Source organism: Deinococcus betulae (assembly GCF_020166395.1).
GTDB lineage: Bacteria > Deinococcota > Deinococci > Deinococcales > Deinococcaceae > Deinococcus > Deinococcus betulae.
Genome location: NZ_JAIQXU010000004.1, coordinates 1 through 115,343, shown reverse-complemented (window position 1 = coordinate 115,343; position 115,343 = coordinate 1). Strand labels below are relative to the sequence as shown.

Below are 115,343 nucleotides of genomic sequence, written 5' to 3'. Positions count from 1 at the left end.
CCCACGCTGAAGTTCACTGAGCGCCCGGTCCTGCGACCAGGCCAGGCGGTAGGGGCGGTCACTTGTCAGGGCGTCATAGACGTCGGCCACGGCGGCAATGCGGCCCGCCAGGGGAATTTCCTCTGCGCGCAGGCCCTGGGGATAGCCGGTGCCGTCCCAGCGTTCATGGTGGGTCAGGGCAACCTGCTCGGCCAGTTGCACGACCGGGGCCGGACTTTCGCGCAGGAGTTCGCCGCCAATCAGAGGATGGCGGCGCATCACGGCCCATTCGTCGGGGCTCAGGGGGCCCGCCTTGTGCAGGATGGCGTCCGGAATGCCTATCTTGCCCAGGTCGTGCAGCAGCGCCGCCAGGCCGATGCGCTCGCAGGTGGCGGCGTCGGTGCCCAGCTGGCGGGCAATGGCCCCGCACAGGCTGGCCATGCGGAAGGTATGGTCGCCGGTGTGCCCGTCGCGCCAGTCTAAAGCGGCGGTCAGGCGGCCAATAATTTCGACGTGGGCAGCGTTCAGCGCCTGAAACAGCGTTTCGCGCTGGGCCCGCATCTGCTGCTGGGCGCTCTGCTGCTGTCCCAGAATGAGCCCGGTCAGCGATAGGGCGGCCACCAGCACCTGAAGCTGCACCAGGCTCTCGACGCGGTCGCCCGTCAGCCAGACCGCCCCGGCAATCAGGGCGCTGTTGACCACCACGGCTAGTGTGGCGCCGGGCAGCCCGCAGCGCAGCGCGATCCACACCACTGGCAGAAAACACAGGTAAAACAGGTGCCAGTCGTGCAGCGGCGCTACAGCAAACACCAGCCACACCGTCAGCGGCAGACTCAGGGCCTGCGCCAGCAGCTCTGCTCCGCGCGCCTTGAGGGGGCCGGCCAGGCGGGCAGGCAATTCCCGCAAGCTCAAGTCCTGACGCTTGAGTGGGGCCAACCACACGAGCACAAAAGGGGTTAGAACCAGCGCCCCGACCAGGTCGCCCACCCACCAGACGGGCAGGATGGCGCGCACCGCCTCCGGGGCCAGAATGCCGGCCAGCACCAGCGCGTAGACCGTGACCAGACCATAAACGAAGGCCACCCCTAGCGCCAGCACCGCCAGATTCAGCACGTCGGCCAGGCGCGGCAACCGGGGGTCCAGGCCCAGCAGGCGGGCCAGGGGGCCAATGGTCAGTGCAAAGCCCACCACGCTCAGCAGGTTGATAAGCAGGTTGACGGGATACCCACTCAGGGCGTCCACCAGCACGATGCCCAGCCACACGAAAGGCACACTCTTCAGCCCATACAGCAGCCAGACCGCCAGCAGCAGGCCGTAGGGCAGATACCACAGCGAGATACCGTCGTAGGCTTCAAAGGGTTTAGAAGCCCGGTCCAGCAGCAGATACGCGGCCACGTAGGCCGCCCCCAGTGCCAGTTCGCCCGGTTGGTAACGGGTCAGCCAGCTTTGACGGGCAAGCAGTCTGGGCATCACACGGTCCTCCTGGGGTCGGCGCGGCGCTGAACCGTGCCTCAACATTGGATCATGTGGGCGTCTGACGGTCACCACAGGGGGAGACCCGACAACCCGCTTGAACAGCGCGGATAAAGAGGGAACTTCCAGGCCAGAATAGCACTGGCCTGCCGCGCGCCAAGATAGGCAATCGAGTGTGTGGTGGGTTCAAAAGCGGGTGGCAAGGGGGCTGACGAAATGCACCGACGATTTGGTTGTGCCATCTGACAACCCCGGCAAGCAGCGCCGCACGACAAGCGGGCGCGCCAGTGGGCTGAGAGGGACGGCGCTGGCTCAACAGTGCTTCTCCAGCTGAAAGGGGTGACAGCCTCCATCCCATAGACCGCAGCGTACGAGAGTGGCCGTTCCGATGTGGCCAGCCCCGTCGTGCTGGGGTTACGCCAGGTTGCGGAGGCAAAGCAGCGCTTGGTGCGGCATGCTGTCTGGGTTCTTCAATTCAACTCTGGCCTTCTGGCCTCTGGTTACAAGGAGTCCCCACAGATGACCACCTTTCAGACGACCTCACTGCTGGACCCTACCCTCTGCGCGGACGTGCTCACGCGGGCGCGGGCGGGCGGCGCCGACTTTGCCGAGCTGTTTGTCGAGGACACACTCAGCACCCAGCTGCGGCTGCACCAGGGCGAGGTGCGCGACGCGGGCGGCGGCAACCTGTACGGCGCGGGCCTGCGCCTGCTGTACGGCACCCGCGTGGTCTACGCCTACACCAATGATGTCACGCCGGGCGGCCTGCGGCACCTGGCGGCCGATCTGGCCAGCGCGCAGGCTGGGCAGGGCGAGGTCAGCGCCGGCGGCAGCGGCGGGCTGGACTTCCGCACGGCGTCCGCGCGCCCGCTGTATGTGGTGCGCGACCACCCGCTTCAGGCCAGCAGCCAGGCCAAGCTGGGCCTGATGCGCCGCGCCCACGGGGCCGCTGCGGGCGCAGCCGACGTGAAAACGGTGGACGTGAATTACCTGGACCGGGTGCAGCGCGTGCTGGTGGCCAACTCCGAAGGCTTGTGGGCCGAAGACGAGCGCGTGTGGACCCGGCTGTCGGTGTCTGCGATTGCCCAGGACGGCACCCTGCGCGAGAGCGGGTTCTACGGCCCTGGCGCGGGGCGCGGCCTGGAGTATTTCGAGGACGTAACCCCCGAGAGCATCGGCGCCGAGGCCGCCCGCATCGCCGGGGCCATGCTGCGCGCCCGCCACGCCCCAGCCGGCAAGATTCCTGTGGTCATCGGCAATGAGTTCGGGGGGGTCATCTTTCACGAGGCCTGCGGACACATTCTGGAAACGACCGCTGTGGCCAGGGACGCCAGCGTATTTGGTGACCGGCTGGGTCAGGCCATCGCCCACCCCTGCGTAACGGCCATTGACGACGGCACCATTCCGGGCGCCTGGGGCATGGTCAACGTGGACGACGAGGGCATGCCCGCCGAACGCACGGTCCTGATTGAGGGCGGCATTCTGAAATCCTTCCTGGCTGACCGGGTGGGCGAACTGCAGACCGGGCACCGCCGCACCGGCAGTGGTCGCCGTCAGAATTACACCTTCGCGCCCGCCAGCCGCATGCGCTCGACGTTTATTGACCGGGGCGACCAGACCCCCGAAGGCCTGATCGGGCAGGTGGACCTGGGCATGTACGCCCGGCGCATGGGCGGCGGCAGCGTGACGCCCGGCACCGGCGAATACAACTTTGCGGTCCACGAGGCGTACATGATTCGCGGCGGAGAACTGGCCGAACCGGTCAAGGGAGCGTCACTGGTGGGCAACGGCGCGCAGGACTTGCAGAACATCGTGGGGGTGGCGGGCGACCTCGCGCTGGGACAGGGAATGTGCGGCAGCGTGTCGGGCAGCATTCCCACCGATGTGGGGCAACCCCACATTCTGCTCAGCGAAATCACCGTGGGAGGCCGCGCATGACCGGCGCCGATCTGAACGGAGCAGAGCAGCTGAGTCTGGACGCCGCGCGCACCTACTTGCTATCGGCCGCGCAGGCGCAGGGGGTGGCCCTGGAGGTGTACGCCCGCCGCACAGCCGCGACCAACATTGAGGCGCACACCGGCGAGGTCAGTGAATTTAAGGTCTCGACGCAGCAGGGGGTGGGCTTGCGGGCGCTGGTGGGCGGCGCCTGGGGCTACTCGTTCACCGAGAACCTGTCGCGGCCTGCGCTGGAACGGGCGCTGCGCTCAGCGGTGCAGAACGCCGAACTGGTGGCCCCCGAAGCGGGCGCGGCCCTGCGCGCCTGGGGCACACCGCCCAGCGTGGACACCTGGGGCGAGGGCCTCAGTGGCGTTACCGCCGCGCAAAAAGTGGCGGTGGCCCTGCAACTGGAAGAGGCGGCCCGCAGGCACGACCCCCGCGTGGCCAGCGTGCCCTACACCGGCTACGAGGACAGCCAGACCGAGACCCTGGTGGGCAACACCGAGGGCCTGCGCCGCGAAGGCCGCGCCCTGCACGCACTGACCTACGCCTATCCACTGGCGCGTGAGGGAAGCGAAAACCGCATGAGCGGCGACTGGCAGTTCACCCGCGATTTCGCGGGCCTGGACCCCACCCAGACCGCCCTGACCGCTGCTCAGAAAAGCCTGGCGCTGCTGGGCGCGCGCCCAGCGCCTACCGGCACCTTTCCGGCGGTGATTACCGGCGAATGTCTGGCCGACCTGCTGCGCCTGTTCGCCTCCATGTTCAGCGGGCGCATGGTCGAGGAAGGCAAGAGCCCGCTGGCCGGCCGGCTGGGCGAGGTGGTCGCCAGTGATCTGGTGACCCTGGTGGACGACGCCACGCTGCCTCTGGGGTTGCGGTCACGCGCTTTTGACGCCGAGGGCTGTCCCAGCGCGCCCCTGACGCTGCTGGAAGGCGGCCGCCTCAAGGCCTTTATGCACAACGCCCAGACGGCTGCCCGCGCGGGGCTGGACAGCACCGGCCACGCCGCGCGCCTGGGTTATCAGGGCGTGGTGGGGGTGGGGGCCAGCAACCTGGCCATTCAGCCGGGCACCACCTCCGACGAGGCGGTGGCAGCTGGGGTGACCGGGCTGCTGCTCACGCAGGTTAAGGGCGGCCACGCTGGCGCCGACCCTTACACCGGGGACTTCAGTTTGCAGGCCGAGGGGTTCTGGCTGGAAGACGGCGAGCGGGCTCATCCCCTGGACGTGTTCACGGTGGCCGGCAACATCCTGGACCTGCTCAGTCAGATAGAGGCCCTGGGGACCACCCTGGACTGGACTCTGGAGGCCACGGGCGCCCCGGCCGCGCGGGTGCCTGCCCTGGCGGTGGCGGGCGGGTAACGGTGCCGGAAACGGCAGGCCCTAGCATGGGCGCATGACTGCCGTTTTTCTCAATCCCCTGGGCACCCTGTACGACCCGGCCCAGACCGCCGACCTGAGTCACCTGGCCAGCGGCCTGGGCACGCTGCTGGGCCAGGCCGATCTGATTCCCGTGACCGGCATGAACGAGGAAGAGCTGCTGTCTGTCCCCGCCGCGTTCACGTCCTGGCAGGTGCTGGAATACGGCGCCCTTATCCTGACCCCCGACGGTCAGGAAGACGCGGCGTGGCGGCGGCTGACGCTGGAAGCCCAGGCCGACACCGAGGCGGCGCTGTCGCTGGCAGCCCAGGCGGCGGGTCACCTGAACGCGCTGGGCCAGCTGGGGTTAGAGGTAACAGTCACCGAACGGCAGGGCCGCCCGCTGCTGGTGCGGCTGCGCGACCCTTACGGCCTGTCTCTGGCCCTGGATCAGGCCCAGACTGGCCTGACTGAGTGGCTTGAGGACGCTCCTTTTCGACAGGACCTGCGCCTGACGCGCGACCCACTGGGCCTGACTCTGCTGCCGGGTGCCATCCGGCCGGAGCGGGCCGTGAATTACCTGCTAGGGGAGTTGCCCGCAGGCACCTGGACCCTGGGCGTCAGCGCCCAGCCCGACGACCGGGCGTTCCTGGCCCTCTGCGATATGGCCCTGGTGCCGGGCAGCAGCTCCTGGCTCAATGCCCCAGAGCCTGAGGAAGAGAGAGACTAGAGAAGGGCAGCGCCAAAGATGCGGGAACACAGAGAAGGGACGCCAACGGCGTCCCCTGCTTTTGCATGTGTTTGCGGCTCTGGCAGAGCCGTACCCGGCGCTCTTGAGTCCAGCGACGCGCGACTTTGCCTGTGGCACGCCGCCGGCCCTTGTCACAAGAGTTTGCAAGGGCGCCTCCAGCCTCGTACCCCCACTGCGTCAGCCTTACAAACCGGCTGCCAGCGCGACCCTAAGCAGAACGGCGAACCTGGACGCCTCCGCCTCTTTGGGCCACGCCCCTTGTTCGCCTCAGAGCGGTTGCCGGGTATTAATCCTTAACCGCTCTGAGGTTCGCGCTTGAGACTGTAGCGGTCTACTGCCGAATCATCGCCAGGCCGTTCAGCTGTCTTTCAGGCCGTGGCGCAGCACCTCGGCCAGCTGGCGGGTGGCCTGACCCTGCAGGGCGTCCAGTTCCTCGGTGGCCAGCCTCAGCGCAGTGCGGTATTCCTCGGCCTGGCGGGCCTGCGGACCACTCAGGGTCTGAATGGTCGCCTGCACCGTGAAGTGGGCATCCGGCAGAGCCGCCAGATTGTTGCGTGCGCTGGCGTGGCGGGCGCCCAGCAGGGCCCCCAGCATCCCCATCTCCTCGCTGCGGCGCATCAGCTCACGCTGAAAGGTGCGGTCCTTGATGCTGGTAATCACGTCCCAGGCGGCGTCGGACAGGGCAGTTTGCGGCGAGGCGGGGCGTGCCACCTCGACAAACAGGGTGTCGCCGGCACGCCAGGTGCGGTGAAAGGCGCCGCCGCGCGCCGGAGTCCACTCGGTTTCGAAGTCGCGGGCGTCTTCAATCAGGACGCGCAGGCGGGCAAAAGGCGTGTCGCCAGGGACGCGGTGACCTTCGCCCAGCACGCCCCACAGGCTCAGGCCCCGCTCGTCGGCGGCGCCCATCGCTTCCAGGGCGCGGGCCAGGGCTGCGGGCCCCTCGCTGACCAGGGCTGTCTGCCGCCCGCCCGTCAGGATGGCGATGTCCTGGCCGCTGTCGGTGACCTGGGCCTCATGGCGCAGGTGGTGCAGGCCCAGGCCCCAGCGCCGCAGCGCGCTGTTTAGGGTCTCGCTCAGGGCGGCATTGACCGCGCCAGTGTCGGCGCCGCCCTCGGCCAGGGTGCGGGTTTGCGGGTCCAGGGCCGCCGTCGCCATCAGCCCGTCAAAGGCGTCAAAAGGGGAAGTGGTCTGGCGCTCATCTTTTGTTTTCACTCGTGCCATAGCCCCTCTATTCTGCCCTGAACAGAGCGCCTTGTGTGTTGGGTTGACACCTTGTTTACGCACCGGGGCGCCGGGGGCCCGCGCTTCCCGTTAGGATGCAGGCCAATTCATGACCCATGACCCCGCTCATTCGCCCGCAGAACTCCGTGGTGTGTTGGTGTTGCCCAGTGGCCTTCAGCCGGGCCGCTTGATCCTGCGCGGCGGCCAGATTGAGGCAGTCGTGCCCGACGCGCAGGCGCCGCGCGACATACTGATTCTGCCCGGCTTCGTGGACACCCATGTTCACGGAGGAGCGGGCGGCGACACGATGGACGGCCCTGAGGGGATTCGCACCCTGGCCCGCTTTCATGCGGCGTGCGGCACCACGACGCTGCTGCCAACCACCATCACCAATCCCTGGCCAGAGGTGCTGCGCGCCCTGACCGCTGTGGCCGAGGTCCGGCGCGCCGGCGGCGTTCCCGGCGGCGCCGATCTGCCCGGCGCACACCTGGAGGGGCCCTTCATCAGCCCAGACCGGCTGGGCGCGCAGCCGCCGTGCGCCCTGGCCCCCACGCCGGAACGGGTGGCGCAGGTGCTGGCGACGGGCGCAGTGCGGGCCGTCACCCTGGCGCCCGAACTGCCCGGCGCGCTGGCAGCGGCCCAGGCTTTTGCACAGGCCGGGGTCCGGGTGGGCATCGGCCACACCCGTGCCGATGCCGAGACCGTGCAGGCCGCGCTCCGGGTGGTGCGTGAGGCGGGCGGGCAGGCCTGCGCCACCCATCTGTTCAACGCGATGGGCGGCATTGAAGGCCGGGCGCCCGGTCCGGCCGGGGCGCTGCTGGCCGACCCCAACGCCACCCTGGAGGTCATTCTGGACGGGTTGCACGTCCATGACACCTCGTTCTTGCTGGCCCGTGCAGCGGCCCCTGGGCGCGTGGTGCTGATTACAGACGCCATGCGGGCCGCCGGGCTGGGCGACGGGGCCAGCGAACTGGGCGGCCAGCCCGTTCAGGTGCAGGGGGGCCGCGCCACCCTGGCCGACGGCACCCTGGCCGGAAGTGTGCTGACGATGGACGCGGCCCTGCGCAGCGCTGTGGCCCTTGGCGTGTCGCTGCCTGAGGTGAGCCGCATGCTGAGCCTCACCCCAGCACGGTCGCTGGGCCTGACCGACCGGGGCGAACTGAGCGCCGGCCAGCGCGCCGACCTGACCCTGCTGACGCCCGAGCTGAGGGTGAACAGCGTCTATGTGGCGGGGCAAAGGGTGAAAGCAGAAGGCGAGAGGGTCGAAGCGTAGCCACTGTTCAGGGCGACTATAGGTGAAGGTCACAGTCGTTACTGGCCGCCGTCGCCGCCTTGCCCTCAGCTGCCCCGGTAGGTGCTGTAGGACCACGGCGAGACCAGAAGCGGCACATGGTAGTGCGCGTCTGTGCCCGCCACGGTGAAGCGCAGCGTGACCACGTCCAGAAAGGGCGGCTCTGCCGTGAGGTCAGCAAAATAGGGCGCGACGTGAAAGGCCAGCTCATAGGTGCCGGCCTGCAAGGTGCCGGGCGCCAGTAAAGGCCCGTCAGTGCGGCCATCGGCATTGGTCACGGTGTCGCGCAGGAGTTCGCGTTCGGCGGCGGCGCGGAACAGCTGCACGCGCACGCCTGCCGCTGGGCGCCCCCGCGCAGTGTCAAGCACATGCGTGCTCAGGCCAGCGCCGCTCATGCCCGCTCCACCCAGCCTTCAATGACCCCGTACGGCTCGGCGTCGGCATGAAAGATGGTGCCGGGGTTGGTCATGCCGTAGCGCTCCAGCGGATACAGGATGTGGTGCCGGTTGGGGAACGAAAAATGAACGCGCTCCATCTCGGGGCAGCGGTCCAGCACCGCCTCGCCCAGCCGGTACAGGGTGTGCTGCATGCTGGGCGAGTAGTGGTCGGGGAACACGTCCAGCAGCGCCGTATACGCCCGCTGCCACACGTCGTCGTGGTCACAGTCGGGGGTGCGGTAGGTCCAGCGGGCGCTCACGACGGTGGCCAGAATGCGGTCATGTGTTTCGGGCAGGGTCGTGAATTCGTCGCGGTGAAAGCCGGCCCAGCCGCTGTTGGTGGTTTTCAGCAGGTACAGGTCGTCAATCCCGCTTTCCACCTGGGTGCCGCCGTCTGTCCGTTCAACAGTCGCGGTGTGCTTGGGCATCTGGCGCACGAACGAGTGGTCGTGCGGCTGGCCGCCGCTCATCAGGCGTGCCCAGGTGTGTTCGGTCAGGGTGACCCTGGCTCCTGTCACGCGGGGGCCACGCGCCATCAGCTCGGCGGCCAGGTGCTGCCCAAACGCCTCGATACTGCCGGTCAGGCCGTCGCGGGCCAGGGCGTAGACCAGGTTGCGCATGGTGTCGGTGGCCACCAGACCCGTGTTGTCACCCACCGTGTGGGCGGCCTCAAAATCTCCGGTGACCGCTACGCGCACCTGCACATCCTTGATGTCGTGCTGGGGCCGGTCCCGAAAAACCTTGAACAGCCGCACATCGGCCTTGCCGTAATTGTTGTCGCCCAGTTTGACCTTGACCGTCATGGCTGCTCCTGGCTGTGAATGAGGTCGAGGACACGCAGGCGCGCAATGCGGCCAATCTCGTGCAGGGCCGCCCCACGTTCCTGCTCGGGGGTGTGGGTCAGGCGGCGCCGGGCACCCTCGAAAATGCTGGCTTTGGTCTGTTCGCGCACGCACACCACGTAGGGCATGGCAAAGCGCCTGTGGTACGCCGCGTTCAGCGCCTGAAACTCCGCATATTCCTCGGGGGTCAGGCGGTCCAGGCCAGCGCTGGCCTGCTCGTGGGCGCTTTCCGGGGTCAGGTCGCCGGCCAGCGCGGCCTTGCCGGCCAGGTCGGGGTGGGCACGAATCAGGGTCAGTGTCTCGGCCGGCGACCCGCTGCGGGCGGCCTGGGCAAAGGCCTGGGCCAGCGCTTCAGGCGTGTCAAAGGGCCGCCCGGCCGCCACCTGGGCGGCGTAGTGCGGCGAATGTTCCAGCACTCCGGCAAAATGGGCGGCAAAAGCCGCCGGACTCAGGGCGTTCAGGACAGACAGGGAAAGGGCAGTGGGGGCCAAGAAAGTCTCCTGAAGGCAGGTGGGAGGCGGTGAACTGAAGGTGTCCGAGGATACCCAATTGTGGCGGCGCCTGCACGGCCTGAGTCCTGAGCGCCGCCGCGCGGCCCACAAGGCTGCCCAGCCCGGCACGTATAGTGCGGGGGTGAGCGCCTCTTTCCCCCTGTCTGGCGCGGGCCGCCTGAGGGCTGCGCCGTGACCCGGCCTTTTCATGTGCTGCTGGTGGACGATAACCCCGCCGACCTGCTGCTGGCGCAGGAGGTCTTTGAGGAGCATGCCGATCAGCTGATGGTTACGACCTGCCGCAGCGGCGCCGAGGCGCTGGAGCAGCTGCGCGGCGGCGACCCCCTGCCTGACGCCGTGATTCTGGATGTCAACATGCCGGGGATGTCAGGCTTTGAGGTGCTGCACACCATCAAGGAAGACCGCCGCCTGCGTACTCTGCCGGTCGTGATGCTCTCGACCTCATCGCAGCCGGATGACATCGAGCGGGCGTACACGCTGCACGCCAGCTCTTACCTGGTGAAGTCGCACAGTTTTCAGGCCTTTTTAGAACAGGTAGACGCCTTCGTGGGCTTCTGGCGCGAAAGCCGCACGACCAACTGGCCCCGCCGCCTGGACTCTTAAAACTGCGGTCTCTGCGCGTAGACCATGTTCGTGACCTAATTGCGCTTGATGAATTGAAAGCAGTTTCGGGAGGTATGTGGCGCGTCGTCCCGGCCTGAGAGGACGGCGAGACCAAGAGCCCCGAGACGAAGGTCAAAACGGGGCAGGGTCAACCGCTCCGTTTCTATGTCCTGTCTTTTCTCCCAGCCACCTGGAGGCGGGCTTCTGCTCCTTATGCAGTTTCTCCAGTAGCAAGCGGCAGGGTGAAGTGAAAGGTCGTGCCTTCCCCAGGGGTACTGTCAACCCAGATCTGACCGCCGTGGCGCTCCACAATCCGCCGGGCGATAGACAGCCCCATCCCGGTGCCCTCGTAGTCCTCTCGGCGATTCAGGCGCTGAAAGATCGTAAAAATGCGCTCGAAATACTTTGGCTCAATGCCGATGCCATTGTCACGCACGGAAAACTGGGCCACTGGGCCGTCTACCTGAGCGGTCACGCTCACGCGGGGAAGGCGGCCCGGTGCCGCAAACTTCAAGGCATTGCTGATCAGATTTTGCAGCAACTGCCGCAGCTGCGTTTCATCCGCCCGCACCACCGGAAGTTCGTCCACGGTGACCTGGGCCTGGGTCCGTTCCACCTGCGCCCCCAGGTCATGCAGCACCTGCGTGGCCACCTTCCAGGCACTGACCGGCTGCGGCTCTGTGCCCTGAGTCATGATGCGCGAGAACACCAGCAGTTCTTCCAGCAGGCGGCGCATCCGCTCTGTGCCTTCCTGAACGTACTGCATGTACCGCGCCGCCTTGGCGTTCTCGCTCGGCACCTGTTTCATCAGGAGTTCCGCGAAACTGCTCACCGTGCGCAGCGGTTCTTGCAGGTCGTGGCTGGCAATGTACGCAAAGCGTTCCAGCTCCTCGTTGCTCCGCTCCAGTTCGCGCGTGCGGGCGGCCAGTTCGGCGTTTTGCTTCAGCACCTGTTGGGTCGCCTGCGTTCTCTCCAGGGCAACCGAGAGGCTGCGCACCGTGGTTTCCAGAATGGTCCGCTCGTCTGCGGTCCAGTTGGCCGTTTCATGTCGGCCAGCCACCAGCACGCCCTGCACCTGCCCCTGACAGAAGACGGGAAAAGCGGCACTCGCCCGGATGACCGTAACTGCGCTGCCCGCAGCTGCTGTGGTCACGGGGTCATAGACGTCTTGATAAAACGCCGTCCGGGTGTCGTAGGGACGGTCCAGGTTAACAGTCTGCCCCCGTGGAAGGCCACGGCCCAGGGCCACGAGCATGCCCGGGTTTCGGAAGGTGCCCCGGTGGGTCAGCAGACGCCAGGTGTCGCCGTCAAGTTCGTAGTAGGTCGAAATTGTGTCGGGAAGCAGTGAGACCATCAGGTCCTGCACCCGGCCAATCAGGCGCAGAGCGTCAAACTCCAGGGCCATATCCCGCGTCAGGTCGGCAAAGCCCTCCAGCGCCTTGTTGCGGGCTTCCAGTTCGCGCTGCTGTTCGGTGCGGCTCAGGGTCAGCGTCAGGCCACGCGCAACGGCGCGCACAATCGCCTGTTCCCGGACCGACCAGGTGCGGGCGGCGCGGGTGCCCAGCGTCAGCAGGCCCTGAATGCGCCCCTGAACGACCAGAGGCAGAAAGGCCACGGCGCCGTAGGCCGACGCCGCCGACACATTATTCGCTTCGGCGTCCCAGCCATGCATGAACACGGCGGCCTGAGTGGTCACCGCCTCGGCAAAGCTCGGGGCGTCATCTGGCACCCCCACCCGAATCTGCGCCAGGACGTCGGCAGGCACATCCTCAGACCAGCTCCGGGCCTTCCAGAGGTGGTCCTCACGCTCGTAGTACACGACGCTGACCTGGCCCAGGGTCGCCTGAATGACCTGCGCAGCCTGCTGGGCCAGTGCGGGCACACTGGTTTCACTGCCGATGGCCTCTTTGTAGGCGACAAAGGCGTCCAGGGCGGCGCGCTCGGTGTCCAGGGCCTGGGTGCGGGCCTGCACCTGCGCTTCAAGCTGCTGGATGGCCTGAATGCGCCCCAGGGCCAGCGCGCATTGGGCGGCCAGGGTCTGAAGAAACCGCTGCTCGTCGTCGGTGAAGTGATGCGGCTCCTTGAAATCAAGTACCAGCACGCCCAGAGGCAGGTGATCCAGAAACATGGGGAAGACGGCGGTGCCGACAGCCGCCTTGCCTCCCGTGGTGGTTTCAATATCGGGATAGGCCCGCAGCAAATCGCCACCATGTTCAAACAGCAGGGGGTGATGGTGCCGCAGCGCGTCGGTGGCGGGCGTGACGCCGCTCAGAGGCCCGTCTTGCCAGATGGTAGGACTGTCCGTTTGACCCTGAGCAGCGGCACACACAAGAGAGGTTCCCGCACGGTCCACCAGCAGGACCGTGCCGGCAAGGCCTTCAAGAGCCTGGAGGGCCGGCTGAAGGACAATGTGAAAGACGTCCGCCTGTGTGGTCGTGGCTGCGAGGGCTTCGGTGACCGCTTGAAGCCGTTCGCTGAGCAGAGGGGCGGGGGACATGGGCTTCAAGATAGCTGGGGAAAGGCCCACCGGCGGCGGAAAGAGAGAGGTTCATCCGGTCGTTTCAGCAGCCCTGCTGATGCAGGCGCGTTGCTTAGGGGTGACCTGACTTCTGCGGCGGCGCCCAGACCTGGCGCCAACCAAAAACGCGCCCACTGGGGGCGCGTTCCGGGGCAGAACAGCGGTGCTTACAGGTTGCCCTTGAGGGTGCTGGCGACCTTGAAGGCCACTTTCTTGCCGGCGGGAATTTGGATCTTCTCGCTGGTGCCGGGGCGCACGCCGGTGCGGGCGGCGGTGGCCTTGACGCTCAGGGTGCCCAGGCCGGGCAGGCCCACACTCTGGCCGCCCTTGATGGCGCCCACCACAACGTCCAGCATGGCGCTGACGGCTTCTTCGCTCTGCTTCTTGGTCAGGCCGGTCTTGTCGGCGACCATTTCCACGAGCTGGGTCTTGGCAACCTTGTTGCTCTCGCCGGCGACCTTTTTGGGGGCGGCTTTGGCGGCAGGAGCAGCTTTGGCAGCGGGCTTCTTGGCGGCGGGCTTAGCAGACTTTTTCGTCATGGTGAGCAGCATGACATATGCGTCTCCGCTTGGGAAGAGGGGAGAAGGGCTGGCAATGCCCGCCAGCACGTTCTTTCAAGATTTAAGCAAGGAAAAATAACGTCCTGGTGGGCATTTTGAGCAAGTGCTAAGGAATGCCGTGCAGCACGGAAGAAGCCGCCTCTGTGGACTGGATTCCGGGCGCTGGGGCTGCGTGCAACCCACCTTTATGCTGAACCCCATGTCAACAGTTTTGCGGGCGCAGGCTCTGACGGCCGAGATGGTCCGGGCGGCCAGCATCACGAACACAGAAGGCGAAACCCTCTTTCCAGACACGCTGCTGGCCATCTTACGGCGCCTGCCCTATTTTCAGGCGCATCCAGATCACCTCTGGACAGAGGTCATCGAGAATGACCCGCTGGGCCGGCGCAACGTGTATGCGCTGGTGCAGGGCGCGGGGCCGGCGACGGTGGTGTTGACCAGTCACTACGACGTGGTGTCGACAGCCAACTACGGCCCGCACGCCGAGTGGGCCTGCGACCCCGAAGTGCTGCTGCCGCGCCTGATTGACGACCTGCGGGTGAATGCCCGCAGTGACGCCGAGCACCGCGCCCTGGCGGACCTGGAAAGCGGCGACTTTCTGCCGGGCCGGGGCGCGCTGGACATGAAGTCGGGGCTGGCGGCGGGCCTAGTCGCCCTGGAGCGCTTTGCCGAGCAGCCAGAGCGGGAAGGCAACCTGTTGTTCGTGGCAGTGGCCGACGAGGAGGTCAGTTCGCACGGTGCCCGGCACGCCGCGCCGCGCCTGCTGGCCCTGGCGCGGGAGCGGCACCTGACCCTGCCGCTGGTCATTAACCTCGACGCCACCGGCGACAATGGCGACGGCCGCGCCGGTCAGGCCGTGTACCTGGGCACGGCGGGCAAACTGCTGGTGTCGGCCTTCGTGGTGGGGGTGGACACCCACGCCGGTTACGCGCTGGACGGCATCAATGCCAACTTTCTGGCCAGTGAACTGGCGCGGGCCTTCGAGCTGAACCCGGAGCTGACGGACCAGACCGGGGGCCTCATAGGGACGCCTCCCACCCTGCTCAAACAGACCGACCTGAAAACCTATTACGACGTGACCACGCCTGCCCGCGCCTGGCTGTGTGTGAACAGCCTGACGCACGGTCTGGACGCCTCGGCGGTGCTGGGCAGCTTTCAGCGGGTGGCCCAGACCACACTGGAGGATGCCCTGGCCACCTTGCGCCGCCGCGCCGAGGCCCTGGGTGAACAGGCCAGCGCCGCCCACGGGGCCACGCCCCTGGTCCTGACGGTGGCCGATCTGATGGCGCAGGCGGCCGAGCAGCACCCCGACTTCGCTCGTGCTTTCGCGGCCTATGCCGACACCCTGGGGCACCTGGATTACCCGACCCGGAGTGCCGCGCTGACCGGCTGGCTCTGGGACGCGGCGGGCCTGCTGGGGCCAGCGGCAGTGCTCGGCTTTGCCTCTCTGCACTACCCGCACACCCACCTGGCCCCATACGGAGACGATGCCCACGCCTTAGAGGTTCTGCGCGCGGCGCTGGCGCAGGCGTGCGCGGCATGCGGCGCCGAGGTCGTGGAGCGGGCGGTTTTTACCGGCATCAGCGACATGAGCTGGTTCGGGCACGGCGACGCGGCCGACGTGGCCTTCGTGAATGCCAATACGCCCGTCAAGGAAGCGCAGATTCAGGCGCTGCCCGCCGGCCTGCCGTGCATCAACCTGGGGCCGTGGGGCCGCGACTACCACCAGTGGCTGGAGCGGGTGTATAAGCCGTATTCCTTTGGGGTGCTGCCTGACCTGGTGGCCGCTGTGGCCCACGCAGTCCTGGCCGCCCATGCGCCGCAGCCGGCAACCACCTGAAGATCACGCCGTCACGGGAAGGCTCAGGGAAGCCTTAAAGGGTGCCTCTGGAACGTGACGCGGCGCTGACAATCGCCGGGCACACTGCCAGCCATGAAGAAGATGTTTGCTCTGGCTGCTGCCCTCACCGTGACCATGGCCGCCGCCCAGTCCACTGTGACTGGCGCGGGCGCCAGCTTTCCCTTCCCCCTGTACAGCAAGATGTTTGCCGAATACAAGAACGACAAGGGCGTGGCCGTGAACTACCAGTCGGTGGGCAGCGGCGCAGGCCAGAAACAGATTCTGGAGCGCACTGTGGACTTCGCTGGCAGCGACAACCCCATGAGCGACGAGGCCATGAAAGACGCCCCCGGTCAGCTGCTGCACATCCCCACGGCCATCGGCGCCGTGGTGCCCGCCTACAACCTGCCGGGCGTGACCGCGCCCCTCAAGTTCACCGGTAAGGTGCTGGCCGACATCTACCTGGGCAAAATCAAGACCTGGAACGACAAGGCCATCACGGCCCTGAACCCCGGCGTCACCATCGCGCCCCTGCCCATCACGGTGGCCCGCCGCAGCGACGGCTCGGGCACGACCTACGTGTTTTCCGACTACTTGGCCAAGGTCAGCAGTGAGTGGAAGAGCAAGGTCGGTGTGGGCAACAGCCTGCAGTGGCCCGTGGGCACCGGCGCACGCGGCAACGACGGCGTGGCGGGCGTGGTGAAAAGCACCCCCGGCGCCATCGGCTACGTGGAACTGGTGTACGCCAAGCAGAACAAACTGCCTTTCGGCAGCGTGCAAAACCGCGCTGGCAAGTTCGTGCTGGCCGACAACGGCCCCGCCGCGCTGGCCGCCAACGGTGTGGTCATTCCGGCCGACACCCGCGTCAGTCTGACCAACAGCGCCAACGCCGACGCCTACCCGATTGCCAGCTTTACCTACGTCATCTTCTACCAGGAGCAGAAGTACGGCAGCCGTACCCAGGCCCAGGCCAAGGCCCTGAAAGACCTGCTGGGCTGGATGGTCACGACCGGCCAGGGCTACAACGAGCCGCTGGACTACGCCAAGCTGCCCGCTGCCGCCGCCAACAAGGCCAAGAGCATCCTGAACAAGATGACCTTCGACGGCAAGAAGCTGTAAAGAAGACCTTCCACGTTGGCGGCGCTTTCCCCCAGGGGCGGGCGCCGCCTTTCTGTGGGCCTGAGCAGCGCTGACCCCGCTCCGTCCTGATCAATCTGCCCGCCGCCGCCCGCACCTGACGCGGCGCTGACGAAGCCCGTGTGAACTGAAGACGAAGGCCCCGGAGGGGTCATGAACTCATGAGCGAACCCACCCACACCCGCCCGCCGCGCCCTGCTGGCCTCAGCAGCGCCTCTGACCGTGTGTTTCAGGGCCTGATTCTGCTGCTGGCCGGCATTATCGTGCTTGTCTTCGTCCTCAGTGTCTATCAGCTGGGCCGCGAGTCCTGGCCGACCCTTCAAAACATCGGCCTGCCGTTTTTCTTCCAACGTGTCTGGAATCCGGTGCAAAACGAGTACGGCGCGGTGGCCATGGTGATGGGGACCCTGGTGACCAGCCTGGTGGCGCTCGTCATCAGTGTGCCGCTGGCCGTGGCCAGTGCCTTGTTCGTGGCGGAATACGCCCCCAAGTGGCTGGCCAACCCGGTCGGTTACCTGATTGAACTGCTGGCCGCCGTGCCCAGCGTGGTCTACGGCCTGTGGGCGCTGTTCGTGCTTGCACCGGTGCTCAGCCGCTGGGAACAGGGCTTTTTTACCGATCCAGGAAAGCTCGCCCTGTACACCAGTTGCAAAACCCTCTGGGACAGCGGGCAGACCAACTTGCAGTGCCTTTTCGTCCCGAGTAGTTTTGACGGGCGCGGTCTCGCCCTGGCCGTTATCATCCTGACGGTCATGATTCTGCCCTACACGGCGTCGGTGGCGCGCGATGTCATCCGCTTGGTGCCGCAGGATCAGCGTGAAGCCATGTACGCGCTGGGCGCGACCAAATGGGAGGTCATTTCGCGCGCCATCTTGCCCTACGCCCGCGCCGGCATTCTGGGCGGCGTGATTCTGGCCCTGGGCCGCGCGCTGGGCGAAACACTGGCGGTGGCCATGGTCATCGGGGACAGCCAGGACCTTCTGAAAAGCATCTGGGGCGGCGCCAGCACCATGGCCTCGGTGATTGCCAACCAGTTCGGGGACGCGCAGGAGGCCCTGCACCGCTCCAGCGTGGTGACCCTGGGCCTGAGCCTGTTTGTCCTAAGCGTGGCTGTTAACTTCGTGGCCCGGCTGATCATCGCGCGCCTGACACCCAAGGGGATTCAATGATGAGCGCTGCCACCCAGGCGCCCGCCCGCCGCCACGGCCTCAGTCCCGTCCGGCGCGCACAGAACCTGCTGATGGGCGGCCTGATTCTCCTGGCCACCTTGCTGGTGGTCGCGCCCCTGATTCTGATTTTCCTGTACCTGCTCCGCGAGGGTCTGGGGGCCATGAACCTGGACTTCTTTACCAGGGTGCCCGCCCCCGAGGGCGAGACCGGCGGCGGCCTGGCCAACGCCATCCTAGGCAGCGTCGAGATGCTGGCGATGGCCAGTCTCCTGGGGGTGACGGTGGGAGTCGCCGGCGGCATCTTTCTGGCCGAGTACCCCCGCCACCCCCTGATGCCCACCATTCGCATGGTCAGCGACGTGCTGGCCGGGATTCCCGCCATCGTGATGGGCCTGGTGGCTTACGGGCTGATCGTGCTGCAATTTGGCTTCTCGGGGCTGGCAGGCGCGGTGGCGCTGGGCTTCCTGATGATTCCTATCGTGGTGCGCACCACCGAGGAAGTGCTCAAGCTGGTGCCCCAGACGGTGCGCGAAGCTGGCCTGGCCCTGGGGCTGCCCAAGTGGCTGGTGACGCTGCGCATCGTGCTGCCGGCCGCCGCTGGGGGCATCGTGACCGGCGTGATGCTGGCCCTGGCCCGCGTGGCCGGCGAGGCGGCGCCGCTGCTGTTCACGGCCTTCGGCAACAACCAGATCAACGTGGACCCGACCAAACCCATGAGCGCCCTGCCCTTGGAAATCTACCGGGGCGCCACCAGCGCCTACGACGAGAACCAGCGCCTGGCCAAGGCGGGCGCCCTGCTGCTCATCACCCTGATTTTCCTCACCAGTCTGCTGGCCCGCCGCGCCAGCCGCCGCAAGTAAAGGAGCCGTACCTCTGTGACCCCCATCCTCAGTGCCCAGAACGTCAATATCTTCTACGGCGACAAGCAGGCCGTGCGCGGCGTGGACCTGACCGTGCAGCGTGGCAGTGTCAACGCCCTGATCGGCCCCTCGGGCTGCGGCAAGACCACCTTCCTGCGGGCTATTAACCGAATGCACGACCTGACCCCCGGCGCCCGCGTGGAGGGCACCATCCTGCTGGACGGCGAGAACGTCTACGGCGCGGGCGTGGACCCGGTGGCCATGCGCCGCCGCGTGGGCATGGTGTTCCAGAAGCCCAACCCCTTTCCCACCATGAGCGTCTTTGACAACGTGGTCTCGGGTCTCAAGCTGGCGGGCATCCGCGACAGCAAGCGCCTGATGGAGATGGCCGAGCGTTCGCTGCGCGGCGCCGCGCTGTGGGAGGAGGTCAAAGACCGGCTCAAGACGCCTGCCACCGGCCTGTCGGGCGGGCAGCAGCAGCGCCTGTGTATCGCGCGCGCCCTGGCCGTGGAGCCTGAAATCCTGCTGATGGACGAACCCACCAGCGCCCTGGACCCCGCCAGCACGGCCAAGATTGAGGAACTGATGACCGGCCTCAAGCAGGTGACGACCATCATTATCGTGACCCACAACATGCACCAGGCAGCGCGGGTCTCGGATACCACCTCGTTCTTCCTGAACGGCGACCTTGTGGAACACGGCGTCACCGACCAGATTTTTACCTCGCCGCGCGACGAGCGCACTGAGGCGTACGTGACGGGCCGCTTCGGCTAAAGCCTGCCGGGTAGAGGGACGGGGGACGGCCGCAGGACACCTGCACCGTCCCCCCGCTCTATGCTGGCCCGCGTGAGACAGCAGAGGCGAGCAAGTAGGGGGCAGCGCTGGCTGCTGGCCCTGCTGTGCCTGCTCGCCTCGTTTGCCTTCCTGGGCCGCGTGACGGGGCCGGTAGGGCCTGCCCTGGCGCCGCTGCTCCGGGTGACGGCGGCGCCCCTGCCTGGGCTGGCCGAGAGGACTGAGGCCCACGCCCGCAGCGCAGCCCACGCGGGCCGTAGCCACCAGCCACCAGAAGAGGTAGATCGGAGTCACCCGGCGCCCCAGTCCTCCGCGACGGCCCTGAGCGACGCGGCGCCCAATGCCCCGCCCCACCGCGTCGACCACGGCGCGCACTGCCCTTTCTGCTTCACGGCGGCCTTTGCCCTGGAAGCCGGAGGGGCGTTGCTCTTTGTTGCTCTCCCGGCGTCTCAAGCGGCACGCGTTCCCACCGCCCAGCGACCTGTGCTGGCGCCCCAGCGCGGCCCCCAGCCCCGCGCGCCCCCTGTCCTCGGTTGACGGTCTGCCCTCAAAGGCCTGTCTCAGCCCCCTTACCGGGTGGCTGGACATGCCTGCCGCGCCCCCATACCCACCGAGGTTCCCCATGAAATTTCCTGCATTCCTGCTGGCCCTGTCGGCCGCCCTCCTGCTGCCGCTCGCCGCTGCCCACGCCACTGTCCGCACTGAAGGCGGCCTGACCGAAAGCAAGGTCGGTGCCAGTGAAACCTACCGCCTGAACGTGCCCACCGAAAAAGACATCAGCACCACCGAGATTCGGCTGGTGGTGCCGGCGGGCGTCAGCATCAGCCGGTTTCAGGTCACGCCTGGCTTTACCCGTACAGTTAGAAAAAACGCGGATGGCCTGGTCACAGAGGTGGTCTGGAAGGGCCGCGTGGCGCCCATGGAGTACGCCCGCTTCTTTTTCCAGGCGCGCAATCCAGCGGCGCCCGGCGAGCTGGCCTGGAAGGTCTACCAGACCTACAGTGACGGCAGTGTGGTCGCCTGGGATGACACCGACCCGGCGAGCAGCCCTGCCAGCAAGACGACCCTGAAGTAACAGGCCAAGACCTCCGCAGCTTATAGGCCACGCCATCAGACGGGCGCCGGAGCCTCTTCATTTCCACCGCGACGTTCCTTCTTCGCTTCTCGCTTCGCCTGCTCATCCAGAGATGACCAGCGATCCACTGAGGGCAGGTCAGGCGCCCGTCTGGTCTGCCCACCGGAGGTGAAGTTCCATGAAACACCTGTTTTTGAGCCTGATGTTCGCCCTGGGGGGCGTGTCCCTGGCCCATACGGCTGTCACGGCTGTCAGCCCTGCCCAGGGGGCCACGGTGGCCGCGCCTCAGGCCGTGCGCCTGACCTTTAGTGAACCCATTGAGCTGCGCTTTAGCACCCTGCGGGTGATGGCGCTGCCGACCGGGCAGACCGCACAGGTGGCCGCCCAGAAGGCCCTGAGCCAGGGCGCCGAGTCGGCCGCGCTGGCCAGCCGGGCACACAAAACCACGGGGCTGGCCGCGCAGGTCAGCGTGCCCCTGAAGCCTGGTCTGAAGCCCGGCCTCTATGTGGTGGCCTGGAAACTGCTCTCAGAGGACGGACATCCAGTGACGGGCCTGAGCACCTTCCGCGTGAAGTAAGCATGCTGTCTGTCGCCACGGGGGCGGTGTATGCCGGGTTGGTGCTGCTGCTGGGCGGCGTCCTGGCCCGGCGGGTCTGGACACCGGGCTTTCCGCGTCTGCGCTGGCCCCTGGCGGGCGGCGCGCTGCTGCTGCTGGGCTGGGGCCTTCAGGTGGCCCTGACCCTGGGGGCGTTGGGGTTCACTGCCCCGGCAGATGTGCAAGCGTACCTGACTGGCACTGGCACTGGCCGCGCCATGCTCACTGGCCTGATGGGCGCCGCCCTGCTGCTGGCCGCCGAATCGGGGCGCTGGCCCTGGCTGGGGCTGCTGCTGGGCGCAGCGGTGACCTTGTGGGGCGCGGCCGGGGTAGGCCACGGCTCGGGCCACGGCGCCTGGACCCGCGCCGAACACGCGCTGCACGCCGGCGCCATGAGTGTCTGGCTGGGCGGGGTGCTGACCCTGCTGGGTCGCCCGTCCTGGGCTCTGGCGCGGCGTTTTACCCCGGTGGCGCTGACCTGCGTGGCCGTGCTGGCCGCCACCGGCTTCCTGATGGCCCGGACCCACCTGCCGCTGGCCGCACAGTGGCCCGGCACGGGCTATGGGCAAGCCCTGCTTCTCAAGCTGGTGCTGGTGGCCCTGGCCCTGGGAATGGCCGTGCTTGTGCGCCGGGCCTTCGGGCGTCGTGCGAATGCGGACGGGGTGCGTCCGCACCTGGCGCGCGAAAGCCTGCTGCTGCTGGCGGCCCTGGGGGTCACGGCCTGGCTGGTGACTCAGGCACCGCCGGGCGGGCATGACCCCAGCCATGGCCAGCAAGAAACTGGTCGGTCACCTGCTGGTTGATTGCTGGGCAGAGCAGGCGCAGTGTTTTGTTTGATGGGCAAGACAGTTTGCGCTGAACCTAGGGCTGAGACAACGCCCTATTGAATCTTGTGCCCAAACGGGTCGCCCCGCGCGTCCTCGGAGAGCTGCGTAGCAGCAAAGCGGGTGCCGGGCGTGAACAAAGGTTTGCATTTCGGAGTGTGTGAGCGTTGTGGGCGGCATCTCTCGACGGAAACCATCTGTCACAGCTCCAGCCCCGAAAGGTCATTAGGCCGTTCACTCCGCACCGCTGCTCTTTCAGACCTTTTCAACCCATACCGGCTGAGGAAAGGGGCGCTTCCCCGGTCAGTCCTGCGGCCCCTCCTGTGCGACCAGCACCCGCCCGCTGCCTGTTACCTGCACGTCACCTGTGGCGGCCGGAATTAGCGCTGTGTCGTAGGAGGTCAGGGTGAGTGTTTCTGTACCAGCAGTCAGGGTCACCTCACCCTCTACCGCCGTCACCAGAGCACATCGGCCGCCCAGGGTCAGCGTGCTGTCACCCGTTACCCCGCGTAAGGTAAAGAACTCGCAGGCCGTGAGTTCACCCACGCCATCCGATATTGAGGCTGGCGTCCACTGTGCTTGCGCTTCTGGTTTCGTGACCCGCACCGATTCTTCTATGTGCAGGGTGCGCCCCGCGCTGGCTGGGCGGTCCCAGTCGTAGACGCGGTAGGTCGTATCTGACGCCTGCTGCACCTCGTAGATCAGGAGCCCTGGGCCCAGTGCGTGCAGCGTCCCAGCCGGAATCAGCAGCGTGTCGCCGGGCGCTGGGTGGTGCCGCTCGCAGCAGGTCAGCACGCTGCCTTCCCGGATGGCCCCCGCCAGCGCCTCTGGGGTGGTTCCAGCCGTGACACCTGCCAGCAGAGCGCCTTCCTGTTCCACCTCCAGCACATGCCAGGCTTCGGTCTTGCCGCGTTCACCTGGGCCCACCAGGGCGCGGGCCTCGTCGTCGTTGGGGTGAACCTGCACACTCAGCCAGTCCTGGCAGTCCAGCAGCTTGATCAGCAGAGGAAAGGTTTCACGCGCATTGGATTGGCCCAGGAGGGCATGAGGCTCAGCGGTCATCAGCGCCTGCACGGTCTGCCCAGCCTGGGGACCACTGGCCACCACACTTTGCCCATCGGCCAGCCAGGCCTCGCCTATGGGGGTGCCGTCTGGGCTGACGGGGGCCAGGCGCGTGCCGCCCCAGACCCGTGGGTGAAACCGGGGTGTGAGGGGCAGAAAAGCAGGGAGGGCGGCCATCAGTGGGCGGCTTTCTTGCCGGGACGCAGGTGCAGGAGGGCCACGATAACCCCACCAATCAGCAGGCCCACCAGACCCGACCCGATGGTTTCGACCAGCCACTCGACGACGCCTTCGGCGAAGGGGACGGCGTGCCCGGCCGACACCGCCAGGTCATGAATAAAGTGTGCAGGCGCGCCAAAACCAAATTTGTCCAGGCCGTCTACCACGATATGGCCGCCCACCCACAGCATGGCCGCCGTGCCGATCACCGACAGCGCGCCCAGTACCACTGGCATGCCGCGCACCAGTCCGCGCCCCAGCGCCTGGGCCGCGCCCGAGCCGCTCTGGGCCAGCCGCAGGCCAAAGTCATCCATCTTGACGATCAGGCCCACCACGCCGTACACCAGCGCGGTAATCAGCAGGGCCACCACCACCAGAATGACGGCGCGTAGGGCAAACGGCTCGCTCGCCACCTCGGCCAGCGAAATGGCCATGATTTCGGCCGACAGAATAAAGTCTGTGCGGATGGCGCCGGCCACCATCTGCTGCTCGTGGGCCTCGCTGCTGAGCTTGGCTTCGGTCTGGGCCTCGGTTTCGTGGTGCCCGCCAAAGGCTTCAACCAGTTTCTCGGCGCCTTCAAAGCACAGGTACGCGCCGCCGAGCATCAGGAGCGGCGTGATGGCCCCCGGCAGAAACTGGCTGAGCAGCAGCGCCACCGGCAGGATGAATAGCACCTTGTTGCGTAGAGAACCGCGCGCGATGCGCCAGATAATGGGCAACTCGCGCTCGGGCCGGAAGCCGGTGACGTAGCGGGGGGTCACGGCAGTGTCGTCCACCACGACGCCCACGGCCTTAACCCCGGCTTTGGCGGCGGCGGCGCCGATGTCGTCAATAGAGGCGGCCGCCAGGCGCGCAACGGCGGCCACATCGTCCAGCAGCGCCACCAGGCCGCCGCTCATGGCCGGCCCCCAGCGCGCAGCGGCGGACACGGAGCGGGGGGCCAGGTCAAACAGGCGTCAGTCATCATCAGGAGCTTAGCCTAGAGCAGTTCTGTGACCTGAGAACGGGATTGTCGGCGGGTTCATTCTGCGTGCTGCTCGGTCAAATTTGGCCAAAGAGGTGGATGGGTCTGGTCTCACTGCTGGAGGACGCGGGCGCATGGACAGGGTCAGTTCAAGCATTAGCGGCTGACCGCAGCCCCAACATCGGCCCTTAGCCGGCGCGGCCCAGCCGCTGCGCCAGCAGTGCCGGTCCATGCTGAGCCGCCAGACGCACCAGCATGGTCATCTTGTGGGGGTCGGCCTCCAGATCAATGTGCAGGCCCAGGTCAGCGGCGGCCTCGCTGCACGCAGGCCCAATACTGACCGTGACCAGGCGGCGCAGGCCCGCGCGGGTTTCTTCCAGCAGATTCATCTTCTCGGCATACTTGAGAAAATGCAGCAGTTGCGTGCCGCTGGACAGCAGCAGCAGGTCAGGGCCGCCCAGCACCACGTCGCGCACCGCGCGGGCCAGCGGGCCAGTGTCCTGCGGAAAGGCGCAGCGGTAGACCGGCACCGAGGTGACCCGGAGGCCGGCGTGCCCCAGTTCGCGCCGCAGGGCAGGTGGCAGGCTCTCGCCGTATTCCAGCACAGCGGCGTGCTGCCCACGGGTCAGGGTGCTCAGCAGGTGCTCCGTGACCTCGTGCCAGCTGCCGGGCCGGGCCACAGGCACGCTGGAGAGCCCAAACGAAAGCAGGCTCTGGGCGGCCCGGCCTGTGCTGGCCACCAGCGGCACCTCCCTCAGCGCGTCTAGGTGCTCAGGGGCCTGGGCGGTGAGTTCTTTCAGGAACACGCGGGTGCCCACGCCGGTCAGGCAGACCACGGCGTGAATGTCGCCAGCGGCCAGGTCGCGTCCAAACTGTGCTAGAGGAGCACTCAGGTCCAGCTTCGCCTCGCGCATGCTGGGAGCGACCTGCGGCGCGCCGCCGTACTGGCGAATCAGGGCGTCGATTTCTTCACTGCGGCGCGATTCCAAGCTCAGCACATTCAGGCCAGCAAACCATTCCATGAGGGCACCTCTCGTTGAGCACGGCGGTCGGCAGTACAGCGCACCGCCTGAAAGAACTGCTTTGGAAAATTAGGTACGAAGGTCGGCCAATCTAATGCCCTAGACCAGTCGTCACGAATCTGAATGACGTCTTGCAGCGGGGCCCGCCTTCTGCTGCTCAGTTAACTGGAAGATCTGCATATTGTCAAGAAAATCCTGAACAAAATACCAAAACAATTCAGGAGGCACGCATTGTGCCTCTACTGCGATGCACGGCGTCACTCATTCGCTGAACATTCTGTACAGCTCAGGGCAAACCTTGACCCGCGCGAAGTCTGGCGCCTTGACGAGGGGGTTCGTTCCGCACTCGGTGGCAGACACTCCCAGACAGCTCAACTTTGGTTGGAGCCCCCTGGGGGGGATACTTGGAAAGGTGTCTCCAATGAACGTACATTCACCTTGTCAAAGAAGTTGGAAGGAGGTAGTCTCCTCTTATCCCCCTGGGGGGGATTGCTCTTTAGGGCAAGGGAGGCAAAGTGAGCGCCACGTTGGAATTTGGGCTGAGCGGGATGACCTGCGCCAACTGCGTGGGCCGGGTGGAGCGCACCCTGACGAGGACGCCCGGCGTGCAGAGTGCCGCCGTCAATCTGGCCACCGAACGGGCCACCGTCACCTACGACCCTACCCAGGTGGATGCAGCGGCCCTGCTGGCACGGGTGCAGGACGCCGGGTACGAACCGCAGGTCGAGACTGCTGACTTTGCTGTGGGCGGCATGACGTGTGCCAACTGCGTGGGGAGGGTGGAGCGTGCTTTGACCCGGACCCCCGGTGTTCTGGGCGCCAGCGTGAACCTGGCGACTGAACGCGCCCAGGTGCGCTACCTGCCCGCTGTGGTCGGGGCCGCCGAACTGCGCGCCGCCGTCCAAAGTGCCGGATATGAGACCCCGCAGCCGGCGCCTACCCAGACTGCTGCCGACCCCCGTGCCCAGGAGGTGGCGCGTCTGCGCCGAGATGTGATTCTCAGTGCCGCCTTCGCCGTGCCTCTGTTCCTGCTGGCGATGGTGCCCATGCTGTTCATGCCGGTGCATATGTGGCTAACCGGGCTGGTCAATGAGCGTGACCTGAACTGGGTCATGCTGGCGCTGGCGGCCCCGGTGCAGTTTGGCCCTGGCCGCCGTTTCCTGCGGTTGGGTGTGCAGGCGCTGCGGCACCGCTCGCCGGATATGAATACGCTGGTGATGCTGGGCACCGGGGCGGCCTTCCTGTATTCCGCCCTGGTCACGGTGGCCCCTGGCTTATTTCCTGCCGGCACAGCGCATGTTTACTTTGAAGCGTCGGCGGTGGTCATCACCCTGATTCTGTTGGGCAAACTGTTTGAGGCCATTGCCAAGGGCCGCAGCAGCGCTGCCATGCGGGCCCTATTGCAGCTTCAGCCCAAAACGGCGCATGTGCTGCGCGCCAGGCAGGGCGTGGATGTGCCGGTAGAGGAGGTGCGCGCCGGCGACCTGTTGCTGGTGCGCCCCGGCGATAAGATTCCGGTGGACGGCGAGGTCGTCTCTGGACAGTCGTTCGTGGATGAGTCCATGCTGACCGGCGAGAGCGTGCCCGTCGAGAAAACGTCAGGGGCAGTCCTGACTGGCGGGACCCTGAACGGGCACGGCGCGCTGCACATGCGCGCAACGAAGGTGGGGGGAGACACCGCACTGGCCCAGATCATGGCGCTGGTCGAGCGGGCGCAGGCCACCAAGCCCCCCGTGCAGGCGCTCGCCGACCGCATTGTGGTGGTGTTCGTGCCCGTGGTGCTGGCTATCGCTGCGCTGACGTTCGCGGCCTGGCTGGCCTTCGGTGGGCCCGGAGCCCTAGGACAGGCGCTGGTGAACACGGTGGCGGTGCTGATTATCGCCTGCCCCTGCGCGATGGGGCTGGCCACGCCCACCAGTGTCATGGTGGGCACTGGCCGCGCCGCCGAGTTGGGGGTGCTGTTTCGCAGTGGCGCCGCGTTAGAAGGTCTGCAAGCCGCCCAGGTGGTCGCGCTGGACAAGACCGGCACCATCACCTTGGGGCGTCCTCACCTGACCGACCTGCTGACAGTGGATGGCGTGGACGAGCAGGCCCTGCTGGCCCTGGTGGCCGCTGCCGAAACGGCCAGTGAACACCCGCTGGCCCGCGCCATCGTGGCGGCGGCGCAGGACCGTGGCCTGACGCTGCCCCTGGCCGAGGGAGTCCAGGCCCGCCCTGGTTTTGGCCTGGACGCGCGCGTGGCAGGGCAACAGGTTCAGGTGGGCAACGCGCGGCTGATGGCACAGGCTGGCGTGGACGCAGAGCCGCTGGCCGAGGCGGCTCTGCGCCTGGCCGAGCTGGGCCGCACTCCCGTCTACGCCGCTGTGGACGGTCAGCTCCGTGGGCTGCTGGGTGTAGCTGACCCCCTCAAGCCCGGCAGCGCCGAGGCCGTGCGCGCCCTGCAGGCCCAGGGGCTGGAGGTCGTGATGGTCACGGGCGATCATGAAGGCGCCGCGCAGGCGGTGGCCCGGCAACTGGGGATTGCCCAGGTGCGCGCCGAGGTCCTGCCAGGTGAAAAGCAGACGGTGGTGCAGGCTTTGCAGGCGGGCGGGCGCCGCGTGGTCTTTGTGGGCGACGGCATCAATGACGCCCCCGCGCTGGCCCAGGCGGATGTCGGTGTGGCCATCGGCACCGGCACCGATGTGGCTGTCGAGACCGCCGACATAATTTTGATGGGCGGCGACCTGCGCGGCGTGCCGGCGGCCGTCACCCTCAGCCGCGCGACCCTGCGCAACATCCGCCTGGGACTGTTCTGGGCCTTTGCCTACAACGTCTTGCTCATTCCGGTGGCGGCCGGGGCGCTGTCTCCCGTCTTCGGCTGGCAGCTTAGCCCAGTGCTGGCCGCCGCTGCGATGGGCCTGAGCAGTGTCTTCGTGCTCAGCAACGCCCTGCGCCTGCGCCGTGTACAGCCGGCCCTGCGGCCCCAGCCAGCCGCGGCCGTCCCTGTCCTCACCCAACCTCGTCCCCAGGAGACCCTATGACTATCCCGATTCGCCCGATGCTAGCCCTGCTGCTGTGTGGTAGTGCCCTGGCCCAGACCGACCATAGTGCCCACGGCGCTATGACGGCTCCCAGCTCCGACCGCACCTTCCTGAGCGGCATGGTGGCCCACCACGTTGCGGCCGTCCAGATGAGCAAGCTGGTGCTGGCGACCACCAAGAACGCCCAAGTCAAAGGCTGGGCGCAGACTATTCTTAAAGCCCAGGAGCGGGAGATTCGTCAGATGAACACGCTGCTGGCTGGAGGCCGCGACACGGCTGCCGCTGCCCGCATGACCGCCGAGATGGCGTCTATGCTGGGCCGCCTGAAAGCTGCTGCGGGTGTCAGCCGCGACCGCGTGTTCGTGCAGGGCATGGTGGGCCATCACGCCAGCGCCGTGACGATGGCCACCGGCGCCCTGACCACCTCGCGCTCGCCCGCCGTTCTGAAACTGGCCCGTGACATCGTGCGCGCCCAGGCCCAGGAAATCTACGACTTTCAGCTGTATCTGAACCGCTAGAGAAGTAGGGTTCAGCAAGGGGCGAAGCTTACTGGTCTCGCCCTCTATCAACTGGGGTCAGGTCCAGAGGCAGCCCCACCAGCAGACGTATAAGCTACGGGGCATGGCCTCCTCGTATGGCAACCTCGAAAGCTTTGCCGGCTACGACATCGTGCAGTGGCAGCCAGGGGACGCCCTGGGCGACCCACAGCGCGTGATCCACCGCATCAGCACCGACTTTGACGGCGAGCACGCCTGGTCAGAGTTGCTGGCCGCCTTCCTGGCGCAGCCTGGCGTAGAGCAGATTCAGGGCCTGGTGGTCGGGTACTGGGGCGTGGACACCCTGATAGATGAGGACCCGAATGAGGTCTGGGTCAAGGCGCTGCGGGCCGCCGCGCCCCGTTTTCCAGAGCTGCGGGTGCTGTACCTCAACGACATCTCGGCCGAGGAACACGAGGTGTCGTGGATTAACAATACGGACCTCTCGCCGCTGGTCATGGCGTTTCCGGGCCTGACCCACCTGGGCATCCGGGGCGGCAATAATCTGGAATTGCCCGCCCTCTCTCTGTCTGCGCTGGACACCCTAACAGTAGAGGCGGGTGGCTTGAGCGCCGAACTGGTGCGGCAGGTGATGACCGCCGACCTGCCAGCGCTGCGTCACCTGGAGCTGTATCTGGGCACCGAGGACTACGGCGCGACGAACAGCGCCGACGACCTGACCCCCATTCTGGACGGCACCCGGTTTTCCCGGCTGACCTATCTGGGGCTGAAAAACAGCGACCATCAGGACCAGATTGCTCAGTTGCTGGTGGCGGCGCCGGTCACGCAGCGGCTGGAGGTGCTGGACCTCTCGATGGGCGTGCTGACCGACGAGGGCGGCCGCGCCCTGCTGGACAATCCCGCGCTGGGCCACCTGAAAAAGCTGGACCTGGCTTTCAACTGGCTGTCCGATGAGGTGCGGGACCAGCTGATCGCCTGGGCCGAGCAGCAGGGCGTGGAACTGGATGTCTCGGACCCGCAGGACGCAGAGGATGACTGGCGCTACGTGGCGCTGGGAGAATAACTGTGGCGATTTACGATCACCTGACCCGCTTTGGTGACTTTGACGTGGTCTCCTGGGTGCCGGGCGACCCGCTGCCCGACCCGGCGACCTCGGTGGCCCGCATCGCTCTGGACTGGGACGATGAGGACTCCTGGCCCGAACGCTTCCGCATCTTCCTGACCCTGCCGGGCGTGGAGGCGACCCCAGGGCTGGTGGTCGGTTGGTGGGACGGTCAGGGCAACAACGAGCCGCCCACCGCAGTCGTGGAGGCGCTGGTCACGGCGCGCGACCGTCTGCCTGCGCTGCGCGTGCTGTTCTTCGGTGACATTACCGCCGAGGAGAACGAGATTTCGTGGATTGAGCAGGGCGACCTCTCGCCGCTGCTGGCGGCCTATCAGGGCCTGACGCACCTGGGAGTGCGCGGTGGCAACAACCTCAGCCTCGGCCAGCTGGACTTGCCCGAGTTGCAACTGCTCATTCTGCAGTCTGGGGGCTTACCGGGCGAGGTCATCCGTGAGGTAATGGGCGCGCGGCTGCCCGCGCTGCACCACCTGGAACTGTATTTCGGGGCCGTCAATTACGGCGCCACCGGCAGCGCCGATGACCTGAGCCCATTACTGGGCGGCACCCTCTTGCCGCACCTGCGCTATCTGGGGCTGAAAAACAGTGAATTTCAGGACCAACTCGCGCAGGTGCTGGCCGGCGCTCCGGTGCTGGACGGTCTGGATACCCTGGACCTCTCGCTCGGCACCCTGTCGGATGAGGGCGCCGCCGCTCTCCTGGGCAGCGAACGGGTCGCGCGGTTGCCGCACCTTGTCATTCGGCATCATTTCTGTACGCCGGACACCGTGGCGCGCCTGGAAGCGTTGGGCCCCCAGGTGGACGCCGACGAGGCCGGAGATCCCGACGACGACTGGCGGTTTGTGGCTCTGGGCGAATGACGGCCGACCTGCTGCTGATTGCGCCGCCGGAGAGCCGCCGCGTGCGGGCGTTTCAGGCGTCGCTGGCCGAACAGGGCCGCCCACCCGCGCGGGTGGTGGCGCCGCTGGACGTGCTGCGCGGCGCCGTAGACCTGGCCTCGCTGGTGCGGCCCGGCAGCGTAGTGCGGCTGGACTCTACCGGCGAAGAGATCGCCACCGAGGAAGCGTTAATTCGGCTGGGGGGCGGCGTCCCCGGCGACCTGGCCGGCGGCGAGCTGGCGCCCATGCGCGCCTGGTACGCCGGATTCAGCCGTTACCTGGCCGAGGTGGACGCCGCTCTGGCCCAGGCCCCGCCACACCGCCGGATGCAGCGAAGGGATCACATCCTGACCATGTTCGACAAGGCCGCGACCCACGCCCGCCTGCACGCGGCCGGGGTCCCGGTGCCCGAGGCCCTTCCGGAAGTCCATTCGGCCGAAGAACTGATAGCCGCCGCCACGGCGCGCGGCTGGTCGCGGGTGTTCGTCAAACTGACCTACGGGTCCAGCGCGTCCGGGGCAGTGGCGCTGCAGTGGCAGGGGCCGCGGGTCTCGGCCATGACCACCGTGCGGCTGGTGGACGGGCGGCCCTACAATTCCCGCCGCCTGGTGCGCTACGAGGGGGGGCCGGAGGTCCACGCCCTGCTGGATGCCTTGGCCCCCCACCGCCTGCACGTAGAACGCTGGCTGCCCAAGGCCAGTTTCCAGGGGCGCACGGTGGACTTGCGGATGGTGGTGATCGGCGGGCGGGCGCAGCACACCCTGGTGCGTTCGGCCGCCGGGCCCATCACCAACCTCCATCTGGGCAATGAGCGCGGCGACCTGGAGGCCCTGAAGGCCGCCGTAGGACCGGCGCGCTGGGCACAGATTGGCCAGGTGGCCGAACACGCACTGGCCGCCTTTCCCGGCGCCCTGTACGGCGGGGTGGACGTGCTGCTGACCCCTGGGTTTCGCCGCGTGGCGGTGCTGGAGGTCAACGCCTTCGGCGACTATCACCGGGGCGTGCGGGTGAATGGTCTGGACACCTACGGCGCCCAATTGCGCGCGCTGGAAGAAACGGCCGAGCCGGTGCAGGCGGTGGCCCGATGCTGAACGCCCGCGCCCTGATTCCTGCCTGCGACGTGGTCCTGCTGACCCTGGACAGCCTGCGCTACGACGTGGCCCAGGCGGCATTAGCAGCCGGCGAACTGCCGACGCTGGCGCCGCTGCTGCCCGGTGGGCAGTGGGAGCAGCGGCACACGCCCGGCAGCTTTACCTACGCCGCACATCAGGCATTTCTGGCCGGATTTCTGCCGACCCCCGCGCGGCCTGGGCGCCATCCCCGCTTATTTGCCGCGCAGTTTGAGGGCAGCGCCAGTACCTCGGGGCGCACCTTCACCTTTGAAGAAGCCACGCTGCCAGCCGCGCTGGCGGCGCGGGGCTACCATACGGTCTGCGTCGGTGGCGTGGGTTTTTTCAACAGCCGCACGGCCCTGGGGAGCGCCCTGCCGGCCCTCTTTCAGGAGGCGTACTGGTCGCCTGCCAGTGGGGTGAAGAATCCTGATTCGGCACGGGTGCAAATTGACTTGGCTACTCAGCGGCTGGCCGCGCTGTCTGGGCGCGTCTTCCTGCTGCTGAATATGGCAGCCACCCATACGCCCACCCACTTCTATCTGCCCGGCGAGCGGCGCGATAGCCCCGCCACCCAGCGCGCCGCCCTGCGCAGCGTAGACGCGGCGCTGCCCCCCCTGCTGGCGGCCCTGCGCGCCCGAGGAGATACCCTGATGATCGTGTGTGCCGACCACGGCACCTGTTTTGGCGAGGACGGCTATCACGGTCATCGCCTGGCCCACCCGCTAGTCTGGACCGTGCCCTACGCTGAATTTGTTTTGCCAGGCGCCGCATGACCCGGCCCGCCCCCCTGCCGGAAGCGCTGCGCGGCGGCCCCTATCAGGCCTATACCTACGGCTACCCGCACAAGACGGCTTACCGGCCCCTGGACCCGCCAGTGGAGCTGCGCGAGGCCTGGGCGGCAGAGGACCGCCGCAGCCTCTATCTGTATCTGCATGTGCCGTTTTGCGAGATGCGCTGCGGCTTTTGCAACCTGTTCACGACGGTCGGGGCGCCGCCGGCCCTGGAAGACGCTTACCTGGACGCCGTGACCCGACAGGCCCGCGTGGTCCGCGAAGCGCTGGGTGACGATGCGCAGTTCTCGCGGATCGCGCTGGGTGGGGGCACGCCCACTTACCTGTCGGCGCCCGAGCTGGAACGGGTGTTCGATCTGCTCGCGGGGAACTTCGGTGCCCAGCCATCGGCGCTGCCCACCAGCGTGGAGACCTCGCCTGCTACGGCCACCCCCGAGCGCCTGGCGGTACTGGCCGAGCGGGGCGTGAGCCGGGTCAGCATCGGCATTCAGAGTTTTATTGAGGCCGAGGTGCGCAGTGTGGGCCGTGCTCAGCGGACGGCGCAGGTGCAGGAGGCGCTGGAGAACATCCGCGCAGCGGGCCTGCCTGTACTCAATCTGGACCTGATTTACGGTCTGGCCCACCAGACGCCGGAGACCTGGCTGTACTCGCTGCAAGAAGCGCTGCGCTGGTCGCCCGAAGAACTGTTTCTCTACCCGCTGTACGTGCGGCCGCTCACCGGCATCGGCCGCCTGGGCCGCACCTGGGACGACGAGCGGCTGGAACTGTACCGCCTGGGCCGCGACTACCTACGCGCCCACGGGTATCAGCAGACCTCCATGCGCCGCTTTCAGAAGGCTGGGCTGCCGCTGGCCCCAGAGCCGGAATACACCTGCCAGTTGGACGGCATGGTGGGCCTGGGCTGCGGCGCCCGCTCGTACACGCGCGGGCTGCATTACTCCAGCGAATACGCCGTGGGGGCACGCGGCGTGCGCGAGATTCTACACAACTACGTGGGGCGCCAGAACACCGACTTTGCCCACGCCACCTACGGCATCCGCTTGTCCCCGGACGAGCAGCGGCGGCGCTATCTGCTGCAATCGCTCCTGCACCGTCAGGGTCTGTCGTTTGCGGCGTACCAAGCCGCGTTTGGCACTGACGCTGGGCAAGACTTTCCAGGGTTGGCTGAGCTGGTCGAAGGGGGCTATGCCGAGCGCACCGATGAGGGCCTGACCCTGACCGATCACGGGTTTGAACGGTCCGACGCGATTGGTCCCTGGCTCTATTCGCCCGCCGTGCGGAGGCTGAGCGAGGCCTACGAGTGGAGCTGAGAGGCACCAGGGGGACTGGGCGATACGCCTCCATTCCACTTCGGCTGCTGTCAGCGCTGGTTCCTCGCTCGGCTCGCTTCGGGAGGCTGGCGTGATGCACTCCAGCCCCATAGAGACCGCTTCGGCCTCACCCTCCCACCTCAGCGTGCTGTACCGGGGGCCGCTCAGCAGCTGCAATTACGCCTGCCCCTACTGCCCCTTTGCCAAGCACACCGAAACCGCCGAGGAACATCGCGCCGACACGGCAGCCCTGACCCGGTTTACGGACTGGGTGGCCGCGCAGACCTCACCGCTGTCAGTGCTGTTTACCCCCTGGGGCGAGGCGCTGGTGCGGCGGCGTTATCAGGCGGCCATCACGGCCCTGAGTCACCTGCCCCACTTGCGCCAGGTGGCCATTCAAACGAACCTCAGTGGGCGGCTGGACTGGCTCGCGGACGCGGCGCGGGACAAGGTCGGCCTGTGGGCCACCTATCACCCCGGCGAGGTTCCCCGTGAGCGCTTTCTGGCCCGCTGCGCGGAACTGGACGCGCTGGGCGTGCGCTACAGCGTGGGCGTGGTGGGGCGCCGCAGCCAGTTGGCCGAGATTGAGGCGCTGCGGGCGGCCTTGCGGCCCGAAGTGTATCTGTGGGTGAACGCCTTCAAGGTGGGACCGGGCTACTACACGCCCAGCGATCTTGCCCGCCTGAACGCCGCCGACCCCCTGTTCGAGGTCAACACCCGCCGTTATCCCACGCGCGGGCAACCGTGTGGCGCCGGCGAAATGGCCATCAGTGTGGACGGCGACGGCACGGTGCGCCGCTGCCACTTCATCGCGCGGCCCCTGGGCAACCTCTATGCCCAGCCAGTGGCGGAACTGCTGCGCCCCCGCCCTTGCAGCCGCCCCAGCTGCGAATGCCACATCGGCTACGTGCATCTGCCCGCGCTGGGCGCCGAAGACGTGTACGGCCCTGGGCTGCTGGCCCGCATTCCAGAGGGACCGGGCTGGGCGGACCCGAGTGCATATCTGGCGCGGGCGAGGCAGTTGGTGGGCGGGAGTGGGCGCGCCGCTGGCTGAAGGCAAGATGGGGGCTCAACGTCTTCAGCGCGCAGTATGCTCAGGGCCGGTGCTGCGTCCCGGCGTCCGGCTGCTTGAGACCTCGGGCCAACACACCAGGAGTTGCTCGCATGAGCATTCGCTTCAATCACGCGATTATTGCCGCCATAGACCGGCAGGCCTCGGCGTCCTTCTTTGCCTGCGTGTTCGGTTTACCCGAGCCTGTGTCCTGGGGCCCCTTTACCAGTGTCACTCTGGAAGAGGGCGTTCATCTTCAGTTTGCAGAACCCGCTGTCGCTGAGATTCAGATGCAGCACTACGCCTTTCTGGTCGAGGATGACACCTTTGACCAGATCTATGGGCGCCTTCAGTCAGGTGGGTTTGACCACTGGGCCGACCCGCAGCGCGCGCTGCCGGGCCAGATCAACACCCATCACGGGGGCCGGGGCGTGTATTTCACCGACCCCGCCGGACATGGGCTGGAAATTATTACGCGGCCCTACGGTGGGGTCAGCTGACGGAGGGGGGTCTTGCCCGGCCGTAGAGTGCCCCGTCATGCCGTGTAGGCTGCTCTCTGTGTGGTGGTCAATGGCGCTGCTGCACAGCTTTGCCAGGCAGAGACTTGAGAGGGTCTCGCAAGCTGGCGGCGAGCCGACTCGTAAAAGACTGACTCTCTACTCCTCACGCTTCAATCGCAGGCTGGTATTGACTAGGATCATCAAAGCCAGCCAGCCACGCCGAGGCCGCGTGCGCTGTGCGAATGGTAGGCGGCACACGCAGCACGTATTGGCGCGCAGTGGACGGGCAGGCCACGCTGACGGCCACGAACGGTTCGTCGTCCGGCAGAGGCACCCGCACCAGCGTGCGCTCGCCGCCTGCGTCGCGGTCGCGGTCCAGCACCTCGGCGCCGACCTCCGTCAGAAAACGCTCGTAGCCCATGCGCTCCATCATCACCCGGCGCACTTCGGTGTTCGGCTCGGCCAGCACCTCGGCGCCGGTCAGGGTGTCTGGCTGAAAGGCCACGCGCGCGTCCACCCGTACGCCGCGCCAGCGCAGCGGGATGGGCTGACCGGCGGGCAGGGCAGTCAGGCCACTGCCGGCCACATCCAGCCAGCCGTTGACCCGCAGCCCGGCGGGCAGCGCCGTAATCCCCCGGCAACCGGACACGTCCAGCTGGGCAATTTGGGTCAGCCAGGCGGGCAACTCGCGCAGGCTCAGGCAGTCGCGCACGCTCAGGTGGCCGTAGCGCACGCGGCCCTGCTGGGGCCAGCCGCGCAGGGCGTCGCAGCGGCTGAGATTCAGAAAGCAGACGTCCAGGCCCTCGGGCAGAGCTTCAAGTGACAGCGCGTCTTGCAGGCTCAGCGACCCCACCATTAGGCCGGTTGGTAGCTCACTCAGGCGGGTGCAACCGTCCAGCGTAAGGCGAAACTGTACCCGAACACCAGCTGGCAGGTGGGTGATGGGCAGGTTGCGCGCTACCAGTTCGCCCACCTGCAGGGTCTCGGGTAGGGTATGAACACCGGTGTCACTGATGTCCAGCACGTCGCCGCACAGGCCCTCGGGCAACGAGGTCAGAGTTTTTTCGCCGCTCAGGTCCAGTTTGCCGCGAAAGTGCAGACCGCCCGTCACCTCGCCCCGCAGCACCCGGGTGCGCGCTTCAGCCGCCGAGACCGTAGCCGTCATCAGTCGATCACCCGGCGAATGGCCTGAGGGCTGTATTCGCGCTGCATCCAGACGCGGTAGTCGCCGCGTGGCAAGGTAATCGTGGCGTGCTCCTCGTGAATGAGCTCGGCCGCGTCGCTCAGCACCCGTACGTAAGTGGCCAGGCCCGCCTGGAACAATTGAACGCTGCTGGGGTCCTGAAAGCGGTGGCTGTGGCCGGTTACTTCTCCGCGCGCCAGGGTCGCGCCTGCGCGGGGCAGGGCCGGGGGCAGGGTTTCAACGCGTTGCACCAGCACATCACCATGACGATAAAGCATGTTCTCCTCCTAAGTGCATAGCCTTGTTCTGCTCACAACATAACACATAGCCGCTTGGAGAACAATTGCGACCTCTTGAAAGCGGGTTAATGTCTGCGTTCTGGCAGCGAATGCCCGGTTCACCCTAAGGCCAAAGGTGCCCTTTAGTACCGTTGGTGTTACCAGCTCTTTCGATCACCTTTTCCGTCTCGGAAAGCAGTAGGGGTGATGACTCTTGGCCGCTTTGGCTGCCACTTTAACAAGTCGGACAGGATCGCCATTTCCCCCATCCGGAACAACGAGAGGCCAGCATTCCCCTGCAGCCGGCCCCACCTTGATTTTTGGTTTTTAAGGCGAGCCTCTTACCGGCTGACCGTTTCTGGCTGGGCTGGGACCTGGTCCAGCGCCCTCAGTACATCGTCAATCAGGTCGGCCGCGTCTTCAATGCCGACGCTTAGGCGCACCAGACCCGGCGTGACGCCCTGGCGCAGCAGCGCCTCGTCGCCCAGCAGGGCGTGGGTGGTGCTGGCGGGGTGGCAGGTCAGGCTTTCCACGTCGCCCAGGCTCACGGCCTGCGTGAACAGCTTCAGGCCATCCACAAACGTCATGGCGGCGGCGCGGGTGCCCAGTTCTAGACTGACCAGTCCGCCAAACCCGCTCATCTGCCGGAGGGCCACCTCGTGGCCGGGGTGGTCGCTGAGGCCGGGGTAAAGGGTGGCCGCCAGGGCCGGGTGACCACGCACCGCTTGGGCCAGCGCCAGCGCGCCTTCGCAGTGGGCGGCCATCCGCAGCGGCAGCGTCTTCATGCCGCGCAAGAACAGGTACGCCTCAAACGGCCCCAGGGAAGCCCCGACATGCCGCAAACCGACCAGCCGCAGTTCGGTCAGTAGGTCCTCGCGGCCCGCCACGATGCCGCCAATGGCGTCGCCGTGCCCGCCCAGGTACTTGGTGGCACTGTGCATCACGAGGTCAATGCCGTGTTCGGCGGGCCGGGTCAGCGCTGGGGTGCTGAAGGTGTTGTCCACCACGCTCAGGGCACCCACTCCCTGCGCGGCGCGCGCCACACGGGCCAGGTCCACGATGTTCAGGCGCGGGTTGGTGGGGGTTTCGACCCAGATCAGGCGCGTTTTGGGGCTCACCAGGGCGTCCAGGGCGTCTTCGTCGGCCGCTTCATGAACGGTCACACCAAATTTAGCGGCCACCTCGTGCAGAAAGCCGGTGGTGCCGCCGTACAGTGGGGCCACGAAAATGACCTCGTCGCCGGGTTGCAGCAGCGTCAGGCAGATGGCCGACACCGCGCCCATGCCGCTGGCAAAGGCCACCGCTTCGGGCAGTCCTTCCAGGTCGGCCAGCTTGCGCTCAAAGGCGCGCACGGTGGGGTTACTCAGGCGCGAGTAAAAATAGCCGTCTTCCTGGCCGGCAAACAGGCGCTCGCCGCGTTCGGCGCTGCCGTAGCCAAAGGTGCTGGTGGCGTAAATGGGGGTGGCGTGGGCGCCTGTGGATGGGTCAAGGCCGTGACCGGCATGAACGGCGCGCGTCCGGAAAGAGAAGGTTGGGTTGTCGCTCATGCCCTCTACTGTACGCGACCTGTCCAACGAACGTTTGTTCTAGACAGCGCGTCCAGTCTCGCTGGCCAGGCGGTTTCCGTTGTGCCAAAGCCTGGATGGGCGCCGTGTCAGTGCTTGGCTGTTCCACTGATATTCAGCACCACGACCCCCAAAATGATCAGGGCGATGCCAGCCACAGCCATTCCGTTAAACGCGTCCCGGAAATACAGCCAGCCCACGATTGCCGTCAGCGCTGTGCCCACGCCGGACCACACGGCGTAGGTGAGGCCCAGAGGAAAACTTTTGAGAATTTGGGCCATGAGTGCAAAGGCCGCCGCATACCCCAGCACCACAACCACCGAGGGAATCAGGCGGGAAAACCCATCAGACGCACGCAGCGCCGCTGTGGCCAGCACCTCCGCCACGATGGCGAGGGCCAGCAGGAGGGCTGGTTTCATGAGTGAACCATAGGCGGCAGTGACCATGTGCTGTGCACAAGAGGAAGGAAAGAAATCGCACGCATGACGCCAGAATATGCTGCCCGCCGCTGCCTGAGAGTTGTGCTGCGACGTTGACCATTTGGCCCCTTGGCAATATGCCATGCTGGTCCTATGCCCAACCGCATGCGTGTTCTGGTGGTCGACGACAGTCCCGCCGACCTCATGCTGGCTCAGGTCGCCCTTGAAACTCATGCTGACCGGGTGCGCCTGACCACAGCCCCCGACGGCGAAGCGGCACTGGCTCACCTGCGGGACCCTGAGCAGCCTTTGCCGGACCTGATCCTGCTCGACATCAACATGCCAGGGCTGACAGGTCTTCAGGTGCTGTCGTCTATTCGCCACGACCCTGCTCTCTGTCATCTGCCCGTCGGCATTCTCTCGACCTCGGAAAGTCAGACGAACATTCTGGATGCCTATGACCGGCAGGCGAGTTTCTACATTGTCAAGGCGCCGCATCTGAGTGAGCTGATGCAAATGTTTGAACGGCTCATCGCGTTCTGGTCGTTGACACCGCGTCTGCCAAATTGGTAAGCGAAAGTTGCATTAGCCGCCTTGATATGGGTGCGTAAGGCGTGAGCATCCATAAATCCGTCGAGCAAAGGGAGACGGGCCATCACAACTTGATGCTCGACTTCAGGGATGCCTCTAGCCTTCCTGTGGCCTGAGGACTCACCGGTAGAGGATACGTTGGTGCACTTTGAGCTGACTGCGCCGGCGGTGCCCTTGATCGTGGGGGCTGGTAGGGACGCTAGCCCGCTCTACATCAGGCAGGCTGTTGTCATACCCCTAGAGCTTCACCTCAACAACAGGCTGGTATAAACGGGCTAGAGCTGCTTTGAACGAGGCCGGCGTGGGTTCTTTTCTCTGTCATGGTGCTAGCTGTGAGGAAGACGTAGCGCATGCGTATAGTTTGCAAGTTAATGCTCGCCGTCAGAAATCGTTTGCAGTGTCGGCGTGGGAGGCTCTGGGGCAAATGGTGGCCTTCTGGCTACAAGTGCAACATTGCTCCGGCACCAGAAACTGAAGACGGCGATCAGAGGAAGGCTTTGCACCCGATCTGGCACCGCTGCAAGTTCAGCCTATGGTGTTACGGCCAAATGTGCATGACCTGTCGAAGACTCACAATCTTGCCCAGGTGGTAGGCCGTATGGACGGCCAAGAACTCTAGCCCGTCACGCCACTGGGTGTGGGGGTAGCCGGGTTCCGGCGCCGTCAGCCAGCGTTCATCCTTTGCCTGGGTGACGGCTCGCCTGGAGTACAGCATGAACAGCGCGACCAGATCGTCCCACTCGGCCTGGCTGGCGGGTGATGGGTCGGGCGGGAAGTGGTGGGCATAGGGCCAGTGTTCCAGGACGGCCCGGCCCTCATCCAGGCTGATTTTCAGTACCATCGCCGCGTGCCAGAGTTCCTGATAGATGCTGTGCGGCACGTCTTGCGGCCGCGCCGTCACCTGTTCAAGCGTCAATCCAGCAAAGATGGACTCACGTACGGCAAAACCACCTGTCAGCAGCAGATCGTCCCAGTCATTCATAGCGTGGCCTCTAGCATAGCGAGCAGGCCACAGCTCCTCCACCTCAAGGCAAGAAGGCGACCCAGAGGCCGCCTTGATTTCTCCAAGGGGGCGCCATATTCGGGCCGCGTTAACGTCGGCCAGCGCATCTACTGCTCTGCTGTATGGGCTGAAGGGCTCTGCCCTGACAGGCCGCTGACACGGCAGGCCAATGCTGGCCTCAGCCGGGCAAACAGACCGCGCGACAGCTGACACCGAAGAGATCCCTGGAGGCAACGATGACCGCCCACCGCGCACCCACCCCCAACCCCGCCTTGAACACCTGGTCCCTACCCGCTAGCCTTCACGACCGTTTGCAGCGCGAACATGGTTGGACAGCTCCCTTTCTGTCTGGCGCTGAGCGTGAATATCGCCGCTTTGTTTACCTTGCCACTCAGGGCCAGGGTGTCACCCCCTCGCAGAGCGTGGATGAGGTCTGGCACGCGCACATCCTCTTCACGCGGGATTACGCCGCGTTTCAGGCGGTGCTGCCAGCCCCTCTGCACCACGAGCCGGGCACCGGCGGCCCTGGAGATGACGACCACTTCCGGGAACAGTACGCGCGCACCCTGGCTGAATACGCCTTGACCTTCGGCGAAGCGGCGCCGGACACCTATTGGCCCAGGCCGGTAGCGGCCATGACCCCAGCCACGTCGGTGCGTCACCAGCCCCAGACCTGGATGGGGCTGCTGGGCGCGTTCATCTTTCTGACGTTCTTGATGGGGTGGCCGCTACTGAGCGGCCTGGGGGTCATTGCGCTGCTGGCGCTGGGTGCCCGTGGGGCCAGTCTGACGCTGGCCGGTGATGGGGTTGACGGGGACAGCAGTGATGGTGGGTCCAGTTGCGGGAGTGGCTGCGGTGGAGGCTGCGGCTCCTGACGAGAAGACACTCGCCTGATCGGGTGGCCTGGGGACGTCAAGCTGAGGAGGTGTCCTAACCCATTCGCCACATCCAATTGGTGGCCAGGTCAGGTTCATTTCCTCCTTAACAGGAGCGCTCCATCGGACAGATATGTGGCGGTGAGGATTGCCCTGTCACCGAGGACCTGCGGGCATGTTGGAGGCGCCTCAGACTCATTGAGGCCAGCCTCCAAATGGCCAGCTGGGAGCGTGTCAGGGCGCACCACGTCAGACTGGCAGGTTATTGGCCACTGCTGGTCAGGCTGACGCGGCAATTACGATCTGCAAGCGTTTTCTCGAACCATTTCTGGTGAAGACTTGCCTTCTTCCTGTCCTCAGGCACACCGACGCCCCAGATTGGCGTTACCGATCTGGAGCGCTGGTGTGGGTCTTGTTATGAAGGGCTGGCGAAGGATGCCCTCTGGCTGACCGTGAGCTCACTAGGCCAACAGCTCACCGTGGCAGTAGATGTCCCTTACTGTTTGAAGAACTCCACGTCATCGAAGTACAGATACTGGTACGCTCCGGCCGCCGTGTGGAAGCCAATCTCCGCCTGCCCGTTGGTCACGTTCACATTTGGAATGCTCACCTGTGTCCAGTTCGTGTAACCGCGGATGTCGAGGCTGCGCTGCGCGCCACCGAAGTTCTTGACCAGCATCTCGCCGACGCTTTGCCCGCCGATCGAGCGCACCCACGCCCGCATGGTGTAGTTGCCGCTGGCCAGCCCGGTCTTGATCTGGTACGTGTGCACTTCATAGGGCGAGGTGCTGTACTCCGTGCCGTGCATGCCGTTGCGGCCGTTATACGTTTCCGCGAACGCCGTGCCCTGGTACGCATTGTTTGGTGACCACACGCCCCAGCCGCTGAGGCCCCCATCAAAGGAACTGTTCGTGACAAGGTTCGGCCCCGCCGTGTTGCCGCCAGTGTCCCGGTAGACGCGCACGTAGTCCACGTACTGATACTGCGGAAAGGTGGTGCTGCCATCCGGATTCCCATCAAACATGCCGCCCACGGCGGTGTTCATCACAAGTTGCATGGTGCCGCTCGTGATGTTCGCGGTATGACGGGCGCGCTGCACCCCATCCACGTAGAAGGTGATGCTGTCGGCCAGCCACTCCACGCGGTAGGTGTGAAACGCCTGACTCAGGTCGGGGCCAGTGTAGGTGCTCGTCTGGTAAGCCTGGTTTGGATAGCTTCCCCACCAGTGCGTCATGACGTTGACGGCGGGTTGCGAGCCCCGCACCTCCATCACGTCGATCTCGGGCGGCCAGGCCGAGCCACAGCCGTCAATGCCGTTGCAGGCTGTACTGACCAGCCAGTTCGCTGGCCAGATGCCCTTGCCCTTGGGGATCTTCGTCCGCCATTCGACGGCGCTGCCGCGCGTGACCGTCACGTTGTTTCCGCTGCGCACCTCGCCGGAAGAGTACCCGCGCCCCCCAAAGGCACGTCTCTGCGTGCGGAGCACCAGGCTGCCGCCCTGCACCGACACGTCTTCCGGAGTGTAGTACTGCAATTCGCTGTTTACGTTGGCCGGTCCGTTGACAGCGATCCACTTGCTGGTGTCCAGACCAGTGCCGTTAAACTCGTCGGCGTACACAAGGCTCCAGGTGGCCTGGGCGTGCAGAGAAGGTGCGCCTGTGGCAGGCGGCGTGGGCGCGGGACTGCACGCGGCGAGGCTGAGGGCGAGGGTGGCGGCGACGGGTAGGGACCGGTGCATGACAAACCTCCGATTGGGCAGCTCACGCAGGCCCACCAGCGCAGCAGGACGCGCCGTGAGGACGAGTGCGGGTCACCCGATGAACTGTGGAACGCCATCACCCTAACAAGTGGTGAAAGCGTTTTCAATCTTCGGACTCAGACAGGTCACGCTGCTCACTAGACCGGTTCAGGTAGAACGTAAAAGTGAACCCTTGTGAACGCCAGAGATTAGCTGCTGGTGCCTCGGGAGGATGAATGCCTTAGAATCGCTGAAACATAGTCTGCCGCCCTGCGCCTGCAAATGCCTACAGCTCTCCTTGAGTGGCCTGTCCAACAGCGTGCCTTCAGAGGCCCTACGGCCGCGCGAAAATGAGCTATGGTTCAGCCGTTCATTCAGCCCACCCCCATCGCGCCCCTGGCATCCGACGGCTTCAGCGTCATTCTGCTGGGCACCGGCACGCCACGTGCCTACCCAGGCGCCGCCAAACCTGCGGTGGCTGTTGCCGTCGGCGGCCAGGTGCTGCTTTTTGACTGCGGCAGCGATACGACCCGGCAGCTGATCGCCTCTGGCCTCATGCCGCAGCGGGTGCGGGACGTGTTTTTTACCCACCACCACTACGACCACAACGCTGGTTTTCCAGATCTCTTCATCAGCAGCTGGCGTACACATGTGGGCGTTATCGAGGGGCGCGCCCAGGCCATGCGGGTCTATGGACCCAGCCGGACCCGTGAGATCATCGGGGCCTTCCACGCCGCTCTCGCCTACGATATTGACCTCCGCATCGCGTACAACAAGTCCGAGGCGGCTGGCGCCCACGTGGAGTACACCGAATGCAATGCCGGCGTGGCATTTGATGAGGGGGGGGTTCGCGTGACCGCCTTTGAAGTTGACCACCGGCCGGTTGAACCTGCGCTCGGCTATCTCATTGAGTTTGGCGGTCGCCGGGTCGTGATTAGTGGAGATACTCGTCCAATGCCAAGTACCGTGCGCCACGCGCAGCAGGCAGACCTGCTGATCCACGACGCCTATCAGGCCCAGTGGCTGGCCGAGATCGCCCAGGCCCATCCGGCGCAGGCGGTGCAGGTCACCAATCCGGCCAAGTACCACACGACCACGCTGGAGGCGGCGCAGGTGGCCCAAGACGCTCAGGTCAAGCATCTCGTGCTGACGCACCACATTCCGGTGCCGCTGGCGACGCCGGAAGCGGAGGCCGCCTATACGGCGGGAATGGCTGACATCTATGCTGGGCCGATCACGGTGGGCCGTGACTTGATGCGCTTTGATCTGCCCCTCTAGGCTGCAAAGAGCGTGTAGGCCGGAGTTCCCCTGGACTGCTTGAGATCTGATCGCCTCAGTTAGAGGCTCACCTTATTGGCAAGAGATCGCCATGAGGTCGCATGTGGTGCTCAGGTTCTCCTCAACAGGGCCTGGTGGTCTACTGGAGGCGTGGTTCGCTTTTGCTGGAATCTCTGGCCTGCTTGTCCCCAGTGGCGCTGACCAGGACGGGGAACACTTCGTGGCAGGCGCCATTCGCAGCGCGGCAGCCCAGTCTCACCGTCTATGAATACGGGTTGAACGCGGTGTAGGTGCAGCGGCTGGCTCCATGTTGACCCTTCGGAATCCCTCACGCCTGGAAACTGGCGCTTTGCGCTCGCCAGACACTCTGATGGATTGGCATTGACCCAGGCAGAAGTAAATGGAAACAGGCGCAAATCCTGACTTGAGCCATCCGTGCTTGAGAGCGGCAGGCTTTCCTCTATTCCGTAGGAGCGTGAAGTGTAACTGGCAGGCTGCTGAAGGTCTCTCCAGTCATGTCCCGGACATGCGCGCTGACTTGAAGAGGCAGGAAGAAGTGGGGCTCCAACTGAGTGAGTGCCTGAAACGGTAAGGACATAAGGAGGCGGTCGCCGGGATAGAGCAGCGCTGGCAGTGGCCGGGTCGTGGTAATCCCCAGGGTGGAATCGAGAGGAAGGTCAATGAAGTGGGCGGCATTGCCCTGAAGAGTGATGGTGCGAACCACAGGAACGGTGTCATCACCTGAGTTCGTGACGGAGATCAGGAGATACAGCCGTGCGGAGATATAGCCGGTGGTGAGTTTGACTCGGAGAGAGTCCATGCGGGGAGTGTTGACCTTTTAACGTTAATGGACCGTTATTGCGCAGGCCGCCTGGCATGGCAGAGAACAATGCACTCGTCATGGCAAGTGCTTGGCTTTGAGAAAAAGCGCCGAGGTCGTAGGTTCAGGCGACCTGTTGTCTGGTCCTCAACTGTCAGAGGTGCCAGACCTATTTGATCGTGGAGCACACGCTTCGTCCATCCCGAAGGTAGAAAGCAGCCTGTGCCGAACCTGGTCACGCCCTCCTCGTCTAAGTACAATGGCGTATGAAATCACTTCATTGGCGCGCGGTGAAGCAGGAGCCTGTCCCCAAAGGGGCAAACAGCCTGGCGTCGTTGGTTCAGGCACCAGAGCAGCAGCCGGAAGCCACTCGCGCGGCAACTGACCGCATCACAGCCGCAGCCCGAGGGTGAGTCTGGGGTAATCCCGGCCTGACTTTAGTGGGCCACCAGAGGCCTTTTTTAGCCTGGTGGAGTACAGGCCACAGGCTCGTCAACCGGTCAAAATATGCCCGCACCTGGACTGCGGCTCTGCCAATTTGCTGCACAGGTGAGGCCCTCGCCCCAACCGAGTCATTCTGTCCTTCATCTAGGCGGAGAGGGAGTCGGCGAGTGGTTGGAAAGGTACCTGCCACCCTGCGCCGTCAGGGCAGGCTTTCTCCAGCCTTCAGAGAAGAAGCCGGCCACCCTCGGTGAGACTTTCGCAAGTCGCCTCGTCCTAAGCTGCGCTCACCTTCCCGGCTGACCCATGACGACCTACACCCTGACCTCTGCCACGCTGCTGCCGCTGCTGGCGTTGTCAGGTACTCTCCTGATGGCTGGGAGCATTCTGCACCGCCTGGGACAGCCTCTTCAGCGGGCGTTCCTGGCGGTTCTTCTGGGGATTTGTGTGTGGCTGATTGGCGACATTCTGTCCCTTACGGCCAGTGACGCGCAGGACCGGTGGCGGTGGGGCCTGGTGCAGTTCCTGGGCATTCTGACCATTCCTGTCGCGTGGCTGGCCCTGGTCCTGCGCTACTTGCGGCCACTTCCTGAACCTCTGCCCCTCTCGCGGCTCCTGCCCCTGCTGGTGGTGCCCTACCTGGCCCTCGTGCTGCTCTGGACCAATGAGCAGCACAGTCTGATCTGGCGCTTCCCGCCAGGCACGGTCCCCACCTGGGGCCAGGTCGAGCGCATGCCGCTGTACTGGCTCCTGATCGTGGCTTATCCCAACGTGCTACTGGTGTGGGGCGCCTGGCGGCTGCTCTCCACCTGGCGCTCTGGGCAACGCTCTGACCGCGCCCAGAGCCTCGTGATGCTGTTGACCGTACTGGTGCCTAACGCGGTCAACACCGCTTTTCTCCTGGGCATTCCGGTTTTGCCTGGAGGCGTGGCGCCTGCACCGGTTTTTTTCGCGCTGTGTTTACTGCCTGTTGCCTGGAGCATGAGGCGCTACGGGCTGCTCCGAGTGGCGCCGCTCGCTCACCGTCAGGTCGTCGAACAGCTCACAGATGCGGTTTTCGTCCTGGATGCCCATAACCGGATTCTGGATATCAATGAGCGTGCCCTCCGGCTGGCTGGCCGCCCTGCTCCCGAACTGCGCGGCGCACAGATAGGTGACGTGTTTCAGAGTTGGCCACAGATGGTCGAGGGTCGCACCGCCGAGTGGCGCCCCGGCCGCGAGGTGTGGGAGTTGCGCCTGTCAACGGTACGCAACGCATGGGGCAACACCCTGGGGCAAGCCGTGGTGGCGCGTGACGTGACCACCCGCGCGCAAGAGCATGCCCTTGCACAGCGCCTGGCCCATGAGGACACACTGACCGGCCTGGCCAACCGCCGCGCCTTCGAAACGGATCTGGTTCGTGAAACGGCACGTGCCCAGCGTCATGGGCTGACACTGGCGGTCGTCATGATTGATTTGGACGGCCTGAAAGCCGTCAATGACCGTCAGGGCCATGCCCACGGCGACGCGCTCCTCTCGGCCTTTGGGCGCGCGCTGCCTGGGGCTTTCCGTCCCGAGGACCGCGCCTACCGCCTGGGAGGAGATGAATTTGCGCTGCTGCTGGCCCACAGCGCGGCGGAGGGCGAACCAGCCGTTCACGAGCGGGTCGCCAGTATCGTGCGAGATGTGCAGGCGCGGGGCTTTCCCGAGCTGGGGGCCAGTGTCGGAGCGGCGTATTTTCCGCATGAGGGTGTTGGTGAAGCGCTTCTGGGGCTTGCCGATGAACGTATGTACGCCCAGAAGGCGCGGCGGCGGGCAGGTTGAGTCCTTAAAGCGGTGGTAGCGAGGCTGCCAGGAGAAGCAGAGTTGCCTCATTCCTGCTTCAACCTACAATTGGCCTGAACCGTTTAAGACTTCATGAATCAGCGGGCCGTGAGGCTTCTGAAAGGCCAGTTTTCTATGCTTAGTCCATGAGTGCAGACGCCCAGCGACAGACTGAGGCGGCGCGCCTCCTGGCTCTGAAGTCCTATCAGATTCTTGATACGCCCCCGGAAGCGGTCTATGACCGCGCCGTTCGTCTGGCGAGTGCCTTTTTTCAGGCGCCCATGGCCCTCGTGTCACTCGTTGACGCTGAGCGACAATGGTTCAAAGCCTGTTACGGGCTGGACTTTCGGGAGACGTCCCGTTCGGTTTCATTCTGTGCGCATGCCCTGGAACAGGACGGGATACTCGTTGTTCCAGATGCCCGGCAAGACCCGCGTTTCGTGGACAATCCGCTGGTCACAGGTGAGCTGCACATCCGCTTTTACGCGGGGGCGCCTCTGGTCACACCAGACGGCCAGAAGCTGGGCACCCTGTGTATCCTTGACCAGAAACCCCGCGCGCCATTGACACCAGATGAGTGTCAGATGCTGCAGCACCTGGCCGATAGTGTCGTCAGCGAGTTAGAACTGCGGCGCACGCTGGCGCGGCTGACCCACCAGGAAGCGGTCCACGCGGCGGTGCTCAACTCCTCACTTGACGCCGTCATTGTCATGGACGAACACGGAAAGGTCACGGAGTGGAATCCGGCGGCAGAGCGTCTATTTGGCTACCGCCGTGAAGAGCTGATTGGCCAGGAGTTGGCGGCCCACATCATTCCCCCCGAATGGCGAGACGCACATCAGCGTGGCCTGGCCCACTACCTGAGAACGGGCGAAGGACCTGTCCTGGGCCGGCGCCTGCACTTGACCGCCCTGCGGCGCACGGGAGAGACTTTTCCCTGCGAGCTGGCCATCACGGCGCTGGACTTGCCCAATGAACGGCTGTTCACGGCGTCCCTGCGCGATCTCACGGATGTGGAGGCCGCCCAGAGCGCCATTGAAAGCAGCAACCGCCTGCTCCGGGCTGTGGTTGACACGGTTCCAGAGGCCATTTTCGTTAAAGATCAGGCGCGGCGTTACACCATGATTAATGAGGCAGGTGCAGCGCAAATTGGCCGCCTGGTAGAGGACATTCTGGGACGGACAGATGATGAGCTGTTTGGCGCAGAGGTCGCAAGTGCTTCGCGCCTCCGAGATGAACAGGTTCTTGAGCAGGCCCAGGGCATCACTTACGAAGTCACGGACCAGTTGCCTGATGGGGCGCGCCGGACGTTCTGGTCCTCCAAGCTTCCAGCGTGGGGGCCCGATGGCACGCTGACGGGGCTGATTGGCGTGGCCATCGACATTACCGAGCGCAAGGTATCGGAAACGACGATTCAAGAGCACAACACGCTGCTTAGAAGTCGAGTCGAAGCGGCGCAGGTGGAGGTACTAGAACGGCTGGCCCGGGCCGCAGAATACCGGGACGATGACACGGGGGAACACATGACGCGGGTGGGAGAAACTGCCGCTGGGATAGCAGCCCAGTTGGGCTTGTCGCCCGAGGAAGTGCAGTTACTCCGGCGAGCCGCACCGATGCACGATGTCGGGAAGATCGGGGTTTCAGACAGTATTTTACTCAAACCCGGCCGCCTCACGCCCGACGAGTTTGAGGTCGTCAAAACTCACTGCCTGATAGGCTCCAATATCTTGTCTGGAGGTCAGAGTCCGTTGGTGGTCCTGGCAGAAGAAATTGCCCGGACGCATCATGAGCGGTGGGACGGCAGCGGCTATCCGGCGGGTCTGTGCGGCGAGCAGATTCCCATCAGTGGACGCATCGTGGCCGTGGCCGATGTGCTCGACGCCCTGATGAGCGAGCGGCCCTACAAGCGGGCGTGGTCTCAGGCGGCGGCCCTGGCTGAGATTCAAACGCAGGCCGGTCAGCACTTTGATCCGCAGGTGGTCAGGGCCTTGGAACACGTCCTGCATGAAAGCGGGCCGCCGCTGACTGACCCTGCCGAAGAGGCGGCAGTGACCAAGACGATGCATTAAGTCTAAAAAATCGTGACAGTAGCGGCTGAAGTGTCTCGGCCGCCGCTTCCGATTGGAAGCCGTGTCCATCCGTCGGTGGTCAGGGTAGGCTTTCGCTGCTCCACTTGAGAACCCGCCGGGGATTTGCTCTGCCAGCCAAGCTGTGAAGTGGACTAGCGTTGCGATCAGGGGGAATCACTGCACCCGCTCTGGTGACAGAAACACCCCTAACTGATAGGTCTCACCTTGTTCTGGCCGGTTGAAGTAGGGGCGAACCAGGGCCAACAGTTGCTGCTGAAGTGTCTGGGCTTCCGCTGATGTCATTGACACCCGGTTCCAACCCGCCAGGATGCGGGGCGATTCATCGGCCTGTGGCTGAAAGACCCTGCCATCCTGGGAGACAAACTCGTAGTACCAGTCTCCCGCAGGCGTGGCGCAGGTCAGGGTGCCCCACTGCGTCCAGGCGCGCGTATTCATGGCCCGCTGCAAATTCTGTTCAAATTCGTGCAACTGAGCGGCGCGGTTGAGCCGTCCCATCTCTTCAAAGGGCCGCACGCTGAACGGCACATAGAAAGCCGGGGGCGCCTGGTAAAACCGCAGGGCTCGTCCCGCCCGCTCCTCGCAGTGACTTTCCCACACCAGGCCCAGACGGACGTACCGCTGAACCAGTTTGTAGGTGGCCGTCACACCCAGCCCCAGTGCGGTGGCTGCCTGAGTCACGGTGCAGGCACGCCCCATGAAAGGGCTCAGGCGGCGCAGCTCTGTCCGAGTGGTGATCACGGCCGCCTGGGCCTCGTCCCACACAGTAACCGTACCTTCCGGCAAGCTACTTCCCTGAAGGGCTGTCATGGCAAGTAGCCTACGGCCTAGCGTAGAGGCATGAACCCCACCCTGGCCTTGACCCTGGCACTCGCTCTCTGCACGGCGTGGTCGGAGGCTTCAGGCGCTGTCCGTTCACAACCCCTCACACTCAATTTCGGGGGGACGCCCAGCGGCGCCGAACTGCTCCAACCTGATGACGGCAAGGCCGCGCCCCTGGTCCTGCTGATTCAGGGCACAGGCCCTGAAGACCGCAACGGGAGTTTCCTGACGCCGGGCGGAATGGTGCAGGGGTCAATGGGCGACCTGGCGCAGGCCCTGGCACGTCAGGGGTTTGCGGTCATGCGCTACGACAAGCGTCACGCCGCGCAGGCCCTCAACCCAGCCACCTTTCAGGCTGCCCAGGAGGGTTACGCCCGCCTCCGAATGACCGATCTTCTGGGCGATGCCCGCACCGCCTTGCAAGTGGCCCTGAAGCAGCCGGGAATTAACGGCGGGCAGGTGTTCGTGTACGGCTGGAGCGAAGGCAGCGTGGTGGCGGCTGCGCTCGCCCAGGAAATTGGCGCCCAGGGCCTGATTGTTCAGGGCCCAGTGGTTGACAGCTTTGCGGCCACGTTTGCCAACCAGTTCAGCACGGTCGGTCTGGCGTACCTCACCCCCTATGCGCGAGAGGGCCTCATTGATCTGGGTGGTGTGTTAAAGGCCCTGATGGGACCTGGCAGCGCCCTGGCCAAGACACAGGCCGCCCTCCTGCTGGACCGGACAAGCACCCCGGCGCAGCCCAAACTGGCGACCCTGCTGGACTCGAATCAAGATGGCCAGTTGGACCTGAAGCGGGAGGTCGAACCGCAACTTCTGGGCTTCTATGAGGCTTTTATGGCGGCGTCCCCGATGTATGCCCCTGAGACGACATTGCCGACCTTGGGCACTCTGGCCCCCAAACTCCGGATGCCTCTTCTGATCGTGCAGGGTGAACACGACGGCAATGTGAGTGCCCACTTTGCACGGCAGCTGAACGAGGCCCTTCGGGTGGCCCAGGGTCGGCCGACGCTCAAACTGTACCCAGGCCTGGGCCACAGTCTGGGCCCAGCCTCCGGAATCACCCAGGACAATTTTGCTCCGATGGCCCTGGAGCCCATGAACGACATCGCCACTTGGCTCAAAGCGCAGCTGCGCTAAGCGCTCATGGGTGAGAGGGGGGAGTTAGGTTCGCGCGTGTCAAGTTCGGAAGAGCCAGTTCAGCACCTGTAGGTTTGAGGTTCGCGTCCATCTTCAGCATGAGAGAGCAGCCCGGCGCCCGCATTCAAGTTGAGACTGACCTTGCTCAAGTGATAAGGGCGTCACTCCGCGCTACGCAAACGAACAGGGGAGATGCACAAGGCCAGAGACTGTTGAGTGCAGAGAGGGGCAGAACCTCAGTCGACCTTTCACAACGTCTGACGGAAGCATCGGAGACGTACTGAATGCAGGACGTGACGACGGTGCGTCGCATCAATGTGAGCCAGCAGCCCAGCCTGTTGATCTGACCAGCTCCAGGCCTGGAGAAAGCTCCGTGCGGGGCATACGCATGAGCGCTTCTCCCACTGTCGAAGACCTCTGAAGCGGGTAAAGGTGAGTAGTCACATCCTGCGAATAGACCCAAGAGGAGGCGAGGCGCCACACCTGAATATGGGTGCAGCGCCTCGTCTGATTTGTTTCAGGCCTGAGTGGCTGGTCGGGCCAGCTGAACCTGAGCAGGTGACGTGTGCCTCAGCGCGGCACGGTCTAAGCGGGGCAAGACCGGATATACAGAACCGCAGAAGCGTCAGCGAGCGAGGATTACTTGGTTTCCGTGAGGGTGTAGCTGCCGGAGCCGCTGTAGCCGTACACCTGCCAGCGGTATGTGCCACTGGCTGCCGTATAGTTGAGGTTCTCTGTGCTGGTGCTGCCTTCACTGGCTGCCACATCTGCCCAGCTGCTGCCCGACAGCTTTTGCAGGTACAGGTCGAAATCCGTTCCCGAGGGCCCCGTCAGCGCCCCTGAAATCGCCCCGCCGCCAAAGGTGAAGCCAGCGGTGCCCGGCTGGTAACTGGATGCGCCCTGGCCCACGCTGCCGGTGTAGGTCTTGCTGTTCGGCGGCGGCGTGGTGCTGTCGCCCTGAGGCTGCACGCCGGTGTTGGTGGTGATCCAGGGCTGATACTCGCTTACGCGCGCAAACGCTGTGGCCTTGTTGCAAACACTGGGCGTGCCCCAGCTCACGACGCCAAAGACGAAGTACTTCCCGTTCCGGACGCTGGCGAAGGGGCCGCCGCTGTCTCCGTGGCAGCCGGTTTGACCCTGTGAGTTTTTGTCGCCACAAATCATGCCGTTTGGAATCGTCTGCCCCAACTGACTGCCGCAACTGCCGTTGCTGATGACCGGCAGGTTGGCTTCGCGCAGGACTGTCGAGGCGCTGCCTGAGTTGCCTCCCACAGTCATGCCCCAGCCGCTGATCGTCTGAATCGTGCCCACCGCAGCGGCCGACGCCGCAAAGGCCGGGGTTGGAAGGGCCGCAGGACTGACTGTGCTGCCGAGGGTGAAGGGCGAGGCGACGCGTAGGACCGCCACGTCATAGCCACGGGTCACGTCCGTATAGCTGGGGTGCACGCGGCCACTGGCAACAGTCTTCAGTTGTCCACCCGAGGTCGCTGAAAGGCTGCCGGCCCGCACACTGATGCTGGTCACAGAGGTTCCGGACACGCAGTGCGCGGCGGTCAGGACCCATTGGTCGCTGATGAGCGTGCCGCCACAGAATTGCCGGCCACCCGACAGGAGCGCCACTTGATAGGGCCGGGCGCCCGTGGCACTCGGCGTTCCACCGATGACTTGCGGCGTGAGCGCAGCGGTTTTCTGACCGCGAACAGGCTCATCAGTCACGACAACTGGTGTGACCTGATTACAGGCACCGAGCAGCAAAACAGCGGATAAAGCACCAAAAGCAAAACGTAGACGCATCCAAGACCCCCTTGAGGTGGACGAAAAAAACAGAACTGTGTGAGTCGTGACCGATTGAACACGATTCGGTGAGGCGTTGATAGCCCGTTGAATAATTTCGTCCTTGAATAGGGGACACTAGGACATGCCGCTTCACTAGTACTTGCCGCTCTAAAAGGGATAAAAGATTGTTCTAGAAAGCTAATTTCTACTGCTGTCAGGAAGGCAATTCACTTGCCCTGGACTTTTACGTATGTGTCCTCTGTTACTGGTGTTCTCAACTAGACCGACACGCTCCACCAAAGCAGAAGGGGGCCTGGTTACGGTTCAAAGTAACTTCACCTCGAATCCGGTGACCTGGGCGAGGCAGACCTCGGGCTGACAATGAACGTTGTGCACAGCATCGCCGGGTGACGGGGCATTAGTGGTGCGGCGATGCCGCTGGGTTGTACAGAGTTCCTTTGGCTGGTTCACTCGCTCACATTGCCTGGTCCGGGAAGATGAGGGCAGACTTGAGACAACTGACGATTGATACTTCCTCGCCAGCCTCCGCCTTATGTTCCGCCGCCTTGAACCTCCTGATCTTTTCGCGCATGCTCTTGGCTGTACAGCCGCATGACGTACCCATAGATGCTCATCAGGAAACGGCAACGATAGGGCCTGGCCACATTCAAGGACGGTCAGCATTCAGCTCTCCCCAAGCTGATTACGGCAACGCAGGCATGCCGCCAGTGCTGGCGTTATAGAGCGACTTGCTTGGAACTGCTCCCGGAGAAGTCCTGGCTGCTCTGCTGAGGGCGCCCGCTACACTGGCGTGGTGCTGACTCCTCCGCTGCCCCAAGCCACTCTGTCCTGGCGGGCCGAGACCGCCACGCTGCTGCGGCTGGCAGCGCCGGTGATCGTTTCGCAGTTCAGCGTGAATGCCCTGGGCCTGATTGGCACAGCGGTGATTGGCCGGCTGGGCGCTCGAGAATTAGCGGCAGCAGCCTACGGAAACGCCGCGTATTACCTTGGATTCATTGTGCTGCTGGGCGTCATGCTGTCGGTGGCGCCGCGTGTGGCGGCCGCACACGGCGCAGGCGACCCGGCGGGCGTGGCGCGCGCGGCCCGAGCAGGTCTGTGGCTGGCCGGAGGGCTGGCCGCAGCCTTTGTGCCGGTGGCCCTTCTGGCGGCAGAACTGCTGGTCCGCACGGCGCCAGCTGGGCTGGACGGCTCGCTGGCCGCTACTTACCTGCGCCTGTACGCGCTGGGCATGCCCGCCACCCTGGCGTTTGCCGCGCTGCGCGGCGCCCTGGAAGGCACCGGCCAGCCACGGCCTGTGACTGCCGTGGCCCTGGTCAGCGTGGCGCTGGCGGCGGTGCTGGGCCCAGCCCTGGCGTTCAGCTGGGGGCCGCTGCCTGCGCTGGGCGTGCCAGGCGCTGCTCTGGGGACAGTGGCGGCCCACTGGCTCAATGCGGCAGGCCTGGTCTGGGTGGCCCGGCGCCGCTTGCCCCAGCTGCCGGTGCCGCCCCAGGAGGTCCGTGCTGAACTGGGTCGCCTGGCCCGGCTGGGGTGGCCTATTGGCCTAACCCTGGGCGCCGAGGGTGCGCTGTTTACCATCTCCTCGCTGATGATGGCGCGGTTTGGGCCGCAGATACTGGCGGCGCACAACGTTGCCTTGCAGGTGATCACCGCTGTCTTCATGGTGCCGCTGGGGCTGGCCACCGCCGCCAGCATTCGCGTGGGTCACCACTTTGGGGCCGGGTATCCCCAGGCCGCGCGGCGGGCCGGGCTGTTGGGCGCCGGCCTGGCCGTGACGGTGATGCTGGTTGTCAGTGCGCTGTATATCCTGACGCCAGGGGTCGTCATTGGTGTGTTTGTCAATGTGGCTGACCCCAACAACGCCGGTCTGGTCGCCACGGCCGCCAGCTTTCTGCTGATCGCCGCTCTGTTTCAGGCGTTTGATGGCCTACAAGTCACGGCCAACGCGGCGCTACGCGGACTGCAAGACACCCGCTGGCCGCTGCTGATCTCGCTGCTGGCGTACTGGCCGGTGGGGCTGGGCGGCGGGTCGCTGCTGGCGTTTGGCCTGGGGCTGGGCCCGCGCGGGTTGTGGTTTGGCCTGACGGCGGGGCTGTTCCTGGCCGGTGGGCTGCTGCTGTGGCGTTTCCTGCGGCGCACGGGACCAGGGCGGGCAAAGGCGCCTGTTTAAGGGCGCGCAGAGGCTGTGCTGTCCCCCTGCGCCCAAAGTGCCTCATCCAGACTCCGGGTCAATCGTCTTAGTGAATGATTGCATCCGAGCGGCCTTGAGAAGCTGTGCCACAGGGCGAAGTGGAGCAAGACGGGTTCCGAGTGTGTCGTGTGCAAACCGGCGCTCTCCCAGTTTGTGAGTGAAATAGCTGGGAGCCGGATCAGCCTTTCTGCCCCAGCCCGTGCACCACGCTTTTGGTCTGCGTGTACAACTCGCGGTAAAGGGCGTACAGGCGGTCGTATTCAGGCTTCACCACTGGGTTGGGCACCACCGGCTCGCCAGGTTTCACCCAGCGGTCAAGGTCACCACGCGTCAACACCCCCGCAGCCAGGCCCGCCAGGAAGGCGTCGCCATAGCTGGCCCCCACCGTGACCTGCGGCACCTCCTGTGGCTGACCCGTAATGTCGGAGACGAGTTGCAGCCAGGTCCGGCCCCTGGTGCCTCCACCCACTGCCACCAAGCGGCGCACATCGGCGCCCAGGTCGCGCAGGGCTTCAAGATTGTGCCGGATGCCGTAGCCCACGCCCTCCAGCGCCGCGCGGAACAGGTGGGCGCGGGTGTGCGAGAGGGTGAGGCCCGCCAGCACGCCGCGCGCCTGCGGGTCGTTGATCGGCGTGCGTTCGCCACTGAAATACGGCAGTAGCAGCAGGCCGTCGGCGCCCGGCGGCAGAGCCGCGGCCTGGGCAAACAGCTCGGCGTAGGCCTCGTCTGTGGGCAGTTCGCGGGCTGTTTCGTCGGCCAGCCAGCGGGTGAGGCTCCCGGTGGTGCTCATGCCCGCGGCCAGATTGACCTGCCCCGCAAAGGCGCCGCCCACCGACCACACGCGCGGGTCGGGGGTGGGAGCTGTCTGGGTCAGAATGAAAAAGGTGCTCGATCCGTACATGACCATCAGGTCGCCGGGCTGAACCGCGCCCACGCTCAGGCCCTCGGCCAGCGCGTCCACCGTGCCCACAGCAACCGCGGTGCCGGGGCGCAGGCCCGTTTCGGCAGCGGCCCCAGCGCTCACATGCCCGGCCCGTTCGTCACTCCAGGCGAGGCGCGGCAGTCGGTCCAGCTTCCGGTCGCCCAGCACAGCGTCCGCGTAGGTGTCTGTCCAGGCCCGCGTGCGTGGGTCGTACAGCGGCATGGCGTGGGCCCCGGTGTGGTGGTCTAGAACGTGCTGCCCGGTCAGGCGGTACACCAGATACGCACTGGCGGTCGTCAGCGTGCGCGTCTGGGCCCAGACCTCCGGCTCCTGCTCGCGCAGCCAGCGAATCTTGGGCCCGGTGGCCTGACTGGTCAGGGCCATGTGGCTGTGGGCCAGGATGGCGTCCGGTCCCAGTTCGGCGTTCAGGGCGTCAATTTGCGCCTGGGCACGGGTGTCTACGCCGTACAGGATGCCGGGCCGCAGAGGCCGCCCCGCTGCGTCCAGCGGCAGCACCGTCGGGCCAATAGCGCTGCAGGCCACGCCAGCGACCCGCTCCGTGACGCCCGCCGTCAACTCGCGCAGAATGCTGGCCGTATCGGCCCACCAGACCGCGTCGGCGTCCTGCTCAACGTGGCCGTGCTGCGGCACCTGGATGCCGTGAGGCCGCGTGGCCTGGCGCAAGACTTCGCCCTCCAGCGTCACCAGAACGCCCTTACTGGAATAGGTGCCGACATCCACCCCGATCAGCAGGTCAGGCGCCGACATCAATCATCACTTTCATGCTGGCGCGCTTCTCCTGATCGGCAAACGCGAAAGCTTCGGGGGTCTGCTCAAAGGCGTAGCGGTGAGTGACCAGCGCGTCCAACTGGACGGCGCCGCTGGCCGCCAGTGCCACCGCCGCTGGGTAGCAGCCGGCGTAGCGGAAGACACCGCGCAGCGTCACCTCGCGGCTGGCGGCCGAGACGATATCCAGGCTCACTTCCGGGTCAGGGGGCAGGCCCACCAGCACGGCCACGCCGCCCGGTTTGGGGGCCGCCAGGGTGAGGCGGGTGGTGGGCAGGCTCCCGGCGGTCTCGAACGCGATGTCCACCCCACCGTGAGACAGGGGCAGGTGGTCGCGCGCCGCGCCCAGCTCACGGATAAGGGTCAGGGCGTCCTCGCGCCGCGCATTGACGGTGTGGGTGGCCCCCACCTGCCGGGCCAGGTCGAGCCGGAAGTCCTCCAGGTCCACGGCGATGATGGTCGTCGCGCCGGCCGCCTTGGCCGCCATAATCGTTGTGCACCCGATGGGCCCGGCACCCAGCACCGCCACCGAGGAACCGGGCCGGACCTCGCCCTTGCGCGCGGCCCACAGGCCCACGGCCAGGGGTTCCAACAGCGCGGCGGCGTCCAGCGACACCGTCTCGGGCACGGGATACACGTAGTCGTCGGGCCACACGACGTATTCGCTGAGCGCCCCGTCCACTGGGGGGGTCGCCATGAAGGTCATCTCGGGGCAGAGGTTGTAGGCGCCGCTCTGACAGTAGGTGCAGCGGCGGCAGGGCACGCCGGGTTCCAGCGCCACGCGGTCGCCGGGGCGGACACGGGTGACGCCTGCGCCCACAGCGTCCACCACTCCGCTGACCTCATGGCCCAGGACCAGCGGGCCGTCCACCACGAACGGCCCGATGCGCCCATGCGCGTAGTAATGCACGTCGCTGCCGCACACCCCAATGCGGCGGACCCGCACCCGCACCTCACGCGGACCGGGGGCCGGCACCGAGCGGGTGGTCCAGCCCAGCGTGCGGGGGCCGCTCAGGACTGCCGTACGCGAGGCAAGAACCTCACCAGCAGACATAGCCGCCGTCCACCACCAGCGTGTGCCCCGTGACAAAACTGGCCGCGTCCGACGCCAGATACAGCGCCGCCGGGGCAATCTCGTGCGGCTCGGCCAGGCGGCCCATCGGGGTTTCTTTCAGCCAGGTCTCGCGCCACTCGGGCGTGTCCAGGCCGCGTTTGGTCAGGGGCGTGGCGGTGTATCCCGGCGCAATGGCGTTGACGCGCACGCCGCGCCCCGCCCACTCGCCGGCCAGTGAGCGGGTGAGGTGAATGACCCCCGCCTTGCTGGCGTTGTAGGCCGCCTGCGGCTGCGGGTGGTTGCTGATGAGACCCGACATGCTGGCTGTCGAAACGATGCTGCCCCGGCCGCGCGCCAGCATGCCCTGCCCAAAGGCCCGGCAGCACCAGAACACGCCGTCCAGATTGACGCGCATCACGGCCGACCAGTCTTTATCCGGGGTGGCCTCAGCCGGCGTGTTGCGCACGATGCCGGCGTTGTTGACCAGAATCTCCGTCTCGGGCAGCCCAGCGGCCAGCGCAGTGACGGCGGTGGGGTCGCTGACATCCAACTTCTCAAAGGTGCCGCCCAGTTGCCGGGCGGCGTCTATGCCAGTGTCCGGATTCAGGTCGGCCAGGGTGACCAGCGCGCCCGCTTCTGCCAGGGCCCGTGCGATTTCAAAGCCGATGCCCTGGGCACCGCCGGTAACGACGGCGCGGCGGCCGTCCAGCTTGAACAGGTCGAGAAAAGAAGAGGGGGGAGGCAGGGTCATAGCGGTCCTTGAGCAAGTGAGAGAGGCTTCATGGCGTCATTGACGGCCTGCGCGGCCCCCTGGGGACCAAGGCGCCGCAGGCTGGCCTGGGCGGAGAGGTATTCGGTGCGCAGGCGCCCGTGCTGACCCAGATCGCCGAACACGGCAGGCACGTCCAGGAAGGCGGCGGGCGTGTGGTCTTCGCGCTGCGCGGCGGCCAGCAGCAGTGGGGCGTGGACGTCAGTGATGGGCTGGCCCTGCGCCTCGGCGCTCCGCAGGTAGGCGCTCCAGGCGGCCAGCACCAGCGCCGCATGCCGAATCTCGCCGCCGCGTGACAGCTGCTCGCGCACTACCGGCAGCAGAAATTTGGGAATCCGCTCGGAGGCGTCCACCACCAGCCGTGCCAGCGTGTCCTGAATGGCGCGGCTGCCAAAACGGGCCATCAACTCCTGACGGTAGGTGCCCAGGTCAATGCCCGGCACCGGGCGCAGGGTGGGCGTGGCCTCGGCGGTCATGTAGCCCAGCACAAAGGCGCCCAGGGCCGGGTCCTCGCAGACCTCGTGAACATAGCGCCAGCCCGCCAGCAACCCCAGACAGCCCATAGCCTGGTGCGAGGCGTTCAGCAGGCGCAGTTTCATCAGCTCGTAGGGTTCGACATCGGTCACCAGCTGCACGCCCACCTGCTCCAGCGCGGGGCGGCCCAGCGTGAAGTGGTCTTCTAAGACCCACTGGGTAAAACTCTCGGCCAGAACCGGCCACGCATCGTCCAGGCCTGTGGCGGCCGTGACGTCCTGCTGGGTCTGTTCAGTGGTGACGGGCGTAATCCGGTCCACCATCGAATTGGGAAAGGCCACCTGGGCCGCCAGCCACTCGCCCAGCTCAGGGTCTTTCAGGCGGGCGAACGAGGTCAGGGCCAGGCGGGTCACGTCGCCGTTGCCCTGCATGTTGTCGCATGACACGACCGTGAAAGGCGCCAGGCCGCGTGCTCGCCGCCGCCGCAGCCCTTCGGTGATGAAGCCGAACACGGTTCTGGGCACGGCACCAGGGGTCAGGTCGTGCTGCAGTTCGGAGCCAGACGGGTCAAACAGGCCAGTTCCGTTGTCAATGGCGTAGCCGCCCTCGGTCACGGTCAGCGACACGATGCGGGTGGCGGGGTCCGCCAGTTGCTCTAGCACTGCTTCGGGGTCGTCGGGGGCAAACAGAAACTTGCGGATGGCGCCGATGACGCGCGCCTCGGTGTGGCCGTCCGGCGAGGTCGTCAGCAGGGTATAGAGGTGGTCCTGGGCGGCCAGCACATCGCGCATCCGGGCGTCGGCGGGCAGCACGCCGACCCCGCAAATCCCCCAGTCATGGTCTTCTCTCAAGTTCAGCAGCCGGTCCAGATACATGGCCTCGTGCGAGCGGTGAAAGCCGCCAACACCGAAATGCACGATGCCGCAGGTCAGGCTGAGGGGGTCGTAGGTCGGTGTCTGGACAGAGGGCGCGGCAGCGGCAAGTGCGGCGAGATTGAGATTGACCATAGAGAACTCCGGACAGGGCGGTCCTGGGTGTGGAGGGAAAGCGTGAGCAGATGGGTCGAAAAGGGTGCCAGAAGACAGCCTGAGCCGCTGGGCCAGCCCCGTAGGGGACAGGTGTGAAACGGAAATCTCAGGCCTGCCAGGTCACGACCAGATCGGCGTGGGGCCGGGTGGCAGCAATCAAGGCGGCGTTGGGGCCGTCCACCTCGGCGGCCCACTGGCGGGCCTGGGCCGGTGTCTTGCCGTGGGCTTCATGGCGGGCCACCAATCGGTCCAGGCGCACCGCTTCGGGCACTTCGACAAACCAGGCGGCGTCCAGCAGCGCCCGCACCTCGGACCAGCGCCCGGCCTCCAGCAGCAGATAATTGCCCTCGGTCAGCAGGAGTGGGGTACCGGCGGGAATAGGGACGGTGCTGCCCAGCGACTCCTCCAGCTCACGGCTGAAGACTGGGGCGTAGATCGTCTGCTGCGGCTCGGTGCGCAGGCGGCGCAGCAGGGCCAGGTAACCGTCTGTATCGAAGGTGTCGGGCGCGCCTTTGCGGTCACGGCGGTCCAGCCGCTCTAACTCGGCGTTCGCCAGGTGAAAGCCGTCCATGCCCACCAGGGCGGCGTCCTCGCCCAGGGCCCCGGCCAGTGCCGCGCAGAGGGATGATTTACCCGCGCCGGGCGCCCCGGTGATGCCCAGCACCCGCCGCTCGCCGGGCACGATCAGGCGGCGGGCCAGGGCCACGAGGTCGGCCAGCGAGGCCGTCAGAGCAGTGGGAGCTGGGGTCATAGGCAGTGTCTTACTTCACGGCCCCGAAGCTCAGGCCGCGTACCAGCTGGCGCTGGGCAATCCAGCCGAAGATCAGCACCGGCAGTACAGTCAGGGTGGCAGCGGCGCTCAGCTGCGCCCAGAACAGGCCCTGGCTGGTCTTAAATTCCCCGATGAAGACGCTCAGCGGCGCCGCCTGGGAACTCGTCAAGTTCAGGGCAAAAAAGACCTCGTTCCAGGCGAAGATCAGGCACAGCAGCGCCGTGGCGAAGATGCCGGGCATGGACAGCGGTAGGGCGATGGTAAAGAACTCGTGGACAACAGAGGCCCCGTCCACCTTGGCCGCCTCGTAGATGGCCGCCGGAATCTCGGTCATGTAGCTGTGCATCATCCACACCACCAGCGGCAGGTTCATGGTGGTGTACATCAGAATCAGGCCCGGCAGTGTGTCCAGCAGATCGAGGTTGCGGTAGATCAGGAACAGCGGCACGATCACGCCCACAGCGGGCATGAACTTGGTGCTCAGCATCCACGTCAGCACGCCCTGAGCGCGCCGGGTGGGGTAAACCGCCAGAGCAAAGGCCGCCGGCAGACCCAGCACAAAGGCCAGCAGTGTGGACCCCAGGGCGGCGGCCAGGCTATTTCTCAGGGCCGGAAAGTAGCCGCCCAGCGCCCGCTCAAAGTTTTCCAGAGTCGGCGTAAAGAAAAAGACGGGAGGCGTGGCAAACGCCTGCGCCTCGGTCTTAAACGCTGCCAGGACCATCCAGACCAGCGGAAACAGGAACGCCAGCGCGATCAGGTAGGTCAGCAGGGTCAGCAGGGCGTTGCGGATTCGGTGCCGGTTGGCAGGTCTGGGGGCCGAAACAGGAGTGAAGGTGGTCATGTCAGCCTCCCAGACTGGACTTGCTGCGGCTCATGAAGCGCAGCAGATAGATGGCCAGGATGTTGGTCAGCACGACCGTCAGCACCCCGGCGGCGCTGGCCAGGCCGATGTTGTACTCGGCGAAGGCCTTCTGGTAGATGAAGTACGGCAGGTTGGTGGTGGCCAGGCCCGGCCCGCCCGAGGTAGAGCCGTAGATCTCGCCATACACCTGCAGCAGCGCAATGGTTTCCATCAGCACCACCACCTGAATGGCCTGCGACCAGTGCGGCAACACGATGTGCTGAAACTCCTGCCAGGGCGTGGCGCCGTCCAGCTTGGCGGCTTCCAGCTGGTCGTCGGGCAGGCTTTGCAGGCCGGTCAGCAGAATCAGCATGGCAAAGGGCATCCACTCCCAGGTGATCATGGCCATCACGCTGGCCATCGGGTGCTGCGCCAGAAAATCAATGGGTTGCAGGCCCAGTTGCAGCAGCGCCCACGAGAAAAAGCCCGACACCGGGTTGAGCAGCATGTTCTTCCAGATGACGGCCGTGACAATCGGCATCACCAGAAACGAGCTGATCATGACAGTGCGCAGGAAGGCCCGGCCCGGAAAGGCGCGGTTGAGCAGCAGCGCCATCCCGCCGCCAATCAGCAGGGTCAGCAGCAGCGTGCCCAGCGCCAGCACCAGGGTGTTCAGGACGATGCGGAAGTTTTCCGGGTTGGTCAGCAGGTTGACGTAGTTGCCCAGGCCAATAAAGGGGCGGTTGCCGGGGTCTACGAGGTTGTACCGGAAAAAGCTGTAATACACCGTCATGAAAAACGGCACCTGCGTGGTCAGGATCAGATACAGCAGAGCCGGCCACATCAGCGCGGCCGGAGTCAGGCGCAGGCCGCGCCGGGGCGCCGGGTGCGCGGTGCTGACGGTGGTGAGCGGAGCGGCGGTGGTCATGGGCGTCACCTCCAGGTGGGACAGAGAGGGGGGTAGGGGGCGGCGCGGCAAAGCAGCGCGGCTGGGGGAAGGCGAAGAAGGCGCGGCGGGTGTGGGGGCGCCGGGCCTTCTTCATGGGGGGGTGCTGCTCGGTGGCCGCTGGCGCCGTTACTTCTGGTAACCGCCCTCGCGCGCTGTTTTCTGCGCGGCGTCCTGCGCCAGTTTCAGGGCCTGGTCAATGGTGTACTGACCGCTCAGGGCGCCGGCCAGGTACTGCCCGACCTGGGTGCCCAGCGCCTGGAACTCGGGAATGGCGACGTACTGCACGCCGGTGTAGGGTACCGGGTCTTTGGTGGCGCGGTTCACGTCCGCGCTGTTGATGCTGCTCAGCACCAGGCTGCTGAAAGCGCCGGCCGCCTTCTTGTAATTGGCGTTGCTGTAGGTGCTGGTGCGGGTGCCGGGGGGCACGCTGGCCCAGGTGCCCTTGGTCTTGGCCACGAGGGCGATGTACTCGGGGCTAGTGGCCCAGGTCAGGAATTTGAAGGCGGCGTCTTCCTGCTTGGTGCTCTTGGGAATGGCCAGGTTCCAGCTCCAGTACCAGTTGTTCCCGCGCGCTGTGGTGCCCACCGGCGCTGAGGCGAAGCCCACCGACTTGGTGATTTTGCTGCTGGTGGGGTCACTCAGGAAGCCGGCGGCCACGGTGGCGTCCACCCACATGCCGCACTTGCCCTGACTCATCAGGGTCAGGTTTTCGGTAAAGCCGTTGCTGGTGGCGCCGGGGGGTCCGTAACGCTTGACCAGGTTGACATAGAACGTCATGGCGTTTTTCCAGGCAGGGCTGTTGACCTGGGCTTGCCAGTTGGGGTCGTACCAGCGGCCGCCAAACGTGTTGACCATCGTGGTGAACAGCGCCATGTTCTCGCCCCAGCCAGGCAGGCCACGCAGGCAGATGCCGTACACGCCCTTGGCGGGGTTATGAATCTTGCTGGCGAAGGTCTGCATCTGCGTCCAGGTGGGCTTGGTAGGCATGGTCAGCCCGGCCGCCTTGAACAGGTCCTTGTTGTAGAACGTCATGCTGGATTCGGCGTAAAACGGCACCGCATACAGGTTGCCGCCCACCGTCAGGGCGCTGCGCACCCCAGGCAAAATGTCATTCAGCTTGTAGGCGCTGGCAATCGTAGGGTTCTTGGTAAACAGCGGGGTCAGGGGCTCCAGCCAGCCGTTTTTCGCCCAGATGGGCACCTCGTAGGCGCCGACGGTCGCCAGGTCGAAGGAGCCCGCCCCACTGGCCACGTCCAATGTGATTTTCTGACGCAGTTCGTTTTCGGGCAGGACCACCCAGCGCACCGTGATGTCCGGGTATTTCTTGTTGAACTCGGGCGTCAGCTTCTGCATGGTCACCATGTCGGGGTTGTTCACCGTGGCAATGGTGATGGTGGACGCCGCCTGGGCGCTGGAGAGCAGCGCGGCGGTCAGGGCCAGAAGGGGCAGCACTCGGGTCATGGAGCCTCCGGGGTGGGGCGCGGGCCGCGTACAGGACGCAGGCCAGCAAGAGGGGACGGGGCGGCGCGGGCGCCCAACAGCACACGGGCGTGCCAGGGCGGTTCAGGTGGCCGCTCCACCTGAGCTTGAGTTGAATGGTCTCGTGGCCATTAGTGAAACATACTTTGATGCGCTTGTCTATAGCCACCGTGTAGGCCGCACTTTGTGAAAATGGACACGAGACCATTTGGGTTGTGCTGCCCCCTGACCTACACTGGTGGCGTGTCCACCATTCAGGACGTCGCGCGGCTGGCCGGCGTTTCTCCCACCACCGCCAAACGCGCCCTCAAAGAGCCGGACAAACTGACGCCCGACACGCTGGCGCGGGTGCAGCGGGCCATTGAGCAACTGCACTATGAACCCGACCAGCGGGCCGGCGCCCTGCGCGGCGGTCAGAGCCGCACCGTGGGGCTGATCGTGGCGTCTATCCTGGAGCCGTTTTTCGGACAGTTTGCCCGCACCGCCGGGCATGTGCTGGGCGAGGCGGGCTATAGCCTGATTATCAGCGAGAACGAGTACAGCGCGGCCCGCGAACTGACCGAGTTGCGCCGCCTGTATGGGCAGCGGGTCGCCGGCATCTTGCTGCGCCCTGGCTACGGCAGCGGCAGCCATGAGTACCTGGGGCGCCTGCGTTCGCGGGGTGTGGCCATTACCCAATACGACTACCGCCCGCCCCACCACGACGCCCCCAGCGTCATGCTGGACAATGTGGACGCTATGCGTTTGGCGGTGGACCACCTGCACGCGCTGGGCCACCGCCGCATTGCTGCGCTGGGCACCTACCACCCCGCGACCCACCCAGAAGAACGCAGCCGGGCCTTTCCCGAAATCATGAATGCCCTGGGGCTGGCCGTACCGCCCGAATACCAGCGCGTTACCCTGCTGACCGAAGACAGCGCTTACGCCCTGACCCACGACCTGCTGGCCTTGCCCCAGCCGCCGACGGCCCTGATTGCCCTGACCGGCACCCAGGCGTCGGGGGCCTTCCGGGCCATTAAAGAACGGGGATTGCGCTTGCCGCACGATCTCAGCCTGCTGACCTTCGACAACTATCCCTGGACCGCGCTGGTGGACCCGCCGATCACGGTGCTCGAGCAACCGGTTGAAGCGATGGCTGAGCACGCCGCCCGCCTGATGACCGCGCAACTGCTGGGCCAGCCGCTGACCACACCACATGTGGTGTTGCCTGCCCGTCTCATTGAGCGCGGCAGTACCGGCCCGCCAAGAGAAGGATAGGGGAAGGCCACAACCTGGCAAACCTGACACAGCGCTGAAGAGGCTGGTCGTGGGGGCAATGTGATGGAGACGCATCTGGCGGGCGCTTCTATACTTGCTCGCGTGGCGACCTTTCTGGAGCGTTACCTTGCAGGAGAATATGAACAGGTGTGGGCGGAACTGGTCGAAATGGGGCCAGAGGTTCGCCACCCGTCCATCCTGCCTGAAGCGGCGGCAGTTGCACGCGAAACGATGCGGCGCGCGCGGGCGAATATCCAGACGCTACTTCCACAGCTCAGAGCTCTGGGCTACCGGTTCGGCACCTTCTCGGGTGGTGGGTTCACGCCAACGCGCCCATACTCCCCGCCGTCCAAAACTTCTTTGCTGCAACTGAAGCGACTTGACCGCCTGGCTGGTCCCCTCCCACTGTCCTTGCAGGCCTGGTATGAGGTCGTGGGGAGTGTTCACCTCGTTGGGCAAGCGCCGTGGGGAGACACCGCCGTGCCAGCCGACGCGGTTGTGGTCGACCCTGTGCATAGCGTGCTGTATTTCGTTCGGGAATGGCTGGAGGAATTCGGCTCTGTTCCTCCCGAAGAGCGCTGCACATTCGACCCCTGTCTGGCGGCAGAGTTCGCGCCGGACGAGTGGCACAAGGACGACACGAGTGGTGGTCCGCCCTACGCCATCCACCTCCCCAATGCCTCAGCAGATGCCCGTGTGGAATACGAATGGCACAACACGACCTTTGTGTCTTATCTGCGGGAATGTTTCGCTTGTGGCGGTTTTCCAGGGCTGGCCCGCCTGCCCGGTGGCCTTCCGGTAGAGGTTCGGCAGTTGGCGGCGGGCCTCCTGCCTTTGTAAGAGGTCAGACAACTGGTCCTGAAGTCTGACCTGTCCGCAAGAACGCATTCTAAGAATCACCGCACTGCCAGAACTGGTGCAACCTCTTGCAAATAACCAACCCTGCACGGAGCGTTCAGAAAGACAGGCTCAGAGTAACGCCTTAACCATTGGTGGAAATGTTTCTTGTCTGCTGAAGTGCTAGACCGTGTTCACCGACTCTGTGTTGGGGAAGAAATGCCTGGCCGACGCCCCCAAACCCTCTCTAAACGGAGTTCACAGTGATGAGATAGCTTTCCAACAAGATCACCGAGGTAGTGGTCATTCCTCACCACTGATCTCGTCTGGCGCGTGGCGCCCACCGCAGCAGCCGCAGGGCATTCGCCGTCACCAGCGCCGTGGCTCCGGTGTCAGCCAGCACCGCCATCCATAGATTGGTGATGCCCAGCAGCGTCGTGACCAGGAAGGCCGCCTTCAGGCCCAGGGCAATCGCCACATTGACGCGGATATTGCCCAGCACAGCGCGCGACAGCTCGATCAGGTCGGCCGCGCCCGACACGCGCCCGCGCAGCAGCGCCGCGTCGGCGGTGTCGAGCGCGACGTCGGTGCCCCCGCCCATCGCCACGCCCACGTCGGCCTGAGCCAGCGCGGGAGCGTCGTTAATGCCGTCGCCCACGAAGGCCACGCCGCCCTGCTCGCGCAGCGTTTGCACCGCGCGCAGCTTATCTTCAGGCAGCAGCCCCGCTTGCACCGCCAGCCCCAGCCCGGAGGCGATGGCCTGCCCGGTGCGGGCGTTGTCGCCCGTCAGCATCAGGGGCTGTACCCCCAGCGCCCGCAGCCGCGAGACCGCCGCCTGGGCATCGGGGCGAGGCTCGTCGCGCAGAGCCAGCAGGGCCAGAGGTGCCGTCCCGTCAAGCAGCAGCACCACGGTTTGCCCCTGGCCTTCCAGCGCTTCAATTTCGCGGGTGAGGTCGGCGGCCAGTGGAGCCAACTCGGCCGCGTGGCGCGGCGACGCCACACTTAGGGCGCGTCCCTCCACCACAGCGCTCACCGCCCGGCCCGGCAGAGCACGGGCGTCCTGCGCCGTCGGCACCTGCAGCCCACGCCGCGCCGCTTCGGCCACGATGGCCCGGCCCAGCGGATGGGCACTGCCGGTCTCGATGGCAGCGGCCAGGCGCAACGTCTCGTCGTCCGTGCCGCTCAAGGTCCGCAGCCTCGTCACTTGAGGAGTGCCCACCGTCAGGGTTCCCGTTTTGTCGAAGGCCACCGTCTTGACCGTCCCCAGCTTTTCCAGCGCGGCGCCGCCCTTAACCAGCAGGCCCCGGCGCGCGCCGGCACTCAGGCCGCTGGTAATCGCCGCTGGGACGCTCAGGACCAGCGCGCAGGGACAGCCGATCAGCAGCAGGCTCAGGCCCCGGTACAGCCATTCGGACCAAGCTGCGCCCAGCAGAGGCGGCACCACCGCCACCAGCGCCGACACCAGCACCACGCCCGGTGTGTAGACCCGGCTGAACCGCTCGATCAGGCGCGCGGTGGGGGCGCGGCTGGCCTCGGCCTCTTCCACCAGGTGCAGGATGCGGGCCAGCGTGTTGTCGTGGGCCTCGCGCTCGGCGCGGACAGTCAGGACCCCGTCGCCGTTGATGCTGCCTGCGTAGACGGCGGCGCCGGCTTCCTTGAGCACAGGAATGCTCTCACCAGTCACCTGGCTTTCATCGGCGCTGCTGAGGCCGCTGAGCACTGTTCCGTCCACTGGCATGCGGGCGCCCGGCACCACCTGCACGATCTGGCCGACGCGCACCGTTTCGGCAGGCACCTCCCGCACCCCCTCCGAAGTTACCAGCTGGGCGGTGCGGGGCGTCAGGGCCGCCAGCGCGCGGATGCCTTCGCGTGCCCGGCCCGCTGCTACGCCTTCCAGCAGTTCACCGATGGCAAAGAAGAACACGACCACGGCGCCCTCTGCCGCCTCGCCAATTGCCACCGCACCCAGGGCCGCCAGAGTGACCAGCAAATTGATGCTGAAGAGGTCGCCCAGGCGCGCACTGGCCCACGCCGCGCGCGCCAGCGGCCAGGTGCCCAGCAGCGTGGCGGCGATAAACCCGGCTGTCTCCCAGGCGGGCGCCGCGAAACTCAGTGCCCAGGCGGCGGCCAGCAGCGCGCCGCTGGCGAGCACCAGCCGGCCCTGCGCGGTGGCAAACCAGGGCCGGGGGACAGGGGCTGGGGAAAGTGGGACCGCCTGCTCTGGCCCCGCGCTGTGCAGCAGCGTCGGCTGATAGCCCAGTGAGCGCAAGTGCCCTTCCAGCGCCGCGCGGCTGGTCTGCGTCTCGTTCAGGTGCAGATCCAGGGTCTGCCGCGCAAAGCTGGTTTTGACCTCAGCAGCGCCGGGCAAGGTCGCCATCAGCCGCTCTACTTTTTGCACACAGTTGGCGCAGTCCATGCCCTCAACCATGTAGGACAGAGAGGTATCGGCAGCGGGCACTGTGGGCAAGGGAGCCATAGGATCAGCATACTCTAAAAGCTGAGCACCTGCTCAGATATTCATCTGAATGGAAGATCAGGGTACACTCCTGGGATGACATCTGCACCGCCTGCCGATGACCGCTGTGAGGTGAGCTGCATCCATCCCGAGGCGGTGGCGCAGGCGCGCGCCAGCCTGCCCGACGCGGGCTGTGTGGAAGGGGCCAGCGCTTTTCTGAAGCTGATGGCCGACCCCACCCGCCTGAAAATCCTGAGCGCCCTGCACGCCGCCGAACTGTGTGTGTGCGACCTGGCCGCCGTGGTGGGACTCAGCGAGAGTGCTGTCAGCCACCAGCTGCGACTGCTGCGCGCTGGGCGGGTCGTGGCCTCGCGCCGGGCAGGCCGGGTGGTGTATTACCGCCTTCTGGACAGCCACGTCACCACCACCATTGCCAACGCCCTGGACCACGCCCGCGAGGACCGGGACTGAGGCGTGGGTTGTGGCAAGTGGTTGGCGTAAGGGGCACGATGTTCAGTGGTGAGGAGCATCGCGGTGACCACTTCGTCTTGGCCGTTATCAGCTCTGACGTGTGGCTGCATCACCGCTTTCCCTTGGTTAAAGAACGGCTACTGGAGTGCCGGGTCTGCGTGATTCACAAATTTATCCACACATAGTGGATCACAAGTGACCAGTTCGGCCAGGTCTCTGCCACCGAGAACTCCGGTGGCATCTAGCGTGCCCACATGCAGGCAGGCAGGACCAGACGCTGGCTTTGGCGGGCCGTTGACGAACACAGCGCCATGTTGGATGTCTTTTTACAGGAACGCCGAGACACCGAGTCTGCCCAGTTGTTCTTCCACTGACTGCTGGGCGAACATGACCTGCCGGAGGCCATCCATATCTACCAGCCGTGGAGCAATGGTGCAGCGAAACGAGAACGCCCCTTACTGCGCCTTGAGGAGCACTTTCCGATGGTCTCTACTGCTCGTTACAACAACTTGGTTAAGCAGTCCCACGGAACGCCGTCAGATCGGTTCAAATGGCTATACCGAGCACGGATATTCTTCGCGCAGCCAAAACCTTACCTCCACGTCCGAACGACCATCCCCGCTCCTTTGGTCCTGCTCAAGCTGAGTTGCCAGAACGTATTCAAGACTGGCGAGATGCACTACTCCATCAACCGCAACTCAGCGTCCACCAGCCACATCAAGGCAGAGCCCTGTCACGTAGGAAGAGGCGCCTGACAGCAACCACAAGATCGCCTGTGCGATCTCCTCCGCCGTGCCTGCCCGCCCCAGCGGCACACCAGGGCCGAGGCGGGACGCGCGTTCTGGGTCGCCACCCGACGCATGGATCTCGGTCTCAATAATGCCGGGCCGCACGGCATTCACGCGAATCCCTTCAGTTGCCACCTCCTTTGCAAGTCCGACGGTCAGGGTGTCGATTGCCCCTTTGCTCATGGCGTAATCCACATATTCACCCGGCGAACCCAGCACGGCCGCCCGACTGGAGACGTTGACGATTGAGCCGCCCACCCCGCCGTGCCGGGTTGACATGCGCTGAATGGCTTCACGGGCACAGAGGAAAGAGCCCATGACGTTGGTCTCGAATACACGCCGCACCCGCTCCATGTCCATCTCCTCAACGCGAGCCTGCCTTTCCAGAATGCCTGCATTATTGACGAGCGCAGTCAGTGGACCGAAGGCTCCCTGCAGGGTGCTGAACATCTGCCGGACTTCCAACTCGACGCGGACATCACCCTGGAGCGCGATGGCCTGCCCTCCCCGCGCTGTAATTCGAGATACGACCGCTGCTGCCGCCGAGCCGTCGCGCTGGTAATTCACCCCTACGGCGTACCCTTCGCGCGCCGCCAACAGACAGGTCGCTGCCCCAATCCCTCGGCTGCCACCTGTCACCATGACCACGCCACCTGTTTGGTCCATATAGAAATTTTGGCCCACCGAAAAGCCGAAAAGCGACCCCTATGTGGTGAAATCAGTCGGTCGTCTGATCAATTGTGCCCGTTGCGGCACAGCTGATCGGGCCCTGCTCATCAGAGGTCTACCGGGAGTTGGGCAGAGGCGCAGCCTTGAGGAAGGCGAGCGTCTATCTCCACCTAACAGCTTTTTCTCTATGGCAGCGGGAATACGACGCGCTAGGATCCATTCACACCGACAAGTTTTGAAGTGTCTGCAAGTTAACAATTTGCCCTAGCCCCGCTACACTGGGTCATGCTGCCTTTGGTACTGACCCTGTTGCTGGCGAATCCCGTGCTGGTCAGCCGCACGCCCACTCTGCTGGACGGCCTCAAGGTTCTCTCGGTGAGCATAGACGAAGAGAACCAGGAAGCGAGGCTGTCTTTAGAAGACGACTGGACGCTGGTGCTGGGGGGACCAGACGGTCAGGTGACTTCAGCCTCTATGTATTACGGCACCCGTTCGGAGGGGTATCAGGGCGAGTTACCAGCTCTAGGCAGTCAGCTGGGCCGCGTGGCCCGCAGCTTGGGCAGCGGCTGCTTTGGCCTGCCAGCGGCCCAGCGTCAGGTGGCGGGCGCGCGGGTCTGGGAAACAGTGCGGAAAGCTGGGCAAGGTGCCGATGAGTGGTGGGCTTACGACGACCTGCGCGTGCAGGCACACGTCATTGCCGAACCTGGGTACTCCCGCACCCTGGGCGATTCTGGGGTGGTGGAAGTGCCGCCAGAGGTCAGCGTGAGCGTGAATCTGTCCCGCGAGCCCTCGACTACTTGGACACCGAACTGTCGCTGGCGCTGAGGGCAGACGCAAAGGCTGTCCAGCAGCGGAATCTAGAAGGGTTGAGGATATAACTTAGCTCCTCTGGAGCGAACGAATTAGGTGACTGAAAGGGGCAGCGGCGCCTGGACGCCCTTACCCTCTTGGGTGGCCAGGCGGCTTGCTCTCGATGCGGCCCAGGCCGTTGGGGTTGTCGTTCAGGGCGGCCCGTGCCTGGGCCCAGCTGGAGTCGGCAGGGTCCAGGGCGCTGCGCAGATAAGCCCAGGTCAAGCGCTGAAGCAGGGCCACCCGCTCGGGGTGCTCGTCGGTGGTTTCGGTGACGCCATACCCGGAGATCCCGCCCAGAGAATGCTCGGCGCCAAACAGGATGAGCAGGTCAGTGCTGCTGGGGCTCAGGAAGTAGGGTTCGGCAAACCATTCCGGGCCACGGGTGCTGAGCAGCGATTGGTCGCGGTCGCCGGCCACCACCAGGTTGGGCACGGTCAGCTGGGCAAAGTCAGGATTCATGAAGGGAAAGTGCTGGGCGGCAAATGGGGTCAGACTGGCGCCGCCCTCGCCGGGTGTGGCCAGCAGAATGCCCGCCTGAACGCGTGGGTCGGCCAGGCTCTCGCCCGGCTGGCCATCCGGTCCACGCACCCGCGCGCCCAGCAGCAAGCTGACCGATTGGCCGCCCCAGGAATGCCCCACGGCCACTATGCGGTTCTGGTTCAGTCGTCCCCGCAGGCCCGGCACAGCGGCTTCAATGCGGCCCAACTGGTCGAGCACCGCGCGTAAATCCTGTGCCCGAATGCGCCAGATCTCCGGGGAACGGGGGTCATCCGGCGTGACATTCAGAGTTCGGGAATCCAGAAAGGTCGGCTGAACCACCACAAAGCCGTGTGCCGCCCAGAACTCGGTCAGCGGCGCGTAGGCGTCCATGGATTTGCCAAAGCCGTGCGCAAAGAGCAGGACGGGGAGGTCGTCACCCGTGGTCGGCGCGGTGACCCGTACCTGAAGGGCGTCGCCGCGACCTGGGGCGTCCAAGACAAGAGGGCGGACCGAGACGACCGGCGCAGGCGAGCCCAGCAGCGATTCGGGAAAGGGGAGGGGACTTGGTGACATAAGACAGCTCCTTGGAGACAGAAGGCGGGGAACGGCCAGAGACGACTGCCTCTGACCAGCAAATGGGAGCGAATCGAAGAATCGGAACGCCGTTCCGGAACGATATGGAACAATGTTCCGTATGTCAACAGAGTGGAGCCGAGGACCGATCAGGCCAGAGCAGGGGCGGCGTGAGCTAGCCTGAGACGCCAGGAGCGCGCTGTGACCCAGGACCAAACGACAGAGCTGAAACGGGTGGACGCCCGGCGCAACGAGCAGACGCTGCTGGACGCGGCCGCCGAGCTGTTCGTGACCTCGGGCGTCAACGTGCCGGTGCGGGACATCGCGGCGCGGGCGGGCGTGGGCACTGGCACGGTCTACCGCCACTTTCCCACGCGGGCCGAACTGGTGATCGCGGTGTACCGGCACCAGGTTGAGGCGTGTGTGCAGGCTGGGGCAGACCTGCTGGCCAGTCAGCCCAGCCCGCTGGCCGCCCTGGAGCGCTGGCTGCTGCTCTTTGCCGATTTCTTGACGACCAAGCACGGCCTGGCGACGGTGCTTCAGTCCAGCGACCCAGGGTTTGTGCCCCTGCACCAGTATTTTCTAGACCGCTTGTTGCCCGTTTGCGCCAGCCTATTACAAGCAGCCGAGAGGGCCGGGGAAGTCCAGCCTGAACTGGAAGCATACGAACTGATGCGCGGCATTGGCAACCTCTGTATCGGCGCCGAAACCGACCCGAACTACCGCCCCCGCCGCCTGATCCAGGTGCTGATCGCGGGGCTGCGGCGCCCGGTTTAAAGCGGCCGTCTATGGTTAGAGATAGGCCGAGGTAAACAGCCTCTCACATCCTGCACACCCCATTCCGCGCCCAGCCACCAACACTGACCGCCATATGGCGTCCTCCCGCAGTCTGAGTAGTGGCCCCAGTGCACGCGGCACCCGCGTCCAGGGCCAGAAGGTGCTGGCCATCATTCTGGCCGGTGGCAAGGGCGAGCGCCTGGGCGTGCTGACGCAGGGGCGGGCCAAGCCGGCCCTCACCTTTGCCGGCACTTACCGCCTGATTGATTTTGCCCTGAGCAACTGTGTCCACAGCGGGCTGAGTGACGTGTGGGTAGTTGAGGAGTACGAACTGCACACCCTCAACGATCACCTGAGTAACGGGCGCCCCTGGGACTTAGACCGCACTCACGGCGGCCTTCAGGTCCTGCCGCCCTTCAGTGACGCCGGCGAGGAAGGCCGGTTTGCCCACGGCAACGCCGACGCCCTGTACCTGCACCGCCGCCTGATTCGGCAGTACGCGCCTGACGTGCTGCTGGTGTTGTCGGCGGATCACGTCTACACGCTGGATTACCGCCCGGTGATTCAGAGTCATCTGGAGCGGGGCGCCGGGGTGACGCTGGTCACCACCTCGCTGCCCGAGGGCGAGGACGCTTCGCGCTTCGGCGTGGTCACGGTGGACGGGGCTGGGCGCGTGACCGATTTTGCCTACAAGCCGGAGCAGCCGAACGGTCAGACCGTGACCACCGAGATCTTCGTGTATGACGGCCCCAAATTGCTGGCGCTGCTTGAAGAACTGCACGAGAAGGCTGGCGACCATCTGGGCGACTTTGGCCACGAACTCTTGCCCGCGTTCGTGGAGCGCGGCGAGGCTTACGCGGCCGATCTAGGCGGCTACTGGCTGGATGTGGGGCTGCCTGAAGCCTACTGGCAGGCCCATCAGGACGTGTTGCAGGGCCACTCGGTGACGCTGGATAACCCCGAATGGCCCATCCTCAGCTCTAGCATTCCCCGGATGCCGGCCCGGATTGACGACGGCGCGCGGGTCTCAGGCAGCCTGGTGTCGTATGGCTGCCGGATTGGGGGGACGGTGAAGCGCTCGGTGCTGGCCCCTGGCGTCACGGTGGAGGCCGGTGCGGTTGTCGAGGACAGCGTGCTACTGCGCGACGTGACGGTGCGCGCCGGAGTTAAGGTCCGGCACGCCATCATTGATGAGGAAGCGCAGATTGACGCCCATGTGGGCGGCAGCCAGAAGCTGACCGTGGTCGGCGCGCGGGCGCACGTTCAGCAGGTTGTCAAGGGCGGCGAGGAGGTCGGGCCGGGGCCAGAGTAACTGGGCAGGGTCGCCTCGACCTGCCCAGACGGCCCCCTGGTCCCCGATGCGACTTTGCCCTATCCTGGGCCAAAGAACAACCAGGCCGTCGTTCTGCATGGATAACCGGCGGCCCGCCCCGAACCTCTTCTCGGCGTGAACCATGCACACGGCTCCTCCTGTGGGCCGGTGTGCTGGGACAGCGTTTTTCACGCGCGAAAGGAGGAACATGACCATCCGACTGACCATCAATGGCGCGGCGACCCAGTTGCCCGCTGGCCCGCACACCACGCTGCTGTCAGCCCTGCGGTCGCGCGGCCTGACAGGCTGTAAAGAAGGCTGCGCCGAGGGTGAATGCGGCGCCTGCGCGGTGCTGGTGGCACGTGCGGAACAGGACGGCACCCGCTGGGAGAGTGTGAATGCCTGCCTGGCCCTGCTGCCTGCGCTGGACGGCGGAGAGGTTGTCACCGCCGAAGGCCTGGGGACGCCCGGCAACTTGCACCCGGCCCAGTACGAACTGGCAGTGCGCGGCGGATCGCAGTGCGGGTACTGCACGCCCGGCTTCGTGTGCAGCATGGCGGCCGAGTATTACCGGCCAGACCGGACCCCCGGCGACCACGGCGCCGCCAACGGCTTCGATCTGCACGCTCTGAGCGGGAACCTGTGCCGCTGCACGGGGTACCGCCCCATTGCCGACGCGGCGTATGCGCTGGGGCCGTCCGCCCAGAACGACCCGCTGGGGCTGCGGCGCCTTCAGCCCGCGCCGGCGCCGCAAGCCACTGCCTTGCAGGCGCCCGAGGGGGCGTTCTTCCGTCCAGTCAATCTGCCGGGCGCCCTGGCCCTGCTGGCGGCCCACCCTGGGGCCACCATTCTGGCCGGCGGTACTGACCTGGGCGTGGAGGTCAACCTGCGCCACGCCCGTCCTCCGGTGACGGTGGCCGTGGACGCCCTGCCCGAGTTGCGGGTGTTCGAGGTTGGGTCCGACTCTCTCCTGCTGGGCGCGGGATTGACCCTCAGTGACCTGGAGCGGCGGCTGGGCGACCGGGTGCCGCTGCTGGCGCAGTGGTTTCCGCAGTTTGCCTCGCGCTTAATTCGCAATTCGGCCACGCTGGGCGGCAACCTGGGCACCGCCTCGCCTATTGGGGACAGCCCACCCGCGCTGCTGGCGCTGGAGGCGAGCGTGCAGCTGGCCGGGCCGGAAGGAGGACGGGAGGTGCCGCTGGCCGACTTTTTCACCGGCTACCGCCAGACCCGGCGTCAGCCTGGCGAACTGATTACGGTGGTGCGGATTCCGCTGCCCCTGTCGCCGCTGGTGGCCTTTCACAAGGTGGCCAAGCGCCGCTTTGACGATATTTCCAGCGTGGCGGTGAGCTACGCCCTGAAGGTCGAGGCCGGCGTGATAACTCGCGCCCGCATCGGCCTGGGCGGCGTGGCGGCGACCCCGTTGCGGGCCTATGAAACGGAAGCGGCTCTGGAAGGCCAGCCCTGGACCGAAGAGACGGTGCGCCGGGCCGCCCGGACCTTGGGCGGTGCGGGTACGCCGCTGAGCGACCACCGCGCCAGCGCCGCTTACCGGGCAGCGATGCTGGAGCAGAGCCTCCTGAAGTTCTTCTTTGAAAGTCAGGAGGCCGCCCATGACCGCTGACCAGTTCCCATCTGGCCCAGTCGGCACCTCCATGCCCCACGAAAGCGCGGCGGGGCACGTGACCGGCCACGCGCTGTACACCGACGACCTGGGAGTCCGCTGGCAAAACCTGCTGCACGCCTGGCCGGTGCAGGCGCCGCACGCGCACGCCCGCGTGCTGAGCCTGGACCCGGCGCCGGCCCTGGCGGTGCCCGGCGTGGTGCGCGTCCTGACAGCCGCCGACGTGCCCGGCGTGAACGACGCGGGGGTCAAGGGGGACGAACCGCTGTTTCCCGACACCGTCATGTACCACGGCCACGCCGTATGCTGGGTGCTGGCCGAGTCCGAGGAAGCTGCTCGTCTGGGCGCCGCCGCCGTGGCCGTGACCTACGAACCGCTGCCGGCGATCATCACGCTGGCGGAGGCCATCGCTGCTGGAGCCTTTCAGGGCGCCCAGTCCACCCTGCGCCGGGGCGACGTGACGGTGGGTTTTGCCCAGGCAGCGCACGTCTTTGAGGGCGAGTTCGAGATGGGCGGGCAGGAACACTTCTACCTCGAAACGAACGCGGCCCTGGCGCACATTGACGAGTCGGGACAGGTCTTCATTCAGGCGAGCACCCAGCATCCCAGCGAAACGCAGGACATCACCGCGCATGTCTTGGGGCTGCCCGCGCACGCGGTGACCGTGCAGTGCCTGCGCATGGGCGGCGGCTTTGGGGGCAAGGAAATGCAGCCGCACGGGTACGCGGCCATTGCGGCGCTGGGGGCCACGCTGACGGGCCGCCCCGTTCGCCTGCGCCTGAACCGCACCCAGGACCTCACGCTGACGGGCAAGCGTCATCCCTTCCACGCGCGCTGGACCGCTGGGTTTGACACGGATGGGCGTTTTACTGCCCTGCAAGTCACCCTGACCAGTGACGGCGGCTGGAGTCTCGACCTCTCGGAACCTGTGATGGCGCGGGCGCTGTGCCACCTGGACAACGCTTACTACATCCCGCATGTGGAGGCGCACGGGCGAATTGCCCAGACGAACAAGACGTCCCAGACGGCTTTCCGGGGCTTTGGCGGTCCCCAGGGCATGCTAGTCACAGAAGACCTGTTGGGCCGGGTGGCGCCGCTGCTGGGTCTGGACCCTCAGGAATTACGGGCGCGCAACTTTTACCAGCCGGGCGAGAGTACCCCTTACGGCCAGCCGGTGCGCCACGCCGAGCGCCTGCCCGATCTGTGGGCGCAGCTGCTGCACAGGAGCGACTTCCACGCCCGCCGCGCTGAGGTCGCCGCCTTCAATGCCGCCCACCCGCACACCAAGCGCGGCCTGGCGGTCACGCCGGTCAAGTTTGGCATTTCGTTCAACTTCACCGCCTACAACCAGGCGGGGGCGCTGGTCCACGTCTACAAGGACGGCAGCGTGCTGGTGAACCACGGCGGCACCGAGATGGGTCAGGGCCTACACACCAAAATGCTGCAGGTGGCGGCCACGGCGCTGGGGGTGCCCCTGTCCAGCGTGCGGCTGGCCCCCACCCGCACCGACAAGGTGCCCAACACCAGCGCCACCGCCGCCAGTTCCGGGGCTGACCTGAACGGCGGGGCCGTCAAGGACGCTTGTGACCAGATTCGCGCGCGGCTGGCCGAGGTGGCGGCGGGGACGCTGGGCGTTCACCCGGACGACGTGCGCTTTGAGGCGGGGCAGGTGTTTCCGCTGGGCCACCCAGAGCGGGGCATGACCTTTGCGCAGCTGGTGCACGACGCCTACCACCGCCGCACCCCGCTGTGGGCCGCCGGGTTTTACCGCACGCCGGGCCTGCACTGGGACCGCGCCGCCATGCAGGGCGAGCCGTTCAAATACTTCTCCTACGGCGCGTCGGTCTCGGAGGTCGAGGTGGACGGCTTTACCGGCGCCTACCGGGTGCGCCGCGCCGACCTGCTGCATGACGTGGGTGACAGCCTTTCGCCCCTGATTGATGTGGGGCAGGTTGAGGGCGGCTACCTGCAAGGCGTAGGTTGGCTGACCCTGGAAGACCTGCGCTGGGACGAGTCGCATGGGCCTGGCCGGGGCCGCCTGCTGACCAATTCGGCCAGCACCTACAAGCTGCCCAGCTTCAGTGAATTGCCCGAAGTGTTCCATGTGGCCCTGCTGGAGCGCGCCACCGAAGCCGGCGTGGTGTACGGCTCGAAAGCGGTGGGCGAGCCGCCGCTGATGCTGGCCATTTCGGTCCGGGAAGCGCTGCGGGCTGCCTGCGCCGCGTTCGGTTCCCCGCATCACCCCACCCTGCTCGCCAGCCCCGCCACCCCCGAAGCCGTGTACTGGGCGCTGGACCGCGCCCGCCAGATCACCCTGGAGGAAGCTCAACCATGACCCACCCAACCGCACTCACCCCCGCCGACCTGGCCCTGCTGCACACCGATCTGCCCGCCGAGGAAGAAGCGCTGCTGAGCACCGATGAGCTGGACCCTGACGAGCTGACCCTGCTGGAGTGGGACGCCGAGGCCCCGCTGGTGCCCCTGCAGCTGGTCCCCCTGGAGTGGACGGCGCGGGGGTGAGGGCGTCGGCCGCGTCCCAGAGGCTTCTCCTATGAACTGGCGAGAAGCCCTGAACGCCCTGCATGAGCGCGGCGAAGCCGGCGTGCTGGTGACGGTGGCCGCTGCGCGGGGCCATACGCCGCGCGAGGCCGGGGCCAAGATGCTGGTGGGCGCAGCCCAGACCTGGGACACCGTGGGGGGCGGCAATCTGGAAGCCACCGCCGTCGCGCGGGCACGGGCCCTACTGACGGCGGGCGCTATTGGTCCCGAACTGCTGACCCTGCGTCTGACCGACCGCGCCCCCAACGAACATGGCCGGCAGTGCTGCGGCGGCGAGGTGACCCTGCTCCTCGAACCCTTCAGAACGGCGCGGCCTGCGGTGGCGGTGTTTGGCCTCGGCCATGTGGGGCTGGAACTCGCCCGCGTGCTGGCCCGCTTACCCGTCGCGCTGCACCTGATTGACTCCCGCGCCGCGCAGCTGGCCCCCGAACGCCTGACCCCGCTGACTGACGCCTGCGCGGCCCTTCACGTCCACCACGCTCCCATTCCCGAAACGGTCCTGGAGACGCTGCCGCCCGCCACCCACCTGCTGATCCTCACCCACGACCACGCCGAGGACGCCGCCCTGCTGGACGCGGCGCTGCGCCGCCCGACCTGGGGGTCGGTGGGTCTGATCGGCTCGGCCGCCAAGTGGGCGCGCTTTCAGGCGCAGCTGACCGAACTGGGGCACCCTCCAGAAGCCCTCGCTCGTGTCACCACTCCGATTGGCGATCCCGCCCTGAGAACCGGCCCTCACCGCAAACACCCCGCCGTCATCGCCCTGAGCGTGGCGGCTGCCCTGACGCCCCTGCTCTTCTCGGCCCCAACTCTTGAAAGGATGTTATGACCACCTCTGTTCTGTACCGCGCCACCTTCCTGCACACGCCCGCCAGCCCTTTTGTCACCCCCGACGCCTTGCACGCCCAGGAGGACGGTGGGTTGCTGGTGGACGGCGGCGGTGTGATTCAGGAGGCGGGCGATTTTACGGCCGTGCGGACTGCCTATCCCGACGTGCCAGTGACCGACCTGCGCGGCGGGCTGCTGCTGCCTGGCTTCGTGGATACCCACGTCCACTATCCGCAGGTGCGCGTGATCGGTGGCCTGGGGCTGCCGCTGCTGGCCTGGCTGGACCACGAGGCCCTGCCCGAGGAGGCCCGCCTGGCCGACGACGTCTACGCGCGCGGCGTGGCCCAGGACTTTCTGCGCGGCCTGGTGGGCGCCGGCACGACCACGGCGCTGGTGTTTGGCTCGCACTTCGCGTCCGCTGTCCACGTCTTTTTCGAGGAAGTCGCCCGCGTGGGCCTGCGGGCCGTGGCGGGCCAGGTCGTCAGCGACCGGCTACTGCGGGATGAACTGCACACCACCCCTGAACGCGCTTACGCCGAGGGCAAGGCCCTGATTGAGCGCTGGCACGGGGTGGGCCGCGCACTGTATGCCGTCACGCCCCGCTTTTCCCTGTCGGCCTCAGAGGGTATTCTGGCCGCCTGCGCCGCCCTGATGACCGAGTTTCCGGACGTGCGGTTCACCAGCCACATCAACGAAAACGTGCGTGAGGTGGAGGTGGTGCGCAGTCTGTTTCCAGGGGCGCGCGACTACCTCGACACCTATGAGCGCGCCGGGCTGGTCAGTGACCGAGCGGTGCTGGCCCACAACGTCCACCCCTCGGACCGGGAACTGGGCGTCATGGCGGCCAGCGGCTGCACGGCGGCGCACTGCCCGTGCAGCAATTCGGCGCTGGGCAGCGGCTTTTTTCCGCTGCAGCGGCATCTGGCGGCGGGCGTGCGGGTTTCGCTGGGCAGCGACGTGGGCGGCGGCACCGGCTTTTCGCTGCTCAAAGAAGGCCTCCAGGCTCACTTCATGCAAAACCTGATGGGCGAGGCGGGCGTGGCGCTGTCGCCCGCCCACTTGCTGTACCTCGCCACGCTGGCCGGGGCGCAGGCCCTGGGGCTAGAGGGGCAGGTAGGCTCGTTCGAGCCCGGCAAAGCATTTGACGCGGTGCACCTGGCCCCCCCGCCCGGCACGCCGCTGGACGCGGCCCTGCGCCACGCCCCGAGCCCTGAACGTGCTCTGGCGGCGGCTTTTGCGACCGGCACCGCTGGCGATGTGGCCGGGGTCTGGATTGGCGGAGAACGAGTGATGCTGGGGTAGAGATGGCAATGAAAGCGGGCGGCCTGATGATGGACCGCCCGCTTTCATTCGCTCCCCTACGGCACCGTCACGTCCAGGCACGCGACCACGCTGGCCTGCGGTGCCAGGCCGGCAATGCGGTAGGTCACGGTGCGGCCAGCCACCTCACCCGCGTCGGCGTCGGCGGCGTCCGTCAGTGGGGCGCCGCTCAGGGTCAGGCTGCCCGGCGCATACAGGGCCGCGCCTGCCAGGGTGTCACTGAGGGTCAAGGTGCTGAGGGGATCGGGGCTGCCGTTCGTCACGGTCAAGCAGTAGCGCAGGCGGTCGCCGGGCTGGGCATCGGTGCTCAGGCCAGCGGGCGTGCTACGGGTCAGGTTTTCCACCGTTTTGCCCACGGTGGCCCCTGGAATAACCGTGGTGGTGTCGGTGGCGCCCGCCGCGTCGGTGACAGGGCGGTCCTGCCAGGTCAGACTCAGGCCGACCGGGGTGGTCAGGACCGTGCCCGGTGGGGTGCCTGCTGGCACAGCCACCGATACCTCCAGCGCGCAGGCGCTGAGGCGGCCGTCAGAGTCGCGCGGCCAGCTGTCGCCGACCACCAGGGCAGAGGTCCCGGCGAGCCGCTCCGCTGCGTCCAGGGTGCCGTCGCAGTTGCGGTCAGCGGTCAGCGCCGTGCCGCCCGCCCCCAGGCTGAAGGTCAGGGTGCCCACCGTGCCGGGGCGAAAGGTGTGGGCATAGGTCAGGGTTGCGGGCGCCTCGGTCTGCCCGGCGCCGTCCGGGGTCAGGGTCGGGCGGCCGGTCAGGCCCAGGCTCACCGCCCGCACTTGCCCCGCCGGGTCCGGCAGCGGTGCGGGGCGCAGGCCGGTGCCCTGGGGATTGGTGGCCAGCGTGATGGCGCCGTCCACCCGCACGCCGGTGACGGCCTCCAGGCCAGGCTGGGGCGCGGGTGGGGTTAAGCTCAGGCCCGTCCAACTGCCCGGCACATACAGGGTGAAGGCGCCGCTGGCCGCAGTCACGGTGCTGCGGGTGCCGCCGCTGCCCGTCACGCTGACCGTCAGGCCAGCCAGCCCAGCCTCGCTGCCCTGCGCCAGGGCGTCATAGGGGAGGGCGCCGCCCCGGCCATCGTCCCGGAAGAGGGTGCCGCTCAGGCGGTCCCCCGCAAACAGGCCAAAGTCGAGATCAGGAAGACTGGTCGTCGTGGCGGCCACCGTCAGGGGGAACTGACCGCCCGGCGGGTTCACGAACACGAAGCCCGCCGGTGCTGCTGGGGTGATGCCTGCAGCAGAGGTGGTGACCAGCGCCACGACACTGCCCTCGGGCACCGCCAGGGTATAGGTGCCGGGACCAGCCGGCACAGGGGCGCTGGCCACCACGGCGCCGCCCAAAACGGCGTTCACGCGCACGGTGGGTCCGGGCCAGGTCTCGCCGGCGTCCGCCACGCCGTCGGGTTGCAGGTCGCTGTACACCCGGCCCGTCAGGGTGCAAATGGTGTTCACGCCGGTCACGGTCACCACGGCCTGCCCAATGCCGGTGCCCAGCAGGTCTAACACGCGGTCACCCAGCGCGGTCAGCACCGCCAGCAGCGTCGGGCGCAGCACCAGTTTGAGGGTGCTGGTGGCGGGCGCCAGCAGGTTGCCGATGGTGGCGTCCACTGTGCCCTGCAGGGCGGGCGGCACGGTTTGTCCCGCGCTGACCCTCACGCCCACGCTCAGGGTGTCCACCAGACTCGTGACCAGGTTGGTGACGCCCACAAAGCCGCTTTGCACGGTGCGGGTCTGCGGGTAGGGACCGCCGAAGGTTACGGCCTGGGCCCCTGGGGTGCCGTCGGTCAGGCCGCGCGCGTTCACATCAAGATTCAGCAGGCCCAGCCCCGCCACCGACACCTGCGTGGTGGCCACCCGCACCGGGGTCAAGCTGGTAAACGGATTGGGCACGCTGCGGTTAAAAAAGGTGCTGTCCGGAATGGTACCCAGCGCCAGGCGGGCCACCCCCGGCGTCACGTCCAGAGTCACGGCATCCGAGACCGCGTCCACCAGGCCAATCGCGCCGCTGGCCCGCGCCACTTCCAGATACAGGTTCAGATTGGTCAGCGTCAGGTCTAGGCCGGTGTCCACCCCCGAGGGACTCAGCAGATTCACGGTCAGACCGTTGAAATTCACGTCCAGCTTCACGCGGATGCTGGCGGCGTGAAAGGTCGCGCCCTGCGGCCCGCAGCGGTAGACCGGCGGCTCAATGACTTGGACGAAGGCTTGAATGGTGGGCGTTACGGTGCCCACACCCAGCCCCAGCCCGCTGAGGTTGACACTGACGCCGCTGAGGGTGATAGGGGTGCTGCCCGTCGTGACTGCATTGCGGGTGTTGAACAGCTGTGCGCCGCCCAGCACGAGGTTGAGCAGGTTCAGCCGCGAGTCCACGAAGGCGCCCGGCGGAAAATCCAGTTGCAGCAGTTCGCCCAGCCGCAGGGTCCCGGTCAGGCCCGGCACCCCCAGGGCCAGCGCGCGCAGGGCACTGGCGGCAGCCACCGCGCCGTCGGTTTCAGCGGCCTGCGCGGCCACTTCCAGCAGGGTCGCCACGCTGATGTCGGCGTTCAGGGCGTCCTGCACGGTCCCCGCGCCCACCTGCGCCTGAAGTAGATTCAGAAAGGCGCTCAGGCGAACGTCGGTCTGGGCTACCGCCGTCCAGTCGGCGGCCGTCAGGGTCACGGACCCGCCGCCCAGCAGTCCCTGCAGCAGGGGATTGAGCACCGCACTGCGTCCCGAATCCACGCTCAGCAGGCGGGGCCCTGCCACCACGCAGGCGGCGCCTGCGCACGGCCCCGCCTGCGCGCGGCCCAGCGTCACGAGCAGCGCCACAAGAGTGATGAAGGAAAGAAGACGGGCTCGCATTACTGGCCTCCGAACAGGTCAAAGCGGATGAACGCGCCGGGCCGGGCGCTGGGGGTCAGGCCCTGAGCAGCGCCCGCGCCCCAGGTATAGCCGGCGACCACGCGCAGACCGTCACGCAACAGGTAGCGCACGTCGGCCCCGTACGCGCCCGAGACCCCGGCGCCCGGCTGCCCGATCAGGTAGGCACTGGCGCCCAGCCCCAGGTGCCCGGTCAGCGGCAGGCCCAGGCTCAGGCCGCCCTGCACCGTGGGGGTTCCCCCCAGCGGCACCCGGTAGGCCAGGCTGGGGCTCAGTTCCAGGGCACGGAATTCGGGCAGCGTCAAGTAAGCTGCCACCTCGCCTTCCAGAACCGGCACCGCATTCCCGCTGACCGGCTGGCTGAGGCGGTGGTACTGCATCAGGGCCAGGCGAGAGGTCCGCCAGGCGTGGCTGACAGTAAATTCGGCGCGCAGGTCGGGGCGCAGCTGCACCCGCGCGTCGGCGCCCAGGGTGTGGTCGCCCAGGCTCCCGGTCACGCCGCCGCGCAGCGTCACGCGGCCCCCCTGCGCCGAGGTGCCGTCCAGCGAGGCGGTGGCCACCAGCGTATCGGTCACGTACCGCACGCCGAAGGTGCCCCCAACAGTCACGGCGCCGCTGCCCAGGTCGCGCGTGACCGAACCGCTGAGGTCGGCGCTTAAGCGGTCACTCAGCACGATGGGGGTGTGCAGGCCCAGCCGCGCGCGGGAGGCCTGACCAGCGGCGGTGGGCAGCTGATAGGTCACGTCCAGATTGGTGCTGCCTAGGGTCTGCTCAATGCCCAGTTCGCCGCTGGGGGCGCTACCCGCCGCCCAGTCCTGCACCACGCGGGCCCGCAGGGTGGTGGCCGGCCCCAGCGCCGCGCTGACATTCAGGCGGGTCTGAGGGCTGCCGGTGCCCAGTAGGGGAGAGGCGTGGCTGACCTCTGCACTGATGCCCGAGCGGGCGTAGCGCGCCAGCACCACGCCGCTCAGGCCAGGGTGCGGGGCCGCCTCGGTGGGCCAGGCCACTTCCAACCCCGCGCCCAGAGTCAGGGTGGGCGTGACGGCCCGCTCGGCATTCAGGGTGGTGCGCCTCGCGCCGCCCAGCAGCCGGTGGGCCAGGCGCACGCCGAAGGGCCCAGACTGATACGCGGCCTCGGCGCTGCCCGCCAGGGGTTCGGGGCGGCTGGGATCGTGGCTCAGCGAAACGCTCGCGCTGACCGGGCCCGCACGGTACTGACCGTCCAGAGTCGCGCGGCCCTGGGGGTGCAGAAGGTCGCGGGCATAGGCGGCGCTCAGTGTCAGGGCGTCACTGCGGTAAGCCGCGCGTACACCGAAGATGGGGGTGCCGGCCTGCACTGCCGCCGCCGCGTCCAGTTGCCACGGGCCCTGGGCATACCCGACACCCACGCCGTAGGCCAGGGCCTGAGCGGCAGCTGCGCCGGCTGGCTGATATGCCACCACCAACGTCTGGAGGGCGAACTCCGGGCCGTACCTATTCAGGCCCTGGGCCAGGGTGAGGGTGCCCGTTTCGGGGTCCAGCACGTAGTCAAGGCCGGGGTGCAGCGTCACGTCCTGACCGCCGCGTTCCACCCGTACCACTTCGCTGCCAGGTTGCGCCGCGCCGCTCAGGCGGTACTGCCGCCCCCCATCGGGCACAAAGGTCTCGCGGGTCTGGCTGAGGGGGACGCGGGCCGCAAAGGCGCGCACCCGCCAGGCGCCGCTGCGGTATTCGCCGCGCAGGGCGCTGATGCGGGGCAGGCCAGCCAGCGGGTCCAGGGCCAGCGGGGCATGGTAGTACCCCAGGCTCAGGTCAGCTCGTTCATAGCGGAAGGCAAAGCCCAGATCGCTGCTCAGGGCCGCGCTCGCCTCGGTGCCTGATCCGGTAACGGGAAAGCGGCGCGGCGCCGCTGCCGGGTCGCTCGGACCTGGCAAACCAGCCGTGTCCAGCGCGGCCTGGACCTCGCCGCCCAGCAGCGGCTGCTCGGCGTACCCGCGCGCCTGGAACGTAGGTCTCAGGCCCGTGCCTGCGCTGTAGGCCAGGCCGGCACTCACCTGGAAGGCGGTCACCTGGCGCTGCGCCGCCGGAACATACAGGGCAGCCTGACCGCGCAGGTCGCCGTACAGGGCGTCTAAGCGGATTTCAGTGGCCGCCGTCAGGGGGGCCAGCCGCACCAGGGCCTGGCCGCCACGCAGCGCGACCTGATAGCCGCTGGTGCGCGGGTCGGCGTCGGGATCAAGGAACTCCAGGCTGCTGCTCAGGGTGACGGTGCCGCTGCCGCTGGGCTGGCCGGCCTCGTCTACGGCGCGCAGGTCTACTTGTACAGGCGACTGACCATCGGCCTGGGTGCCCGGGACCAGGTTCAGGGTCAGGCGCTGGGCGGCGCCGGCCACTTGCACCTGCACCCGCTCGGTGCGGTCGCCACTCTGGGCTTCCAGCACGTTCGCGCCGGGGCGCAGCGGCACGCCCACGTACACCAGGCGCTGCTGGCCGCCGGCCTCGCCCGCTTCACCCACCAGGGTCTCGGGCACCAGCTGGCCGTTCACGCGTAGGGTCAGGGGCTCGCCGACTGGGAACTGCACGGCGATGTTGACCCGGTCCCGGCCGGACAACACCTGTCCGTCCAGTGGCTGCCGAATCAGGCCCGTGGCCTCGTCCGGCGTGGCCGGCTGGGCGGCGGTGATGTCTGCCGTGCTGGTGGGCGCCAGCGCGAAGTCAGCGCGGCTGAGGCCCTGCACGTCCACCAAGCGGCGCGCAGTCTCGCCGCCTGGCTGCTCCACGCGCACCTGCCAGGGGCCCGACGCCAGCTGCCGGAAGGTGTACTCGCCCTGGCGGTCGGTCAAGGTCTGGAGTCCGTTACTCAGCAGCACCCGCGCGCCCACCACTGCGGGCTCGCCGTCCTCGCGGCGGCCATTGCCATTCAGGTCGGTGTAAACCGTGCCGATCAGGGTGGCCTGACGGTCAAAGGCGCCGGCCAGAATGGCCACCTGGGCAGGCACCACGCCGCTTTCCTGCACGGCGCCGTCAATGGTGGCGGTGGCCTGGGCCAGCAGGGTGAGGCGGGGGGTGGCCAGGGCCGCCGGGGTGGCGCGCACGGCATAGGTCAGGGTCGTGGTCACACCCGCCGCAGCCGGCCGGGCGGGCAGGGTCAGGCGGCGGCCCTCCGCCGAGATGGTGGCCTCGACAGGCGTATCCCCCTGGCGCGCACTGCCCGGCACATAGTCCAGGCCAACAGGCAGCGTCACGGTAAAACTGGGGGTCAGCGGTTCAGTGGTCGGGTTGGGCAGGCTCAGGGTGCCGGTCGCCCTGTCCCCGACCGCCAGCCCGGTAGGGCGGGCCGTGTGCGTCAGCAGCAGGGCCGCTGCGGGCGTGATCAGCACCTGCCGGCTGGCCGAAACGGCGCGGCCACTCCCGCAGGTGGCGGTCAGAGCCACCGTCAGCTCGGCGCGCAGAGGCCGGGAAATCAGAACCGCCACCACCACGTCACGCGACTGACCCGGCGCCAGACTCAGGGCGTCCACCGGCTGGGCGTTGGGGGCGGCGCTGTCTTGCACGCGCACCTGCACGTCCTCCGGGGCCGCGCCCTGCACGCGGGCTTCGAGCGCGACCCGGCCCTCTGCGTCCCCCAGCTGAGCAACGCGGTAGGGCAAAGTCAGCAGGCCGGGCGCAGAGAGCGGCGTACCCTCTGTGCCGCCCAGCACCGTAACCTGCGGCACGCAGGGCGCCCGCAGGGTCAGGTCCACGGTGTTGGACGGAATACTGAGTGGCCCTGCGCGCAACTGCGCGGTGTTCGTGACCTGGGCCGGGGCAGGCGTGGTCTGGGCCTGCGCCCCGGCAGCGGTCAGGGCCAGAAAGCACAGGCTGATGGCCAACGAGAAGGCAGACCGCGCTCGCCTCCTGGGTGCCCCCACCCCACCTAGACCCCCTAAAGAGCAGGGACCCAAAGAAGAGGAGGGCGTCACAGCAGAACGTAAAGCGGCGCTCAGACGGCGGTTGAGCAGGCTCAGCACAGGGCCACCGGCCTCAGTTGACCTGCACGGTGAAGGTGACTTCAAAGCTCGTGCCGGGGGCCAGGATGTCGGCGGTGTCCACGACATTGTCGCCGTTGGTGTCCAGGCCGGCCTGAAAATCGCCGGTGGGCAGGGCGCCCGGAGGCGTGGCCGTCCAGCTGCCGCCGCCATCCACGCTGTACAGCAGCGCGGTATTGTTGCCGCCCAGCGCGCGGAAGGTGGTGTTGGCCGGCACGGTATCAATCAGTACGGCGCCGTTTAGGGGGCTGCTGCCGCTGTTCTGAACCGTCAGCGTGTACTGCAGGACGTCGCCGGGGCTGACCTGGCCGCCCGTAATAGCGCTGGTGACCGTGCAGCTCACGTCGGCGCACAGGCGCACGCTCTTGACCACGCTGGCCAGCACATTTTGCACCGTGGTGGTGTCGGTGACTTGCAGGGTGGCCGACGGCTGCGGCGCAGCCTGCGCCTCCAGGGTCACGCTGATGGCTGCTGCCTCGGCCGGGGTCCCGGCGGTGCCTGCAGGCACGCTGACCCGCACAAAGAGGGGCGTGCTCGCACCGGGGGCCAGCGTGCCGCTGAGGGTAGAAGCGAAGGGTCCGCCGCTGCTGGTCGCGTAGCTGTACACGAATCCCTGGGCCGAGGTGAAAGGCAGCACGGTGAAGTCGGCGGCGCCGTTGCTGGTGTTGGTCAGGGTGTGGCTGTAGGTCACGCTGCCGCCCGGAATGGTGCTCTGCGCGCCGTCTGGCCCAAAGGTGCCGCTGACCACCGCGTTGACACGCAGGGTGTCGGTCACACTCGTGGTGCGGCTGGGCGTGACGGTGGAGGTGGCGGTAAAGGTCACGGGGGTTTCGCCTGCCGCCGTGCCCGCCGCCACAGGCTGCTGCGCCACCAGGCACAGGGTCGCGCCGGGGGCCACGCTGGGCGTTACGGGAATGGCCGCGCCGTCCGGGGCGCCGTCACAGTTCGTGTCGGCGTAAAGCTGCGTGCCGGTCAGGGTGCTGCTCAGGGTGTAGGTTTCGGCCACGGGGCCGTTGTTCTGAAGTTCCAGTGGGAAACTGGCGGTCACGCCGGGATTCACGGCCACCGTCACGCCTGCCTGACTGGGCGCGGTGGCCGGGTTCAGGTCGCCGTTGCCCAGCAGGGGCGCGCCCGCTGCACTGACCTGCGCGACCGTGCTGGTGGTGGTGTCGGCACTGCCGCCAGCGGGGGTGGCCGACACGGTCAGGACCACATTCGTCGTGCCTGCCGCGCCGTAAGGCAGGGCGCAGTCCACCGCGAAATCCAGGCTCTGGCCAGCGCTCAGGGTCACGGGGTTGGGCAGCGTGCCCAGCGTGTCACTGCTGCTGATGCTCTGCACGGTGCAGGTCCAGCCGCTCGGGGCGCCCGCCACAGCCAGGGTGAAGTCATTGCTGTCGTTGCCGGTGTTCAGCACGGTTTGCCGGAAGGTCACGTTGCCCCCAGCAGTCACTGGCGTCGTGGTGGTCTGGGTGTCCCCGCTGCGGTCAATCGCAGTGCCGCGCAGGGTGTAGCTGCCACTGGCGCCGCCCTGTGGAAAGGCGGCGGGCCCCACCGCCGCGCCCACCACCGTGCCCACGGTGGTGGTGGTGTCGGGGGTCACGGGCGTTTCGCCGGGGTCGGTGCCGTCACCGTCGTCGTTGCCGTCCAGGGTGGCGGCCGCGCTGTTGCGCACCACCGTGCCGGCCAGGGTGCCCGCTGGGATGCTGGCGGTAAAGCTCAGGGTCAGGGTGCTGCCGGCGGGCAAAAAGGCCCCAGTCCCCTCGACCAGCAGCGCTACAGCATTCACGCCGCTGGCCGGCACGGCTGCGGTCCAGGTGGCGCCGCCATCGGTGGAGTACAGCGCGGTGGCCGCGCCGCTGCTGGCGCTGGCGGCGGTGACGGCGCCGAATTCCAGGGTGGTCAGCACGTCACGCACCAGCACGCCACTGCGGGGCACGCCGTCCACGGTGACCACGCCGCTGACTGCCCCGACCGGGTTGCCCGCCGGCACGCTCCCACTCACCGTATAGGTCAGGGGCGCACCGGGCAGGGCGCTGCCCGTGGGAGAAACGGTCTTGGTGATGTCCAGCTGTCCGGCGGCGCTCACCGTGACCTGGGCATAGTTCTCAGTGTCGGTCACGGCGGGGTTGCCCTGCGAGGCGGCCGTAAGGGTCAGGCGCGCGGCGGCGCCAGTCGGGGCGCCGGCGGGCACCGTCGCCTCCACGTACACGCACAGCCGCTCGTCGGCCGCCAGAGTCTGCGCGGCCCCCAGAGGAACGGCGCTGTCCACTGTGCCGTCGCAGTTGGCGTCAGGCAGCAGGCGGGTGGTTACGTCAAAGCCGTCGGTGGCCGACTGCGTGACCCCCAGGGTAAAGGTGTCCGGGCCGTTTCCGGCGTTGACCAGTTCGTAGCCAATCAGCCGCGAAGCGCCGGCCTGGGCCGAAAACTGCCGGGACAGCGGGATGGCGTTTTCGGCGGCGTCTGGCGTCAGGCTCAGGGCGTACACCTGCCGCACCGTGACGGTCACAGGGTTGGAGGTCTGGGTGCGGGGCGCATTCAGCGCGTCGCGGTAGTTCAGGGTAGCGGTGTTGCTGATTGAGGTGTTGACGGGTGTGCCCACGGCCAGGGCCGAGGACAGGAGGCTCAGACCAACCACGGTGCAAAGAAGACGGACAGACAAGCGGGACATGGACACGAATGAACACCTCTGGGGAGAAAGGGAAGAGTGGAAGGGAGGGCGTGTGGGCTTCGTTTCGTTATGGTCCAGGTCCTCACACAGGCTTCTTGGCAACCGGAAAATGAAGATCATCAACTGAGGCGTACAAGCAAGGGCAAGCAGAGAATTCCTAAAAAAGACTTTTCAGGACGTGATTCTTTAACTTCTTCTTTTGATGGCTTTTGCGTGTGTTTGGACTGTGCGAAGGATGGGCTTTAATTTTCTTAAATAATGCTCATTGAGCGGCAGCACAGGTTCGCTGGAGTGGGTCTGAACCCGCAGCGGCGTTTTCCCTTGTCTGGGCCACCTTGGCGCCGCAGCATCAAGCAAGCGCTAGGTCCGATTAACGGCTGGGCGGCTGGGCTGCCGCGGTGGGGGACCAGCCGCCACCGCCGACCGTGCCGCCCTCAGCAGCAGCGGGGGCGGCGAACAACAGCAGGGTCAGCAGGAGCAGCAGGTGACGGAATCGAGGCATGGGCGCGCCCTCCTTAGAGCGTGCCGGGAGCCTAGAAAGGCAGCGCTGAGCCGCCGCTGAGGCTGTTCTGGCTGTTGCTGAGAGTGGGGTTATGTCTTGCTGTATCTCCCTCAGGACCGCCCTGAAGCCCCGGTATCCTGGCGCCATGCCCCATCCAATTTTTCAGGCGGTGCTGGCTGGTCAGTATCAGGACGGCCTGAAGGTGCACGCGGCGCTGCCGGAGCCCACCGCCACCGATGACCGCTGGGGCGGCTACTGCCTGTTCGCCCTGGGACAGCTGTGGCCTGCGCGCGACCTGCTGCTGCGCGCCCGTGCCAGGGGCTGCGAGGCCGCCAGCCTGGAACTGGCGCTGGTGCTGCGCTATCTGGGCGAACCCGAGGCGGCCCGGCAACTGCTGCTGAGCCTCCCGCTGGACCGCTTGAGTCCCGTGGACCGGAGCTACGCCCACCGGGAACACGCCTCGCTGCACCTGATGGATGGCCGTCCCCTCCTGGCTCTGGCCGAACTGGAAGCCGCCTGGAGCGACCTGCTGACCGCCGGCCCCGACGGAGAGACCCTGCGCCAGTCCACCGCGCAGCTGCTGGGCTACGTGTCGGCGCTGCTGGGGCGTGAGGCTGCGGCGCTGCACTACCTCAATCTGGCCCTGGGCACGGCCCAGGGAGGCAAACGGGTTCACGCGCTGCACACCCGCGCGCAGGTGGCGCTGTACGCCGCACGGTTTGAAGCGGCTGGGCAGGACCTGGCCGAAGCGGCGGCGCTGCTCCAGAGCGAACCGGTGTCGGCGGCGTACCACGCCTACCTTCAGGGGTTGCTGGCCCGTGCTCAGGGGCACTGGGAAGTGGCCTTAGGGGCCTTTGCACAGGCCTTTAGCCGCGCCCGCGCCACAGGTGAAAGCAGTACCGAAGCCCTGGCGGCGCTGGGCCAGGCTTCGGTGCTGACCCTTCAGGGCCAGTGGGCCGAGGCGCACACGGCCCTGCTGCGCGCCGACGCCCTGAGCAGCAATGCCTGGCAGAGTGCACTGGTGGGCCTGCGGCGCGGCGCGTGGCAGGTGGCCCAGGGGCAGCCAGAGGGCGCCGTCACCCTCCTGGGCGCGCGTGAACGGTTTGAGGCGCTGGGGCTGCGGCGCGAAACGGCGTGGTGTGACCTGCATCTGTGCGCGGCCCACCTGGCCAACCCGCCGCAGGCGAGGCAGGCCCTGACACGAGTGCTCGACACCCGCGCGGCACTGGGCAGCGGCGCGCCCCTGCTGCCCGAACTGCGCCTGTTGCCGCAGGTCACGGACTTTTTGCTGGCCCACCCCGACGACCCGGCCGCCCAGACCCTGCTACGGGACCGGCGCCTGGCGCACCCCAGAGAGCCTCTGCGCCTGACCCTGCAGACCCTGGGCCGAGGCGCCTTGCTGCTGGACGGCCAGGAAGTGCGTGTGGGCCTGCGGCGCACCCCCGAGGTGCTGGCTTACCTGCTGCTGCGTGGCCCGGCCACCCGCGAACAGGTGCTGGCCACCCTATGGTCCGATGACGACCCACGCCGCGCCGCCAACTATTTTCATCAGTTGCGGCACGAACTGACCCAGCACGTGCCCTGGCTGTCCATTGACCTGACCCGTACCAGCGGTCTGTACTCGGTGACATGCCGGGGACCGGAATTCAATATGGACGCCGCCCAGCTTCAGCACCGGCTCAGCACATTAAGTGAAGATGAAGTGGTCGGTGCCATCTTCGCTTACACGGGGCCTTTCCTGCCGGAAGCTACAGCGGCGTGGGCCGACGAGGAGCGTGAGGCTTTGGAATGGTCGGTCATCCGGGCAGGGCTGCAGCTGATGCAGCAGTGGAGTCAGAAAGGGGAGTACAGCAAATGTGCAGGCCTGAGCCGCCGCCTGCTGGACATTGCGCCCTGCGACGAGGCGCTGGTGGAGTATCTGGTGGTGGCCACCTTGCACCTTGAGGGCCGCTTGGCCGCGCAGCGCGCCCTGCTAGAGGCCAGCACCCGCGCCCAGAAGGAACTCAGCGAGGCGCCGATGTGGACCAGCCGACTGGAGCGGCAGCTCCTGAGCGTCCATTAATGCCCTTGAAAGAGGTGGAAGGAAAGTCAGGGTGACAAAGGTGTCAGAGCTGGGGTGGGGTGTGGGCAGAGTGCCTTGAAGCCCAGGGCTCTCAAGTTGAGAAGGTGCTGTCCTGATGGTGTACACGCGATAAAGCGGTCTCGTCTACCTTCTTGAGCAGAACTTGCAAGAAAGGCAATATCCACGAACAGAGCTACCTACAGCCAGTCTCTCGGGGTTGTGCGGAGGCCCCAATTTCCTCCCAGAGCATTGCCTCTGGGTGAGATGAGGCTACGTGGAATAGCGCGCTTCATGGGCAAAGCGTGTCGGTGTCCTTGAGGCCGTGGGCAAGGTAAGCCCACTGGTGCGTGCCAGCAAACCCAAAAGCCTGTTGCCACAGCAAAACCTCAGAGGTTCTGAACCCTTTTCTCAGGAGCTCTGGGGCGAACGTGTAAATCTGCGGAAAAGAGCGGGCCTTTGCCTATCGTTATCGGCAACAGCCGTGTCCGGTCAGGCCACCGGTTCCCGCCAGTCAAACTCAGGGGCGCAGCGCAGCGCCCGCACCGTGGCAGCGGCTTCGGCCAGCACGTCCTGGGTGTCATCCCAGCTCAGGCAGGCGTCGGTCACACTGACCCCGAACAGCGGGGCCTGACCGGAGGCTGGAAAGGGCTGACGCCCGCCATGTAGCTGGCTTTCCAGCATCAGGCCGCGCATGGGGCCGCCAGGAGCCAGGTGCGCCAGCACGCTCCGGGCCACCGCGCCCTGCCGGGTGTGGTCTGAGCCGCTGTTGGCGTGCGAGCAGTCCACCACCAGCGCCGGGTTCAGGCGGGCGGCGCTCAGCTGCGCGGCGGCCCGCCGCACCGACGCGGGGTCGGCATTGGGACCGTCCCAGCCGCCCCGCAGCACCACATGGCCGTCCGGGTTGCCAGGGGTCAGGTGCAGGCCAGGGGCGCCGTCCGGGCTGGCCGTCCACCAGGCATGTTCGGCCTGGGCCGTCACGACCGCGTCGGCCGCCACCTTCACCGAGCCGCTCGTGCCGTTCTTGAAGCCCACCGGGCACGGCAGCCCGCTCGCCACCATGCGGTGAATCTGGCTTTCGACCGTGCGCGCGCCGATACAGGCCCAGGCCAGCTGGTCGGCCAGGTACGGGGGCGTGTTGGGATCCAGCACCTCGGTGGCCACCGGCACGCCCAATTCATTAACCGCGCGCATCAAGGTGCGGGTGCGCCGCAGCCCCGCATTCAGGTCAAGGCGGCCGTCCAACTCAGGGTCCAGCAGAAAGCCGCGCCAGCCCAGGGTCGTGCGCGGTTTTTCCACGTAGACCCGCATGACCAGTTCCAGTTCGCCTCCCCAGCGCCGCCGCGTCTCGGCCAGGCGCTGGGCGTACAGCAGGGCCTCGGCTTCGCTGTGAATGCTGCAGGGCCCCACCAGCATCAGGAGGCGGTCGTCCTGCCCGCGCAGGATGGCCTGAATGCGCCCGCGCGCCGCCTTCACCGTTCGGGCGGCCTGCGGGGTTTGCGGCACCAGGTCGTGCAGCGCCTGGGGCGTCACGACCGGCGTGAATCGGTTAGTGGCCAAGGGTCGCCCCCCCATCCACGGTCAGGTGGCCCATGGTGACGTGCCGCGCGCCCTCTGACAGCAGGAACAGCACAGTCTGCGCGATGTCCTCGGGTTGGGCCAGGCGCCCCAGCGGAATACCGGGCCGGAATGAGGCCGGGTCGCCCGCAATGACCCGCGCGGGTCCGGTGTCGTCGGTCCACAGTTGCCGCTGCATAGCGGTGTCGGTAGAGCCCGGCGAAACCACGTTGCAGCGCACGCCGTAGGGCGCCAGTTCCAGGCCCAGGCAGCGCATCAGGTGGGTGGTGGCGGCCTTGGAGGCTGCGTAGGCGCCCATGCCCGTGCGGGCGAGGTGCGCGGCGTTGGACCCGACCGTCACGATGGCCCCGCGCCGCCGCGCCTGCATCCGCGCGCCTACCGCCCGCGCCAGGAGGAAGGGCCCGGTGGTGTTCACGGCCAGCGTCTGGGTCCAGTCTTCGGTGCTCAGGACGGTCAGTGGCCCCAGGCGGAGGATGCCCGCCACGTTGACTAGATAGTCAATCGGCCCCAGGTTCTCCTCGGTGGCGGCCACCACCCGCTCCACGGCGGCCGGATCGGTCACGTCCAGCACGGCCGGGTGTAAGTCGGCCCCCGGCGCGACCGGCTGGAGGTCAGTGGCCATCACGGTGACCCCCTGGGCCGCCAGCGCCTGCGCCACCGCCGCGCCGATGCCCTGGGCCGCGCCCGTGACCAGGGCCACGCGGCCCGGCAGGTCAAACTGTGTGGCGGTCATGCGCCCACCAGCTCGGGCGGCCATAACTCGCCCACCGGGGTCTCGGGATGCTGCACGCCCCGTTCCAGCGCGGCCACGAACTCCTGCCCCAGCCGGGCGACCTCTTCAGGGGTGTATAGCGCCGGGTGGCCGTCCAGATGCAGGTGGAGGTGGTCCCCCCAGCCGGTAAAGCCCAGCGCCAGGTCTTCTACTGGGCCCGAGGCGAGGTTGCGCACCTCGACCTTCAGGTCCGGCCCAAAATCCAGCGGCGCCTGAAAGGGAATCACGTTGACCTCGGGGCCAAACAGGCGGTGGCCGTTCAGGTCGGCCCAGAGGTGCTCGTAGCGGTAGCGGCCGTGGGGCCGCAGGGCGCTCAGGGCGGCGTGGGCCTGCCGGGTCAGCGCGGCCAGGCTCAGGTGCGGGCTCAGGTCCAGGCGCAGCGGCGCCAGATTCATGACCATGCACGGCACCCGCGCCGATACACTGCCCAGGCGGCCCATGACGGGGAGGGCCAGCACGGGGCGCGTTTCGCCGGTGTGCCGGTGCCAGAACGCGGCGCTCAGGGCGAACAGCAGGGTCGGCCAGGCCGTTCCCAGCGCGCGGGCCTGGGTGCCCAGGGCGCGCACCAGGGCGGGCGGCAGGGTCTGTTCCGTGCGGTGGCCCCGGCGCAGCCCCAGCTCCAGCAGCGGCGCGGGTTCGTGTGGAATATCGGCGTACAGGGCCTGCAGGGCCGCGCCGTCGGCGTCCCTGGCAGCAGACGCCTGGTAGGCGGCGTCCTCGGCCACCACGGGGGCCAGCGGGTCAAAGGCGGCAGGCAGGGCCGCGCCGTTCGCGCGGTACTGGGCGGCCACCCGCTGCAGGCACAGCGACAGCCCGTAGCCGTCCAGGGCGATGTGGTGCGTCACCAGCACCCAGCGTGCGTGGTCCGGCCCCAGCCGGAGAAGGGCGTGGCGGTACAGCTCGCCGGCCCCCAGGTCAAAAGGGGTGTCCAGCAGCTGCCCGGCTTCCTGCCTGGCCCTCTCTTCGGCGTCCGGTTGATCCCGCAGATCAAGCACAGGCAAGGGACGGGGAGGCACCTCGCCGAGCACCTGGCATACCTCCTGTCCCTGCATTTCAAAGCGGGCATGCAGGGCCGGCACCTCGGCCAGCGTACGGCGCACGGCCGCCTCAAACCGGGCCAGGTCCAGCGGCCCATGAAATTCCAGCGCCTCGGCGGTGTTGGACAGCACGCTGCCGGGGTCGGCCTGCTGCTCCTCCCACTGCCCCCGCTGCGCCTGGGTCAGGCCCAGGACCTCTGCAGCGGGCGCGCTCATACCAGCTCGGGCGCGCACAGGCGCTCTGTGATGGCGCGCAGAGTGGGCTCGGCGGCCACATCGGCGTAGGCAATCTGTCCGCCCGCCGCCTGCCAGCCCTCCACCAGCATCATCAGGCGGATGGAATCCAGGCCCAACAGCAGCAGGTCGTCGTCCTCGTGCAACTCATCCGGCGTGACTTCCAGCTGCGCGGCCACAGCGGCGCGCACGGCGGCTGGGGTCCAGTGATCGGTCTGGGCGGCGGGTTGGACGACCGCCGTCAGGGCACCCAGCACCTGCGCCGTGCTGGTGACCTGCGCGCAGCGCGCCGCGCCGTAGGCCAGCGCCTGGCGGTGTTCGGCCTCACTGAAGTCGGCCAGCGCGTCTCCCACCAGAAACGGCTGGATGTCGAGCATAAAGGCTTCGGCGGCCGTCATCAGGCAGCCGATGTTGGCGTAGATGCCGCAGATCAGCAGCTGGTCGCGGCCCCAGTCGGCCATCAGGTCCTGCAGCGGGGTGCGCTTGAAAGCGCTGTAGCGCCACTTCGCCAGCACCGTGTCGCCCGGTTGCGGCGCCACCGCCGGGTCCACCTGGGTCTGGGCGGGGTCATCTTTCAGGCCTGTCCCCCAGAGATCGGTCAGGAGGGCGCGGTCAGCGGGGTTCTGGTCGCCGGGCTGCGCGGTGTATACCACTGGAATGCCCAGCGCCCGGCAGCGGTCCAGAAGCGCCTGCACGTGCGCCAGCAGGACCGGCACCGGCGGCTGGGTCACGTCATAGAAGTTCAGGAAGTAGGACTGGAGGTCGTGAACGAGCAGCACGCTGCGCCCGGCCTGGGGGGTCCAGCTCACGGAGCTGGTGGGAAAGGTGGCGGGGTCGGGCATGGGGTAAGCAGCAAGGCGGGGAATCATGGGGCTCCTTGAGAACTGGGGAGAGGAGGAAAAGGCGAACCGGAGGCCAGCACTGTCAGTTCAGACCGGCGCCAATTGAATCGTTTGCGAAAACGGTGAAATCCGGCCGGAGGGCCTCACAGAGCGGCGCAGCACAGAAGGAACACAAATGGGCTGACGGGCGTGGCGTTCGCACCTCGGCGCTTTGCCGAGTTGTTGGCGTTACAGACAGCATCCGTCTCAGACCAGCCGGGCCTGGGCCAGTGCGCGCAGGGCGGGTTTGTCAATCTTGCCGAAGGCCGTGCGGGGCAACTCGGGCAGGAATTCGATGCGGTCAGGAATCTTGTAGGTGGCCAGGCCGAGGCTGTGCAGGTGCCGTTTGAGGGTCAGGGTCAGCCCCGGCGTCACCGGGCCGTCCGGCTGCACAAAGGCGCAGCTGCGCTCGCCCAGCAGCGGGTCGGGCACGCCCACCAGCGCGGCGTTCTGCACCTGCGGGTGACCCAGCAGGGCGTATTCGATCTCCTCGGCGGCAATCTTCTCGCCGCCCCGGTTCACCTGATCCTTGTGGCGGCCGCTGACGGTCAGGGCGCCGTCGGGCCAGCGGGTCACGATGTCGCCCGTGCGGTAAAACCCGTCCGGGGTAAAGGCCCGCGCGTTGTGGTCGGGCGCGCGGAAGTACCCGCGAATGGTGTAGGGCCCGCGCGTCAGCAGGTGTCCTGGCGTGCCGTCGGGCAGGTCTCTGTCCTGGTCGTCCACCACCCGCACCTCGTCGTGGGGACTGATGGGTCGGCCCTGCGTGGTATAGGCCGCGTCAGGGTCAGCGCCGGGGCGCACGTAATTAACCAGCCCCTCGGCCATGCCGAAGACCTGCTGCACCTCGGCCCCCAGCACCTCCGGCACCTGACGGGCCACGTCGGGACTCAGGGGCGCGCCGCCCACCTGCACCCGCGCCAGCGAGCCCAGGGCCGAGCGGTCCCGCCGCGCCGCTTGCAGCCACACCAGCAGCAGGGCCGGCACCAGGGCCGTCATGGTGACGCCGCGCCGCCGAATCAGGTCAAAGGCCACGTCCGGCGTGGGCTGCGGCGCGATGACCACCTGGCCGCCCGCGTGCAGCACCCCCAGCGTGCCCGGCGAGGACAGCGGGAAGTTGTGTGCCAGTGGCAGCGCGGCCAGGTAAACCGTCTCGGGGGACAGGCCGCAGATCTCGGCGCTGGCCCGCACGCTGTACAGGTAATCGTCGTGCGTGCGCCCAATCAGTTTGGGGGTGCCGGTGCTGCCGCCCGACAGCTGAAAAAGGGCCAGGTCCGACGCCGACACCGCCGGTGCAGAGAACGGTGCCAGGTCGTCCGGCGGCGTCAGGGGCACAAATTCGTCCGGCTCGCCCAGCACGAAGACCTGCCGCAAACTGGGAGCCTGGGCCTGAACGGCGCGCGCCAGCGGGCGGTAATCAAAGCCCGCGTGGCGGTCTGCAACGATGTAGGCGGCGGCCTCGGCGTGGGTGCAGAAATAGCCAATCTCGCTCTGGCGGTGGGCCGGCAGCGCCAGAATGGGCTGCGCCCCCAGCCGGGTCAGGCCAAACAGCACGTCAAAGAACTCGGGCGTATTGGGCAGCTGCACCACCACGCGGTCGCCCTGCCCCAGCCCCTGCGCGGCAAAATGGGCCGCCTGCTGGTCGGCGCGGGCGTCCAGGTCGCGGTAGGACACCTCCTGTTCCCCGTAGACCAGGGCCGTGCGGCGGCCGTACTGCGCCGCCAAACCCCGCAGCCAGGCGCCAAACGGCTCGCCCTGCCAGTAGCCCAGGTCGCGGTACAGCTGGGCAACCTCGGCGGGCCAGGGGGTGAAGTCCGGGGCCGCCGTCACAGCGCCCCCAGCTCTTCGCCCGACTGCACGCCCAGGGCGCCCAGCATGGTGCGGAATTTGGCCGCGGTCTCGGCCCGCTCGCTCGCCGGGTCCGAGGCCGCCACCACGCCCGCCCCAGCAAACAGCCGCACCTGCTGCGGCGTCACCTCGGCGCAGCGGATGGTCACGGCCCACTCGCCGTCGCCCTGGGCGTCGCACCAGCCCACCGCGCCGGCAAAGAGCCCCCGGTTCCCCGGCTCGTGGGTCCCGATAAAGTCGTGTGCGGCCCCCTGCGGCACCCCGCACACAGCCGGGGTAGGGTGCAGCCGCTCGACCACGTCCAGCACCGTGCAGGCCGGGTCTTCCAGCTCCGCCACGATGGGTGTGGCCAGGTGCCAGAGGGTGCCCGCCGAGATGACCTGCGGCGCCGCCGGCACCTCCAGGCGGCGGCACAGCGGCGCCAGGGTAGCGCGGATGGCGTCCACCATCAGCGCGTGCTCGGCCAGGTCCTTGCCCGACGCCTGCAAGTTGGCGGCCTGGGCCGCGTCGGCGTCCGGGTCGGCCAGGCGCGGGCGTGTGCCGGCCATCGGCCGCAGCCGCAGCGTGGGGCCGCGTTTGCTCACCAGCAGTTCGGGGCTGGCCCCCAGCAGATGCCGGTCAGGCGCCAGTTCCAGCGCAAAGGTGTAGCCCGCCGGGTTCTGCCCGGCCAGCTGCGCGACCAGCGGCGCCAGCGCCAGCGGCCCGGCCAGGTCCAGGTGCAGCACCCGGCCCAGCACCACCTTGTCCAGCAGGCCCGTCTGCAGGGCGGCGACCGCCCGCGCCACCAGCGCCTCGTAGTCAGCACCGCTGGGCACCGAGGTCAGGCCGCGCACGGCGGCCAGGGGGGCCGGGGTCAGGGGGGCCGGGGGCCGGGGCAGGCCCCAGCGCGGCTGCGGCGCCATCCGTAAGGTCGCGGCCTCCAGCGGGTCAAAGGGAATGGCGCCCACCAGCGCCGCCCCGCGCGCGCCGCTTTGCCCGGCGGCCCGCAGCAGAAAGCGGCCCTGGTCGCCCAGAGGCAGCCCCGCCGGACATGCCAGGTTCCAGAGGTCCTGGGCTTCTAACGAGGTGGTGGGTGAATACCAGACAAACGGAGCCAGCGACCCGGCAGGGCGGTGAGGGGCGGGCAGGGGAAAGGGCAGACTCATGGCAACTCCTGAGACACAGGGTCCTGAAAAAGAGGGTGAAGAGGCTGGCAGGTCAGGGCGGCCAGGTGCCCGGTCGTCTGCGCCCAGACCGCCTGCAGGCGCTGGCCGCGCGTCCAGCCGGGGGCCAGGGTGCGGGTCAGGGTCAGCTCGGCCCGGTCTGGGGTCAGGACGGTGACGGCGAAGGCCGCCGGGTCAAACGGCATCTGTGCGGTGGGAAACGCGGCCTTGAAGGCACTTTCTCGCAGCACATGGCGCAGCAGAGCCGGCCCGGACAGCAGCGGCGAGCGCTCTTCCAGGTCCAGCCCTAGGGCCAGCGTGTTGGGGCCAGTTACCGCCAGCGCCAGCGCGCCGCTGTGAGCCAGCGACCCGCTGAAGCCTGGGGGCCAGGTGGGGGCGCCGCCCGGTCCCCTGCCCAGCGACAGAGAGCCGGTCCAGCCAGCGCGCCGCAAGGCCACGGCGGCGCAGGTGCGGCCAGCGGCCTGTTCCTGGCGCCGGCGGGCGTGGGCATGGGGGGGCAGGGGCGGTAAGGGCGGCGTCTGGGCGGGCACAGCGACCAATCCGGTGCCCGGAAGGTCACCACTATGGACGGTCCAGACCCTCTGCCCGGCCACCTCCATGCCGGCCAGCTGCAGCGGCGCGTCGGTGAAGCGGGAGAGGCGGCCCAGCAACAGGTGAAGGGAAGACGTGACGTCTGGCAGGGAGAGGACGCAGGGACTATGAGCCATAGGGCACCAGGGGCCAGAGTTCCGGAAGGACAGGAACGGCCTGCTGGAATCTGACAAACCCGACTGGAATAGTCAAGTTTGGATCTAGCCTGAGAAGTTCGATATCGAATCTTTTCGGGAGGGCGCCGATTCGTAGAAGACCGGCCCAGCAGGGCCCTGAGCAGCCTGAGACCAGGCCCCCTCAGTGTCTTAATGTTGACTTAATCGCTCGGTTTAACTAAGTTTACCTTATGAAACTGGCATTAAGCCTCGCCCTTGCTCTGGGCACCACAGCGGCGGCGGCCGACCTCAGCGGCGTCAAGACCTACCTCAGCGGCAAGATTGGGACGCAGCTAGCCGGGACCCAGGCCCTCAGCCAGGCCGCCGACCGCTACTACGCGCTGGCCAAGGCCGCCAACTTCAATTACAAGACGCTGACCGGAAATACACAGGCCCGCGCCGCCCTGCAAGCCGCCCGCGCCGCCTGGCAGAAAGCCAGCCCCGCCTACGAGGACATTGAAGGCATCGTGGCGGGCGTGGACGTTCTGGGCGAGTTCGACGTGATTCTGGACGCCGGCACCAGTGAGGGCGAGGACGCCGTGCCCTTTGACCTCAAACTGCCCAGCGGCAAGGTGCTGCAAAAGCCCGGCAACCTCTTCGGGGTCAACGAGGGCGCGCTGTGGGGCACCGTGCCCACCTTCAGCAGCGGCGTGAAGGCCGACGTGAACGGGAACGGCAAGGCCGACTTTGGCGACCTGCTGCCCGACGCGAACGTCCTGAAAGCCGCAGCCAACCTCCTGAACAGCGAAAGTGGGCGCCTGCAAAAGGCCGCGGCGGCCTGGACCCCCACCCGCGAGGACGTGTTTGGCGCACTGGTCGGCAACGTGCCCACCGTCGGGCCGGTGTTTTTTGAAGACTGGAAGTCCAGCCCCTTTGTGCTGGGCGCCCGCAGTCAGCGCCAGGACTTCGTGGTCATTTCGCGCCTGAGTGACCTGCGCGGCAACGTGTCGTCGTGGCAGGCCATGTACCGTGGCCTGAGCCCCGACGTGAAGGCCAAGAGCGCCGCGCTGGATGGCCAGATTCTGACGGGCCTGAATGACCTCGCCGCCCTGGTGGACAAGCTGGTGGCCCGCGAAAAAACCCGCCGCTACACCCCCGAGCAGGCCGAGCAGCTTCAGCGTGAGGCCCAGAACCGCGCGACGGCCATCACGGGCCGCATCACGCAGGCGGCGGCGCTGGTTGGGGTCAAACTTCAGTGAACCGCACCTGGCTATTGCCCCTGTTCCTGCTGGGTCTGGCCGGCGCCACTGACCTGGCGACCCCCGCCGAGACGGTGCGCGCCCGGCTGGCCGAGGCAGGGCTGGAAGTGGGCTTTGACCGCGCCGCCGCCGCCGGTCTGGTGCGCGAGGCGCGGGGCGCCTTTGCGGTGCTGCGCCCGGCCCTGACGCCCGGCGCCGCCCCTGTCGAAGCGGCCCTGACCCGCGCCGAGCGCGCCGCCCTGGCCGGGAATGAACCGGCCCTGGCCCAGGCCAGAGCGCAGGCGTGGACGGCCCTGCTGGCCGGCGCCCACCGCCAGCTGGAAGCCAGTGTGCAGGCCGGCAGTGCCGATGAGGCCCGCGACTGGCTGGCCGTGCGCGAATTCCGGGTGGCCAGCAGCCTGACCCGGCTGGGCGCCGACGCAACTGAGGCGGTAGAAGCCCTGGGGCGCGGTCAGCTTTCGCCTGCCGACGCCTTAAAGGCCGTGCGCGCCGATGTGCTGGACGGCTACCAGTCGCGCCTGAACGACGCCCTGCGGGAACTGGGGCGGTCCCAGGCCCTCGGCTTCCGCACCCTGGCGGCCGAGCAAAAAAGCCTGGCCAGCGGTTATTTCGCCCTGCTGGCCCCGGCCCATACCGAGCAGCGCGGCGCAGCGCAGACCGGGCGGCTCCAGGCCGCCCTGAACGGGTTGCCTGCCACGCTGCCGCAGGTGCAGGCCCTGCTGGAAGGGTTCCGCGCCGCGCCCCTGAGCGAACGCGAGCGCAACGCCCGTTCGGCCCAGTTGCTGCGCTTCTTGTCGCTGGTGCCGGTGGAATACGGGCGCGGCGTCAAGGTTGACGCTGGCCGGGCGCTGGTGACGCAGGAGGTCGAGGTCAACGAGGCCCGCACCTTCCTAGCCGGCGCGGTGACTGCCTTTGCCGACCTCGCGCCGCTGCTGCCTGACCAGGCGCAGAGCCGTGACCTGGGCGCGGGGCTGACGGCCCTCTCGGCGGCCCTCTCGGCGCCGCAGATGGCCAAGGTGGTGCTGGCGCCTAGTGACCTGGAGAGGCAGGTGGGCGCGCTGACGACCCAGGCCAGGGCCGCCGTGCCCGCCGAGTGGCAGAAGACGAACGCGGGGGCCGACCTGGATGTGGTGCGCACCCAGCTGGACGCGGTGGTCGCGGCGGCCCAGGCCGGCGATTGGGCAGCGGCCGAAACTGCCCGCCTGGACGCCTACTCGCTGCTGGAAAGCGGCACAGAGGCCCGTATCGCCGTCTTTAACCCCGACCTGAAGGTCGAGCTGGAAAGCCTGCTCTGGAACGGCACCAAGCCCAGAGGGCTGGCGGCCCTGATCCGGGACCGGGCCGCGGAGGGCGACTTCCGGGCCACGCGCGCCGAGTTGCAGCGCACGCTGGCTCAGGTCGCCCGGATTCTGGGGACCGAGGTGGCGCCCGCCTCTATCGCCACGAACGCGGGCATCATCGTCTTTCGCGAAGGCCTGGAAGCGGTGCTGATTCTGGCGGCCCTGATGGGCAGCCTGCGCAAAGGGCATCTGGTGCGGCTGCGCCGTCCCATGTGGCTGGGCGCAGCGGGGGCCGGGGTGGCCACCGTCGCCACCTGGCTGGTCATGCAGCGCACTCTGTCGCTGCTGGGGCGCTACGGCGAGAAGCTGGAAGCAGTGGTCAGTCTTGTGGCCATCGCCGTGCTGCTGCTCATCATGAACTGGTTTTTCCATCAGGTGTACTGGACGGACCGTATGGCCAGTTTTCAGAAGCACAAACACGAACTGACGCACGGCGGCCCCGCGCTGCGCGCCCAGTGGTGGGGCCTGGCGGTGCTGGGCTTTACCTCTATCTACCGTGAGGGCTTCGAGACCGTGCTGTTCCTGCAGTCGCTGGTACTGCAGGCCGGGCCGGGGGCGGTGCTGTCAGGCACAGCGCTGGGGCTAGGGGCGGTGCTGGGCGTCGGCGCCCTGGTCTTTAGGTGGCAGGCGCGACTGCCCATGAAAAAGCTGCTGGTCTGGACCGGCATGCTGATTTGCGCCGTCCTGGGCGTGATGGTCGGCAACACAGTTCACACGCTGCAACTGGTGGGCTGGCTGCCCGTGCATCCCCTGCCCATTGCCTTTCCTGGCTGGGCGGGGCTGTGGCTGGGTCTGCACGCCACCTGGGAAGGTGTGCTGCTACAGGTGCTGTCGGTGGCCGCCGTGATCGGGTCTTTCTTTGCCGCCGAAACCATCAAGGAGCGCGAACTGGCCCGCAAGCGCAAAGGGGCGGCTTTGTCGCCCTAAGCCGCCCCCTTTCTCTCCTTTAGGCGGAGCAGACTTCAGATGGACGCCGGTTCAACCGTTGACAAAAACGACTGAATCCGAGCAGAGAGGGGAGGAGACAAACGGGTTCCGGGCGTGGAGTTGACACAGTGGCGATCTTCCCCTGTATCAACGAACCAGACGGAATCCATATCAGACCCTGCCTCCCTTCTGTTCAGTCACCTCAATCACTACCTTTCAAGGACTGGCCACCGAGCGGCCAGCCAGGAGTTTCTATGCGCCCTTTTCTCCCCACCTTTGCTGCCCTCACGCTGGCCCTGAGCGCCTGCGGTACCGTCGTCAACACCCCGCCCACCCTGAGCCTGACTGCCCCGGCGGCCACCGTGCAGCGCACGCAGGTGACCCTGACGGGCCAGGCGTCGGACAGCGACGGAAGCCTTCAAAGCGTCACGGCCCAGGTGAACGGCAAGAGCCACGCCGCCACCCTGAACGGCACTGCATATACCGTCACCGTGCCGCTGAAGGCTGGCACGAACACCATCACCCTGACCGCCACCGATAATCAGGGCGAGACAGCCGCCGCTCAGGCCGAGATTGCCCTGGGGCGCAGCGTGGCGGCCGCCGGGTCTCACTCGGGGGCGCTGAAGGGCGGCGCGCTGTACACCTGGGGCCGCAACAACTTCGGCCAGACTGGGCTGGGCAAGACGACCACGCTGGCGGCCTCGGCCGATCACCCGGTCAGCCCCACCGCCATCACGGCGCCGGCCCCCTTCGTGGCGCTGGCCTTTAACCAGAACCAGTCGCTGGCGATTGCCGAAGGCGGCGCGCTCTACAGCTGGGGCGACGACACGAATGGGCAACTGGGACGCGGAACGCAGGGCCGCGCCAATTGCGGCGCCGGCACCAACAACTGCCGCCTGGACATTGGCAAGGTGGCGGGTTTGCCGGCCGCCGCGCAGGTATCGGCGGGCTACAGTCACACGCTGGTCCTGGCCGAGGACGGTGGCGTCTGGGCTTTCGGCCTAAACAGTAGCGGCTAACTGGGAGACGGCGGCAGCGCGGCGCGCGCCACCCCCGAGCTGGTCGTGTGGGGCGACGCCCGGCCCGGCCGCGTGGTGCAGGTGCTGGCGAGCTCTGCATCCTCCTACGCCCTGGATGACAAGGGCCAAGTCTGGGGCTGGGGCCGCAACCAGTACGCCAACCTGGGGCAGGGGAGTGTCAGCAGCGCGGCGGCGGTGCAGGCCAGTCCGCTGCTGGTGCCGCTGCCTGCCGGCGTGGTCGTCACCGAAATCGCCGCTGGCCGCGACCATGTGCTGGCCCTGACGAGCGAGGGCAAGGTCTATGTCTGGGGCCTCAACGCCAACAGCCAGGTGGGGTTCAACGGCGTGAAGTTCAAGGGCAAGCCCGAGGCCTGGCCGGGCAACGTGCTGTCGCCGCGCCTATTGCCCAGCACCGAGACCCTGCGGGCTGTCAACGTCTACGCCAACGGCAACACCAGTTACCTGCGCCTGGCCGACGGCAGCCTGCGCGACTGGGGAATGTACGGCGACATGGCCGGCACCGGGGCGGTATACGCCGACCTGGACGAACCCAGCGACAAGCTGCCCAACCTGAAGAACATGGCCGACCTGGCGGTGGGCGCGCTGCATCAGGTGGGCCGCCGGCAGGACGGGGGCCTGTTTGCGTGGGGCTGGAGCTTTGAAGGCTCGCTGGGCGGCGGGGCCACCACCGCCAACACCTGGATGTACAACACGCCCCTGCCGCTGACCCTACCGTGAGGCGCGCGGTCTGGGCGGGTGTGCTGCTGGTGATGACAGCCTGCGCAGCGCCTGACCGCCCAGGGCCGGCGCCCACGCCCGTCACGCCGCTGCCCATCAGCTGGACGCCGGCAGGCGGCAGCGCCACCGTCACCCTGGACGCCAGTCGCCCCTTCCTGCAATTTGCTCCGGCCATTGACCCCAGCGAGTGGGCCGGGGTCTCGCAGGGCCGCGAACTGTTCGTGGCGCAGTGGCAACCGGCGCCGGGGCCACGCGCGCTGCTTGACGGCCTGGGACCGCAGTTTTTAATGGGCGCCTGCAGCGGCTGTCACCAGTCCACCGGACGGGCCGAGGCGCTGGGCGCTGGAGGCCGGACCCTGCCCGCCGTCCTGTTCCGGCTGGGAGATGCCCAGGGCGAGCCTCACCCGGTCTACGGCGAGCAGTTGCAGACGGCAGCGACCACGGGTGACCCCGAGGGCCAGGTGACCTGGACCCGCCAGCCAGATGGGCGCCTGAACTACCAGGTTCAGGTGAGTGGCGAACCGCTGGGTGGCGTCCGCGCCAGCGCGCGCCTCTCGCCGCAGCTGCTGGGCATGGGGCTGCTGGACCGGGTGCCCGAGGCCGACCTGCTGGCCTGGGCCGATGAAGAGGACCGGGACGGAGACGGCATCTCGGGCCGTCCGCACTGGGTCACGGAAGAGGGGCAGGTCAAGCTGGGCCGCTTTGGCTGGAAGGCCATTCAGGCCAGCCTGCGCAGCCAGAGCGCCGCCGCTCTGCATCAGGACATGGGCCTGACGACCTCTTTGCACCCTGCGGAGAACTGCACGGTGCGGCAGGCGGTGTGTGCAGAGGCTATCAGTGGCGGTCAGCCTGAGGTCTCTGACGCGGCGCTGGAGGCCATCAATGACTTCCTGACAGTGCTGGCCGTCCCTGAGCGGCGCATGGGCGACCCCGCCACCTTCAACGCCGGGGCGGCGCTTTTCGAACAGGTGGGATGTTCATCGTGCCACCGGCCGACCCTGACCACAGGCGTCAGTTCCCGCTTTGCCGCCCTGTCGCACCAGACCTTTTACCCCTACACCGACCTGCTGCTGCATGACCTGGGGCCGGCGCTGGATGACGGCGCTGCCGAAAAAGGCGCCCAGTCGGGCGAATGGCGCACGCCGTCCCTCTGGGGTGCGGGACTGGTTGAGGCGAGCGGGGGCCGCTTCCTGCATGACGGCCGCGCCAGCACCCTGGCCGAAGCGGTGACCTGGCACGGCGGCGAGGCCGAGCGCGCCCGTGAACGGTTCGGTGCCCTGCAGGCCAGCGAGCGGGCCGCCCTGCTGCACTTCCTGCGGGGCTTGTAGGGACGAGAAAGCGGTACTGGGAACGAGTATCTAGGAAGCGCCTAACCAACTGCCTGCACAGCAAAAGCCCGACGTAGCGTCAGCGCGGCACAGGTGCGTCCGGCAGCGTGAGCCTGTCGGCGCCGCCGGGGCGCCAGGGCACTTCCCGCCTGGGCCAGCCAGACAGTCTAATCGGCCCAAGCCATGCCGCTCAAGTGCAAAGGCCCAGAGCAAGCCTGGGCCAGAGCGCCCAGCAAGTAGCGAAGGGAAGACATGGCAGCTGGCAGGGGAAAGACTCTGAGCCATAGGGTATCGGATGGCCTGTGCCCAAGCGAATTCAGGCCGCCATCCAGAATTTGACAAATTCGATTGAATTAGCAGGTTCATGACTGTGTTTGTTGCCGGTACTCGTGTACCGGACATTCGGCGGATGTCTGTGTGACCTCAGCTTAGTGCCTCCATCCTCTTCATACCGCCCCCATCCTTCTCAGAAGAGAAGACCTGGTGCGGCCTGGAGAGTTCATGAAGAAGATTGTTGCCGTCTCTGCCGTTCTTAGCACACTCATCGCCGCCTGCGGCCAGCCTCACACCACTGCTCCCGCCGCTGCGACAGGCAAGACTCGCGTGCTGACAGCCCCTGCTGCTGCTGCCATGATAGCCCGGCAGCCAAACGGCACCCTGACCTTTGAACGGGTTGACCCACAGGCCTTGCGTGCCCAGGCTACGCAGCCCAATGGCGTTGAGGACCCGTCTCAGCTTCAGGAAGGCGATATTGTGGTGAGCGCCCCCACTGCTGAAGCGCCGTACGGAGTTCTGGGAACGGTGTCGTCTGTTCAAAGCAATGGCAAGGGAGGGGTTACGGTCTCCACGACGCCCGCTACTCTGGAAGAAGCGCTCACCAACGCCAACGTCGAGCCTGGTCGGTATGAGCTGAAGGCGACTCCCACCAATGAACAGGCGGTGGTGCTATATGACCCGGCCACCATTGACCTGCGGGGCACGGATTATCAGGCCGCAGACGACCTCAATACCCTGCGTACCAAGGCCCGCTACGTGCAGGACGACCTGACCCCCAAGACTGGCAAGGCCGAGCCTGTCAATCAACTCAGCTTGGGTAGCCTGCGGCCCCAAAACACGTACCACCTGTTCAGCAAAGAGTTGTGCTTCAACAAGACGATTATCGACGCTTATGGCGCTCGCGCCACCGCCGACGGCTGCGCCAACATCAATGCGAACGCCACATTGAACGTCAGTTGGTCCTGGGGTATTAGTGGTTTCGAGGCACGTCTGGACGGCGCTCTCACGGCCAACGGAAATGTCAGGGCCACCGGCAAGTGGTCAGCTCAGAAAGACATCGTACTGGCCAGCGTGTTGCTGCCCACGCGCACGTTCTGGATTGGCTGGGTGCCGATTGTCGTGACGCCCCAATACGACGTTGTGCTGCGCGTAGACGGCACCATTGACGCGCAGGTCACGGTGAACAGCAGCGGCAGCGTGAATGGCACCCTGGGCGCCAAATTCACTCGTGGCAGCGGCTGGACCTCCTTGAACTCTGTGTCTGCGTCTGCCCCCGCGCCAGCAACCTCCTGGTCAGCCAACGTGACGGCCAACGCCTCTGTGAACAGCAAAGCCAACCTGTATTTCTATGGTCTGGTGGGCTTCGGGGCGAATGGCAGAGCCTACACCAACCTGGCCTACAACGCAGGCGCCGCGCCTGGCTCGCGCGGCAGCCTGGTCGCAGGCGTCCGCGCCGGTGTGGAAGTCAACGCCACCCGCATCATGTCTAGCCTGTACTACAGCCGTGAGCTGTTCCATGCCGAGCTGTACCGCAAAACGTTCTAAAACTGCTTAAGACGTCGGCGCTATGTACGTCTCGCAGGCCGGGTTGAGCTGGTCGCAGTTGCCGAGAAGACCTGTCAAAAGGTTCTGTCAGGCCGTCAGCCCGCCCATTCTCTGACAAGTTTTCACCACGTTGCCTGGATGCGCGTTGCGGCTTTCCTCAGTCCTTCTGGGCTGAGGACCGTTTGACCCAAGACGTCATATGGACTCCGGGCCCGCCCTAAGCAACAACGGTTCAGTCCGGGCGGACTTGCACAGCACCGCACGAGAGGGGCGTCTCTCTAGGCGTATGCACCTCGGTGTTTTCCAGAGTTGTTGGCGTTCCAGGCGGACTCGTATAGGGCGCCTCCTCTTGAGTGCGGCTGTCAGCGCCGCTCTTCAATGTCCATTCGTTCCCAGGAGTCCCCATGTTCAAAAGAATGTCCTGTGTTATTGGTCTTGGTCTGCTGCTGTCCAGTTGCGGCACCTCAAACGAAGTGACGGCGGCGCTTCCCGAGGCGCGTCAAGCCCCCTTTACCATTGACCTGCGGCAAAAAGTGCGTCAGCAACTCAAGGTCCAAGCGGCGGGTGATTCGTCGGCCTACATGCTTACCCCAGAAGAGGAAGAGCGGCTGGAGACCGAGCCTTATGTCTCTGTCACCCTGACCACGGGTGAAGTGTTGGATTACCAGAACCGCGATGAATACGCTATAGCCAACGAGGACGAACTGATTGGCCCTTCTGGCAGTGTTGGAGACCTGATTTCCTCTTATCAGGTGGGGGCCTACGAGGGCCGTTTTGTTGTGGATCCCGGCGCACCCTCGACCAATCCAGTGGAGCAGCCGGACGGGGCTTCGCTCTCTCCGCTGGGCGCCGGTATCACGCCATCTTTGTGCAGCTTTTACTTCATCATTTGCTGGAAAGAGAAAGTGAACGAGAGGCGTTGGCCCAACCGAACGGTTCCCTACAGCTACGACAGTTCAGTGACTTCGGCGCAGAGAGCGGCTATCAACAATGCGGTTTATGCCTGGAACCAGAGCGTCAGTACCCTTAAGTACGTGCTCAGTCCCTCGGCAGTTAACCGCGTGACTTTCAAAACATACATTTACAGCGACCCCAGCGTGCGCGGGGACTCCTATGTGGGGCGGCAGAGCCAGAAAACGGACCAGCCTGTTCGGTACAGTCCAAACATCTTTGGTACAGCTCTTGAGCGCGGCGTCATTCACCACGAGATGGCCCACGCCGCTGGCATGATTCATGAACATCAGCGCTGTGACCGTGCGCGGTTTTTGAACGTTAATCTTGCGGGCGACAACTACATGCCGCAGTGCGCCTCGGAATACAAGACCTTTACTCCTTATGACTTTAGCTCGGTCATGCATTACGGCCCAGCCACCGCCAACTTTCAACCCAAGACCCCGCAGCCTTCCAATTCCGTCGGCAGTGCCGGGGATATCGGTCAGCGGCGCGGGCTGAGTTCGTACGACGTCCAGGCCCTCAACGCCATTTACAGGTAAGTCCGCTCCGCAGTGCAGATCGGATGGTGCTGACGCAAGAGTGCCATCCACCTCCGTCTTCGCCGTGTTTTCTGGTACCCGGAGGGACGCGGCTTGGTCCTGCTCTAACGTTATTCGTTCAGCAGATTGTCTTTTAAGAAACCTGTGTGTGTGGTCTGGCCCCGCAGCCAGCGGTGAAAAGCTTGCGTCAGGCGGTCAAGTTCAAACTCCGCGAACTCGCTTCGCAGACTGGGCAGCAGGCCATAAGAGGCCGCCGTGCGCTCAGCAGCAGCGCGGTGTTCGGCAGAGCCGTGTTCCTCCGCCGCTTTCAGCAGGCCATATGTGAGTTGCGCGGCAGGCACAATACGCAGCCACATCCGCGCTTCGCCAGCGCTGCCCTGTAGTGCGTTGCGCTGGCGGCGCATGGCTGCATTCAGTTCGGCATTGACATCATAGCCAAAGACATTGAGAACAGTTTCGGCAACGTATAGTGGCGGCAGTGTGAGGCTGTAAGCGCTGCACGCCGAGCGTATCTGAATGATGGCCTGGGCACTGGCGTGAAAAGCAGGAATAGGGTCGGGCATGACGGCCAGATAAGTGGCCGCTACAGGGTGCCACCGCTGCACTGCGCTGGCGAGTCTCTCGGGTGAGGCGTACGTGAGCCGCTCCGCCGCGCTAAAAATGGAGCGCAGGTCCTGTTCCGTACGAACAATCGTCTCTACCTCGTAAAAGCCTGGCTGCAATGCCAGCTCCAGACGGGCCGCCGCCAGCAGGGTGCGGGTTAGGAGTTGCTCGGCGTGGAGGGAAGGCAGGCCGCTTAGGCTCTGACGGGCCAGGCCGTAGTTCTGGGTGTTTAGGTGTGCAGTGCTGAGCAGCCACATGGCAAAACAGCGGTCGTCGTCGCTGAAGCCGCGCAGGTCGACCTTGAGTTGCTCCGTGATTTGATTGGCCAGCCGCTGCTTTTCCGGAGTGCGCGAACGCAGAGGCTCCAGGGCGTAGAGAGCGGCTAGCACCTGCAGGGCATCGGCCATCCACTGATACCCCGTGAAGCGGCCCGTGAAGGGCAGGTGAGGAGTGTCGAGATTTTGAACTCCGAAGATAGACTGAATCAGCAAAATCCACTGCTCGGCATTGGGTAGGTCTGCGGCAGTGCGCAAAGCCTCGAGCGCCTGGTCCAGGTTGCCCAGATTGGACAGCAGCAGCGCCACATCCAGGGCGTTCATGGTCACGGACGTCTCAGGCCCCCGGCTGTCCAGCTCTTTTCGGAGGGTCAGGGCGGCATGGAGTTCTCCAGCATTGGTGAGGGCCCAGGCCCGCAAACTGTCAGCGCGGTGCTGAAACTCCTTATGTTCCATCAGAAATGCGATATGCCGCATCTGACTAATCAGAGGCAGACTCTCACTGTATGTGCCATTCCTATTTTGCAAGTGAACAATCATCCACAACGCGCGGTACTCAACTTCCAGGGCAAAGACATCTTTATCAGGCAGGCACTGTAATTCCCGAACGCCGGTCAGTAGCAGTTCTAGGCCGTCGCCTGGATAAGTGCGTTGCCCATTCATGTTTTCTAGCGACAAATGAAGTTGAAGAGACGTGCTATAGATATTCACCATCAGCCGTTCTTGCGGCGTGGTGCTTTTAAGAAAGGCTGCGCGCAGCAGTTCGTGCGCCTCGGCGTAGAGCTCCTGATGCATGGCAAAAATTGTTCCGCGCAGCAGCCCCACCGCAGACTCTTCGGTCCGGTAACGACTCAGAAGCGCGTCCACCGTTCTACCCTGCGCGAGCCACTGCTGCTCGTACTGCACAGTTGCTTCCAAGTCACACAAGGTTTGTACGGTAGGCCATGGGGCGGCCTGCTGGGGTGGCAAGGGCACGGCTGGGCCAGACGACATACCCTGAATTTATCAGTCGTGTGGTTTGGGGCGTGCCGTAAAGCGTTCGCCGCAGCCTGACTGACTAGGCTGCGGCGATAATGGCAGGGCGTTTTTCTTTATACAACAGCTTTAGGGCTGCCCGGCGACCGGGGTACCTTTGTCTGGGTTAATTTTGGGTGGCTGGGTGGCCTCGCCTGCTCCGCACGCTGGGTTGAGCTTGTGGCTGGATTGGTCGGCCTCGGTGCCCATTTCACCCGACATTGCTCCAGCGCTGGTTGAAGCAAGCGTGATAAGTAGTGCCAGAATCTTTAGGAAACTTTTCATCTTTGTTAATTTAGAGTAGTCATACAGCTTGGACCGGACATTTGCCGGACATTGGTTGAGCCAGAGGCTGTCTAGCAACAGGACCAGTTAGGCCGCTCTCTTGTCCCCGCGATGAAACCCTTGGTCCCCAGTCGTTTTCTCTGTGATTCGCTGCTGGGGTCGCTCTGCGTGATGCCTGATTCTGGACAATCTGATATGAGGAGACATGCTTGATGAATTCGCGGTGCATGCCCTCCTGACCCCGGAAGAGCGCCTGGTACGCCAGAGCGTGCGCGCCTTTTGCGACGCCGAACTGCTGCCCGAGGTCGCGTCCTGGTGGGATGCCGGCGACCTGCCCGTGCGGGACGTGATGCGCCGGTTCGGGGCCTTGGGGCTGCTTGGGCCCACCACGCCGGAAACCTACGGCGGCGCGGGCGTGTCCTACAGCGCTTACGGCGCCATGATGTACGAACTGGAGCGGGTGGACAGTGGCCTGCGTTCGGCGGCCAGCGTGCAGGGCAGTCTGGTGATGCTGCCCATCCTCGCCTACGGTTCCGAGGACCAGCGCTGGCGCTGGCTGCCGGGCCTGGCCAGCGGCGACCTGATCGGCTGCTTTGGCCTGACCGAACCCGACGGCGGCAGTGACCCCGGCGCCATGCGTACCCGCGCTCAGCGCGACGGGGACAGCTATGTTCTGAACGGCAGCAAGATGTGGATCACTAACAGCCCTGTGGCGGACGTGGCAGTGGTCTGGGCCAGGGATGAGGCTGGCACGGTGGGTGGGTTTCTGGTGCCCACGGACGCCCACGGCCTGAGCGCCCCCAGGATTGAGCGTAAATACAGCCTGCGCGCCAGCGTAACCGGCGAACTGGTGTTGCAAGATTGCCGCATTCCGGCAGCTAATCGTCTGCCTGGCGCCAGGGGGCTTGGGGCGCCGCTGTCGTGCCTGTCCTCGGCGCGCTTTGGCATTGCCTGGGGGGCAATGGGTGCGCTAGAAGCGGTCCTTCAGGCCACCCTGGACTACGCCAGCACCCGCACGACCTTTGGAAGACCCCTGGCCGCGCGTCAGCTGGTGCAGGACAAGTTGGCGCGGATGGCCACCGATCACTCGCTGGGGCTGCTGCTGGCCTGGCGCCTGGGAACCCTAAAAGACAGTGGGCAGATGAATCACGCCCAGGTCAGCTATGCCAAACGCAACAATGTGCGCGTGGCCTTGCAGGGTGCCCGCCTGGCCCGCGAGCTACACGGCGGCAACGGCATCACCACCGAATACCCGGTGATTCGGCACATGCTGAACCTCGAAACCGTGGACACCTATGAGGGCACGCACGATATCCACACCCTGATTATCGGTCGCCATCTGACTGGCCAGAGAGCCCTGGAGTAGGGCTGCTTATTTGCGACTTCTCAAAAGCCAGCTTTCCAGAAGCGTGCTTTCCGGCGCGCGATAATCGTGCAGGCCACTGCCAAAGCCGACCCCTCGCCCACTGGTTATAGGCCCGCCAGAGCCTCCCCGAGCCTCTGTGCAAGGCAGTTCCCACGTTGCCCAGCGACTTGCAAGTCAACACGTTCAAGCGCACGGCAATCAGAAGAGCGCTGGCTGTGGTGAGCATTGAAAAAGGCTCGGTACGCTCTTGAAAACCATTCTTGGCTAAGGCCCTGACCAAAGGGGCTATGTCATTACACCAATAACCTCGAATAGGGGTTGACAGTCAGGGCATCAGCCGCTGAGGTCAATGAATTC

At 66.5% G+C, this 115,343-nt stretch carries 93 protein-coding genes (1 of these 93 running past the window's edge); 51 read left to right on the top strand and 42 right to left on the bottom strand.

Annotation, left to right across the window (positions count from 1 at the left end):
* On the bottom strand, nt 1-1,449 hold the 5' portion of the coding sequence (locus K7W42_RS04985) for an HD domain-containing phosphohydrolase (RefSeq protein WP_224572801.1). Its footprint begins 138 nt before the window's first position; 1,449 of the gene's 1,587 nt are visible here — the first part of the coding sequence; it begins with the start codon at nt 1,447-1,449; the stop codon falls past the left edge of the window.
* 522 nt (nt 1,450-1,971) lie between these two features.
* Here K7W42_RS04985 and K7W42_RS04980 point away from each other — a divergent pair.
* The 3 genes from K7W42_RS04980 to K7W42_RS04970 are packed head-to-tail and all read left to right on the top strand — an operon-like array spanning nt 1,972 to nt 5,481.
* Nucleotides 1,972-3,390 carry a TldD/PmbA family protein gene (locus K7W42_RS04980; RefSeq protein WP_224572800.1) on the top strand — a complete coding sequence of 473 codons (1,419 nt, stop codon included), beginning with the start codon at nt 1,972-1,974 and terminating at the stop codon, nt 3,388-3,390.
* The gene (locus K7W42_RS04975; protein WP_224572798.1) at nt 3,387-4,754 is read left to right on the top strand and encodes a TldD/PmbA family protein; all 1,368 of its coding nucleotides are present in this window, start codon (nt 3,387-3,389) and stop codon (nt 4,752-4,754) included. Before K7W42_RS04980 ends, K7W42_RS04975 begins: the two co-directional genes overlap by 4 nt.
* A 34-nt stretch (nt 4,755-4,788) precedes the next feature.
* On the top strand, nt 4,789-5,481 hold the full coding sequence (locus K7W42_RS04970) for an HAD family hydrolase (RefSeq protein WP_224572796.1): 693 nt from the start codon (nt 4,789-4,791) through the stop codon (nt 5,479-5,481).
* 378 nt (nt 5,482-5,859) lie between these two features.
* Here K7W42_RS04970 and K7W42_RS04965 read toward each other — a convergent pair whose 3' ends face one another.
* The gene (locus K7W42_RS04965; RefSeq protein ID WP_224572793.1) at nt 5,860-6,723 is read right to left on the bottom strand and encodes a DNA repair protein; all 864 of its coding nucleotides are present in this window, start codon (nt 6,721-6,723) and stop codon (nt 5,860-5,862) included.
* Nucleotides 6,724-6,832: 109 nt separating this feature from the next.
* Between K7W42_RS04965 and nagA the strand changes: the two genes are divergently transcribed.
* A complete protein-coding gene (gene nagA / locus K7W42_RS04960) occupies nt 6,833-7,996 on the top strand; it encodes an N-acetylglucosamine-6-phosphate deacetylase (protein ID WP_224572791.1) in 1,164 nt (387 codons plus the stop codon).
* A gap of 65 nt (nt 7,997-8,061) precedes the next feature.
* Here the strand turns inward: nagA and uraH are convergent, their stop codons facing one another.
* From uraH to uraD, 3 genes are read right to left on the bottom strand one after another with little or no spacing between them, the layout of a single operon-like run.
* Entirely contained in the window at nt 8,062-8,409 is a 348-nt protein-coding gene (uraH, locus tag K7W42_RS04955; protein WP_224572789.1) for a hydroxyisourate hydrolase, read from the bottom strand.
* Nucleotides 8,406-9,254, bottom strand: a complete 849-nt coding sequence (gene pucL / locus K7W42_RS04950; RefSeq protein ID WP_224572787.1) for a factor-independent urate hydroxylase — start codon at nt 9,252-9,254, stop codon at nt 8,406-8,408. The genes uraH and pucL overlap by 4 nt, the downstream gene beginning before the upstream one ends.
* Nucleotides 9,251-9,784: a 2-oxo-4-hydroxy-4-carboxy-5-ureidoimidazoline decarboxylase gene (uraD, locus tag K7W42_RS04945; protein ID WP_224572785.1), complete on the bottom strand. Its 534-nt coding sequence runs from the start codon at nt 9,782-9,784 to the stop codon at nt 9,251-9,253. The genes pucL and uraD overlap by 4 nt, the downstream gene beginning before the upstream one ends.
* A 192-nt stretch (nt 9,785-9,976) precedes the next feature.
* Between uraD and K7W42_RS04940 the strand changes: the two genes are divergently transcribed.
* Nucleotides 9,977-10,408 carry a response regulator gene (locus tag K7W42_RS04940; RefSeq protein ID WP_224572783.1) on the top strand — a complete coding sequence of 144 codons (432 nt, stop codon included), beginning with the start codon at nt 9,977-9,979 and terminating at the stop codon, nt 10,406-10,408.
* Between the two features lie 211 nt (nt 10,409-10,619).
* Here the strand turns inward: K7W42_RS04940 and K7W42_RS04935 are convergent, their stop codons facing one another.
* Both K7W42_RS04935 and K7W42_RS04930 read right to left on the bottom strand, forming a co-directional pair.
* Nucleotides 10,620-12,905, bottom strand: coding sequence for an ATP-binding protein (locus K7W42_RS04935; protein WP_224572782.1), 2,286 nt, complete (start codon nt 12,903-12,905; stop codon nt 10,620-10,622).
* Nucleotides 12,906-13,093: 188 nt separating this feature from the next.
* Nucleotides 13,094-13,477 carry an HU family DNA-binding protein gene (locus K7W42_RS04930; protein WP_157458418.1) on the bottom strand — a complete coding sequence of 128 codons (384 nt, stop codon included), beginning with the start codon at nt 13,475-13,477 and terminating at the stop codon, nt 13,094-13,096.
* Between the two features lie 208 nt (nt 13,478-13,685).
* Between K7W42_RS04930 and K7W42_RS04925 the strand changes: the two genes are divergently transcribed.
* The 9 genes from K7W42_RS04925 to K7W42_RS04885 all read left to right on the top strand — a co-directional run bounded on the left by K7W42_RS04925 (nt 13,686) and on the right by K7W42_RS04885 (nt 21,757).
* On the top strand, nt 13,686-15,326 hold the full coding sequence (locus K7W42_RS04925) for a M20/M25/M40 family metallo-hydrolase (RefSeq protein WP_224572781.1): 1,641 nt from the start codon (nt 13,686-13,688) through the stop codon (nt 15,324-15,326).
* Between the two features lie 93 nt (nt 15,327-15,419).
* Nucleotides 15,420-16,445, top strand: a complete 1,026-nt coding sequence (gene pstS / locus K7W42_RS04920; protein WP_157458416.1) for a phosphate ABC transporter substrate-binding protein PstS — start codon at nt 15,420-15,422, stop codon at nt 16,443-16,445.
* 179 nt (nt 16,446-16,624) lie between these two features.
* Entirely contained in the window at nt 16,625-17,632 is a 1,008-nt protein-coding gene (gene pstC / locus K7W42_RS04915; protein WP_224572780.1) for a phosphate ABC transporter permease subunit PstC, read from the top strand.
* A complete protein-coding gene (gene pstA, locus K7W42_RS04910; RefSeq protein ID WP_439648851.1) occupies nt 17,632-18,492 on the top strand; it encodes a phosphate ABC transporter permease PstA in 861 nt (286 codons plus the stop codon). Before pstC ends, pstA begins: the two co-directional genes overlap by 1 nt.
* 15 nt (nt 18,493-18,507) lie before the next feature.
* Nucleotides 18,508-19,266, top strand: a complete 759-nt coding sequence (gene pstB, locus K7W42_RS04905; RefSeq protein WP_224572778.1) for a phosphate ABC transporter ATP-binding protein PstB — start codon at nt 18,508-18,510, stop codon at nt 19,264-19,266.
* 72 nt (nt 19,267-19,338) lie between these two features.
* Nucleotides 19,339-19,821: a hypothetical protein gene (locus tag K7W42_RS04900; RefSeq protein WP_224572777.1), complete on the top strand. Its 483-nt coding sequence runs from the start codon at nt 19,339-19,341 to the stop codon at nt 19,819-19,821.
* An 85-nt stretch (nt 19,822-19,906) separates the two neighbouring features.
* Nucleotides 19,907-20,359, top strand: coding sequence for a DUF1775 domain-containing protein (locus K7W42_RS04895; protein ID WP_224572775.1), 453 nt, complete (start codon nt 19,907-19,909; stop codon nt 20,357-20,359).
* Between the two features lie 178 nt (nt 20,360-20,537).
* Nucleotides 20,538-20,936, top strand: a complete 399-nt coding sequence (locus K7W42_RS04890; protein ID WP_224572773.1) for a copper resistance CopC family protein — start codon at nt 20,538-20,540, stop codon at nt 20,934-20,936.
* Nucleotides 20,937-20,938: 2 nt separating this feature from the next.
* Nucleotides 20,939-21,757: a CopD family protein gene (locus tag K7W42_RS04885; protein ID WP_224572771.1), complete on the top strand. Its 819-nt coding sequence runs from the start codon at nt 20,939-20,941 to the stop codon at nt 21,755-21,757.
* A 324-nt stretch (nt 21,758-22,081) separates the two neighbouring features.
* Here the strand turns inward: K7W42_RS04885 and K7W42_RS04880 are convergent, their stop codons facing one another.
* The 3 genes from K7W42_RS04880 to K7W42_RS04870 all read right to left on the bottom strand — a co-directional run bounded on the left by K7W42_RS04880 (nt 22,082) and on the right by K7W42_RS04870 (nt 25,045).
* The gene (locus K7W42_RS04880) at nt 22,082-23,017 is read right to left on the bottom strand and encodes a type I phosphomannose isomerase catalytic subunit (RefSeq protein ID WP_224572769.1); all 936 of its coding nucleotides are present in this window, start codon (nt 23,015-23,017) and stop codon (nt 22,082-22,084) included.
* The gene (locus K7W42_RS04875; RefSeq protein WP_157458409.1) at nt 23,017-23,958 is read right to left on the bottom strand and encodes a DUF808 domain-containing protein; all 942 of its coding nucleotides are present in this window, start codon (nt 23,956-23,958) and stop codon (nt 23,017-23,019) included. Before K7W42_RS04875 ends, K7W42_RS04880 begins: the two co-directional genes overlap by 1 nt.
* Nucleotides 23,959-24,211: 253 nt before the next feature.
* A complete protein-coding gene (locus K7W42_RS04870) occupies nt 24,212-25,045 on the bottom strand; it encodes a uroporphyrinogen-III synthase (protein ID WP_224572767.1) in 834 nt (277 codons plus the stop codon).
* Nucleotides 25,046-25,560: 515 nt separating this feature from the next.
* On the opposite strand from K7W42_RS04870, the gene K7W42_RS04865 reads away from it, so the two are divergent.
* The 9 genes from K7W42_RS04865 (at nt 25,561) to K7W42_RS04825 (ending at nt 35,327) form a co-directional block, all read left to right on the top strand.
* Nucleotides 25,561-28,065 (top strand): heavy metal translocating P-type ATPase, encoded by a 2,505-nt coding sequence (locus K7W42_RS04865; protein WP_224572765.1) that lies wholly within the window; start codon nt 25,561-25,563, stop codon nt 28,063-28,065.
* A complete protein-coding gene (locus K7W42_RS04860) occupies nt 28,062-28,583 on the top strand; it encodes a DUF305 domain-containing protein (RefSeq protein WP_224572762.1) in 522 nt (173 codons plus the stop codon). Before K7W42_RS04865 ends, K7W42_RS04860 begins: the two co-directional genes overlap by 4 nt.
* A gap of 103 nt (nt 28,584-28,686) precedes the next feature.
* On the top strand, nt 28,687-29,625 hold the full coding sequence (locus K7W42_RS04855; protein WP_224572760.1) for an STM4015 family protein: 939 nt from the start codon (nt 28,687-28,689) through the stop codon (nt 29,623-29,625).
* Nucleotides 29,626-29,627: 2 nt separating this feature from the next.
* On the top strand, nt 29,628-30,545 hold the full coding sequence (locus tag K7W42_RS04850) for an STM4015 family protein (protein ID WP_224572759.1): 918 nt from the start codon (nt 29,628-29,630) through the stop codon (nt 30,543-30,545).
* On the top strand, nt 30,542-31,654 hold the full coding sequence (locus tag K7W42_RS04845) for an STM4014 family protein (protein WP_224572758.1): 1,113 nt from the start codon (nt 30,542-30,544) through the stop codon (nt 31,652-31,654). The genes K7W42_RS04850 and K7W42_RS04845 overlap by 4 nt, the downstream gene beginning before the upstream one ends.
* Complete coding sequence (locus K7W42_RS04840; RefSeq protein ID WP_224572757.1) at nt 31,648-32,448, top strand: STM4013/SEN3800 family hydrolase; 801 nt, start codon at nt 31,648-31,650, stop codon at nt 32,446-32,448. Before K7W42_RS04845 ends, K7W42_RS04840 begins: the two co-directional genes overlap by 7 nt.
* The gene (locus K7W42_RS04835) at nt 32,445-33,776 is read left to right on the top strand and encodes an STM4012 family radical SAM protein (protein ID WP_224572756.1); all 1,332 of its coding nucleotides are present in this window, start codon (nt 32,445-32,447) and stop codon (nt 33,774-33,776) included. Before K7W42_RS04840 ends, K7W42_RS04835 begins: the two co-directional genes overlap by 4 nt.
* A gap of 94 nt (nt 33,777-33,870) precedes the next feature.
* The gene (locus K7W42_RS04830; RefSeq protein ID WP_224572922.1) at nt 33,871-34,830 is read left to right on the top strand and encodes an STM4011 family radical SAM protein; all 960 of its coding nucleotides are present in this window, start codon (nt 33,871-33,873) and stop codon (nt 34,828-34,830) included.
* A gap of 110 nt (nt 34,831-34,940) precedes the next feature.
* Complete coding sequence (locus tag K7W42_RS04825) at nt 34,941-35,327, top strand: VOC family protein (protein WP_224572755.1); 387 nt, start codon at nt 34,941-34,943, stop codon at nt 35,325-35,327.
* 163 nt (nt 35,328-35,490) lie between these two features.
* Here the strand turns inward: K7W42_RS04825 and K7W42_RS04820 are convergent, their stop codons facing one another.
* The 4 genes from K7W42_RS04820 to K7W42_RS04805 all read right to left on the bottom strand — a co-directional run bounded on the left by K7W42_RS04820 (nt 35,491) and on the right by K7W42_RS04805 (nt 38,772).
* Nucleotides 35,491-36,492, bottom strand: coding sequence for a DUF6745 domain-containing protein (locus tag K7W42_RS04820; protein WP_224572754.1), 1,002 nt, complete (start codon nt 36,490-36,492; stop codon nt 35,491-35,493).
* Nucleotides 36,492-36,788 carry a DUF8820 family protein gene (locus K7W42_RS04815; RefSeq protein ID WP_224572753.1) on the bottom strand — a complete coding sequence of 99 codons (297 nt, stop codon included), beginning with the start codon at nt 36,786-36,788 and terminating at the stop codon, nt 36,492-36,494. Before K7W42_RS04815 ends, K7W42_RS04820 begins: the two co-directional genes overlap by 1 nt.
* A gap of 341 nt (nt 36,789-37,129) precedes the next feature.
* The gene (locus tag K7W42_RS04810) at nt 37,130-38,335 is read right to left on the bottom strand and encodes a trans-sulfuration enzyme family protein (RefSeq protein WP_224572752.1); all 1,206 of its coding nucleotides are present in this window, start codon (nt 38,333-38,335) and stop codon (nt 37,130-37,132) included.
* Between the two features lie 107 nt (nt 38,336-38,442).
* Nucleotides 38,443-38,772, bottom strand: coding sequence for a DMT family transporter (locus K7W42_RS04805; protein WP_157458398.1), 330 nt, complete (start codon nt 38,770-38,772; stop codon nt 38,443-38,445).
* Nucleotides 38,773-38,925: 153 nt separating this feature from the next.
* On the opposite strand from K7W42_RS04805, the gene K7W42_RS04800 reads away from it, so the two are divergent.
* A complete protein-coding gene (locus tag K7W42_RS04800) occupies nt 38,926-39,345 on the top strand; it encodes a response regulator (RefSeq protein WP_224572751.1) in 420 nt (139 codons plus the stop codon).
* Between the two features lie 556 nt (nt 39,346-39,901).
* On the opposite strand, the gene K7W42_RS04795 is transcribed toward K7W42_RS04800, so the two are convergent.
* Nucleotides 39,902-40,345 (bottom strand): DinB family protein, encoded by a 444-nt coding sequence (locus K7W42_RS04795; protein WP_224572750.1) that lies wholly within the window; start codon nt 40,343-40,345, stop codon nt 39,902-39,904.
* A gap of 257 nt (nt 40,346-40,602) precedes the next feature.
* Between K7W42_RS04795 and K7W42_RS04790 the strand changes: the two genes are divergently transcribed.
* Nucleotides 40,603-41,241: a glycine-rich domain-containing protein gene (locus K7W42_RS04790; RefSeq protein WP_224572748.1), complete on the top strand. Its 639-nt coding sequence runs from the start codon at nt 40,603-40,605 to the stop codon at nt 41,239-41,241.
* Nucleotides 41,242-41,737: 496 nt separating this feature from the next.
* Here K7W42_RS04790 and K7W42_RS04785 read toward each other — a convergent pair whose 3' ends face one another.
* Nucleotides 41,738-42,979 carry a glycoside hydrolase family 16 protein gene (locus K7W42_RS04785; protein ID WP_224572746.1) on the bottom strand — a complete coding sequence of 414 codons (1,242 nt, stop codon included), beginning with the start codon at nt 42,977-42,979 and terminating at the stop codon, nt 41,738-41,740.
* Nucleotides 42,980-43,336: 357 nt separating this feature from the next.
* On the opposite strand from K7W42_RS04785, the gene K7W42_RS04780 reads away from it, so the two are divergent.
* Nucleotides 43,337-44,257: an MBL fold metallo-hydrolase gene (locus K7W42_RS04780; protein ID WP_224572744.1), complete on the top strand. Its 921-nt coding sequence runs from the start codon at nt 43,337-43,339 to the stop codon at nt 44,255-44,257.
* Nucleotides 44,258-44,717: 460 nt separating this feature from the next.
* Here the strand turns inward: K7W42_RS04780 and K7W42_RS04775 are convergent, their stop codons facing one another.
* A complete protein-coding gene (locus tag K7W42_RS04775) occupies nt 44,718-45,077 on the bottom strand; it encodes a hypothetical protein (RefSeq protein ID WP_224572742.1) in 360 nt (119 codons plus the stop codon).
* Between the two features lie 747 nt (nt 45,078-45,824).
* On the opposite strand from K7W42_RS04775, the gene K7W42_RS04770 reads away from it, so the two are divergent.
* The gene (locus K7W42_RS04770; RefSeq protein ID WP_224572739.1) at nt 45,825-47,321 is read left to right on the top strand and encodes a histidine kinase N-terminal 7TM domain-containing diguanylate cyclase; all 1,497 of its coding nucleotides are present in this window, start codon (nt 45,825-45,827) and stop codon (nt 47,319-47,321) included.
* Between the two features lie 146 nt (nt 47,322-47,467).
* A complete protein-coding gene (locus tag K7W42_RS04765) occupies nt 47,468-49,390 on the top strand; it encodes a PAS domain S-box protein (RefSeq protein WP_224572738.1) in 1,923 nt (640 codons plus the stop codon).
* A 174-nt stretch (nt 49,391-49,564) separates the two neighbouring features.
* On the opposite strand, the gene K7W42_RS04760 is transcribed toward K7W42_RS04765, so the two are convergent.
* The gene (locus tag K7W42_RS04760) at nt 49,565-50,218 is read right to left on the bottom strand and encodes a hypothetical protein (RefSeq protein WP_224572736.1); all 654 of its coding nucleotides are present in this window, start codon (nt 50,216-50,218) and stop codon (nt 49,565-49,567) included.
* Nucleotides 50,219-50,248: 30 nt separating this feature from the next.
* On the opposite strand from K7W42_RS04760, the gene K7W42_RS04755 reads away from it, so the two are divergent.
* Nucleotides 50,249-51,367 carry an alpha/beta hydrolase family protein gene (locus tag K7W42_RS04755; protein ID WP_224572734.1) on the top strand — a complete coding sequence of 373 codons (1,119 nt, stop codon included), beginning with the start codon at nt 50,249-50,251 and terminating at the stop codon, nt 51,365-51,367.
* Between the two features lie 639 nt (nt 51,368-52,006).
* On the opposite strand, the gene K7W42_RS23210 is transcribed toward K7W42_RS04755, so the two are convergent.
* Nucleotides 52,007-53,083 carry a S1 family serine peptidase gene (locus K7W42_RS23210; RefSeq protein WP_369411322.1) on the bottom strand — a complete coding sequence of 359 codons (1,077 nt, stop codon included), beginning with the start codon at nt 53,081-53,083 and terminating at the stop codon, nt 52,007-52,009.
* Nucleotides 53,084-53,957: 874 nt separating this feature from the next.
* Between K7W42_RS23210 and K7W42_RS04740 the strand changes: the two genes are divergently transcribed.
* Nucleotides 53,958-55,331, top strand: coding sequence for an MATE family efflux transporter (locus tag K7W42_RS04740; protein ID WP_224572732.1), 1,374 nt, complete (start codon nt 53,958-53,960; stop codon nt 55,329-55,331).
* A gap of 199 nt (nt 55,332-55,530) precedes the next feature.
* On the opposite strand, the gene K7W42_RS04735 is transcribed toward K7W42_RS04740, so the two are convergent.
* The 8 genes from K7W42_RS04735 to K7W42_RS04700 form a co-directional block, all read right to left on the bottom strand.
* A complete protein-coding gene (locus tag K7W42_RS04735; protein WP_224572730.1) occupies nt 55,531-57,042 on the bottom strand; it encodes an FGGY-family carbohydrate kinase in 1,512 nt (503 codons plus the stop codon).
* Nucleotides 57,029-58,114, bottom strand: coding sequence for an NAD(P)-dependent alcohol dehydrogenase (locus K7W42_RS04730; RefSeq protein WP_224572728.1), 1,086 nt, complete (start codon nt 58,112-58,114; stop codon nt 57,029-57,031). Before K7W42_RS04730 ends, K7W42_RS04735 begins: the two co-directional genes overlap by 14 nt.
* A complete protein-coding gene (locus K7W42_RS04725; RefSeq protein WP_224572726.1) occupies nt 58,101-58,865 on the bottom strand; it encodes a glucose 1-dehydrogenase in 765 nt (254 codons plus the stop codon). Before K7W42_RS04725 ends, K7W42_RS04730 begins: the two co-directional genes overlap by 14 nt.
* Entirely contained in the window at nt 58,862-60,364 is a 1,503-nt protein-coding gene (locus K7W42_RS04720) for a mannitol dehydrogenase family protein (protein ID WP_224572724.1), read from the bottom strand. The genes K7W42_RS04725 and K7W42_RS04720 overlap by 4 nt, the downstream gene beginning before the upstream one ends.
* Before the next feature lie 127 nt (nt 60,365-60,491).
* Nucleotides 60,492-61,136, bottom strand: a complete 645-nt coding sequence (locus K7W42_RS04715) for a nucleoside/nucleotide kinase family protein (protein WP_224572722.1) — start codon at nt 61,134-61,136, stop codon at nt 60,492-60,494.
* Nucleotides 61,137-61,146: 10 nt separating this feature from the next.
* Nucleotides 61,147-61,998, bottom strand: coding sequence for a carbohydrate ABC transporter permease (locus tag K7W42_RS04710; protein ID WP_224572721.1), 852 nt, complete (start codon nt 61,996-61,998; stop codon nt 61,147-61,149).
* A 1-nt stretch (nt 61,999) separates the two neighbouring features.
* Nucleotides 62,000-62,926 (bottom strand): carbohydrate ABC transporter permease, encoded by a 927-nt coding sequence (locus K7W42_RS04705; RefSeq protein ID WP_224572719.1) that lies wholly within the window; start codon nt 62,924-62,926, stop codon nt 62,000-62,002.
* Between the two features lie 147 nt (nt 62,927-63,073).
* On the bottom strand, nt 63,074-64,408 hold the full coding sequence (locus tag K7W42_RS04700) for an ABC transporter substrate-binding protein (protein WP_224572718.1): 1,335 nt from the start codon (nt 64,406-64,408) through the stop codon (nt 63,074-63,076).
* Between the two features lie 261 nt (nt 64,409-64,669).
* Between K7W42_RS04700 and K7W42_RS04695 the strand changes: the two genes are divergently transcribed.
* Both K7W42_RS04695 and K7W42_RS04690 read left to right on the top strand, forming a co-directional pair.
* Complete coding sequence (locus K7W42_RS04695) at nt 64,670-65,683, top strand: LacI family DNA-binding transcriptional regulator (RefSeq protein ID WP_224572716.1); 1,014 nt, start codon at nt 64,670-64,672, stop codon at nt 65,681-65,683.
* A gap of 102 nt (nt 65,684-65,785) precedes the next feature.
* Complete coding sequence (locus K7W42_RS04690) at nt 65,786-66,523, top strand: hypothetical protein (protein ID WP_224572714.1); 738 nt, start codon at nt 65,786-65,788, stop codon at nt 66,521-66,523.
* A gap of 307 nt (nt 66,524-66,830) precedes the next feature.
* Here the strand turns inward: K7W42_RS04690 and K7W42_RS04685 are convergent, their stop codons facing one another.
* Entirely contained in the window at nt 66,831-68,996 is a 2,166-nt protein-coding gene (locus tag K7W42_RS04685; protein ID WP_224572712.1) for a heavy metal translocating P-type ATPase, read from the bottom strand.
* Nucleotides 68,997-69,071: 75 nt separating this feature from the next.
* On the opposite strand from K7W42_RS04685, the gene K7W42_RS04680 reads away from it, so the two are divergent.
* Nucleotides 69,072-69,446 (top strand): ArsR/SmtB family transcription factor, encoded by a 375-nt coding sequence (locus K7W42_RS04680; protein WP_224572710.1) that lies wholly within the window; start codon nt 69,072-69,074, stop codon nt 69,444-69,446.
* Between the two features lie 254 nt (nt 69,447-69,700).
* A complete protein-coding gene (locus tag K7W42_RS23205) occupies nt 69,701-69,820 on the top strand; it encodes a DDE-type integrase/transposase/recombinase (RefSeq protein WP_224572708.1) in 120 nt (39 codons plus the stop codon).
* 324 nt (nt 69,821-70,144) lie between these two features.
* Here K7W42_RS23205 and K7W42_RS04670 read toward each other — a convergent pair whose 3' ends face one another.
* A complete protein-coding gene (locus K7W42_RS04670; protein ID WP_224572706.1) occupies nt 70,145-70,900 on the bottom strand; it encodes an SDR family oxidoreductase in 756 nt (251 codons plus the stop codon).
* A 288-nt stretch (nt 70,901-71,188) separates the two neighbouring features.
* Here K7W42_RS04670 and K7W42_RS04665 point away from each other — a divergent pair, with 288 nt between their 5' ends.
* Entirely contained in the window at nt 71,189-71,728 is a 540-nt protein-coding gene (locus K7W42_RS04665; RefSeq protein WP_224572705.1) for a hypothetical protein, read from the top strand.
* A 114-nt stretch (nt 71,729-71,842) separates the two neighbouring features.
* Here K7W42_RS04665 and K7W42_RS04660 read toward each other — a convergent pair whose 3' ends face one another.
* The gene (locus K7W42_RS04660; protein ID WP_224572704.1) at nt 71,843-72,808 is read right to left on the bottom strand and encodes an alpha/beta hydrolase family protein; all 966 of its coding nucleotides are present in this window, start codon (nt 72,806-72,808) and stop codon (nt 71,843-71,845) included.
* A 201-nt stretch (nt 72,809-73,009) separates the two neighbouring features.
* Between K7W42_RS04660 and K7W42_RS04655 the strand changes: the two genes are divergently transcribed.
* From K7W42_RS04655 to guaD, 7 genes are all read left to right on the top strand, one after another.
* Nucleotides 73,010-73,585, top strand: coding sequence for a TetR/AcrR family transcriptional regulator (locus K7W42_RS04655; RefSeq protein ID WP_224572703.1), 576 nt, complete (start codon nt 73,010-73,012; stop codon nt 73,583-73,585).
* A 94-nt stretch (nt 73,586-73,679) separates the two neighbouring features.
* Nucleotides 73,680-74,897: a glucose-1-phosphate adenylyltransferase family protein gene (locus tag K7W42_RS04650; protein WP_224572702.1), complete on the top strand. Its 1,218-nt coding sequence runs from the start codon at nt 73,680-73,682 to the stop codon at nt 74,895-74,897.
* 208 nt (nt 74,898-75,105) lie between these two features.
* Nucleotides 75,106-76,521 (top strand): xanthine dehydrogenase small subunit, encoded by a 1,416-nt coding sequence (locus K7W42_RS04645; protein WP_224572701.1) that lies wholly within the window; start codon nt 75,106-75,108, stop codon nt 76,519-76,521.
* Nucleotides 76,511-78,856 carry a xanthine dehydrogenase molybdopterin binding subunit gene (gene xdhB / locus K7W42_RS04640; protein WP_224572700.1) on the top strand — a complete coding sequence of 782 codons (2,346 nt, stop codon included), beginning with the start codon at nt 76,511-76,513 and terminating at the stop codon, nt 78,854-78,856. Before K7W42_RS04645 ends, xdhB begins: the two co-directional genes overlap by 11 nt.
* Nucleotides 78,853-79,041 carry a hypothetical protein gene (locus K7W42_RS04635; protein ID WP_224572699.1) on the top strand — a complete coding sequence of 63 codons (189 nt, stop codon included), beginning with the start codon at nt 78,853-78,855 and terminating at the stop codon, nt 79,039-79,041. The genes xdhB and K7W42_RS04635 overlap by 4 nt, the downstream gene beginning before the upstream one ends.
* Before the next feature lie 31 nt (nt 79,042-79,072).
* Nucleotides 79,073-79,906: a xanthine dehydrogenase accessory protein XdhC gene (gene xdhC, locus K7W42_RS04630; RefSeq protein WP_224572698.1), complete on the top strand. Its 834-nt coding sequence runs from the start codon at nt 79,073-79,075 to the stop codon at nt 79,904-79,906.
* Complete coding sequence (gene guaD / locus K7W42_RS04625) at nt 79,903-81,207, top strand: guanine deaminase (RefSeq protein WP_224572696.1); 1,305 nt, start codon at nt 79,903-79,905, stop codon at nt 81,205-81,207. The genes xdhC and guaD overlap by 4 nt, the downstream gene beginning before the upstream one ends.
* A gap of 56 nt (nt 81,208-81,263) precedes the next feature.
* Here guaD and K7W42_RS04620 read toward each other — a convergent pair whose 3' ends face one another.
* The 4 genes from K7W42_RS04620 to K7W42_RS22905 all read right to left on the bottom strand — a co-directional run bounded on the left by K7W42_RS04620 (nt 81,264) and on the right by K7W42_RS22905 (nt 91,263).
* Nucleotides 81,264-84,068, bottom strand: coding sequence for a Tad domain-containing protein (locus tag K7W42_RS04620; protein WP_224572695.1), 2,805 nt, complete (start codon nt 84,066-84,068; stop codon nt 81,264-81,266).
* Nucleotides 84,068-87,937: an SdrD B-like domain-containing protein gene (locus tag K7W42_RS23115; protein ID WP_304524143.1), complete on the bottom strand. Its 3,870-nt coding sequence runs from the start codon at nt 87,935-87,937 to the stop codon at nt 84,068-84,070. The genes K7W42_RS04620 and K7W42_RS23115 overlap by 1 nt, the downstream gene beginning before the upstream one ends.
* Nucleotides 87,938-88,088: 151 nt before the next feature.
* Nucleotides 88,089-90,761, bottom strand: a complete 2,673-nt coding sequence (locus K7W42_RS04610) for a DUF11 domain-containing protein (RefSeq protein WP_224572693.1) — start codon at nt 90,759-90,761, stop codon at nt 88,089-88,091.
* A gap of 370 nt (nt 90,762-91,131) precedes the next feature.
* A complete protein-coding gene (locus K7W42_RS22905; RefSeq protein ID WP_255449421.1) occupies nt 91,132-91,263 on the bottom strand; it encodes a hypothetical protein in 132 nt (43 codons plus the stop codon).
* A gap of 145 nt (nt 91,264-91,408) precedes the next feature.
* Here K7W42_RS22905 and K7W42_RS04605 point away from each other — a divergent pair, with 145 nt between their 5' ends.
* The gene (locus K7W42_RS04605) at nt 91,409-93,325 is read left to right on the top strand and encodes an AfsR/SARP family transcriptional regulator (RefSeq protein WP_224572691.1); all 1,917 of its coding nucleotides are present in this window, start codon (nt 91,409-91,411) and stop codon (nt 93,323-93,325) included.
* Nucleotides 93,326-93,814: 489 nt separating this feature from the next.
* Here K7W42_RS04605 and K7W42_RS04600 read toward each other — a convergent pair whose 3' ends face one another.
* The 7 genes from K7W42_RS04600 to K7W42_RS04570 form a co-directional block, all read right to left on the bottom strand.
* Nucleotides 93,815-94,882 carry a 3-deoxy-7-phosphoheptulonate synthase gene (locus tag K7W42_RS04600; RefSeq protein ID WP_224572689.1) on the bottom strand — a complete coding sequence of 356 codons (1,068 nt, stop codon included), beginning with the start codon at nt 94,880-94,882 and terminating at the stop codon, nt 93,815-93,817.
* The gene (gene dhbA, locus K7W42_RS04595; protein ID WP_224572687.1) at nt 94,872-95,633 is read right to left on the bottom strand and encodes a 2,3-dihydro-2,3-dihydroxybenzoate dehydrogenase; all 762 of its coding nucleotides are present in this window, start codon (nt 95,631-95,633) and stop codon (nt 94,872-94,874) included. Before dhbA ends, K7W42_RS04600 begins: the two co-directional genes overlap by 11 nt.
* Nucleotides 95,630-96,925, bottom strand: a complete 1,296-nt coding sequence (locus tag K7W42_RS04590; protein WP_224572685.1) for a condensation domain-containing protein — start codon at nt 96,923-96,925, stop codon at nt 95,630-95,632. Before K7W42_RS04590 ends, dhbA begins: the two co-directional genes overlap by 4 nt.
* Nucleotides 96,922-97,812 (bottom strand): isochorismatase family protein, encoded by an 891-nt coding sequence (locus K7W42_RS04585; RefSeq protein ID WP_224572683.1) that lies wholly within the window; start codon nt 97,810-97,812, stop codon nt 96,922-96,924. The genes K7W42_RS04590 and K7W42_RS04585 overlap by 4 nt, the downstream gene beginning before the upstream one ends.
* A gap of 219 nt (nt 97,813-98,031) precedes the next feature.
* Nucleotides 98,032-99,651: a (2,3-dihydroxybenzoyl)adenylate synthase gene (locus K7W42_RS04580; RefSeq protein WP_224572681.1), complete on the bottom strand. Its 1,620-nt coding sequence runs from the start codon at nt 99,649-99,651 to the stop codon at nt 98,032-98,034.
* On the bottom strand, nt 99,648-100,814 hold the full coding sequence (locus tag K7W42_RS04575) for an isochorismate synthase (protein WP_224572679.1): 1,167 nt from the start codon (nt 100,812-100,814) through the stop codon (nt 99,648-99,650). Before K7W42_RS04575 ends, K7W42_RS04580 begins: the two co-directional genes overlap by 4 nt.
* Nucleotides 100,811-101,482, bottom strand: a complete 672-nt coding sequence (locus tag K7W42_RS04570; RefSeq protein ID WP_224572677.1) for a 4'-phosphopantetheinyl transferase family protein — start codon at nt 101,480-101,482, stop codon at nt 100,811-100,813. Before K7W42_RS04570 ends, K7W42_RS04575 begins: the two co-directional genes overlap by 4 nt.
* Before the next feature lie 287 nt (nt 101,483-101,769).
* On the opposite strand from K7W42_RS04570, the gene K7W42_RS04565 reads away from it, so the two are divergent.
* The 7 genes from K7W42_RS04565 to K7W42_RS04535 all read left to right on the top strand — a co-directional run bounded on the left by K7W42_RS04565 (nt 101,770) and on the right by K7W42_RS04535 (nt 111,443).
* Nucleotides 101,770-102,777, top strand: a complete 1,008-nt coding sequence (locus tag K7W42_RS04565) for an imelysin family protein (protein ID WP_224572675.1) — start codon at nt 101,770-101,772, stop codon at nt 102,775-102,777.
* Nucleotides 102,774-105,044 carry an FTR1 family iron permease gene (locus K7W42_RS04560; protein WP_224572673.1) on the top strand — a complete coding sequence of 757 codons (2,271 nt, stop codon included), beginning with the start codon at nt 102,774-102,776 and terminating at the stop codon, nt 105,042-105,044. Before K7W42_RS04565 ends, K7W42_RS04560 begins: the two co-directional genes overlap by 4 nt.
* A gap of 254 nt (nt 105,045-105,298) precedes the next feature.
* Nucleotides 105,299-106,063, top strand: a complete 765-nt coding sequence (locus K7W42_RS04555; protein ID WP_224572671.1) for an Ig-like domain-containing protein — start codon at nt 105,299-105,301, stop codon at nt 106,061-106,063.
* 45 nt (nt 106,064-106,108) lie between these two features.
* Nucleotides 106,109-106,801 carry an RCC1 domain-containing protein gene (locus K7W42_RS04550; RefSeq protein ID WP_224572669.1) on the top strand — a complete coding sequence of 231 codons (693 nt, stop codon included), beginning with the start codon at nt 106,109-106,111 and terminating at the stop codon, nt 106,799-106,801.
* Nucleotides 106,798-108,129: a di-heme oxidoredictase family protein gene (locus tag K7W42_RS04545; protein ID WP_224572667.1), complete on the top strand. Its 1,332-nt coding sequence runs from the start codon at nt 106,798-106,800 to the stop codon at nt 108,127-108,129. The genes K7W42_RS04550 and K7W42_RS04545 overlap by 4 nt, the downstream gene beginning before the upstream one ends.
* A 501-nt stretch (nt 108,130-108,630) precedes the next feature.
* Complete coding sequence (locus K7W42_RS04540) at nt 108,631-109,950, top strand: hypothetical protein (RefSeq protein WP_224572665.1); 1,320 nt, start codon at nt 108,631-108,633, stop codon at nt 109,948-109,950.
* Between the two features lie 404 nt (nt 109,951-110,354).
* Nucleotides 110,355-111,443: a M12 family metallopeptidase gene (locus K7W42_RS04535; RefSeq protein WP_224572663.1), complete on the top strand. Its 1,089-nt coding sequence runs from the start codon at nt 110,355-110,357 to the stop codon at nt 111,441-111,443.
* A gap of 110 nt (nt 111,444-111,553) precedes the next feature.
* Here K7W42_RS04535 and K7W42_RS04530 read toward each other — a convergent pair whose 3' ends face one another.
* The gene (locus tag K7W42_RS04530; protein ID WP_224572661.1) at nt 111,554-113,116 is read right to left on the bottom strand and encodes a hypothetical protein; all 1,563 of its coding nucleotides are present in this window, start codon (nt 113,114-113,116) and stop codon (nt 111,554-111,556) included.
* A 709-nt stretch (nt 113,117-113,825) separates the two neighbouring features.
* Here K7W42_RS04530 and K7W42_RS04525 point away from each other — a divergent pair.
* Entirely contained in the window at nt 113,826-114,986 is a 1,161-nt protein-coding gene (locus K7W42_RS04525) for an acyl-CoA dehydrogenase family protein (RefSeq protein ID WP_224572659.1), read from the top strand.
* Nucleotides 114,987-115,343 lie beyond the last annotated feature (357 nt).

Coding starts and splice junctions, on each gene's coding strand:
- K7W42_RS04890 (WP_224572773.1), top strand. CDS start 20,538: ATGAAACACCTGTTTTTGAGCCTGATGTTCGCCCTGGGGGGCGTGTCC.
- K7W42_RS23205 (WP_224572708.1), top strand. CDS start 69,701: ATGCAGGCAGGCAGGACCAGACGCTGGCTTTGGCGGGCCGTTGACGAA.
- K7W42_RS04870 (WP_224572767.1), bottom strand. CDS start 25,045: ATGGAATGGTTTGCTGGCCTGAATGTGCTGAGCTTGGAATCGCGCCGC.
- guaD (WP_224572696.1), top strand. CDS start 79,903: ATGACCACCTCTGTTCTGTACCGCGCCACCTTCCTGCACACGCCCGCC.
- K7W42_RS04880 (WP_224572769.1), bottom strand. CDS start 23,017: ATGGCCGCCCTCCCTGCTTTTCTGCCCCTCACACCCCGGTTTCACCCA.
- K7W42_RS04730 (WP_224572728.1), bottom strand. CDS start 58,114: ATGTCTGCTGGTGAGGTTCTTGCCTCGCGTACGGCAGTCCTGAGCGGC.
- K7W42_RS04795 (WP_224572750.1), bottom strand. CDS start 40,345: ATGAATGACTGGGACGATCTGCTGCTGACAGGTGGTTTTGCCGTACGT.
- K7W42_RS04660 (WP_224572704.1), bottom strand. CDS start 72,808: ATGTCACCAAGTCCCCTCCCCTTTCCCGAATCGCTGCTGGGCTCGCCT.
- K7W42_RS04970 (WP_224572796.1), top strand. CDS start 4,789: ATGACTGCCGTTTTTCTCAATCCCCTGGGCACCCTGTACGACCCGGCC.
- K7W42_RS22905 (WP_255449421.1), bottom strand. CDS start 91,263: ATGCCTCGATTCCGTCACCTGCTGCTCCTGCTGACCCTGCTGTTGTTC.
- K7W42_RS04700 (WP_224572718.1), bottom strand. CDS start 64,408: ATGACCCGAGTGCTGCCCCTTCTGGCCCTGACCGCCGCGCTGCTCTCC.
- K7W42_RS04635 (WP_224572699.1), top strand. CDS start 78,853: ATGACCCACCCAACCGCACTCACCCCCGCCGACCTGGCCCTGCTGCAC.
- K7W42_RS04790 (WP_224572748.1), top strand. CDS start 40,603: ATGACCGCCCACCGCGCACCCACCCCCAACCCCGCCTTGAACACCTGG.
- dhbA (WP_224572687.1), bottom strand. CDS start 95,633: ATGACCGCCACACAGTTTGACCTGCCGGGCCGCGTGGCCCTGGTCACG.
- K7W42_RS04760 (WP_224572736.1), bottom strand. CDS start 50,218: ATGACAGCCCTTCAGGGAAGTAGCTTGCCGGAAGGTACGGTTACTGTG.
- K7W42_RS04535 (WP_224572663.1), top strand. CDS start 110,355: ATGTTCAAAAGAATGTCCTGTGTTATTGGTCTTGGTCTGCTGCTGTCC.
- K7W42_RS04590 (WP_224572685.1), bottom strand. CDS start 96,925: ATGAGCGCGCCCGCTGCAGAGGTCCTGGGCCTGACCCAGGCGCAGCGG.
- pstS (WP_157458416.1), top strand. CDS start 15,420: ATGAAGAAGATGTTTGCTCTGGCTGCTGCCCTCACCGTGACCATGGCC.
- K7W42_RS04755 (WP_224572734.1), top strand. CDS start 50,249: ATGAACCCCACCCTGGCCTTGACCCTGGCACTCGCTCTCTGCACGGCG.
- K7W42_RS04725 (WP_224572726.1), bottom strand. CDS start 58,865: ATGACCCTGCCTCCCCCCTCTTCTTTTCTCGACCTGTTCAAGCTGGAC.
- K7W42_RS04620 (WP_224572695.1), bottom strand. CDS start 84,068: ATGCGAGCCCGTCTTCTTTCCTTCATCACTCTTGTGGCGCTGCTCGTG.
- K7W42_RS04770 (WP_224572739.1), top strand. CDS start 45,825: ATGACGACCTACACCCTGACCTCTGCCACGCTGCTGCCGCTGCTGGCG.
- K7W42_RS04875 (WP_157458409.1), bottom strand. CDS start 23,958: ATGAGCGGCGGCCTGGTGGCGCTGCTGGACGATGTGGCCGCCGTTGCG.
- K7W42_RS04540 (WP_224572665.1), top strand. CDS start 108,631: ATGAAGAAGATTGTTGCCGTCTCTGCCGTTCTTAGCACACTCATCGCC.
- K7W42_RS04840 (WP_224572757.1), top strand. CDS start 31,648: ATGCTGAACGCCCGCGCCCTGATTCCTGCCTGCGACGTGGTCCTGCTG.
- K7W42_RS04820 (WP_224572754.1), bottom strand. CDS start 36,492: ATGACGGCTACGGTCTCGGCGGCTGAAGCGCGCACCCGGGTGCTGCGG.
- K7W42_RS04575 (WP_224572679.1), bottom strand. CDS start 100,814: ATGAGTCTGCCCTTTCCCCTGCCCGCCCCTCACCGCCCTGCCGGGTCG.
- K7W42_RS04605 (WP_224572691.1), top strand. CDS start 91,409: ATGCCCCATCCAATTTTTCAGGCGGTGCTGGCTGGTCAGTATCAGGAC.
- xdhB (WP_224572700.1), top strand. CDS start 76,511: ATGACCGCTGACCAGTTCCCATCTGGCCCAGTCGGCACCTCCATGCCC.
- K7W42_RS04885 (WP_224572771.1), top strand. CDS start 20,939: ATGCTGTCTGTCGCCACGGGGGCGGTGTATGCCGGGTTGGTGCTGCTG.
- K7W42_RS04565 (WP_224572675.1), top strand. CDS start 101,770: ATGAAACTGGCATTAAGCCTCGCCCTTGCTCTGGGCACCACAGCGGCG.
- K7W42_RS04975 (WP_224572798.1), top strand. CDS start 3,387: ATGACCGGCGCCGATCTGAACGGAGCAGAGCAGCTGAGTCTGGACGCC.
- K7W42_RS04860 (WP_224572762.1), top strand. CDS start 28,062: ATGACTATCCCGATTCGCCCGATGCTAGCCCTGCTGCTGTGTGGTAGT.
- K7W42_RS04670 (WP_224572706.1), bottom strand. CDS start 70,900: ATGGACCAAACAGGTGGCGTGGTCATGGTGACAGGTGGCAGCCGAGGG.
- K7W42_RS04705 (WP_224572719.1), bottom strand. CDS start 62,926: ATGACCACCGCCGCTCCGCTCACCACCGTCAGCACCGCGCACCCGGCG.
- uraH (WP_224572789.1), bottom strand. CDS start 8,409: ATGAGCGGCGCTGGCCTGAGCACGCATGTGCTTGACACTGCGCGGGGG.
- K7W42_RS04685 (WP_224572712.1), bottom strand. CDS start 68,996: ATGGCTCCCTTGCCCACAGTGCCCGCTGCCGATACCTCTCTGTCCTAC.
- K7W42_RS04785 (WP_224572746.1), bottom strand. CDS start 42,979: ATGCACCGGTCCCTACCCGTCGCCGCCACCCTCGCCCTCAGCCTCGCC.
- K7W42_RS04835 (WP_224572756.1), top strand. CDS start 32,445: ATGACCCGGCCCGCCCCCCTGCCGGAAGCGCTGCGCGGCGGCCCCTAT.
- K7W42_RS04710 (WP_224572721.1), bottom strand. CDS start 61,998: ATGACCACCTTCACTCCTGTTTCGGCCCCCAGACCTGCCAACCGGCAC.
- K7W42_RS04930 (WP_157458418.1), bottom strand. CDS start 13,477: ATGCTGCTCACCATGACGAAAAAGTCTGCTAAGCCCGCCGCCAAGAAG.
- K7W42_RS04980 (WP_224572800.1), top strand. CDS start 1,972: ATGACCACCTTTCAGACGACCTCACTGCTGGACCCTACCCTCTGCGCG.
- K7W42_RS04715 (WP_224572722.1), bottom strand. CDS start 61,136: ATGACCCCAGCTCCCACTGCTCTGACGGCCTCGCTGGCCGACCTCGTG.
- K7W42_RS04585 (WP_224572683.1), bottom strand. CDS start 97,812: ATGATTCCCCGCCTTGCTGCTTACCCCATGCCCGACCCCGCCACCTTT.
- K7W42_RS04780 (WP_224572744.1), top strand. CDS start 43,337: ATGGTTCAGCCGTTCATTCAGCCCACCCCCATCGCGCCCCTGGCATCC.
- K7W42_RS04810 (WP_224572752.1), bottom strand. CDS start 38,335: ATGAGCGACAACCCAACCTTCTCTTTCCGGACGCGCGCCGTTCATGCC.
- K7W42_RS04965 (WP_224572793.1), bottom strand. CDS start 6,723: ATGGCACGAGTGAAAACAAAAGATGAGCGCCAGACCACTTCCCCTTTT.
- K7W42_RS04855 (WP_224572760.1), top strand. CDS start 28,687: ATGGCCTCCTCGTATGGCAACCTCGAAAGCTTTGCCGGCTACGACATC.
- pstA (WP_439648851.1), top strand. CDS start 17,632: ATGAGCGCTGCCACCCAGGCGCCCGCCCGCCGCCACGGCCTCAGTCCC.
- xdhC (WP_224572698.1), top strand. CDS start 79,073: ATGAACTGGCGAGAAGCCCTGAACGCCCTGCATGAGCGCGGCGAAGCC.
- nagA (WP_224572791.1), top strand. CDS start 6,833: ATGACCCATGACCCCGCTCATTCGCCCGCAGAACTCCGTGGTGTGTTG.
- K7W42_RS04650 (WP_224572702.1), top strand. CDS start 73,680: ATGGCGTCCTCCCGCAGTCTGAGTAGTGGCCCCAGTGCACGCGGCACC.
- K7W42_RS04825 (WP_224572755.1), top strand. CDS start 34,941: ATGAGCATTCGCTTCAATCACGCGATTATTGCCGCCATAGACCGGCAG.
- pstC (WP_224572780.1), top strand. CDS start 16,625: ATGAGCGAACCCACCCACACCCGCCCGCCGCGCCCTGCTGGCCTCAGC.
- K7W42_RS04800 (WP_224572751.1), top strand. CDS start 38,926: ATGCCCAACCGCATGCGTGTTCTGGTGGTCGACGACAGTCCCGCCGAC.
- K7W42_RS04665 (WP_224572705.1), top strand. CDS start 71,189: ATGCTGCCTTTGGTACTGACCCTGTTGCTGGCGAATCCCGTGCTGGTC.
- K7W42_RS04815 (WP_224572753.1), bottom strand. CDS start 36,788: ATGCTTTATCGTCATGGTGATGTGCTGGTGCAACGCGTTGAAACCCTG.
- K7W42_RS04735 (WP_224572730.1), bottom strand. CDS start 57,042: ATGTCGGCGCCTGACCTGCTGATCGGGGTGGATGTCGGCACCTATTCC.
- K7W42_RS04530 (WP_224572661.1), bottom strand. CDS start 113,116: ATGCATCAGGAGCTCTACGCCGAGGCGCACGAACTGCTGCGCGCAGCC.
- K7W42_RS04720 (WP_224572724.1), bottom strand. CDS start 60,364: ATGGTCAATCTCAATCTCGCCGCACTTGCCGCTGCCGCGCCCTCTGTC.
- K7W42_RS04645 (WP_224572701.1), top strand. CDS start 75,106: ATGACCATCCGACTGACCATCAATGGCGCGGCGACCCAGTTGCCCGCT.
- K7W42_RS04610 (WP_224572693.1), bottom strand. CDS start 90,761: ATGTCCCGCTTGTCTGTCCGTCTTCTTTGCACCGTGGTTGGTCTGAGC.
- K7W42_RS04925 (WP_224572781.1), top strand. CDS start 13,686: ATGTCAACAGTTTTGCGGGCGCAGGCTCTGACGGCCGAGATGGTCCGG.
- K7W42_RS04895 (WP_224572775.1), top strand. CDS start 19,907: ATGAAATTTCCTGCATTCCTGCTGGCCCTGTCGGCCGCCCTCCTGCTG.
- pucL (WP_224572787.1), bottom strand. CDS start 9,254: ATGACGGTCAAGGTCAAACTGGGCGACAACAATTACGGCAAGGCCGAT.
- K7W42_RS04525 (WP_224572659.1), top strand. CDS start 113,826: ATGCTTGATGAATTCGCGGTGCATGCCCTCCTGACCCCGGAAGAGCGC.
- K7W42_RS04845 (WP_224572758.1), top strand. CDS start 30,542: ATGACGGCCGACCTGCTGCTGATTGCGCCGCCGGAGAGCCGCCGCGTG.
- K7W42_RS04680 (WP_224572710.1), top strand. CDS start 69,072: ATGACATCTGCACCGCCTGCCGATGACCGCTGTGAGGTGAGCTGCATC.
- K7W42_RS04935 (WP_224572782.1), bottom strand. CDS start 12,905: ATGTCCCCCGCCCCTCTGCTCAGCGAACGGCTTCAAGCGGTCACCGAA.
- K7W42_RS04765 (WP_224572738.1), top strand. CDS start 47,468: ATGAGTGCAGACGCCCAGCGACAGACTGAGGCGGCGCGCCTCCTGGCT.
- K7W42_RS04775 (WP_224572742.1), bottom strand. CDS start 45,077: ATGGACTCTCTCCGAGTCAAACTCACCACCGGCTATATCTCCGCACGG.
- K7W42_RS04830 (WP_224572922.1), top strand. CDS start 33,871: ATGCACTCCAGCCCCATAGAGACCGCTTCGGCCTCACCCTCCCACCTC.
- K7W42_RS04555 (WP_224572671.1), top strand. CDS start 105,299: ATGCGCCCTTTTCTCCCCACCTTTGCTGCCCTCACGCTGGCCCTGAGC.
- K7W42_RS04805 (WP_157458398.1), bottom strand. CDS start 38,772: ATGAAACCAGCCCTCCTGCTGGCCCTCGCCATCGTGGCGGAGGTGCTG.